The sequence below is a fragment of the Citrobacter sp. Cc139 genome (assembly GCF_030334645.1).
In the GTDB taxonomy this organism is placed as follows: Bacteria; Pseudomonadota; Gammaproteobacteria; order Enterobacterales; family Enterobacteriaceae; genus Citrobacter; species Citrobacter werkmanii.
Map to the genome: position 1 here is coordinate 193,277 of NZ_JAOWDM010000093.1, position 115,343 is coordinate 308,619.

At 53.8% G+C, this 115,343-nt stretch carries 96 protein-coding genes and 3 pseudogenes (2 of these 99 running past the window's edge); 37 read left to right on the forward strand and 62 right to left on the reverse strand.

The annotated features are described in order from the left end of the window. The 3 genes from uraA to OGV69_RS22300 form a co-directional block, all read right to left on the reverse strand. Nucleotides 1–1,222 carry the 5' portion of a uracil permease gene (gene uraA / locus OGV69_RS22290; protein WP_038642578.1) on the reverse strand. The gene continues 68 nt to the left of window position 1, outside the view, so the window shows 1,222 of its 1,290 coding nt (coding positions 1–1,222); its start codon is at nucleotides 1,220–1,222; its stop codon lies beyond the left edge, outside the window. A gap of 96 nt (nucleotides 1,223–1,318) precedes the next feature. Next, nucleotides 1,319–1,945, reverse strand: a complete 627-nt coding sequence (gene upp / locus OGV69_RS22295) for a uracil phosphoribosyltransferase (RefSeq protein ID WP_038642580.1) — start codon at nucleotides 1,943–1,945, stop codon at nucleotides 1,319–1,321. Between the two features lie 183 nt (nucleotides 1,946–2,128). After that, entirely contained in the window at nucleotides 2,129–3,559 is a 1,431-nt protein-coding gene (locus OGV69_RS22300) for a 6-phospho-beta-glucosidase (RefSeq protein ID WP_069324468.1), read from the reverse strand. Between the two features lie 295 nt (nucleotides 3,560–3,854). Between OGV69_RS22300 and purM the strand changes: the two genes are divergently transcribed. The 4 genes from purM (at nucleotide 3,855) to ppx (ending at nucleotide 9,322) form a co-directional block, all read left to right on the forward strand. Continuing rightward, nucleotides 3,855–4,892: a phosphoribosylformylglycinamidine cyclo-ligase gene (gene purM / locus OGV69_RS22305; RefSeq protein ID WP_069324467.1), complete on the forward strand. Its 1,038-nt coding sequence runs from the start codon at nucleotides 3,855–3,857 to the stop codon at nucleotides 4,890–4,892. Next, the gene (gene purN / locus OGV69_RS22310) at nucleotides 4,889–5,530 is read left to right on the forward strand and encodes a phosphoribosylglycinamide formyltransferase (protein ID WP_038642586.1); all 642 of its coding nucleotides are present in this window, start codon (nucleotides 4,889–4,891) and stop codon (nucleotides 5,528–5,530) included. Before purM ends, purN begins: the two co-directional genes overlap by 4 nt. 179 nt (nucleotides 5,531–5,709) lie before the next feature. Continuing rightward, on the forward strand, nucleotides 5,710–7,776 hold the full coding sequence (gene ppk1, locus OGV69_RS22315) for a polyphosphate kinase 1 (RefSeq protein WP_069324466.1): 2,067 nt from the start codon (nucleotides 5,710–5,712) through the stop codon (nucleotides 7,774–7,776). A gap of 4 nt (nucleotides 7,777–7,780) precedes the next feature. Then, nucleotides 7,781–9,322 (forward strand): exopolyphosphatase, encoded by a 1,542-nt coding sequence (gene ppx, locus OGV69_RS22320; RefSeq protein ID WP_038642590.1) that lies wholly within the window; start codon nucleotides 7,781–7,783, stop codon nucleotides 9,320–9,322. Here the strand turns inward: ppx and OGV69_RS22325 are convergent. Further along, nucleotides 9,302–11,572: a bifunctional diguanylate cyclase/phosphodiesterase gene (locus OGV69_RS22325; protein ID WP_069324465.1), complete on the reverse strand. Its 2,271-nt coding sequence runs from the start codon at nucleotides 11,570–11,572 to the stop codon at nucleotides 9,302–9,304. The genes ppx and OGV69_RS22325 overlap by 21 nt on opposite strands. A gap of 347 nt (nucleotides 11,573–11,919) precedes the next feature. Here OGV69_RS22325 and OGV69_RS22335 point away from each other — a divergent pair, with 347 nt between their 5' ends. The 4 genes and pseudogenes from OGV69_RS22335 to OGV69_RS22350 all read left to right on the forward strand — a co-directional run bounded on the left by OGV69_RS22335 (nucleotide 11,920) and on the right by OGV69_RS22350 (nucleotide 14,899). Then, nucleotides 11,920–12,123: a YfgG family protein gene (locus OGV69_RS22335; protein ID WP_071888163.1), complete on the forward strand. Its 204-nt coding sequence runs from the start codon at nucleotides 11,920–11,922 to the stop codon at nucleotides 12,121–12,123. Between the two features lie 434 nt (nucleotides 12,124–12,557). Further along, nucleotides 12,558–12,781, forward strand: a pseudogene (locus tag OGV69_RS22340) (mechanosensitive ion channel domain-containing protein); the annotation flags it as partial. 261 nt (nucleotides 12,782–13,042) lie between these two features. After that, nucleotides 13,043–13,711 carry a YaaW family protein gene (locus tag OGV69_RS22345; RefSeq protein WP_051594537.1) on the forward strand — a complete coding sequence of 223 codons (669 nt, stop codon included), beginning with the start codon at nucleotides 13,043–13,045 and terminating at the stop codon, nucleotides 13,709–13,711. Between the two features lie 33 nt (nucleotides 13,712–13,744). Beyond that, complete coding sequence (locus OGV69_RS22350; protein WP_069324464.1) at nucleotides 13,745–14,899, forward strand: hypothetical protein; 1,155 nt, start codon at nucleotides 13,745–13,747, stop codon at nucleotides 14,897–14,899. Between the two features lie 445 nt (nucleotides 14,900–15,344). On the opposite strand, the gene guaA is transcribed toward OGV69_RS22350, so the two are convergent. Both guaA and guaB read right to left on the reverse strand, forming a co-directional pair. Further along, entirely contained in the window at nucleotides 15,345–16,922 is a 1,578-nt protein-coding gene (guaA, locus tag OGV69_RS22355; RefSeq protein WP_038642595.1) for a glutamine-hydrolyzing GMP synthase, read from the reverse strand. Nucleotides 16,923–16,991: 69 nt separating this feature from the next. Further along, nucleotides 16,992–18,458 carry an IMP dehydrogenase gene (gene guaB / locus OGV69_RS22360; protein WP_038642597.1) on the reverse strand — a complete coding sequence of 489 codons (1,467 nt, stop codon included), beginning with the start codon at nucleotides 18,456–18,458 and terminating at the stop codon, nucleotides 16,992–16,994. A 160-nt stretch (nucleotides 18,459–18,618) separates the two neighbouring features. Between guaB and xseA the strand changes: the two genes are divergently transcribed. Beyond that, nucleotides 18,619–19,992 carry an exodeoxyribonuclease VII large subunit gene (gene xseA, locus OGV69_RS22365; RefSeq protein WP_069324463.1) on the forward strand — a complete coding sequence of 458 codons (1,374 nt, stop codon included), beginning with the start codon at nucleotides 18,619–18,621 and terminating at the stop codon, nucleotides 19,990–19,992. Here xseA and OGV69_RS22370 read toward each other — a convergent pair. The 12 genes from OGV69_RS22370 to OGV69_RS22425 form a co-directional block, all read right to left on the reverse strand. Beyond that, nucleotides 19,989–20,204 carry a zinc ribbon domain-containing protein gene (locus tag OGV69_RS22370; RefSeq protein ID WP_074458516.1) on the reverse strand — a complete coding sequence of 72 codons (216 nt, stop codon included), beginning with the start codon at nucleotides 20,202–20,204 and terminating at the stop codon, nucleotides 19,989–19,991. The genes xseA and OGV69_RS22370 overlap by 4 nt on opposite strands. A gap of 139 nt (nucleotides 20,205–20,343) precedes the next feature. Next, nucleotides 20,344–21,885 (reverse strand): peptide MFS transporter, encoded by a 1,542-nt coding sequence (locus OGV69_RS22375; RefSeq protein WP_069324461.1) that lies wholly within the window; start codon nucleotides 21,883–21,885, stop codon nucleotides 20,344–20,346. Nucleotides 21,886–22,184: 299 nt separating this feature from the next. Beyond that, nucleotides 22,185–23,657 (reverse strand): ribosome biogenesis GTPase Der, encoded by a 1,473-nt coding sequence (gene der, locus OGV69_RS22380; protein ID WP_038642605.1) that lies wholly within the window; start codon nucleotides 23,655–23,657, stop codon nucleotides 22,185–22,187. Nucleotides 23,658–23,774: 117 nt separating this feature from the next. Beyond that, on the reverse strand, nucleotides 23,775–24,953 hold the full coding sequence (gene bamB, locus OGV69_RS22385; protein ID WP_069324460.1) for an outer membrane protein assembly factor BamB: 1,179 nt from the start codon (nucleotides 24,951–24,953) through the stop codon (nucleotides 23,775–23,777). A gap of 10 nt (nucleotides 24,954–24,963) precedes the next feature. Then, nucleotides 24,964–25,584 (reverse strand): YfgM family protein, encoded by a 621-nt coding sequence (locus OGV69_RS22390; protein ID WP_038642608.1) that lies wholly within the window; start codon nucleotides 25,582–25,584, stop codon nucleotides 24,964–24,966. Between the two features lie 13 nt (nucleotides 25,585–25,597). Next, a complete protein-coding gene (gene hisS / locus OGV69_RS22395; protein ID WP_069324459.1) occupies nucleotides 25,598–26,872 on the reverse strand; it encodes a histidine--tRNA ligase in 1,275 nt (424 codons plus the stop codon). A gap of 110 nt (nucleotides 26,873–26,982) precedes the next feature. Beyond that, nucleotides 26,983–28,101, reverse strand: a complete 1,119-nt coding sequence (gene ispG / locus OGV69_RS22400; RefSeq protein WP_016154000.1) for a flavodoxin-dependent (E)-4-hydroxy-3-methylbut-2-enyl-diphosphate synthase — start codon at nucleotides 28,099–28,101, stop codon at nucleotides 26,983–26,985. A 26-nt stretch (nucleotides 28,102–28,127) separates the two neighbouring features. Further along, a complete protein-coding gene (gene rodZ / locus OGV69_RS22405) occupies nucleotides 28,128–29,126 on the reverse strand; it encodes a cytoskeleton protein RodZ (RefSeq protein WP_069324458.1) in 999 nt (332 codons plus the stop codon). Nucleotides 29,127–29,411: 285 nt separating this feature from the next. Further along, complete coding sequence (gene rlmN, locus OGV69_RS22410) at nucleotides 29,412–30,578, reverse strand: dual-specificity RNA methyltransferase RlmN (RefSeq protein ID WP_003037713.1); 1,167 nt, start codon at nucleotides 30,576–30,578, stop codon at nucleotides 29,412–29,414. Nucleotides 30,579–30,828: 250 nt separating this feature from the next. Beyond that, nucleotides 30,829–31,260 carry a nucleoside-diphosphate kinase gene (gene ndk, locus OGV69_RS22415; RefSeq protein ID WP_003037710.1) on the reverse strand — a complete coding sequence of 144 codons (432 nt, stop codon included), beginning with the start codon at nucleotides 31,258–31,260 and terminating at the stop codon, nucleotides 30,829–30,831. A 149-nt stretch (nucleotides 31,261–31,409) separates the two neighbouring features. After that, nucleotides 31,410–33,722: a peptidoglycan glycosyltransferase PbpC gene (gene pbpC / locus OGV69_RS22420; RefSeq protein WP_069324457.1), complete on the reverse strand. Its 2,313-nt coding sequence runs from the start codon at nucleotides 33,720–33,722 to the stop codon at nucleotides 31,410–31,412. Next, nucleotides 33,723–38,657 carry an alpha-2-macroglobulin family protein gene (locus OGV69_RS22425; protein WP_227409074.1) on the reverse strand — a complete coding sequence of 1,645 codons (4,935 nt, stop codon included), beginning with the start codon at nucleotides 38,655–38,657 and terminating at the stop codon, nucleotides 33,723–33,725. A 206-nt stretch (nucleotides 38,658–38,863) separates the two neighbouring features. Between OGV69_RS22425 and sseA the strand changes: the two genes are divergently transcribed. Together sseA and timP are read left to right on the forward strand one after the other, a co-directional pair. After that, complete coding sequence (sseA, locus tag OGV69_RS22430) at nucleotides 38,864–39,715, forward strand: 3-mercaptopyruvate sulfurtransferase (RefSeq protein ID WP_069324455.1); 852 nt, start codon at nucleotides 38,864–38,866, stop codon at nucleotides 39,713–39,715. Nucleotides 39,716–40,066: 351 nt separating this feature from the next. Continuing rightward, nucleotides 40,067–40,183 (forward strand): small toxic inner membrane protein TimP, encoded by a 117-nt coding sequence (timP, locus tag OGV69_RS22435; protein ID WP_247672820.1) that lies wholly within the window; start codon nucleotides 40,067–40,069, stop codon nucleotides 40,181–40,183. A gap of 36 nt (nucleotides 40,184–40,219) precedes the next feature. On the opposite strand, the gene sseB is transcribed toward timP, so the two are convergent. The 11 genes from sseB to trmJ all read right to left on the reverse strand — a co-directional run bounded on the left by sseB (nucleotide 40,220) and on the right by trmJ (nucleotide 48,897). Next, nucleotides 40,220–40,996 carry an enhanced serine sensitivity protein SseB gene (sseB, locus tag OGV69_RS22440; RefSeq protein ID WP_006683467.1) on the reverse strand — a complete coding sequence of 259 codons (777 nt, stop codon included), beginning with the start codon at nucleotides 40,994–40,996 and terminating at the stop codon, nucleotides 40,220–40,222. A 70-nt stretch (nucleotides 40,997–41,066) separates the two neighbouring features. Continuing rightward, nucleotides 41,067–42,350, reverse strand: a complete 1,284-nt coding sequence (gene pepB, locus OGV69_RS22445) for an aminopeptidase PepB (protein WP_038642620.1) — start codon at nucleotides 42,348–42,350, stop codon at nucleotides 41,067–41,069. Between the two features lie 61 nt (nucleotides 42,351–42,411). Continuing rightward, entirely contained in the window at nucleotides 42,412–42,612 is a 201-nt protein-coding gene (iscX, locus tag OGV69_RS22450; RefSeq protein ID WP_038642622.1) for a Fe-S cluster assembly protein IscX, read from the reverse strand. Nucleotides 42,613–42,623: 11 nt separating this feature from the next. Continuing rightward, complete coding sequence (gene fdx, locus OGV69_RS22455; protein ID WP_003037690.1) at nucleotides 42,624–42,959, reverse strand: ISC system 2Fe-2S type ferredoxin; 336 nt, start codon at nucleotides 42,957–42,959, stop codon at nucleotides 42,624–42,626. 1 nt (nucleotide 42,960) lies between these two features. Next, nucleotides 42,961–44,811, reverse strand: a complete 1,851-nt coding sequence (hscA, locus tag OGV69_RS22460; protein ID WP_069324454.1) for a Fe-S protein assembly chaperone HscA — start codon at nucleotides 44,809–44,811, stop codon at nucleotides 42,961–42,963. 15 nt (nucleotides 44,812–44,826) lie between these two features. Beyond that, on the reverse strand, nucleotides 44,827–45,342 hold the full coding sequence (gene hscB / locus OGV69_RS22465; protein WP_038642626.1) for a co-chaperone HscB: 516 nt from the start codon (nucleotides 45,340–45,342) through the stop codon (nucleotides 44,827–44,829). Nucleotides 45,343–45,416: 74 nt separating this feature from the next. Further along, a complete protein-coding gene (gene iscA / locus OGV69_RS22470; protein WP_003037681.1) occupies nucleotides 45,417–45,740 on the reverse strand; it encodes an iron-sulfur cluster assembly protein IscA in 324 nt (107 codons plus the stop codon). 20 nt (nucleotides 45,741–45,760) lie between these two features. After that, nucleotides 45,761–46,147 (reverse strand): Fe-S cluster assembly scaffold IscU, encoded by a 387-nt coding sequence (gene iscU / locus OGV69_RS22475; RefSeq protein ID WP_002913991.1) that lies wholly within the window; start codon nucleotides 46,145–46,147, stop codon nucleotides 45,761–45,763. Between the two features lie 26 nt (nucleotides 46,148–46,173). Next, nucleotides 46,174–47,388, reverse strand: coding sequence for a cysteine desulfurase (gene iscS, locus OGV69_RS22480; protein ID WP_032939471.1), 1,215 nt, complete (start codon nucleotides 47,386–47,388; stop codon nucleotides 46,174–46,176). 112 nt (nucleotides 47,389–47,500) lie between these two features. Further along, complete coding sequence (gene iscR, locus OGV69_RS22485) at nucleotides 47,501–47,992, reverse strand: Fe-S cluster assembly transcriptional regulator IscR (RefSeq protein WP_003037674.1); 492 nt, start codon at nucleotides 47,990–47,992, stop codon at nucleotides 47,501–47,503. 173 nt (nucleotides 47,993–48,165) lie between these two features. Then, nucleotides 48,166–48,897 carry a tRNA (cytosine(32)/uridine(32)-2'-O)-methyltransferase TrmJ gene (gene trmJ / locus OGV69_RS22490; protein WP_069324453.1) on the reverse strand — a complete coding sequence of 244 codons (732 nt, stop codon included), beginning with the start codon at nucleotides 48,895–48,897 and terminating at the stop codon, nucleotides 48,166–48,168. 118 nt (nucleotides 48,898–49,015) lie between these two features. Here trmJ and suhB point away from each other — a divergent pair, with 118 nt between their 5' ends. Next, nucleotides 49,016–49,819: an inositol-1-monophosphatase gene (suhB, locus tag OGV69_RS22495; RefSeq protein WP_003835237.1), complete on the forward strand. Its 804-nt coding sequence runs from the start codon at nucleotides 49,016–49,018 to the stop codon at nucleotides 49,817–49,819. Between the two features lie 103 nt (nucleotides 49,820–49,922). Here the strand turns inward: suhB and OGV69_RS22500 are convergent, their stop codons facing one another. Together OGV69_RS22500 and OGV69_RS22505 are read right to left on the reverse strand one after the other, a co-directional pair. Beyond that, nucleotides 49,923–50,903 (reverse strand): nickel/cobalt transporter, encoded by a 981-nt coding sequence (locus OGV69_RS22500; RefSeq protein WP_227409075.1) that lies wholly within the window; start codon nucleotides 50,901–50,903, stop codon nucleotides 49,923–49,925. Continuing rightward, nucleotides 50,894–51,532 (reverse strand): DUF1007 family protein, encoded by a 639-nt coding sequence (locus tag OGV69_RS22505; RefSeq protein WP_069324451.1) that lies wholly within the window; start codon nucleotides 51,530–51,532, stop codon nucleotides 50,894–50,896. The genes OGV69_RS22500 and OGV69_RS22505 overlap by 10 nt, the downstream gene beginning before the upstream one ends. Nucleotides 51,533–51,948: 416 nt before the next feature. On the opposite strand from OGV69_RS22505, the gene OGV69_RS22510 reads away from it, so the two are divergent. The 7 genes from OGV69_RS22510 to csiE all read left to right on the forward strand — a co-directional run bounded on the left by OGV69_RS22510 (nucleotide 51,949) and on the right by csiE (nucleotide 60,641). After that, nucleotides 51,949–52,932 (forward strand): autoinducer 2 ABC transporter substrate-binding protein, encoded by a 984-nt coding sequence (locus tag OGV69_RS22510; protein ID WP_038642638.1) that lies wholly within the window; start codon nucleotides 51,949–51,951, stop codon nucleotides 52,930–52,932. Between the two features lie 103 nt (nucleotides 52,933–53,035). Continuing rightward, the gene (locus OGV69_RS22515) at nucleotides 53,036–54,544 is read left to right on the forward strand and encodes a sugar ABC transporter ATP-binding protein (RefSeq protein WP_069324450.1); all 1,509 of its coding nucleotides are present in this window, start codon (nucleotides 53,036–53,038) and stop codon (nucleotides 54,542–54,544) included. Beyond that, a complete protein-coding gene (locus OGV69_RS22520; protein WP_038642642.1) occupies nucleotides 54,537–55,526 on the forward strand; it encodes an ABC transporter permease in 990 nt (329 codons plus the stop codon). Before OGV69_RS22515 ends, OGV69_RS22520 begins: the two co-directional genes overlap by 8 nt. A 1-nt stretch (nucleotide 55,527) precedes the next feature. Beyond that, nucleotides 55,528–56,481, forward strand: coding sequence for an ABC transporter permease (locus tag OGV69_RS22525; RefSeq protein WP_038642644.1), 954 nt, complete (start codon nucleotides 55,528–55,530; stop codon nucleotides 56,479–56,481). 17 nt (nucleotides 56,482–56,498) lie between these two features. Next, the gene (locus tag OGV69_RS22530) at nucleotides 56,499–58,136 is read left to right on the forward strand and encodes an FGGY-family carbohydrate kinase (RefSeq protein ID WP_038642646.1); all 1,638 of its coding nucleotides are present in this window, start codon (nucleotides 56,499–56,501) and stop codon (nucleotides 58,134–58,136) included. Further along, nucleotides 58,133–58,732: a KpsF/GutQ family sugar-phosphate isomerase gene (locus OGV69_RS22535; protein WP_038642648.1), complete on the forward strand. Its 600-nt coding sequence runs from the start codon at nucleotides 58,133–58,135 to the stop codon at nucleotides 58,730–58,732. Before OGV69_RS22530 ends, OGV69_RS22535 begins: the two co-directional genes overlap by 4 nt. 631 nt (nucleotides 58,733–59,363) lie before the next feature. After that, nucleotides 59,364–60,641 carry a stationary phase inducible protein CsiE gene (csiE, locus tag OGV69_RS22540; RefSeq protein WP_038642650.1) on the forward strand — a complete coding sequence of 426 codons (1,278 nt, stop codon included), beginning with the start codon at nucleotides 59,364–59,366 and terminating at the stop codon, nucleotides 60,639–60,641. On the opposite strand, the gene OGV69_RS22545 is transcribed toward csiE, so the two are convergent. The 4 genes from OGV69_RS22545 to OGV69_RS22560 form a co-directional block, all read right to left on the reverse strand. Continuing rightward, nucleotides 60,636–61,784: a 3-phenylpropionate MFS transporter gene (locus tag OGV69_RS22545; RefSeq protein ID WP_069324448.1), complete on the reverse strand. Its 1,149-nt coding sequence runs from the start codon at nucleotides 61,782–61,784 to the stop codon at nucleotides 60,636–60,638. The two genes, csiE and OGV69_RS22545, sit on opposite strands and share 6 nt — an antisense overlap. A gap of 88 nt (nucleotides 61,785–61,872) precedes the next feature. Next, nucleotides 61,873–62,715 (reverse strand): aldose 1-epimerase, encoded by an 843-nt coding sequence (locus OGV69_RS22550; protein WP_069324447.1) that lies wholly within the window; start codon nucleotides 62,713–62,715, stop codon nucleotides 61,873–61,875. Further along, a complete protein-coding gene (locus OGV69_RS22555) occupies nucleotides 62,715–64,154 on the reverse strand; it encodes a sugar porter family MFS transporter (RefSeq protein ID WP_069324446.1) in 1,440 nt (479 codons plus the stop codon). Before OGV69_RS22555 ends, OGV69_RS22550 begins: the two co-directional genes overlap by 1 nt. 72 nt (nucleotides 64,155–64,226) lie before the next feature. Continuing rightward, complete coding sequence (locus OGV69_RS22560) at nucleotides 64,227–67,493, reverse strand: DUF5107 domain-containing protein (protein WP_069324445.1); 3,267 nt, start codon at nucleotides 67,491–67,493, stop codon at nucleotides 64,227–64,229. 114 nt (nucleotides 67,494–67,607) lie between these two features. Here OGV69_RS22560 and OGV69_RS22565 point away from each other — a divergent pair, with 114 nt between their 5' ends. Beyond that, nucleotides 67,608–68,801 carry an ROK family transcriptional regulator gene (locus OGV69_RS22565; RefSeq protein WP_069324444.1) on the forward strand — a complete coding sequence of 398 codons (1,194 nt, stop codon included), beginning with the start codon at nucleotides 67,608–67,610 and terminating at the stop codon, nucleotides 68,799–68,801. A 3-nt stretch (nucleotides 68,802–68,804) separates the two neighbouring features. Here OGV69_RS22565 and hcaR read toward each other — a convergent pair whose 3' ends face one another. Beyond that, nucleotides 68,805–69,698, reverse strand: coding sequence for a DNA-binding transcriptional regulator HcaR (gene hcaR / locus OGV69_RS22570; protein WP_069324443.1), 894 nt, complete (start codon nucleotides 69,696–69,698; stop codon nucleotides 68,805–68,807). Nucleotides 69,699–69,833: 135 nt separating this feature from the next. Here hcaR and hcaE point away from each other — a divergent pair, with 135 nt between their 5' ends. Genes hcaE through hcaD form a run of 5 tightly spaced genes read left to right on the forward strand, consistent with a single transcriptional unit; the run spans nucleotide 69,834 to nucleotide 74,051 of the window. Beyond that, nucleotides 69,834–71,195: a 3-phenylpropionate/cinnamic acid dioxygenase subunit alpha gene (hcaE, locus tag OGV69_RS22575; RefSeq protein WP_038642663.1), complete on the forward strand. Its 1,362-nt coding sequence runs from the start codon at nucleotides 69,834–69,836 to the stop codon at nucleotides 71,193–71,195. Then, the gene (gene hcaF / locus OGV69_RS22580) at nucleotides 71,192–71,710 is read left to right on the forward strand and encodes a 3-phenylpropionate/cinnamic acid dioxygenase subunit beta (RefSeq protein ID WP_069324442.1); all 519 of its coding nucleotides are present in this window, start codon (nucleotides 71,192–71,194) and stop codon (nucleotides 71,708–71,710) included. The genes hcaE and hcaF overlap by 4 nt, the downstream gene beginning before the upstream one ends. Beyond that, complete coding sequence (gene hcaC, locus OGV69_RS22585; RefSeq protein WP_038642667.1) at nucleotides 71,710–72,030, forward strand: 3-phenylpropionate/cinnamic acid dioxygenase ferredoxin subunit; 321 nt, start codon at nucleotides 71,710–71,712, stop codon at nucleotides 72,028–72,030. The genes hcaF and hcaC overlap by 1 nt, the downstream gene beginning before the upstream one ends. Then, a complete protein-coding gene (hcaB, locus tag OGV69_RS22590; RefSeq protein ID WP_069324441.1) occupies nucleotides 72,027–72,839 on the forward strand; it encodes a 3-phenylpropionate-dihydrodiol/cinnamic acid-dihydrodiol dehydrogenase in 813 nt (270 codons plus the stop codon). The genes hcaC and hcaB overlap by 4 nt, the downstream gene beginning before the upstream one ends. 9 nt (nucleotides 72,840–72,848) lie before the next feature. Further along, nucleotides 72,849–74,051, forward strand: coding sequence for a phenylpropionate dioxygenase ferredoxin reductase subunit (gene hcaD, locus OGV69_RS22595; protein ID WP_227409076.1), 1,203 nt, complete (start codon nucleotides 72,849–72,851; stop codon nucleotides 74,049–74,051). Between the two features lie 78 nt (nucleotides 74,052–74,129). On the opposite strand, the gene glyA is transcribed toward hcaD, so the two are convergent. Continuing rightward, nucleotides 74,130–75,383, reverse strand: a complete 1,254-nt coding sequence (gene glyA, locus OGV69_RS22600) for a serine hydroxymethyltransferase (protein ID WP_032939458.1) — start codon at nucleotides 75,381–75,383, stop codon at nucleotides 74,130–74,132. A gap of 326 nt (nucleotides 75,384–75,709) precedes the next feature. Here glyA and hmpA point away from each other — a divergent pair, with 326 nt between their 5' ends. Continuing rightward, nucleotides 75,710–76,900 carry an NO-inducible flavohemoprotein gene (gene hmpA / locus OGV69_RS22605; protein ID WP_069324438.1) on the forward strand — a complete coding sequence of 397 codons (1,191 nt, stop codon included), beginning with the start codon at nucleotides 75,710–75,712 and terminating at the stop codon, nucleotides 76,898–76,900. Nucleotides 76,901–77,001: 101 nt separating this feature from the next. Here hmpA and glnB read toward each other — a convergent pair whose 3' ends face one another. The 5 genes from glnB to purL form a co-directional block, all read right to left on the reverse strand. Beyond that, nucleotides 77,002–77,340, reverse strand: a complete 339-nt coding sequence (gene glnB, locus OGV69_RS22610) for a nitrogen regulatory protein P-II (RefSeq protein WP_000717694.1) — start codon at nucleotides 77,338–77,340, stop codon at nucleotides 77,002–77,004. A gap of 60 nt (nucleotides 77,341–77,400) precedes the next feature. Beyond that, the gene (gene glrR / locus OGV69_RS22615) at nucleotides 77,401–78,735 is read right to left on the reverse strand and encodes a two-component system response regulator GlrR (RefSeq protein ID WP_304441077.1); all 1,335 of its coding nucleotides are present in this window, start codon (nucleotides 78,733–78,735) and stop codon (nucleotides 77,401–77,403) included. Next, entirely contained in the window at nucleotides 78,735–79,478 is a 744-nt protein-coding gene (gene qseG / locus OGV69_RS22620) for a two-component system QseEF-associated lipoprotein QseG (protein WP_286469537.1), read from the reverse strand. The genes glrR and qseG overlap by 1 nt, the downstream gene beginning before the upstream one ends. Before the next feature lie 22 nt (nucleotides 79,479–79,500). Beyond that, nucleotides 79,501–80,931, reverse strand: coding sequence for a two component system sensor histidine kinase QseE/GlrK (gene qseE / locus OGV69_RS22625; protein ID WP_123261017.1), 1,431 nt, complete (start codon nucleotides 80,929–80,931; stop codon nucleotides 79,501–79,503). A gap of 599 nt (nucleotides 80,932–81,530) precedes the next feature. Next, the gene (gene purL, locus OGV69_RS22630; RefSeq protein WP_069324437.1) at nucleotides 81,531–85,418 is read right to left on the reverse strand and encodes a phosphoribosylformylglycinamidine synthase; all 3,888 of its coding nucleotides are present in this window, start codon (nucleotides 85,416–85,418) and stop codon (nucleotides 81,531–81,533) included. Between the two features lie 257 nt (nucleotides 85,419–85,675). Between purL and mltF the strand changes: the two genes are divergently transcribed. Then, nucleotides 85,676–87,226, forward strand: coding sequence for a membrane-bound lytic murein transglycosylase MltF (gene mltF, locus OGV69_RS22635; protein WP_069324436.1), 1,551 nt, complete (start codon nucleotides 85,676–85,678; stop codon nucleotides 87,224–87,226). Nucleotides 87,227–87,266: 40 nt separating this feature from the next. On the opposite strand, the gene tadA is transcribed toward mltF, so the two are convergent. The 4 genes from tadA to murQ are packed head-to-tail and all read right to left on the reverse strand — an operon-like array spanning nucleotide 87,267 to nucleotide 90,728. Then, a complete protein-coding gene (tadA, locus tag OGV69_RS22640) occupies nucleotides 87,267–87,764 on the reverse strand; it encodes a tRNA adenosine(34) deaminase TadA (RefSeq protein WP_069324435.1) in 498 nt (165 codons plus the stop codon). A gap of 57 nt (nucleotides 87,765–87,821) precedes the next feature. Next, entirely contained in the window at nucleotides 87,822–88,457 is a 636-nt protein-coding gene (yfhb, locus tag OGV69_RS22645; protein ID WP_038642689.1) for a phosphatidylglycerophosphatase C, read from the reverse strand. A gap of 3 nt (nucleotides 88,458–88,460) precedes the next feature. Then, nucleotides 88,461–89,825: a PTS transporter subunit EIIC gene (locus tag OGV69_RS22650; RefSeq protein WP_069324434.1), complete on the reverse strand. Its 1,365-nt coding sequence runs from the start codon at nucleotides 89,823–89,825 to the stop codon at nucleotides 88,461–88,463. Nucleotides 89,826–89,834: 9 nt separating this feature from the next. Continuing rightward, nucleotides 89,835–90,728, reverse strand: coding sequence for an N-acetylmuramic acid 6-phosphate etherase (gene murQ, locus OGV69_RS22655; RefSeq protein WP_069324433.1), 894 nt, complete (start codon nucleotides 90,726–90,728; stop codon nucleotides 89,835–89,837). A 117-nt stretch (nucleotides 90,729–90,845) separates the two neighbouring features. Between murQ and OGV69_RS22660 the strand changes: the two genes are divergently transcribed. Continuing rightward, on the forward strand, nucleotides 90,846–91,694 hold the full coding sequence (locus OGV69_RS22660) for a MurR/RpiR family transcriptional regulator (RefSeq protein ID WP_038642693.1): 849 nt from the start codon (nucleotides 90,846–90,848) through the stop codon (nucleotides 91,692–91,694). 55 nt (nucleotides 91,695–91,749) lie between these two features. Next, nucleotides 91,750–92,010 carry a YfhL family 4Fe-4S dicluster ferredoxin gene (locus tag OGV69_RS22665; protein WP_038642696.1) on the forward strand — a complete coding sequence of 87 codons (261 nt, stop codon included), beginning with the start codon at nucleotides 91,750–91,752 and terminating at the stop codon, nucleotides 92,008–92,010. Here the strand turns inward: OGV69_RS22665 and acpS are convergent. From acpS to rseD, 12 genes and pseudogenes are all read right to left on the reverse strand, one after another. Beyond that, a complete protein-coding gene (gene acpS, locus OGV69_RS22670) occupies nucleotides 92,007–92,387 on the reverse strand; it encodes a holo-ACP synthase (RefSeq protein WP_038642698.1) in 381 nt (126 codons plus the stop codon). The genes OGV69_RS22665 and acpS overlap by 4 nt on opposite strands. Further along, nucleotides 92,387–93,118: a pyridoxine 5'-phosphate synthase gene (pdxJ, locus tag OGV69_RS22675; RefSeq protein WP_003838383.1), complete on the reverse strand. Its 732-nt coding sequence runs from the start codon at nucleotides 93,116–93,118 to the stop codon at nucleotides 92,387–92,389. Before pdxJ ends, acpS begins: the two co-directional genes overlap by 1 nt. 11 nt (nucleotides 93,119–93,129) lie before the next feature. After that, nucleotides 93,130–93,858, reverse strand: a complete 729-nt coding sequence (recO, locus tag OGV69_RS22680) for a DNA repair protein RecO (RefSeq protein ID WP_038642700.1) — start codon at nucleotides 93,856–93,858, stop codon at nucleotides 93,130–93,132. An 11-nt stretch (nucleotides 93,859–93,869) separates the two neighbouring features. Further along, nucleotides 93,870–94,775 carry a GTPase Era gene (era, locus tag OGV69_RS22685; protein WP_038642702.1) on the reverse strand — a complete coding sequence of 302 codons (906 nt, stop codon included), beginning with the start codon at nucleotides 94,773–94,775 and terminating at the stop codon, nucleotides 93,870–93,872. After that, nucleotides 94,772–95,452: a ribonuclease III gene (rnc, locus tag OGV69_RS22690; protein ID WP_003037579.1), complete on the reverse strand. Its 681-nt coding sequence runs from the start codon at nucleotides 95,450–95,452 to the stop codon at nucleotides 94,772–94,774. Before rnc ends, era begins: the two co-directional genes overlap by 4 nt. 269 nt (nucleotides 95,453–95,721) lie before the next feature. Then, nucleotides 95,722–96,696 (reverse strand): signal peptidase I, encoded by a 975-nt coding sequence (gene lepB / locus OGV69_RS22695; RefSeq protein ID WP_038642704.1) that lies wholly within the window; start codon nucleotides 96,694–96,696, stop codon nucleotides 95,722–95,724. Between the two features lie 15 nt (nucleotides 96,697–96,711). Then, nucleotides 96,712–98,511 (reverse strand): translation elongation factor 4, encoded by a 1,800-nt coding sequence (gene lepA / locus OGV69_RS22700; RefSeq protein WP_038642706.1) that lies wholly within the window; start codon nucleotides 98,509–98,511, stop codon nucleotides 96,712–96,714. 270 nt (nucleotides 98,512–98,781) lie between these two features. After that, nucleotides 98,782–99,246 carry a SoxR-reducing system protein RseC gene (gene rseC / locus OGV69_RS22705; RefSeq protein ID WP_042306646.1) on the reverse strand — a complete coding sequence of 155 codons (465 nt, stop codon included), beginning with the start codon at nucleotides 99,244–99,246 and terminating at the stop codon, nucleotides 98,782–98,784. Continuing rightward, complete coding sequence (gene rseB, locus OGV69_RS22710; RefSeq protein ID WP_038642710.1) at nucleotides 99,243–100,199, reverse strand: sigma-E factor regulatory protein RseB; 957 nt, start codon at nucleotides 100,197–100,199, stop codon at nucleotides 99,243–99,245. Before rseB ends, rseC begins: the two co-directional genes overlap by 4 nt. Further along, on the reverse strand, nucleotides 100,199–100,849 hold the full coding sequence (rseA, locus tag OGV69_RS22715; protein WP_008785497.1) for an anti-sigma-E factor RseA: 651 nt from the start codon (nucleotides 100,847–100,849) through the stop codon (nucleotides 100,199–100,201). The genes rseB and rseA overlap by 1 nt, the downstream gene beginning before the upstream one ends. A 31-nt stretch (nucleotides 100,850–100,880) precedes the next feature. Beyond that, the gene (gene rpoE, locus OGV69_RS22720) at nucleotides 100,881–101,456 is read right to left on the reverse strand and encodes an RNA polymerase sigma factor RpoE (RefSeq protein ID WP_003037573.1); all 576 of its coding nucleotides are present in this window, start codon (nucleotides 101,454–101,456) and stop codon (nucleotides 100,881–100,883) included. After that, nucleotides 101,453–101,618: pseudogene (gene rseD, locus OGV69_RS22725) on the reverse strand (rpoE leader peptide RseD). The gene rpoE and the pseudogene rseD overlap by 4 nt, the downstream one beginning before the upstream one ends. 263 nt (nucleotides 101,619–101,881) lie before the next feature. On the opposite strand from rseD, the gene nadB reads away from it, so the two are divergent. Continuing rightward, nucleotides 101,882–103,504 carry an L-aspartate oxidase gene (nadB, locus tag OGV69_RS22730; protein ID WP_038642714.1) on the forward strand — a complete coding sequence of 541 codons (1,623 nt, stop codon included), beginning with the start codon at nucleotides 101,882–101,884 and terminating at the stop codon, nucleotides 103,502–103,504. Here the strand turns inward: nadB and trmN are convergent. After that, a pseudogene (gene trmN, locus OGV69_RS22735) lies at nucleotides 103,489–104,225 on the reverse strand (tRNA(1)(Val) (adenine(37)-N(6))-methyltransferase TrmN). The gene nadB and the pseudogene trmN sit on opposite strands and share 16 nt — an antisense overlap. 132 nt (nucleotides 104,226–104,357) lie before the next feature. On the opposite strand from trmN, the gene srmB reads away from it, so the two are divergent. After that, the gene (gene srmB, locus OGV69_RS22740) at nucleotides 104,358–105,686 is read left to right on the forward strand and encodes an ATP-dependent RNA helicase SrmB (RefSeq protein WP_038642718.1); all 1,329 of its coding nucleotides are present in this window, start codon (nucleotides 104,358–104,360) and stop codon (nucleotides 105,684–105,686) included. Between the two features lie 18 nt (nucleotides 105,687–105,704). On the opposite strand, the gene OGV69_RS22745 is transcribed toward srmB, so the two are convergent. Continuing rightward, nucleotides 105,705–106,601 (reverse strand): LysR family transcriptional regulator, encoded by an 897-nt coding sequence (locus tag OGV69_RS22745; RefSeq protein ID WP_114140338.1) that lies wholly within the window; start codon nucleotides 106,599–106,601, stop codon nucleotides 105,705–105,707. A 102-nt stretch (nucleotides 106,602–106,703) separates the two neighbouring features. Between OGV69_RS22745 and eamB the strand changes: the two genes are divergently transcribed. Then, entirely contained in the window at nucleotides 106,704–107,291 is a 588-nt protein-coding gene (gene eamB / locus OGV69_RS22750) for a cysteine/O-acetylserine transporter (RefSeq protein WP_038642722.1), read from the forward strand. A 78-nt stretch (nucleotides 107,292–107,369) separates the two neighbouring features. Here the strand turns inward: eamB and grcA are convergent, their stop codons facing one another. After that, a complete protein-coding gene (gene grcA / locus OGV69_RS22755; protein WP_005121223.1) occupies nucleotides 107,370–107,753 on the reverse strand; it encodes an autonomous glycyl radical cofactor GrcA in 384 nt (127 codons plus the stop codon). A 317-nt stretch (nucleotides 107,754–108,070) separates the two neighbouring features. Between grcA and ung the strand changes: the two genes are divergently transcribed. Then, nucleotides 108,071–108,760, forward strand: a complete 690-nt coding sequence (gene ung, locus OGV69_RS22760) for a uracil-DNA glycosylase (RefSeq protein WP_042306632.1) — start codon at nucleotides 108,071–108,073, stop codon at nucleotides 108,758–108,760. 33 nt (nucleotides 108,761–108,793) lie between these two features. Here ung and OGV69_RS22765 read toward each other — a convergent pair whose 3' ends face one another. Next, complete coding sequence (locus OGV69_RS22765; protein ID WP_038642726.1) at nucleotides 108,794–109,873, reverse strand: tRNA/rRNA methyltransferase; 1,080 nt, start codon at nucleotides 109,871–109,873, stop codon at nucleotides 108,794–108,796. A 207-nt stretch (nucleotides 109,874–110,080) separates the two neighbouring features. Here OGV69_RS22765 and trxC point away from each other — a divergent pair, with 207 nt between their 5' ends. The 4 genes from trxC to pssA all read left to right on the forward strand — a co-directional run. After that, complete coding sequence (trxC, locus tag OGV69_RS22770) at nucleotides 110,081–110,500, forward strand: thioredoxin TrxC (protein WP_069324431.1); 420 nt, start codon at nucleotides 110,081–110,083, stop codon at nucleotides 110,498–110,500. 69 nt (nucleotides 110,501–110,569) lie between these two features. Then, nucleotides 110,570–111,268: a tRNA-uridine aminocarboxypropyltransferase gene (gene tapT, locus OGV69_RS22775; protein WP_069324430.1), complete on the forward strand. Its 699-nt coding sequence runs from the start codon at nucleotides 110,570–110,572 to the stop codon at nucleotides 111,266–111,268. 36 nt (nucleotides 111,269–111,304) lie between these two features. Continuing rightward, entirely contained in the window at nucleotides 111,305–113,965 is a 2,661-nt protein-coding gene (locus OGV69_RS22780) for a bifunctional acetate--CoA ligase family protein/GNAT family N-acetyltransferase (protein WP_069324429.1), read from the forward strand. A 114-nt stretch (nucleotides 113,966–114,079) separates the two neighbouring features. Then, nucleotides 114,080–115,343 carry the 5' portion of a CDP-diacylglycerol--serine O-phosphatidyltransferase gene (gene pssA / locus OGV69_RS22790; protein ID WP_061382223.1) on the forward strand. The gene runs 92 nt beyond the window's last position, so 1,264 of the gene's 1,356 nt are visible here — the first part of the coding sequence; its start codon is at nucleotides 114,080–114,082; its stop codon lies off the right edge, out of view.

A 115,343-nucleotide genomic window follows, 5' to 3' on the forward strand; every position in this document is an offset into this window, starting at 1 on the left:
CTTTAAAAATCAGGCTCAGGCAGACACCGACGATGGTCGCCAGCGCCATGCCTTTCAGCTCTGCGGCGCCAATGTGAACTTTCGCGCCACTCACGCCAATGATCAAAATGACCGAGGTCAGGATCAGGTTCTGAGCTTTGTTGTAGTCAACTTTTGATTCGATCAGTACGCGAATACCGGAAGCACCAATCACGCCATACAGTAACAACGATACGCCGCCCATGACCGGCAACGGGATGATCTGGATCGCTGCCGCCAGCTTGCCTACACAGGAGAGCAGGATGGCAAAAATCGCGGCGCCGCCAATAACCCAGGTACTGTAAACGCGGGTAATCGCCATTACGCCGATGTTTTCGCCATACGTGGTGTTCGGCGTAGAGCCGAAGAAACCGGAGATGACCGTAGACAGGCCGTTGGCGAACATAGAACGATGCAAACCAGGATCGCGAATCAAATCTTTTTTCACGATATTTGCCGTCACTACCAGGTGTCCGACGTGTTCAGCGATAACCACCAGCGCAGCAGGCAAGATGGTCAGAATAGCAACCCATTCAAAACGCGGCGTGTAGAGAGTCGGCAGCGCAAACCAGTGCGCCTGGGCAATCGGCGTAGTGTCCACAACGCCCATCACGAAAGAGAGCGCATAACCGGCCAGCACCCCAATCAGAATCGGGATAATCGCCATAAAACCGCGGAACAGTACGGAGCCAAATACCGTCACCGCCAGCGTCACCATCGAGATGATGATGGTTTTCGAATCCGGTAATTGCCCTTCAGCAGGCAGTAATCCCGCCATGCCCGCAGCAACGCCTGCCAGCTCCAGGCCGATGACGGCAACGATTGCGCCCATCGCCGCCGGAGGGAACATCACATCCAGCCAGCCGGTGCCTGCTTTCTTAACGATGAAAGAAACCAGGCAGAACAGGACGCCGCACATAATGAAACCGCCCAGCGCCACTTCATAACCTAACGGCAGCAGCAGCAGCACTGGAGAAATAAACGCAAAGCTGGAACCGAGATACGCGGGAATTTTACCCTTACAGATAAAGAGATACAGCAACGTACCAATGCCGTTAAACAGCAAAACGGTAGCCGGGTTGATGTGGAACAGAACTGGCACCAGTACCGTAGCGCCAAACATGGCGAACAGGTGCTGCAAACTAAGCGGGATTGTCTGTAAAAGCGGCGGTCTTTCACTTACCCCGATAGCACGGCGCGTCATAGTGTTTTCCTCTGAGTGTTGTTTGTTATTAGCGATTAGGTTGTTGTATTCAAAAAAAAGCCGACTCTTAAAGTCGGCTTCTTTTCACTTATTCGTTTACTTGGTACCAAAAATCTTATCGCCGGCATCGCCAAGCCCCGGAATAATGTATCCGTGCTCGTTCAGTCCCTGATCGATGGAGGCCGTGTACAGCTCAACATCCGGGTGCGCTTTTTCCAGCGCCGCGATACCTTCCGGCGCAGCAACCAGCACCAGCACTTTAATGCTGGTGCAGCCAGCATTTTTCAGCAGGTCGATGGTGGCGATAACGGAACCGCCGGTCGCCAGCATCGGGTCTACGATCAGCGCCATACGCTCATCGATGTTAGAAACCAGCTTCTGGAAATACGGAACCGGCTCCAGCGTTTCTTCGTTACGGTACATACCGACAACGCTGATACGCGCGCTCGGAACGTTTTCCAGTACGCCTTCCATCATGCCCAGACCGGCACGCAGGATTGGCACAACGGTGATTTTTTTACCTTTGATTTGGTCTACTTCAACCGGACCGTTCCAGCCCTCAATGGTCACCTTTTCGGTTTCCAGATCAGCGGTTGCTTCATAAGTCAGCAGGCTGCCAACTTCCGAGGCGAGTTCACGAAAGCGTTTAGTGCTGATATCGTTTTCACGCATCAGTCCCAGCTTGTGTTTGACGAGTGGGTGTTTGACTTCCACGATCTTCATACTCTTCTCCTTTCCTCAGACGAGTGGCAACCACAAAAAAAATCGCCGGATTATACCGCTTTTCGTCTCTGGCGCAACATTGCATCCGCTTGATATGGATCAACCAAAGTCGTTTGCGTCTGGATGATGAGTATAAAACAAGCCCCGCACTCATGGCGGAGCTTGTTATCAATGCTATGAATTTTAAAGATATTCAGCATTAGTCTGGATGACGTTTTGATACCATGAAAAAGATTTCTTAGGCGAGCGTGCTAATGTCCCACTACCGTCATTATTTTTATCGACGTAGATAAACCCGTAGCGTTTTTTCATCTCCCCCGTCCCGGCCGAGACTAAATCAATACACCCCCACGGGGTATATCCCATCAGCTCCACGCCATCTTCCACCACCGCTTTTTTCATCTCACGTATGTGGGCGGCAAGGTAGTCGATACGGTACTGGTCGTTGACTGTACCATCGCTCTCGCGCACGTCGATGGCGCCAAATCCATTTTCGACAATAAATAGCGGCAGTTGATAATGATCCCAGAACCAGTTCAGCGAATAGCGCAGACCGACCGGATCAATCTGCCAGCCCCAGTCCGATTTTTGCACATACGGGTTAGGTACCAGGCTTTTCGACTCATCGTAATCCAACTGGGGGTTATCCGCCGTAGCCTGCGTCGCGAAAGACATATAGTAGCTAAAACCGATGTAATCAACGCAGCCCAGGGCCAGCGCCTGACGGTCTTCCTTGGTGATATCGAGTTCAAAGCCACGGCGAGCAAAGTAGTTGAGAAGATGTTGCGGGTATCTACCACGCACATGTACGTCGGTAAACCAGTAACGACGGTGCATGGCGTTTATCGCCATCATCATATCGTCTGGCGCGCAGGTCAGCGGGTAGATTGGACACATGGCAATCATGCACCCTACCTGCAACGCGGGGTTAATTTCACGCGCGGTCTTCACCGCCAGCGCGCTTGCCACCAGTTCATAGTGCGCCGCCTGGTACATGACCGGCTCGCGATCTTCACCAGGCTGGTACTTCAGACCAGAATTAGTAAAAGGGGCGAAGTCTTCGTGATAATTCGCCTGGTTGTTAATCTCATTAAACGTCATCCAGTACTTCACTTTGTGCTGATAACGCGTGAAAACCACCCCGGCAAAACGGACAAAGAAATCGATAAGTTTACGATTGCGCCAGCCGCCGTATTCCGTCACCAGATGGTAAGGCATCTCAAAATGCGACAGCGTAATTACCGGCTCAATGCCATGTTTCAGACATTCGTCGAACAGATCATCATAAAACTGCAGACCGGCTTCATTGGGTTGCGCTTCATCGCCTAATGGGAAGATACGCGTCCACGCAATGGAAGTACGAAAACATTTAAAGCCCATTTCAGCAAACAGCTTTATGTCCTCTTTATAGCGGTGATAAAAATCAATCGCCTCATGGTTAGGGTAATTTTTACCGGCGATCACACCGTCAGTAATTTCACGCGCCACACCATGCGCCCCCGCCGTCATCACATCAGCAACGCTAATTCCCTTTCCACCTTCCCGCCAGCCACCTTCCAGTTGGTGAGCGGCTACAGCGCCCCCCCACATGAAATCTGCTTTAAATCCAGACATACCTTCCCCCTATCATGATTACCCTGTTCAAAACACTCTCGGTGAGGTCCGTAACAGAAAACAGAAACCGGTTTCAGTACGATACTGCGCATTTGGCTGGCTGGTTTCAAGAACAAGAATGTACCCGGTTTCATTTTCGTGGCGCGATTCAAACAAATAGATAAATGACTGTAAAATGCTGAAAAAATCAGCAGATAAAACTTGATGCAGAGCAGGCTCGCAAACGTTTGCTTTCCCTGTTAGAATTGCGCCGAATTTAACTTTTACTGCAAGTAAACATGTGGGGAAGCAGGCAGTGACCGATAAAACCTCTCTTAGCTACAAAGATGCCGGTGTTGATATTGATGCAGGTAATGCTCTGGTTGATCGAATCAAAGGCGTAGTAAAGAAAACGCGTCGCCCGGAAGTGATGGGTGGTCTGGGTGGCTTCGGTGCGCTGTGCGCATTGCCGCAAAAATATCGTGAACCGGTACTGGTTTCCGGCACCGATGGCGTAGGCACAAAACTGCGTCTGGCGATGGACCTGAAACGCCACGACACCATTGGCATCGACCTGGTCGCGATGTGCGTCAACGACCTCGTGGTTCAGGGCGCTGAGCCGCTGTTTTTCCTCGACTACTATGCGACTGGCAAACTGGATGTGGATACCGCAGCCAGCGTCATTAATGGTATTGCCGAAGGCTGTCTGCAGTCAGGCTGTGCGCTGGTGGGCGGTGAAACGGCTGAAATGCCGGGCATGTACCACGGCGAAGATTACGACGTGGCTGGCTTCTGCGTTGGCGTCGTCGAAAAATCCGAGATTATCGACGGTTCAAAAGTGGCTGACGGCGACGTGCTGATTGCGCTCGGCTCCAGCGGCCCGCACTCCAACGGCTACTCCCTGGTACGTAAAATCGTTGAAGTCAGCGGTTGTGACCCTGAAACCACCGAGCTTGAAGGCAAGTCGCTGGCCGATCACTTACTGGCCCCGACCCGTATTTACGTAAAATCCATTCTGGAGCTGATCGAGAAGGTTGATGTGCATGCCATCGCCCACCTGACCGGCGGCGGCTTCTGGGAAAATATTCCGCGCGTCCTGCCAGACAACACGCAGGCAGTGATCGACGAATCCTCATGGCAGTGGCCAGCCGTCTTCACCTGGCTGCAAACGGCGGGTAACGTCAGCCAGCACGAGATGTACCGCACCTTCAACTGTGGCGTCGGCATGGTCATCGCCCTGCCAGCTTCGGAAGTGGACAACGCCCTCGCTTTGCTCAATGAGAAAGGTGAAAACGCATGGAAAATCGGTATCATCAAAGCCTCTGATTCCGAACAGCGTGTGGTCATTGAATGAAAAACATTGTGGTGCTCATTTCCGGTAACGGAAGCAATTTGCAGGCAATCATCGACGCCTGCGAACAGAAAAAAATCAATGGCACCATACGGGCAGTATTCAGTAACAAGGCCGATGCGTTCGGCCTTGAACGTGCACGAGAAGCGAATATTCCGGCACATTCGCTGGAGGCCGCTCAGTTTGCCAGCCGCGACGCATTTGACCGCCAACTGATACAAGAGATTGACGCCTACGGCCCCGATGTCGTGGTGCTGGCCGGTTATATGCGCATCCTCAGCCCGGCGTTTGTTGCTCATTATTCTGAACGGTTGCTGAATATCCACCCGTCTTTATTGCCGAAGTATCCCGGTTTGCACACGCACCGTCAGGTACTGGATAACGGCGATGAAGAGCATGGAACCTCCGTCCATTTTGTTACTGATGAACTGGACGGTGGACCGGTTATTCTCCAGGCCAAGGTTCCGGTATTTGAAGGCGACAGCGAAGATGAGGTCACTGCCCGGGTTCAGGCCCAGGAACATGCGATTTACCCGCTGGTGGTAAGCTGGTTTATCGATGGTCGCCTGAAGATGCGCGATAACGCAGCATGGCTCGACGGCGTTCGCCTGCCGCCGCAAGGCTACGCCGCCGACGAATAATCACATCTTCCGGTAGGCCTGATGGCGCTTCGCTTATCCGGCCTACTATTCTTCCCCCCTTTCTCTTTGCTATCAGACAGTTTATTGTCATATTTTTCTGGCACAGTTGGACATCTGAGAGCAATGCTCGCCATAATAAATCGGTAGTGTCCCGTGAATGAAACGGAGTAAAAGTGGTAATGGGTCAGGAAAAGCTATATATCGAGAAAGAACTCAGCTGGTTAGCGTTTAACGAACGTGTACTCCAGGAAGCTGCTGATAAATCAAACCCGTTGATCGAACGGATGCGTTTTTTAGGCATCTATTCCAATAACCTCGACGAGTTTTACAAGGTTCGTTTTGCCGAACTGAAGCGCCGAATCATCATTAGCGAAGAACAGGGTTCAAACTCTCACTCCCGCCATCTGCTCGGCAAAATCCAGGCCCGCGTATTAAAAGCCGATCAGGAATTTGACGGCCTGTATAACGAATTACTGCTGGAGATGGCGCGTAACCAGATTTTCTTAATCAACGAACGCCAATTGTCGGTGAATCAGCAGAGCTGGTTACGCCATTACTTCAAGCAATATCTTCGCCAGCACATTACGCCGATTCTGATTAACCGTGAGACGGATTTAGTCCAGTTTCTGAAAGATGACTATACCTATCTGGCGGTGGAGATTATCCGTGGTGATACGATCCGCTACGCGCTACTGGAAATCCCTTCTGACAAGGTTCCCCGTTTTGTGAATTTGCCGCCGGAGACCCCGCGTCGTCGTAAACCGATGATCCTGTTGGACAACATTTTACGTTATTGCCTTGACGATATTTTCAAAGGGTTCTTTGATTACGATGCGCTGAACGCCTATTCGATGAAAATGACCCGCGACGCGGAATACGATTTAGTGCACGAGATGGAATCCAGCCTGATGGAGCTGATGTCATCCAGCCTGAAACAGCGTCTGACCGCCGAGCCTGTGCGCTTTGTTTATCAGCGAGATATGCCTAATGCGCTGGTCGAGGTGCTGCGTGAAAAACTGACCATTTCTCGCTACGACTCCATCGTTCCCGGCGGGCGTTACCATAACTTCAAAGACTTTATTAACTTCCCCAATGTTGGCAAAGCTAACCTGGTGAATAAACCACTGCCCCGTCTGCGTCACATCTGGTTCGATAACGAGAAATTCCGTAACGGATTTGATGCAATCCGCGAGCGTGATGTACTGCTTTATTATCCGTATCACACCTTTGAACATGTGCTGGAACTGCTGCGTCAGGCCTCCTTCGACCCAAGCGTACTGGCGATAAAAATCAACATCTACCGTGTGGCAAAAGACTCGCGCATCATCGACGCGATGATCCATGCCGCGCATAACGGTAAGAAAGTCACTGTCGTCGTGGAACTGCAGGCACGCTTCGATGAAGAAGCCAACATTCACTGGGCCAAACGTCTTACCGAAGCGGGCGTGCATGTCATCTTCTCCGCCCCAGGCCTGAAAATTCACGCCAAGCTGTTTCTTATCTCACGTAAAGAAGGCGATGACGTCGTGCGCTATGCGCATATCGGGACCGGTAACTTCAACGAAAAAACGGCGCGCCTCTATACCGATTACTCATTGCTTACCGCCGATTCACGCATTACTAACGAAGTTCGCCGGGTGTTCAACTTCATTGAAAACCCATACCGTCCGGTAACATTTGATTATCTGTTGGTTTCTCCGCAGAACTCACGTCGCCTGCTGTACGCCATGATCGACAAAGAGATCGCTAACGCACAGCAAGGGTTACCTTCAGGTATTACGTTAAAACTGAATAACCTGGTCGACAAAGGTCTGGTGGATCGTCTCTATGCAGCCTCAGGCTCAGGCGTGCCGGTCAATTTATTGATTCGCGGTATGTGTTCTCTGATCCCGAACCTTGAAGGCATCAGCGATAATATTCGCGTTATCAGCATTGTTGACCGCTACCTCGAACATGACCGGGTTTATATCTTTGAGAACGGCGGCGATAAGCAGGTGTATCTCTCCTCAGCTGACTGGATGACAAGAAATATCGACTATCGTATCGAAGTCGCTACCCCACTACTTGATCCACGCCTCAAGCAACGCGTGCTGGATATCATTGATATTCTGTTTAGCGATACGGTGAAGGCTCGCTTCATCGATAAAGAACTGAGTAATCGCTACGTGCCACGTGGAAACCGCCGTAAGGTTCAGTCACAATTGGCGATTTACGACTACATCAAATCACTCGAGCAACCTGACTAACGATATGCCAATACACGACAAGTCACCACGACCGCAGGAATTTGCTGCGGTCGACCTGGGTTCAAACAGTTTTCATATGGTCATTGCCCGCGTGGTTGATGGTGCAATGCAAATCATCGGACGACTGAAACAACGCGTACATCTGGCGGATGGGCTCGGCGCAGACAACAAGCTGAGCGAAGAAGCAATGGAGCGCGGATTAAGCTGTTTGTCGCTTTTCGCCGAACGACTGCAAGGTTTTCCCCCGTCGAGCGTATGTATCGTGGGAACCCATACTCTACGTCAGGCGCTGAACGCGACCGATTTTCTCAAGCGCGCAGAAAAAGTCATCCCCTACCCGATTGAGATTATTTCTGGCAATGAAGAAGCACGTCTGATTTTTATGGGCGTTGAACACACCCAGCCGGAAAAAGGCCGCAAGCTGGTTATCGATATCGGCGGCGGCTCAACGGAACTGGTGATCGGCGAAGATTTCGAACCCAAACTGGTCGAAAGCCGCCGTATGGGCTGCGTTAGTTTTGCTCAGATGTATTTCCCGGGCGGCGCTATCAGTCGGGAAAACTTCCAGCGCGCCCGCATGGCGGCAGCGCAAAAACTTGAAACACTAACCTGGCAGTTTCGCATTCAGGGCTGGAACGTTGCGCTGGGCGCGTCGGGTACCATTAAAGCGGCACACGAAGTGCTGCTGGAGATGGGGGAGAAAGATGGTTTTATCACCCCCGAACGTCTGGAAAAACTGACCGCTGAAGTGCTGAAGCACGCGTCATTCGATGCGCTCAGTTTGCCGGGACTGTCAGAAGAACGAAAAGCGGTGTTTGTACCCGGGCTTGCTATTTTGTGCGGCGTTTTTGATGCGCTGGCGATTCGCGAGCTTCGGCTGTCCGATGGCGCGCTACGTGAAGGCGTGCTGTATGAAATGGAAGGCCGTTTTCGCCATCAGGATGTACGCAGCCGCACCGCCAGCAGCCTGGCGAATCAGTACAACATTGACAGTGAGCAAGCCCGGCGTGTGCTGGAAACCACCATGCAGATGTATGACCAGTGGCATATTCAGCAGCCAAAACTGGCCAATCCCCAGCTGGAAGCGTTACTGCGCTGGGCTGCGATGCTGCATGAGGTTGGGCTGAATATTAACCATAGCGGCCTGCATCGCCATTCTGCTTACATTCTACAAAATAGCGATTTACCGGGATTCAATCAGGAACAGCAACTGATGATGGCAACATTAGTTCGTTATCATCGTAAAGCGGTGAAACTTGATGATTTACCCCGCTTTACGCTGTTTAAGAAAAAACAGTTTCTGCCGTTAATCCAGCTATTGCGTCTGGGGGTGTTACTGAATAATCAGCGTCAGGCGACAACCACGCCGCCGACCCTGACCCTGCTAACCGAAGACAACCACTGGACCTTACGCTTCCCACATGACTGGTTCAGCCAAAATGCGCTGGTACTGCTCGATCTGGAAAAAGAGCAGCAATACTGGGAAGCGGTAACCGGCTGGCGTCTCAAAATTGAAGAAGAAAGCTCACCCGATATCGCAGCATAAGCTCTTAACAGGTGCCGGCTCGTCTGGCACCTGCTCTTCCAGCGTTTCGCGCAGCGGCAACGGTTTGCCAATCAAATACCCCTGCAGGTAATCAATTCCCAGCGAAATCACCGCGCTGCGTATTTCTTCGCTTTCGACATACTCCGCAACCACCAGCATTCTTTTCATCCGCGCCAGATGACAAATGGAGGCCACGATTTGGTAATCGAGGCTGTTCGAAACGATATTACGAATAAAACTGCCGTCAATTTTCAGGATATCGGCATTCACATTTTTCAGTCGCGCATAGCTGGCATATCCGGTGCCAAAATCATCTATCGCAATCTGACAGCCCAAAGATTGCAGCTGTAGTAACGTCGCCTGTGCCTGTTCCGCATTGGTTAAGGCATTGCTTTCCGTCACCTCAAAGATGAGTTGCCAGGCTTCAACTTTGTATTTCGTCAGTAATTGATTGATGTCATGCGGAAGCCGGGCACGGCATACCGATGTAGGTGATAAGTTAATGGCAAACCGACGGGCAGGCATTTGTTCCCGATTCCGCGCCATAAATTTCAGCGTGTTTTCAATCACCCACATGTCGATGCTGGATGACAAACCAAACTCGTGCGCTACCGGCAAGAAATTATCCGGAGCGATAGTTTCACCGTCATCCCCATGAAGTCGCAGCAGAATTTCATGATAGACATCGCCACGCACGCCAGCGATCGGCTGCGCCATCAGGAAAAAGCGATTGTGCTCCAGCGCCTGCTGCAGACGGTTCATCATCGCAACCTTATCTTTCAGGTCACGTTGCAAGTGCATCACGCCGCGTCGCTGCATATTTTCTGGAGAATTGGTCGCCAGAGATATTTCGGCAATGGTGCTTAACTCACCGAGCAATAAATAAATGTGGTTAACCGGAGCGCGAACATAGCAAAAGCTGATGCCAACCTGCGGCTGTAAAGGCATGCCATCCCAGATAAAGCGGAATTGCTTAATATGCCTGTCCAGGGCTTCAATGCGCTCCTGATGAGCCTCTGTGTTAAAACGCAAAACGAGATCATTACCCGATAATTGATAGACATGCTCATCCGGTTCTAACAGAGGTGTTATCCACTGGGCGAGCTTTTGCTTGTACTGGATACGCAGCATAATGCCGTAATTTTTCACCAGCAGTTCCATGCCGGGCACGCGCAAAAAGCAGAGCACTGACCAGGGCGCTTTTTTCAAATCCCGATTCAACGCACGCAAGTTTGGAATATGTACCATTGGATCGAAGAATGCCAGACGATGGTTCCGTCGGGTAACAAACCGCTGGCGCGTTGCCAGTACGGCAATGAAATTCACTATAAAGGAGAAAACCAGATAGCTCGATGAGGTAATGGCAAGCTGGGTATCATAGCCCGAATACCAGGGCATATAGCGCTGATAATAATGAATTGCAGTAATAAGTACGACTGACCATATCACCGAAATAAATCTATAACCGTAACGCATTGCGCCCCATAGCATAACGGGCAGTAACAGTGACAAGGTATAATTCGTGCTAAATATTGAGCTTTGTTCATTTAGCGGCATACACAACATTGACATAAATGCGGCCAATATAATCGACCAGACTGCAAGCTCTGTTTTGGTAACTTTGCTGTCAAACTGCTGCTTTAACTGAGAAAAATAGCCTCTCAGGTGCAATGGATTGCGAATCGTTCGAATAATAAGATAGCACAGTGGTACCCCAACCAGATTCCCCGCCAGCATAGCCTGATAATTGATTAACGTGCCGGTGTTAAAGGGCATTACGCCCACCATGCCTGATTTGCTCTCATAGACGCCCACAAAGGCGGCAAACTGGAAGAGAATCAGAAACAGCGTTGCCGGGCAGAACACCTGCCAGAACATTCGCTGAAACATCAGGTGAGAATCGCCGTGCGAAACATTGTTTCGCCGGGGAACGAATACCTTATACCCGCCCCAACTAAGCACTAGCGTAATTATAAAGTGAGAAATTATTGAGAGTGTTTCAAATAGTCCAACCTGCGGATATTTATACCAGATTATGGAAATGATAATTCCTGGCAATGCCGCCCAGCCAAAAAAGAGCATCAGACTAATCATCAGCGCCAATGGCAGATAGAAAAGTATTACGGTCCCCGTACTAATATGGGCATAGGTGTTGGCAGTGCTCAATATAGGCAACAGCAAAGAAGGCAAGATGAGAGGTAACGCCCACCATCTATCTCTAATACCAATATATTTTTTATTGAGTTTCATAGATGCTCAGTAGAATCCCACACATCCTGTAGGGGGTATTCAGACAGGCATCCCACCTGACTTTAAATCGTTAAAGTAATACATCATATTGATTCATCAATTCTAGTTGTCAGCAAAGGCCGACGTTTGATACATATCAAAAAAAATGCCCCTCATTAATCAATTATTACTCTTTTCATTATTTTTTATCGTTAATTCATTATTCGCGCAAATAATCATATTAATTTCCATAACATAAGGGGATAAAACAACTGAAGCAATTTTACATAACGAAGAATTGACCATTCCCTCACAGTATGCCTTAATGTGAGTATCGCCCATGTCGGGCACACTACAAGGAACCTTTTGTGAGCCAGGTTACCAGCCTACGCAAACGACACCGATTTAACAGTCGCATGATCCGGATCGTACTGCTTATCAGCTTCCTCTTCTTCTTCGGACGCTTCGTCTACTCCGCCATTGGTGCGTGGCATCACCACCAGGACAAAAAAGAATCTCAGCAGCTAACCCTGCCGCAACAGACCTCCCCAGCACAAACAGCCCCACGTTAATCGCTCGCAGACCGCGTTGATGTCCTGACCCTCAAGATTCCTTACCGGATGGCTAATCGTCTGACAGTTAACCATCCGGTAAGGGATTTGTGTTCCCTCCCGTCACTACTTTTATAATGCCACATACTCCCCCAGCAAATCATTTTTTGATTTCCGCACAATTGCACAATATTTTCGCTCCTCGTCACCACACTATTGGCACTGAGTTACTATGTTTCTGTGTATTGGAGATAATAAACGTAAACACAGTTCAAATAGTCACTCGCCGATAGCATTAGTTAATATAAATAACGCACACATTAATATTTAAAATGTAATCACATATTTATATAAGATTTTGGTCTTTTATATTCAACAAGGTAATACGATGCAGGGCTTTACATTATTTCCGAAAATACGAAGCGGTATTGAATGACTCCCTGGGCACAGCGATGCTATCCAACATCGCCGCTGGTGTATTGTTGGTTTCCCTGCGACCTTTCCGCGCCGAAGAAATCGTGCAGATTGGCACTGTTACCGGGACAGTTGAAAAAGTGCATCTTTTCTCAACCCCCTACCCACCGCTGATAGTAAAGAGGTGGTGATCCCTAACGGCAAAATCATCTCTGACAATATTGTTAACTACTCTCGCCCCCCGTTTCGCCGCACCGACCAGGTCGATTGTCGATTAAAATACGCTGGCAGGGGGTTATTCCCTCTGCTGGACCACATTAACGTTGATTAATAGCTTAAAAACCCACTCTTAAATAAAATTTGAAAATTAAATGCTAAAAAAGAGACCGTAAATATCATCATCGTTACATGTTTCCATGTCTCACATTACAGGCTATAAAAAACAACCTCCCCCCCTCCCCAACATATCTGTACAATACTCTCTATCGTTTTCTATGCGTTATTCATGATGAAGGAATCCATAAAAATGGAACAACCGGTCAAATGTGACCCACATATCCTGTCGTTACTGAAAAAAACCTCCCTCAATCACATTGACTATCTGGTCGACGTTCTGACAGACAACGGCAAGGGCCGGGTAGCATTATCATCGTCCGTTAAGGACTTACTACTCGAAGAGAAGGCAGAACGGGACTACAGCGAGCATGGACTGCGGCATCTGCTACATGAATTGCAGGAATATGGCGGACACTCGCTCGTTAATATTTTCCGCAGTGAGCCGTTGCCTTATTCTGAGTTATTAACCGATGTTCATAAAAAGCTCAATGGCAAAGACAGCAAGAAAAAAAATAACGCCACAAAAGAGCGGGAAATCGTCCTAAGTTTGTTTGGTGATGACTGGCAGTCATTAGCCGATCATGAACGTTGGGAGCGCTGCACAGAAACGAAAGTTGTCTCCGGTTTTTTCAAGATGCAGGATAATCTGCGCATCAACGATAAAGGGGTTGTTATCGGCCTGTCAACTGCGGCAAGCGTAGCGGCATTTGCCGCACTCCGCTTACATCCCGTCACTGCTATCGTCAGTACGATTGGCCTTGCTAACCAAACGCTTGGGGAGGCATACCGGGTGACAATTCCGTTCATTGCCCATATCGCGATGCTCAACATGCTTTACTCGCCCAAAATAGCGCAGTAAAAATACCGTAACTAACCCAGCAGAATTCACCCTATGTCAACTTTAGCGAACAACAATCAGATAGCTGAGCAAGAAGCGGCCTTCGAGTTGGACATCGTCGACGCGCAAAATAATCCCCTGGTGAAAATACACAGCCAGCCTGGATGCTGGCAAGATATTGCGCAACAGGACTCGCAGACGGAACTTGATCCCAGCAGCATTTCACTCTTTAACCACTGGCTCAGTAGCGTACCCACCGTCGCCACTGCCGTTGCAGGTAACGCGACACAATTAATGACCTGTTCTTTCGAATACAGCCAACTGGTACAGGCGAAAGATGGCAGCGGAGCAATCGGCGCGGTACTTAATCCAGACACCAACAAAATTGGCGCACAAGCCCGATTTCACGAAGCTGAAAATCTGAAGTCGCTGGTCAATGCCAGCCTGGTTTTTAATATCGCGTCACAACTTCTGGCCCAAAAACATCTTGCCGATATTAATGAGAGGCTGCGGATCATCGAACAAAAGATCGATTCGATTAAAAGCCATCTTGAACAATCGCGCCTCGCGAAGATCCAGGCTTTCCATGAACATCTCAATATTATCGGTTTATTACTGAGCCGTAATGACATTATCACCAAAGAGTCGCTACTCAACCTGGCCAAAAGCGCGCAGGAAGTACGCTCGCAGGTTAAGCATCTTGAAAAGGATATCACTCAGGCATATCGAGAAATTGAACAATTTGAACCAACCAGTTGGTTTGGATCTGACGATCTCCGGGAAGCGCTCAAACTGAAAATCAGTAATGTTGAACGGTTGCAGCGTGAGTATCTGACGGGTATGCAATGTTTGTTGGTGGCTAATCTCATCCTGTTCATCAAGCATGACGGCAACCAAGAATTTGTCCTGACAAGCGAGGTCTATTTAAAAGAACTGAATGCCAGCAACGGCATATTTCAGCAATGGGAAAAAATAAAACGTAAAGTCGCCCATCATCTCAGCAAGATGAAGCCGTTATTTGAACGAGCAAGCAGCACCCAGGCAAATGCCTTACAGGTAGAACGCAAGCTAAATCAAACGGATAGCCTGCTTAATACTGATAACGTTTTACTTACCCAACTCGGCGAACGCATCCAGGCAGCCCAATCACCGCAGGTATTGTTAGAGATTGTGGATAATAAGGTGCTGAGAGGTCGCTTTTTGCGTTAGCGCACCGGCGCTAACTAATCGTCCTGAATTGGCTATACAATACGAGATGTCGCGGCTGGAAGCAGCGGCATCTCGCCAACCAAGCGGGTGAAGGCATGCTGGCTGTGTTTTCCACAAATTATTGATATTTGGCAATCTCATTCTAATGGCGATCAACTTGAAATATACGCTGTAAATTCCGCAAAGAATATATCCAGTTTTAGTAATAAGCAGGACATGGAGTCCCGGAAGTAATCAATATGGATATTCATTATTATTAAATGACTTTATTATTAAATGGCTTTCTTTATGACTCGACCTGGTTCGACGATTACGTCAAATTTACCGTCAGGAACTGTGCGCCGCATAGAAAATTCATGAATGCACATAAAGAAAAACCCCCTGTAAAAACAGAGGGTTGATTGCAGTTTTACCTGTTCATGAAAACTCAGGAAAGGTTATCGGCTTATTCCCACTCAATCGTGGCTGGCGGCTTACCGCTGATGTCATACACCACGCGAGAAATGCCGTTCACTTCGTTGATGATGCGGTTAGAGACGCGGCCTAAGAAGTCATACGGCAGGTGCGCCCAGTGTGCGGTCATAAAGTCGATAGTTTCGACCGCGCGCAGGGAGACAACCCAGTCATATTTACGGCCATCACCCATCACGCCAACGGAACGTACCGGCAGGAATACGGTAAACGCCTGGCTGACTTTGTTGTACAGGTCAGCTTTGTGCAGCTCTTCAATGAAGATAGCGTCCGCACGACGCAGCAGGTCGCAGTACTCTTTCTTCACTTCACCCAGCACACGAACGCCGAGACCCGGGCCCGGGAACGGGTGACGGTAGAGCATGTCGTACGGCAGGCCCAATTCCAGACCGATTTTGCGCACTTCGTCTTTGAACAGCTCACGCAGCGGCTCAACCAGCCCCATCTTCATCTCTTTCGGCAGACCGCCCACGTTGTGGTGAGATTTGATGACGTGTGCTTTACCGGTCGCGGAAGCGGCAGATTCGATTACGTCAGGATAGATAGTCCCCTGGGCCAGCCACTTCACATCTTCCAGCTTCAGCGCTTCTTCGTCGAACACTTCAACGAACACACGGCCGATGATCTTACGTTTGGCTTCCGGATCGTTCTCGCCTTTCAGCGCTTCCAGGAAGCGCGATTCGCCTTCCACGTGAACAATGTTCAGACCAAAGTGGTCGCCGAACATGTCCATTACCTGCTGGGCTTCGTTCAGACGCAGCAGACCGTTGTCCACGAACACGCAGGTCAGGTTTTTACCGATTGCGCGGTGCAGCAGCATGGCGGTTACGGAAGAATCCACGCCGCCGGAAAGGCCGAGGATCACTTTGTCGTCGCCAACCTGCTCGCGAATACGGACAACGGCATCGTCGATGATTTTCGCCGGAGTCCACAGCGCTTCACACTGGCAGATATCGCGTACGAAGCGCTCCAGCATGCGCATACCCTGACGGGTGTGGGTTACTTCCGGGTGGAACTGCACGCCGTAGAAGCGTTTTTCTTCGTGCGCCATAATGGCGAACGGGCAGGTCTCGGTGCTGGCAACGGTGACGAAACCTTCCGGGATCGCGGTTACTTTGTCGCCGTGACTCATCCATACGTCGAGCAGCGGTTTGCCGTCGGCGGTCAGAGAATCTTCGATACCGCGAATCAGCGCGCTGTCGGTCTGTACCTCAACCTGGGCGTAGCCGAATTCACGCTCGTTAGAACCTTCAACGTGGCCGCCCAGCTGCATTGCCATGGTCTGCATACCGTAGCAGACGCCGAAGACCGGCACACCGGCGTTGAAGACGTACTCAGGCGCACGCGGGCTGTTTGCTTCGGTGGTGCTTTCCGGGCCACCGGAGAGGATGATGCCGCTCGGGTTGAACTCACGGATTTGTGCTTCAGTAACATCCCATGCCCACAGTTCACAGTAGACGCCCAGTTCACGTACGCGACGTGCAACCAGTTGGGTGTACTGCGATCCGAAATCGAGGATGAGAATGCGATGTTTATGAATATTGTCTGTCATTTGACGATAATTCCGAGGCAAGTGAAACAATAACAAAACGCCCGGTTTAAAACCGGGCGCGGAAACTTATCAGGAGCCCAAGCGGTAGTTCGGGGACTCTTTGGTAATGGTCACGTCGTGAACGTGGCTTTCCTGGATACCCGCACCGCTGATACGCACGAATTCAGCCTTCGTACGCAGCAGGTCGATGGTACCACAACCGGTCAGACCCATACAGGAACGCAAGCCACCCATCTGCTGGTGAATGATCTCTTTCAGGCGGCCTTTATACGCTACACGGCCTTCGATACCTTCCGGCACCAGTTTGTCAGCGGCGTTGTCGCTCTGGAAGTAACGGTCGGAGGAACCTTTGGACATCGCGCCCAGGGAGCCCATACCGCGGTAGGATTTGTAAGAACGGCCCTGATACAGTTCGATTTCGCCCGGAGACTCTTCGGTACCCGCCAGCATAGAGCCAACCATGACGGCAGCGGCGCCAGCGGCAATCGCTTTAGCGATGTCGCCGGAGAAACGGATACCGCCGTCGGCGATAACTGGAATACCGGTACCTTCCAGCGCTTCAACCGCGTCTGAAACGGCAGTGATCTGCGGAACGCCCACGCCAGTGACGATACGGGTAGTACAGATGGAGCCAGGGCCAATACCGACTTTCACCGCGCTGCAACCAGCTTCGGCGAGTGCGCGAGCGCCAGCGCCAGTGGCGACGTTACCACCGATGATTTGCAGGTCAGGATATTTAGCACGGGTTTCACGGATACGTTGCAGCACGCCTTCAGAGTGACCGTGAGAGGAATCGATCAACAGTACGTCAACGCCGGCAGCAACCAGCGCGTCAACACGTTCTTCGTTACCTGCACCTGCGCCTACAGCCGCGCCGACACGCAGACGACCATGCTCGTCTTTACATGAGTTCGGTTTACGTTCTGCTTTCTGGAAATCTTTAACGGTGATCATGCCGAGCAGGTGGAAGCTGTCATCAACAACCAGCGCTTTCTCAACGCGCTTCTCGTGCATTTTGGCCAGCACGACATCACGCGCTTCACCTTCACGAACGGTCACCAGGCGCTCTTTCGGCGTCATGTATACGCTAACCGGCTGGTTCAGGTCAGTCACAAAGCGCACGTCACGACCGGTGATGATGCCAACCAGTTCGTTGTCTTCAGTCACTACCGGGTAACCTGCAAAACCGTTACGTTCAGTCAGTTCTTTCACTTCACGCAGGGTGGTGGTTGGCAGCACTGTCTGCGGGTCGGTTACCACGCCAGATTCGTGTTTTTTCACGCGGCGGACTTCTTCCGCCTGGCGCTCGATAGACATATTCTTGTGGATAAAACCGATGCCGCCTTCCTGTGCCAGGGCAATCGCCAGGCGCGCTTCCGTCACGGTATCCATTGCTGCGGAGAGCATAGGAATGTTCAGGCGAATCGTTTTGGTCAGCTGAGTGCTAAGGTCAGCCGTGTTCGGCAGAACGGTAGAATGAGCGGGAACGAGGAGGACGTCGTCAAACGTCAGGGCTTCTTTTGCGATACGTAGCATGGGCAATATCTCACCTGGGAGGTTATTAAATATTGCCGCGGCATTATACAGAGCGTAACCGATTGCATCCACACTTTTTTGCAAAAAAACCTTGCGCTCCTCTGTGAGCATGTTACTTTCGACTGAATAACCTGCTGATTTAGAATTTGATCCCGCTCACATGTTATCCTCTCAGACCTCCTCAATTTTTACCGTAAGCCGCCTGAATCAGACGGTTCGTCTGCTGCTTGAGCAGAAGATGGGACAAGTGTGGATCAGCGGCGAAATATCGAATTTCACCCAGCCCTCTTCCGGCCACTGGTACTTCACCTTAAAAGACGATAACGCCCAGGTGCGCTGCGCGATGTTCCGCAACAGCAACCGCCGGGTGACGTTCCGTCCGCAGCACGGTCAGCAGGTACTGGTACGCGCCAACATCACGCTGTACGAACCGCGCGGCGATTACCAGATAATTGTTGAGAGCATGCAGCCCGCGGGCGAAGGGCTATTACAGCAGAAGTATGAACAGCTGAAAGCCAAACTGCAGGCGGAAGGGTTGTTCGATCAGCAATATAAGCAACCGCTGCCCTCCCCGGCCCACTGTGTCGGGGTGATTACCTCGAAAACCGGCGCGGCGCTGCACGATATTCTCCACGTTCTTAAACGCCGCGATCCGTCGCTGCCAGTGGTTATCTACCCTACCGCGGTACAGGGCGACGACGCGCCGGGGCAAATCGTTCGCGCCATTGAACTGGCAAACGCGCGTGGCGAGTGCGACGTGTTAATCGTCGGGCGCGGCGGCGGCTCGCTGGAAGATTTATGGAGTTTTAACGACGAACGCGTGGCGCGCGCAATATTTGCCAGCCGCATTCCGGTGGTTAGCGCCGTCGGCCACGAAACCGACGTCACTATCGCCGATTTTGTCGGCGACCTGCGGGCGCCGACGCCGTCGGCGGCGGCGGAAATCGTCAGCCGTAACCAGCAAGAGCTACTGCGTCAGGTGCAGTCTGCCCAGCAGCGTCTGGGCATGGCGATGGATTACTACCTCGCCAACCGCACCCGTCGTTTCACGCAGCTTTTCCACCGCCTCCAGCAGCAGCACCCGCAGTTGCGTCTGGCGCGCCAGCAAACTTCTCTGGAACGGCTGCGTCAGCGCATGAGCAGCGCGCTGGAAAACCAAATAAAGCAGGCGAATCAGCGCCAGCAACGTATGCTGCAGCGACTGAATCAACAAAATCCACAGCCCCGCATTTATCGCGCGCAAGCCCGTATTCAGCAGTTGGAATATCGTCTGACGGAGAATGTACGCACACGTATAAGCGAACAGCGAGAGCGTTTCGGCAACGCGGTTACCCATCTCGAAGCGGTCAGTCCGCTGGCGACGCTGGCGCGCGGCTACAGCGTTTCTACCACCACGGGCGGCGGCGTACTGAAACAGATCAAACAGGTCAGCGCAGGCGATGTCATCACCACCCGACTAGCAGATGGCTGGGTGGAAAGCGAAGTGAGGGGCGTAACGGCGGCGAAAAAAACGCGGAAGAAAAAGCCGGTTTAAACCGGCACATACTCCACGCGTTTTTTCGAAATCAGCCCATGGCCATGCTGACAGAAATAATCCACCGCGCCACAAGCCTTGAGTACTTCGAGTGGTTGATGGCACTCTGGGCAACGTGCTTCCAGTTGAAAATCTTTTTGGCAACTCTCACAGCGCGCCGCACCGTTTTGTGGCTCCAGTTCAGCGTGGCAATCCGGACAAATGATAGACATTGCAACTCCAGTACAGGGATCGATTCTTGCGTTGAGTTTAACACGCTGCGCTGAATGTCGCCCAGGTCCAACAAAACGTCATACCTCATCAATTGAATGACCGGGGCATAGTTTCTGCCCCGGCATAATCGAGGTGTTATCAGGCGCTGGTTGCCGGTTTAGTTTGCGTATTTTCCAGCATGCGACGAATAGGAACAATAAGGACAATCAGGACCGCGGCGCAGATCAGCAGCGCAATCGAGCAGCGAGCGAAGAGATCCGGCAGCATATCCAGTTGGTCAGCCTTCACATGACCGCCAATCAGACCTGCGGCCAGGTTACCCAGCGCACTGGCACAGAACCACAGGCCCATCATTTGCCCACGCATTCTTTCCGGCGCCAGCAGCGTCATGGTCGCCAGACCGATCGGGCTCAGACACAGCTCGCCAAGCGTCAGCATCAGGATACTGCCTACCAGCCAGAATGGAGAAACGCCCGCCCCGCCGTTGCTGAGAACGTTTTGCGCCGCCAGCATCATCAGGCCAAAGCCTGCCGCCGCACACAAAATACCGATAACAAACTTAGTGATGCTGCTCGGGCGAATGTTCATACTCGCCAGCTTCGGCCACGCCCAACTAAATACCGGCGCCAGCAGGATGATAAACAGGGCGTTTATCGACTGGAACCAAACCGCCGGAATTTCAAAATCACCGATCATACGGTTAGTGTAGTCGTTGGCGAACAGGTTGAACGAGGTGGGTTTTTGCTCAAACGCCGACCAGAAGAATGCGGCGGAAACCAGCAGGATAAAGCAAACCAGCAGTCTGGCGCGCTCTTTGCGATTCAGGCCGGCAAAGATGAACAGGTAGATAAAGTAGAGCGCAACAGAGGCGGCAATCACGTACACCAGTATGCTGGCAACCGCGACCGGATTAATCACAATCACGCCCTGCGCAATCAGCGTAACGATAATCGCCACACCGACAGCCAGCGCGAGTAGCCATGCGCCCACACCGTTACGCTTCACTACCGGGCTGTTCCAGGTCGAGTCCAGTCCCACTTCGCTGTCGTAGCGTTTCATCGACGGAACGGCAAACACACGGAAGATGATTAACGCCACCAGCATCCCGATACCACCGATACCAAAGCCCCAATGCCAGCCATGGGTTTTAATCAACCAACCGGAGATCAAGGGGGCGATGAATGACCCCATATTGATGCCCATGTAAAACAGCGAGAAACCGCCGTCACGACGCGCATCGCCTTTTTTATACAATGTGCCAACCATGACCGAAATACAGGTCTTAAACAGACCGGAACCGAGCACGATAAACATCAGGCCGATAAAGAACAGGTTGTTACCCATAATGGCCGAAAGCGCAATCGACAGATGACCAAGCGCAATCAGGATGGAACCGTACCATACGGCTTTCTGTTGGCCGAGCCAGTTATCCGCCAGCCAACCACCAGGCAGCGCAGCGAGATACATCGTACCGGCAAAAATACCCACAATCGCCGAGGCGTTTTCACGCGCCAGCCCCATGCCGCCGTCATAGACGGTAGCCGCCATAAACAGGATCAGTAATGGGCGAATGCCATAAAACGAGAAACGCTCCCACATCTCTGTGAAGAACAGCGAGCCGAGCGGATAAGGATGACCGAAGAAAGTTCGGCTTTCTTTTTGATTAACAGAGGATTGCATAATTCTCCCGAAAGTTATGTCGTCGTGCGTGTAAACACCGCATGTACGCCAGCCAGTTACGTATCTGACCGATTTTTTACATGCGGCGAAAAGTTATTTAACCATTTGATAACCTAAGGCTAGTTTTGTCTAGTACCAACCCCCGGACTTTAAGATGAAAACTCGACAAATGTCTACTTTCTTAGATTTAAACTTGGTAAAAAACGAATAGTGATTGACATCGCGCGGGCTGAGGCTGGCGATGGAATACCGAAAAAAAACCCGCGACAAGCGCGGGTTTTTATCAACATCAGCAACGATTATTTGCTTTTTTTAATGTGCTTAATCAAACGCTTACGTTTACGCATCTGGGTCGGCGTCAGCGTATTACGTTTATTCGCAAACGGGTTTTCCCCTTCTTTGAACTGAATGCGGATCGGAGTCCCCATCACGTCCAGAGTTTTGCGGAAGTAGTTCATCAGATAGCGCTTATATGAATCCGGCAGATCTTTCACCTGATTGCCATGAATCACCACGATCGGCGGGTTATAACCACCGGCATGGGCATATTTCAGTTTCACGCGACGACCACGTACCAGCGGCGGCTGATGATCTTCTACCGCCATGGTCATGATACGCGTCAGCATCGCGGTACTAACGCGACGGGTGGAGCTGTCGTACGCTTCGCGGACCGATTCAAACAGATTACCGACACCGCTACCGTGCAGCGCAGAGATAAAGTGTACGCGCGCAAAATCAATAAAGCCCAGACGGAAGTCCAGCGTTTCCTTGACCTGCTCTTTCACTTCCTGCGTCAGGCCGTCCCATTTGTTGACGACAATAACAAGTGAGCGCCCACTATTGAGGATAAAGCCCAGCAGCGACAGGTCCTGATCGGAAATACCTTCCCGCGCATCAATCACCAGCATAACCACGTTGGCATCTTCAATCGCCTGCAGCGTTTTGATGACTGAGAATTTTTCTACCGCTTCGGTAATTTTCCCGCGCTTACGCACGCCAGCGGTGTCGATCAGCACATATTCACGTTCGTCGCGTTGCATCGGAATATAAATGCTGTCACGCGTGGTCCCTGGCATGTCGTAAACCACCACGCGGTCTTCGCCGAGAATACGGTTAGTCAGTGTGGACTTACCTACGTTCGGACGCCCGACAATCGCCAGCTTGATCGGCAGATCCTGCGGGTTGAAGTCGTCTTCAGGCTCTTCTTCACCGTTTTCTTTGGCTTCCAGTTGCGCCCAATATTCCGCATCTTCATCGACTTCTTCCTGCGGTGCAACGTCATCCATCCACGGCAGCAGAACATGCTCCAGCAGGCTGAGAACGCCGCGACCATGGGAGGCAGCAATCGGATAAATTTCACCCAGACCCAGCGAGTAGAAATCAACAACCGCCTGATCGGGATCCAGTCCGTCCGTTTTGTTGGCCACCAGGAACGTCGGTTTCTGGCGTGAACGCAGATGTTTAGCAATGGCTTCATCCGCTGGCATCAGGCCAGCACGCGCATCCACCATAAACAGTACAACGTCCGCTTCTTCGATAGCCAACAGAGACTGTTCAGCCATGCGGGTTTCAACACCGTCTTCCGTACCATCAATACCGCCGGTATCAATACAGATAAACTCGCGGCCTTCAATTTCCGCACGACCGTACTTACGGTCACGAGTCAGACCCGGGAAATCCGCAACCAGCGCATCTCGGGTGCGAGTTAGACGGTTAAATAACGTGGATTTGCCAACGTTAGGGCGCCCGACAAGCGCGACCACAGGTACCATGTTTAAAGCCTCATTTAAAAAATCATCAGACAACGCGCACATTTTTGCGCCGTTGTTAAAAACAGTAAAACGGCCCCTGCACCAGGAGCCGTTTTTCAAAGCGAGCGGCCAGGACGATTAACGCGTAATGGAGTACAGCGTACCGTCTTTCGCCTGGATCAGCAGTTTACCATCCGCAGAGACTGGCTCGGTCAGGAAACCGGAGCTGTCGACTTTCTGCTGGGCAACAAAGCGACCATCTTCAACGTTAATCCAGTGCAGGTAGCCTTCGCTATCGCCCACAACCAAATTGCCGTTATACAATGCCGGAGACGTCAGCAGACGGTGCAACAGATCGCTTTGCGTCCACAGCGTCACGCCGCCGTCGGTGGTCAGCGCCAGTATGCGGTCGTTCTGATCGACCAGGTAGATACGGTTTCCATCGACGATGAAATCATTCACCGAGCCCAGTTCACGTTTCCACATAATCTGGCCACTGCGCAGATCCAGCGCGGTCAGGTTACCATTATAAGCCAGCGCGTAAACAACGCCATTGACGATAACCGGCGTGGTATCAACGTCACTCAGACGATCGATTTCCGTTGGGCCTGTCGCCTGAGAAATACGTTGCTGCCAAATCATCTGGCCCTGCTGCATCAGCACGGCGCTTACGCGACCGTTATCACCACCAACAATTGCTGCGCCAAAGGCCGTCGCAGGGGCAGATTCACCACGCAGAGACAGGGATGGCATGTCGAGGTTAACGGTCCACTTGATGGCGCCGTCAGCTTCGTTCAACGCCTGCAATTGACCGTTGCTGGTGTGGATTAATACCATGCCATCGCTCACAACCGGACGGGACAGCGCTTCACCGGCAACTTTCGTTTGCCATGCGGTGGTACCGTCGCTGGTATTCAACGCATACACCTGCGCTTTTTCACTGCCAATGTAAACATGACCACCGGACACGGTTACGCCGCCAGAAAGCTGTGCAGATGCACGGGAGAACCAACCGTCTTTCTCACCCAGATTAACAGACCACACTTCTTTGCCGTCGTCTGCGTTCAACGCTTTCACGACACCTGCGCGATCGGCTGCATAGACAACGTTATCCGCCAGCGCAGGATGAAGATTGGAATAGAAATCACCAATACCGTTGCCCACGGAAGTGCTCCAGTCCGTAGACGGAGTAAACTGGTTTTCAACCACCGGTAATGGGGACATCTTAACGACATCTTCTTCGCCACTAAACAGTGAACAGCCGCTCAATAGGGTAACGGAAAGCAGCCCTGGCAGAAGTAATTTACGCAATTGCATCGGGTCCCTCTCAGATGGACAAATTATTGATTTTCATCTGCATCATTTCGCTCAGAGCAGGAGAGGCATCGCTTTTCACACCCGCTTCCCATGCGCTACGCGCACCTTGTTTGTCGCCCTTGCTCAGCAACGCTTCACCGCGCAGATCGGCAACAATGGCCGTCCACCCTTCACCTTTAATGGTGTCGAGTGTTTTCAGCGCGGTATCAGCCTGTTTAAGCTGAACCTGAACACGAGCCAGACGCAGGTTAATCACCGCTTTGAGATTCTCATCGCTGGTTGCAGCCAGGCCTTGTTGCAGCTGGCTTGCGGCTTTCTCAAGTTCATTTTGGTCAACAAACTGCTGCGCAAGTTCCAGTGAAGCTAACGCGCCGTAGGTATTTTTATTCTCTGCTGCAAATTTCTCTGCCGCAGGAATGCTATCCGCTTTACCCGCGCTAACCGCGGTCACCGTATTTTGGTATGCCAGAGAAGCAGAGCGTGCGGACTCCGTCTGATGGCTGGTCCAGTAACGCCAGCCAACCAGTGCGCCAACCCCTAAAATTATCCCAACCGCCAGCGCTTTGCCGTTTTCGGCAAAGAAGCGTTTTACCGCATCAACCTGGTCGTGTTCGTTCTCGTAAATTTCCACGCTGTCCTTCTCCTTAGCCCAGTAGAGTGCGCAAATGCGCGGCAACGCCATCCTGCGCTACTGCCGTTTGCTCACCAGAGCGCAAATCCTTCACTACAACAGTACCGTCAGCCACTTCGGACTCACCCAGTACCAGTGCAACGCGGGCGCCCCACTTATCGGCACGGGCAAACTGTTTCTTAAAGTTGCCGCCGCCGTGGTTGGTCATCAGTTTCACACCAGGAACTTCATCACGCAGACGTTCCGCAAGCCGCATTGCTGCCGACTGTGTGTCTGTGCCTGAAGCAACCAGGTATATATCGACAACAGGGGAGGCAATAAATTCCGGATTCACTGCCTGAACTAACAAAACAAGGCGTTCCAGGCCCATGGCGAAGCCCACAGCTGGCGTTGCGCGACCGCCCAGTTGCTCTACCAGACCGTCGTAACGACCACCGGCACACACGGTACCCTGCGAGCCCAGACTGCTGGTAACCCACTCAAATACGGTGCGGTTGTAGTAATCAAGACCACGAACCAGACGCTGATTAACGGTGTAGGCAATCCCTGCGGATTCCAGTAGTTTGCACAGACCCGCGAAATGCTCGCGAGAGTCGTCATCGAGATAATCACCCAGCGCAGGTGCGTCGTTGAGCAGCGCCTGCACTTCTGGGTTTTTGGAGTCAAGCACGCGCAGCGGGTTGGTGTACATGCGACGCTTGCAGTCTTCGTCCAGTTTCTCTTTATGCTGTTCCAGATAGGCGACCAGCGCATCACGGTAGTTAGCACGGGCTTCAAGCGAACCAATTGAGTTCAACTCCAGGCTAACATGTTGAGAAATACCCAGCGCGCGCCACCAGCGAGCGGTCAGCATAATCAGTTCAGCATCGATGTCCGGGCCCTGCAGGCCAAACACTTCGACACCCAACTGATGGAACTGACGATAGCGTCCTTTCTGCGGACGTTCGTGGCGGAACATCGGCCCGATATACCACAGACGCTGTTCCTGATTGTACAGGAGACCATGTTCAATGCCGGCGCGTACGCAGCCCGCAGTCCCTTCAGGACGCAGAGTCAGGCTGTCGCCATTTCTGTCCTCAAAGGTATACATCTCTTTTTCAACCACGTCGGTAACTTCACCGATCGCGCGTTTGAATAACGGGGTCTGCTCTACAATCGGCAAGCGGATTTCACTGTAACCGTAGCTACCGAGCACGTTTTTGAGTGTGCCTTCAATGCGCTGCCAGATGGCGGTTTCGCCAGGCAGATAATCGTTCATGCCGCGAATGGCTTGAATGTTTTTTGCCACGTTTATTCTCTTTATGAATATAAAAATGAACCCTCAGCGCTAACCCGAACAATGCGGGCGCCATGCGGGTTCAATCATACACGGGAAGCACGCCGCTTCCCATCACGTTGTTATTTTTCAAGCTGCTGCACGTCGATACGGCGCGCTTCGTCCAGGATACTCGCTTTAGCGCGAATACGGGCTTCAAGCTGCGTGATCATATCGTCGTTGTCGAGTCGGTCCTTACGCACACCGTCTTCGTACAGGCCACTTTTCTTATTACCGCCCGTCACGCCCAGCGTAGAAACCAGCGCTTCACCAGGACCGTTTACCACACAGCCGATGATCGAAACATCCATTGGCGTAATGATGTCTTCCAGACGTTGCTCCAGCGCGTTAACCGTACCGATAACGTCGAATTCCTGACGTGAGCAGGTTGGACAAGCGATGAAATTGATCCCGCGCGCGCGAATGCGCAGCGATTTCAAAATATCGAAGCCCACTTTGATCTCTTCCACCGGATCGGCAGCCAGAGAAACACGCAGCGTATCGCCGATCCCTTCTGATAGCAGCAATCCTAAACCGATCGCGGATTTCACCGCCCCGCTACGTGCGCCACCGGCTTCGGTGATCCCCAGATGCAGCGGTTGATCGATCTGTTTCGCCAGCAGGCGATAGGATTCTACGGCGAGGAAAACGTCAGAGGCTTTAACGCTGACTTTGAATTGATCGAAGTTCAAACGATCGAGGTGATCCACATGACGCATAGCGGATTCCAGCAGCGCCTGCGGCGTCGGTTCACCGTATTTTTCCTGCAGATCTTTTTCCAGCGATCCGGCGTTTACGCCGATGCGGATAGGAATATTTTTATCACGAGCGCAGTCTACTACCATGCGGATGCGTTCTTCATTACCGATATTGCCTGGGTTGATACGCAGACAGTCAACGCCGTATTCCGCCACTTTCAGCGCGATACGGTAGTCGAAGTGAATATCGGCAACCAGCGGGACATTAACCTGCTGTTTGATAAGCTTGAACGCTTCTGCAGCATCCATTGTCGGTACAGAGACACGAACAATATCTGCGCCTACGCGTTCCAGCGCTTTGATCTGATTAACCGTCGCTTCCACGTCAGTGGTGCGCGTATTGGTCATAGACTGTACGGCGATGGGCGCGCCATCGCCGATCGGCACGTTCCCAACGTAAATGCGTGTCGATTTTCTACGTTGAATTGGAGCCTGGTTATGCATTAAAAAATCTCCCGCATTGCCGTCTGTTACTGAGCCGGTGATTGTTCGGCATTAACGGTCAGACGTGCAACCTGGTTAGTTCTGATAAAACGACTCAGATCGACAGGTTTACCCTGGAACTGAATCTGCACTGCCGCCGGAGCGCCAATTTTCAGTTTGTACGGCGCCTGACCGGTCAAATTCAGATTACCGTCTTTACGCTGCATACCGCTGAACAATTTTTTACCGGTCGCATCGGTTACTTCCAACCAGCAATCGGCGGTAAAGTTCATTACCAGTGCGTTAGGATCGGCTGCTGGGGTACTTACACCCGCCTGGTCAGTCGGCAGCGGGGCCGCATTTGTTGGCGCTGTTGGCGCTGCGGTTGCGGTATCCACATTGGCCTGAGACGGCGCTACAACAGCATTCTGTTGCGCATCCGCGGCTGGCGCCGGGGTTGACGGAGCATCCGTCGATGGCGCGGCGTCCGCCACTGCGCCATCGCCCGCAGCCGACGTTGTCTCCTGACCTGCTGCGGCGCTGGTATCTAACGGTATATTCTGCGCAGTGTCTTTACCGGCATTCAGCTCAGCAGAAGATTGATCGGCCATGGTGCTGATCTCTTCCTGCTGCGCTTTATGGTTCTGCCACCACCAGGCGCCTGTCAGTCCGACAACAACAAACAGCACCAGCCAGGTGAAGGTCATTAACCAGCCATCGCGCTTTTTACGACGCTTACCGAGCGAGAAGCTCTGCATCGGCGCGACTTTAGCAGGGCGAACTGGAGCCTGTTTTTCCAGCCCCGGCAACAGTTCTTCTTCAGGAATATGCACCAGACGCGCATAAGAACGGATGTACCCACGCAGGAATGTTGAAGCGAGATCGGCTGGTGCCTTATCTTCTTCAATATCGCGTACCGTGGAGACCTTCAGGCACAGTCGTTCCGCGACTGCCTGTTGGCTGAATCCGAGTTGTTCACGGGCATTGCGCAGACGAACGCCGGTGGAGAGTGCTTCATTTTTGTCGTGCGTGGCTTCAGTATTCATTCGCTACAGCTGCGTAAATTTGGGTTCTGGCGCCGGCGAGTCACAATGCTCACCCACACCGCGAAACATCTGGTCAGTTAACCTTCGTCAGACAGTATAAAACGGTCAGACTACCAATGACAAAAAAGCGTAAACCTGAGGGCTAAACTCTTGTTGCGCCGTTACATACTGCCTTAAAGTCGACAAAAACGCACCGTTATTATTGACCTGACGACAACAACCAAAGAACCTCCCCTGGCTTACATTGCACTACGGTACAAGAATTATACCGTAGTGCGCTCGACATCAAACGGTTTTGATGTCGATAGCATCACCCTGCATACGCTTGCGCAGAGTACGCTTGGTACGGTCGATAACGTCGCCTGCCAATTGGCCGCAGGCTGCATCGATATCATCGCCACGTGTTTTACGCACGATGGTGGTGAAACCATAGCTCATCAACACTTTGGAGAAACGATCGATACGGCTGTTAGAGCTACGACCATACGGTGCGCCAGGGAACGGGTTCCATGGGATCAGGTTGATCTTACACGGCGTGTCTTTCAGCAGTTCAGCCAGTTGATGCGCGTGTTCGGTACCGTCATTAATGTGATCCAACATGACATACTCAATGGTCACACGACCCTGGTTGGCGTTGGATTTCTCCAGATAACGACGCACTGCCCCGAGGAACGTTTCGATATTGTACTTTTTGTTGATAGGCACAATTTCGTCACGAATTTCATCGTTCGGCGCATGCAGAGAGATCGCCAGCGCGACGTCAATCATATCGCCCAGCTTATCCAACGCAGGTACAACCCCTGAGGTGGAAAGCGTAACGCGACGCTTGGACAGCCCGAAACCGAAGTCATCCAGCATGATTTCCATCGCCGGCACCACGTTAGTCAGGTTGAGCAACGGCTCGCCCATCCCCATCATCACCACGTTGGTGATAGGACGAACACCTGTTGCTTTTACCGCGCCGACGATTTTCGCCGCACGCCAAACCTGACCAATGATTTCCGACACTCGCAGGTTACGGTTAAATCCCTGTTGCGCCGTAGAGCAGAATTTACACTCTAATGCACAACCAACCTGTGAAGAAACACACAGGGTCGCGCGATCGTCTTCCGGGATATAAACGGTTTCAACGCGCTGATCGCCAACCGCGATAGCCCATTTGATCGTGCCGTCAGAGGAACGCTGCTCTTCCACCACTTCCGGGGCGCGAATTTCAGCGACTTCTTTCAGCTTGTTACGCAGCACCTTATTGATGTCAGTCATGTCATCAAAGTTGTCGCTGCAATAGTGGTACATCCACTTCATGACCTGATCGGCACGAAACGGCTTTTCGCCCATTTCTTTGAAGAATTCGCGCATTTGCTGACGGTTCAGATCCAGCAGGTTAATTTTTCCATTTTTATTTGGAACCGCAGGAATGACGACTTCAGAGGTGTTAACTAATTCAGACATAATTTTTTCCGGCCTCGTTGTTACACGTTGTGGCCCGTGGAGGGTTAAAAAGAAACGCCCCGGCAAGCGGTCTGCTCTTCCGGGGCGTTGCATTGTACAAAGTCTGGCGCAGGGATGCCACGTTTGCACGAAGCATTAGCGAAAATAATATGTAAAGAAAGAACGTAGGCCTGATAAGACGCCTCGCGTCGCCATCAGGCAAAGCAGAGCCGGATGCGCAAACGCTTATCCGGCCTACAGGACGAGCTTATTAGCGCGTACGCGGGCAAACCTCGCCCTCACCGAAGAAATAGGCGATTTCGCGAGCGGCAGATTCAACGGAATCAGAACCGTGAGTCCCATTTTCGGTGAAGCTGTCAGCGTAGTCGGCACGCAGGGTACCGGCCAGCGCGTTCGCCGGGTTGGTAGCGCCCAGCAGATCACGATGACGCTGTACGGCGTTTTCGCTTTCCAGAACGGAAACAACGATCGGACCGGAGGTCATGAATTCAACCAGACCGTCAAAGAACGGTTTGCCGTCGTGCTCAGCATAAAAGCCACGCGCCTGCTCAACGGTCAGGTGCAGCATTTTAGTCCCTACAATCTTGAACCCTGCAGCTTCAAAGCGCGCAAAGATGCTCCCAATAACGTTTTTTGCCACCGCGTTTGGTTTAATGATGGAAAAAGTACGTTCAATAGCCATTGATAACCTCTGTAATATGTTCTGTTGTTGTCTATATAGATGTACGACCTGGCGCGGATTATAAAGAGCATCCCGGCAATTGACTATTGATGAAGATAACATTTCTTTAAAATAAGATGAGTTTTAGCAACAAATACTCACCAACTGGTCTATTGCACCGAAAATCTCACCGTCGCCACCTGTCCGGCGTCATCCATCACCAGCAGTTGGTAATCCCCTTTGGCCGTCAGACGTAGCGTCAGGTGACGCCCGCGCTCGTCCAGACGTTGTCCGTTAAGAAACCACCAGCGATCGCCTGTTCCACCGCTGGTTTGCACCGGCAATGAAGCCTCTGGAGAACCAGGTAAACGCTTCACAATCGCGCCATCGCGCAGACCTGTCAACTGCAACGGTAACCCGGGATCCTGCCCCAACGGCGAACATGTGGCAGAAACAGGCGGTAATCTCGCCCCACGGCGCTCTGCTTCCGGCAGCCATGGTTCAAGCGGCAAGGGCCAGACGATAAGCGTCTGTTCGCGCGCCTGCGGGCAATCCGCCGCCACGCGTTTGCCCTCTCCGTCCAGCCAGACAGGGAAACGAATGCCGTTAACACCTTCCTGCTCAGGTAATAACAGTGTTGGCGGCTGACTGCCATCCAATAGCCAGGTTGCCAGACGGCGGCGACAGTTACTGTCTCCAGCCGCAAGAGATTGCCCGCCCGGCCAACATACCACGCCGCGGCTAACGGATTCAGGACGGGGGTCTTCCGGCTGATTCGTCCCGCGAGAGAGCAGCAGATTGTTGACCTGATTGAGCACAGGTACGGCGCTGGCAAAGCCAAACTGCCCCACCACCGGTGTACCGTCGGGCCTGCCGGTCCAGATGCCAATCACATAACGGGCGTTAATCCCAATCGCCCACGCATCGCGATAGCCATAGCTGGTACCCGTTTTCCACGCCAGAGGAACCACTCTGCTCAGTGCGTTATCCGGTAGCGGTTGTGCTTCGTCAGCCATAATCCGGCGAATAATCCACGCCGCGCCTGCCGACATCAGCGGACGCTCCAGTAGCGGGTCTGCCGGCTGCAGACGCAATTTACCCGCCTTCCCGTGGCGGGCAAAGGCGCTATACGCCGCCACCATATCATCAAGCCTTGCCCCCGCCCCGCCTAAAATCAGCGACAGATTCGGCGCAGCCCCTGCGGGCAGATATAACGGTAAACCGACGTTACGTAACGATGCGGCAAAACGCTTCGGGCCATAGGCTTCCAGTACCTGAACCGCGGGTAAATTCAGCGAACGTACCAGCGCCTCGCTCATACTTACCGGTCCGTGAAAACCACTGTCAAAATTCCCCGGTCGATAATCACCGGTTCGCCGTGGTACATCCTGCAACAACGAAGCGGGATGAATTAATCCGTCATCCAGCGCCAAACCATAGATAAACGGCTTCAGCACCGATCCCGGCGAGCGGATCGCATTCACCATATCCACATGACCAAAGCGGGAGTCATCATTCATATCCACTGACCCCACCCAGCCACGCACGCTCATATCGGTGTGATCGACCACAATCATCGCCAGCGAACTGCGCGCCGGCAATCGCCCTTTCCAGTTTTGCGCCAGCTCTTCGAGTTGCCGCTGCAACCCGGCGTCAAGGGTAGTCACGATTTTATCGCTGCGGCTTTTTCCCAGCATCATGCGCGAAAATAACGGCGCTAACTGCGGCATCTGCCTGGGGGCCAGCCAGACCGGCTCTTCGCGTGACTCCTGCACCTGTTTTGCGGACCAAATGCCCTGAATTGCCATACGTTCGAGCACTTTATTACGCGCCGCTTCAGCGCGCTCCGGCCAACGGTCCGGACGCAGACGGCTCGGCGCCTGTGGCAGCACAGCCAGCAATGCTGCATCGGAGTAGCTCAGTTGTGCAGGCGATTTGCCAAGATAGGCCCAGCTCGCTGCGCCCACGCCTTGCAGCGTGCCGCCAAACGGCGCACGGTTAAGATACAGCGTCAGAATGTCGCGCTTGGACAGATGCCATTCCAGTTGCAACGCGCGCCAGAGCTGGCGAAACTTACCGCCAAAGGTGCGTGGGTGGGGATCGAGTAAACGCGCCACCTGCATGGTGAGCGTGCTGCCGCCTGAAACGACGCGCCCGGATGAGAGGTCCTGCCACGCCGCGCGCAGTACTGAAAACGGATTGACCCCGGGGTGTTTCCAGAACCAGCGGTCTTCGTAATTGATTAAGGCCTGAAGGTAGCGGGGGGATACCTCATCAATCGTCACCGGATAACGCCAGATACCGTCCGCGTCGGCAAAGCGCCAGAGAGGCGTACCATCGTGCGCCACCACGACACGCGCGGGATCCACCTCATGAAGCGGCAGCGGCCAGATTTTGTCTGCCGCCCAAATCGCCATCACAAACACTAGCGCAACGACTGCCAGCCAGAGCCAGCAGCCGCGTTTACCCAACCCGCGCATCATTTATGGTCTGACAATCAAAAGCCCCTCTGCCGCACCGGTTGCCCGCCACTGCGGAACATACATTGATTCCACCTGCGGGACGGGAACCTGATACGTTCCCGGTGTTACTGCTCTCGCCAGATAGACCAGCGTAACCGGCTGTCCTTCATTGACCGCCACCGCAGCGACAAAGCGATCGTCACGGAACTCAATATGCTGGATATCCGCCTGCTGCATCTGATTGAGCAGGTTCGCCACTTCGTTACCGCTATCCTGCAGACTGGCGCTGCCGTTAGCCAGATTCTGGTTTTCCAGCTCCAGTCCGGCAGGCAGTAAGTCGACGACCAGCGCATCCGGCACGTTCTGGCTGGCTTTAACGTCCAGCCAGACCAGCACCAGTTCGCCGCTGCGCAGAGAATCCAGTGATTTGCTGCTCCCGTCGAGTCCCAGGATCTGACGTTCAATATGCAGGACGTTGCTGGCAGGCGTCGGTGCGGTTTGCGGATAACCACTGACATCCAGACGCAGCCACAGCGGCAGATTACCGGTATTCGTGACGCTCAGCGTGGACAGCTCGTCGGCATCCAGATTCCGGGTTTGCGATTTATCACCTGCTAACGGCTGTTCAGAGAGTGATGTTTGCGCCTGCCACGTGCCAGGTAAATCCTGTAACGTACGCGCGGCAAGGAACAACGCATTATTTTCCTGAGTAGAGAGCCAGCGCTGACCAAAGGCCTGTTCTGACAATGTGTTCAGCAACATATTCTGCTCTTCAGGTTTGAGCTTGTTCTCTTCCAGCAATGCCAGCATCAGCGCGTTGTCGCGTAGCTGACTGCCGTAATCCGCCATCCACTGTTGTGCATCGCGACGCGGTGTATTCAGCGCCAACGTAAGCGCCTGTTCACTGCGATTAGCATCGCCCATGTTTTTCAGCGCGATCCCCAGTTGCAACAGCGGCAAACCAGAAGCCGCCTGAGCGCGGCGCTCCCAGATTTCACGCAGTGCGCCAAGCGGGGCTTTTTGCTGACGAGCCAACACCAGCGCGGCGTAGGCCTGTACAGCAAACCGGCTTGCAGACGAGTCATCGGTATAACGAATCGACATCATCCCCGGATCCTGCAAATAACGCAGCAGCCGCTCGTTCCCCCGGTTAATCACCTCAACCGGGACGCTGTAGCCTTGTTCGTTCGCGCGGACGAGGAAATCCATTACGTACGCGGTCAGCCAGTACTCTTCCGGCCCGTTCTTATCCCACAGCGCAAAACCGCCGTTATCGCGCTGCATTTGCAGTAAACGGGAAATGCCAATCTCTACTGCCGCACGGCGTTTTTCATCACTGTCGCCCGCGATACCTAATGCCTTCAGTTGCGCGACATTGGTGTATAAAGAGGGGAACAACCCGCTCGCCGTTTGCTCAAGGCAACCGTAAGGGTAAGCTTTCAGTTCACGGATGTAGCGCGCCAGATTCAGCGGCGGCTTACCGCTGAACAGCAGTTGCCCCTGCATCGTCACAGGAGAGAAATTAGCCAACTCTTCGCCTGGCAGCTGCCAGGTTGCCCCCGGCTGGAGCGCAACGCCATTATTGACAGTTTGCGCGGGAAACGCCGGGCGCACGCCAATCTTCCACTGTTTGTGCTGCACAGGCAGCGTTTCCCCTGGCAAAGACAGACCGCTAATCTGCGCCTGAATTTCACCCTCGCCAAAGCCTTCCCGCGCGCGCACCGGAATAAACAGCGTAGTCCGTACGCCTGGCGCCAGATTCACAGGCGCAAGATCTTGCCCTATCAGTTCCAGTAAACCGCTGGCCGCGAGGTTAATATTCAGCGTCTGTGGTTTATCGGTCAGGTTGGTCACGTCCAGCGTCAGGCGCGAAGTATCTCCCCCCGCCAGAAAGCGCGGCATGTTCAGTTCAGCAATCACCGGCGCGGCGACAATCACTTTGCTTTCGCTGCTGCCAAAGTCATCCGCCGTCCAGGCCTGCGCCATGACCCGCAGCTCGCCGTTGAAATCACCAATCGGTAACGTCACCGTACCTTCGCCCTGCTCGTTAAGCGTGACCGGTAACGCCTGTTGCGCCACGATATTGACGTGATTAACCGGAGGCTTACCGCCACGCTTTAACTCATCGCCATCGCCACCAAAGCGCAGCGCCGCCAGACGACCTTGCCCTTCAATTACCTGACCGTAGATATCATAAATATCCGCACCATAGCGTTTTTGCCCGAAAAACGCCTGCCATGGGTCGGGCGTAACGTAATCAGTGATGTTCAACACCCCGCTATCAACGGCAGAGACCAGTACGTTAACCTGTTTTGGCACGTCGCCATTTTTAACGCTGGCTTTGATCTTGACGGTTAACGGCTGATTTGGGCGTATTTTCGCCGGACTTTCCAGCACCAGTCCCAGACGACGATTTTCATCGCCCAGCGGTAAATGCAGCAACCCAACCGCCCGTTTTGGCGTCGCCGAACGGGATTTGTCGCCAGGACGAACCACCAGCGCACTGAGATACAAATCGTGGCGATTCCAGGTTTTATCGACTGGAATAGTGAGGTCCAGGCCATTCGCAGGCACGTCTATTTCTTGCCACCACAACGGTCCTTCGCTGGATTCTACCATCGCATAACCTTTGCCAGCCGCGGGGGCGGCAACATGCAGCTTCATGGTATCGCCAGGACGATAGCCGGGTTTATCCAGTTTCAGGGTCACACGATCGGGGCGAACAGAGCCGCTGCCGTCGCTATTATCCTGCCAGCTATAACCCGCCCAGAAGCGCACGCTGCTCACCGCATCATTCGGCGCTTTTACTTCCAGACGATAGGCGCCCCACTCAACCGGAAAGCTCACTTTACCGGTTTCATCAGCCTTAAGATCCAGAGTCTGCTCACCTTCGATCAGATCTTTTTGATCAAACTGCGATTGCCAGCCCTCGCCTTCAGTCCAGTTCCAGTAATAATCACGACGTTCGCGGATCAAACGCACCTGCAAGCCGGACACCGCTTTTTTATCACCTTGCGCATCGGCATACACAATATCGAAAGCGGCATTGCTGTCTTCATCGACGATAGGCTGATTCACCGTGGTGTCAGTGCGATAATCATAAACAGATTTCGCCGCAAACTGCGGTCGAATCCCCGGCAGCGTATCCGCAGGCCAGATGGCTTGTTCAACCCGACGCGTCACCGGGCGGCCACCCGACTCCAGCAGGCTGGCTTGCAACACCACCTGTAACGGGGAATGCGTCTCCTGCCACTGGCTGTTGGCGGTCACTTCGCCGCGACCGTGATCGTCCAGCGTGAGCTGAACTTCATCGAGACTGCGGGAAAGGTTTTCTTCGGCAATATTACCAAACTGAAACCCCGGTAGTGTCTGCACCGCTTCGCGTAACGGGCGCAGGAAAAGCTGCCCTTGCAGAGCGTTGCCGTTGGCGGGCGCGCCGTACAGGTAGTAACCCACCACCGAGAATTTCACTTCATCAGTTGGCGCTACCGGCATTTTGCTGGCGGTGAGATTGAGCGCCATCCGCTCTGGCATAAAATCTTCAACGTGGAAATCCCACATCCGCGACGGGTTGTCGCCAGTATTGGCGCGAATATGCCACATACCGGTCGGCGCGCTGCTATCCAGCGGCCAGCTAAAGCGGTACAGACCGTTCTCCGGCTGGCTGACAACCGAGCGTAAAACCTGTCCGTCGGGCTTGACCACTTCCAGCTTCACCGGCTGGTCGGGCAACGTTTTACCGTCGCTGTCACGTAGTAATCCATTGAGGATCACCGTTTCACCGGGGCGATAGAGATCGCGCGGACCAAACATAAAGAACTGTTTGCTGTATCCCGGCGCGCCGGCAATATCAAACTCAGCCAGATCCAATGCCGGAAGTTTCAGGTCAAGCAGCGTAGTCTGCCCGTCTTTGCGGGCCAGCAATAAGGCAGCTTCTTTATCAGTCTTGAGCTGTACATGCCCCTGCGCGTCACTGGTGGCTTGCGCCAGCGTCTGCCCTTTTTCATTGAGTAATGTGACGTCAATGCCCTGCTGCGCAGCGCCGTTTTCCAGACTCTGCGTAAAGATATCCAGTTGATTATGGTAACGATGCGCTGACACACCAATATCGCTGAGCGTAAACAGCGTCGCGGCATTACTGTAGTTGTATTTTCCGGCCTGATTCATCACCGCGATGTAAACGCCGGCCTGCTGCAACGGTTTGATTTCGCTCAGCGGCAGCAACAGCTTTTCGCGAGTGTTGCGCGCAGGGTTGAGGTCAAAGCGTCCGGTATAGACCAGTTCCGCCATTTTCAGCAGATTATCGGATTCCCAGTTCGACAACGAATTGCGGTATTCCCACTGGCTGACAAACGCGCCGAGCGACTCTGGCTTCACGCGATAAAAATTCACATCCACACTGTTAACGTTGAGCGCCATCACCGGCAGCCCTTCAATCACTTTTCCCGGCAGTAGCGAACCGCGACTGGCGAACCCTACGCTCGGCTGGACGTCACGTGTGGTGATATTTTTTTCATAATCGATACCAAACGTCGCTTTATTCAGCGCCAGTAAATCACGCTCAATGGTAACCACCAGTTCCCGGTTAGGTTCGAGGTGCCGCAAGCGTAGCTCTTTCAAGTTTGGCGCCAGCTCCCAGGCACCATCGACTTTGCCGCTTTTTTTATCGACAACGTGCACTACGCGGGAAAAATCCTGTTCCGGATCGAGGGGAATGGAGAAGGTCAACACGAACGTTGCCGCGCCGTCGAGCTGGACCTCTGAGGCATCTAACAGCGTCAGCGACTTGCCCTGACTTTGTTGCATCAGCTTTTCTAACTGGGCCTTGTCTTTTGCGGGCGCAGTCTGCGGAGCAGGTGCATCCGGCTTCGCAGCCGTCGTCGATTTTTCGTTATTATTATCACACCCGACAAGTGCCAGCATCAGCATGCAGGCCGCTACGCGTAAATGTTTCATTTTTCATCCCTGGCCATAGTGGCCCGTTAGCTACGTAGAACAACTATTATGCGTTAGTTTTCAGGCTGTGGAAGCCAGTAAATGAACAACGTTGTCCTAATTTTCGTGATTAATGTGGATTCACCTGACAAATCAGCCTCTTTTACTTGTCGCTTTGCACTAAACGTCCGACAATTTGCCAAAACCTGGTAAAAATGGAGATGCCTATGACCACCGCCTTCTTTGTCGCTGCCGACTGGCTTGCCGAACACATTGACGACCCGGAAATACAAATCCTTGATGCCCGGATGGCACCTCCAGGTCAGGAAGATCGCGATGTTGGCGAGGAGTATCGCGCAGGTCATATTCCTGGCGCCGTTTTTTTTGATATTGAAGCGCTTTCCGACCATACCTCGCCGTTGCCGCACATGATGCCGCGCCCGGAAGCCTTCGCTGTCGCGATGCGCGAATTGGGTATTCATCAGGATAAACATCTGGTTGTCTACGATGACGGCAATCTGTTTTCGGCGCCGCGCGCATGGTGGATGCTGCGGACTTTTGGCGTCGAGAATGTCTCCATTCTGGCGGGCGGTCTTGCTGGCTGGCAGCGCGATGAGCTCATGCTGCAGGAAGGAAACGAGGAGTTACCCGAAGGCGAATTTAACGTCGCATTTACGCCTGAAGCCGTGGTGCGCGTCACCGATGTGCTGCTGGCCAGTCATGAAAAAACGGCGCAGATCGTCGATGCCCGCCCGGCTGCGCGTTTTAATGCCGAAGTTGACGAGCCGCGTCCAGGCCTGAAGCGTGGTCATGTACCCGGTGCGCTTAACGTACCGTGGACAGAGCTGGTTCGTGACGGCGAACTCAAAACTACCGATGAGCTGGATGCTATTTTCTTCAGCCACGGCGTGAGCTTTGACCGCCCCATTATCGCCAGCTGCGGCTCCGGCGTAACGGCTGCCGTGGTGGTACTGGCGCTTGCCACGCTGGATGTTTCGAACGTCACACTGTATGACGGGGCGTGGAGCGAATGGGGAGCGCGCAACGATTTACCGGTAGAACCATCTGAGGCTAAATAAAATCTGATTTACTCATCTTTTTCGCCCACAAAAAAACCGCCCAAATGAGCGGTTTTTTTGTGCCAGTCCGGTTCGCGGCCTTTCCAGCAGGCTATGTCACCATAGCAATGCAAGCGCGTCTCAGCAAACAAATACTCCCTTTTAAGGGAGCGAAAGTCAAGTTGATTAGCAGGGAAACTATTCAATATTTAGCGTATTATCTTCCCCGGCCCTTTCCGCCGTCTCGCAAACGGGCGCTGGCTTCAGGAAAGGATGTCCCATGGCCGTTTATGCAAGCGCGTCTCAGCGCTTGCTATCGCGGCATTATCGCCAGTGGTGCTGTCGTGATGCGGTCTTCGCATGGACCGCGCAATGAAGATACGATACTTCTGTATCGTGCTTGTTGTTTCTGGCGCGTTGTGTCTTCACGGGGATCGGGATTACCCAGGTAATTCCATACGCGTGACGCTCAGCACCCAGGGCAAGTAAGCCTGGTAGCCGCCCTTCGGGGCGGCTTTCCTTCACTCAGATAATCCGGTTTTGTTTAAAGTCGCGCAGGAAGCCGCCCCAGCGGCGTTCGTAGAACGGTGCGATATGCTCGGTGATAAAGTGGCTGACACCCTTCTCGCCTTTCTTCACCTGGCAAATATCAATCGGTTCATCGCCCGGCAATGTGTCGGTCGCGACGCTGCCCGCAGCGTGGATGATCTCTTCAATATCACCGTCAGCTTCAATCCCGATCAACAGGTTTGGCTGAGCTTCCGCACTTTCTTTGATTGAGCAGAGAAACGCGCGTTTTACCGGCTTGATGGTTTTAAACAGCGTGGTCAGCGAGTCGATCATCTGCGCTGGCGGTTCAGCGACTTCAGAGAGGATCAGCGATTCGCCGCCTTCCAGTACCTCCTGGGTGCTTAGCGGACTCCCCTCATCACCGATCAGCAGACTGATTTCACGCGGCATAAACTCTTTGCCGGTCGGCAACTTCGCGTTGAGAAACAGCGTTTCGCCGAGCGTCATTTCAAATAACGTACGCACCGGCATGACGACAAATGCTTGCTCATCTTCAACCGCCTGCTGCAGGGCCTCAAGGGAAGTAAAGAACGGGATCACGGTTGTGCCGTCTTCTTTTTCCCAGTGCTGAAGGTCGAGGGCGCTGTCTTCAACCACCGCCTCGCCTTCTGCAGCAGTACCCGGCACCCAGACGGTGGATTCAAGTAAAGTACGGAAAAATGCCGGTCGATGCGCAGGCTCTGTCGCCGCTTGTTCCAGCAACGTTTCTAATTCATTTTTTGTTTCGGACATAAGGATCACAAATTGGATGAATACATGTAGGCCGGATAAGCGTAGCGCCATCCGGCAATACAGTCATGAATTATGCGGTCAGCAGATTCGCGATGGTGCGCACACCCAGACCGGTTGCGCCCGCAGACCACTGCTCAACTGGCGCTTTGCGATAAGTTGCAGAGCAGTCGATGTGCAGCCAGCCTTGCTGGTAGTTTTCCACAAAATGAGACAGGAAGCCTGCTGCAGTGCTCGCACCCGCCGGATAGGCCGCACTGCCGGTGTTATTCAGCTCGGCAAAGTTAGACGGCAGCTGACTACGGTGGAACTCAGCCAACGGCAGACGCCAGAACGGCTCGTTTTCTTGTGCCGCGCTTGCCAGCAGACGGGCAGCCAGCTTGTCGTCAAAGCTGAACAACGCGTGATAATCGTTACCCAGGGCGGTTTTCGCGGCACCGGTCAGCGTAGCTGCATCAATAATCAGCTCCGGTTTTTGCGCGCTGGCGTCGATCAGACCATCCGCCAGCACCAGGCGTCCTTCCGCATCGGTATTCATCACTTCCACTTTTTTGCCGTTGCGATAGTGAATAATATCGCCCAGCTTAAAGGCGTTGCCGCTGATCAGGTTATCCGCGCAGCACAGGTACAGTTTCACACGCTTGTTCAGACCACGGGTGATGGCAAACGCCAGCGCGCCGGTGACCGTTGCCGCACCACCCATATCGGACTTCATTGAGTCCATAAATGCGCTTTGCTTGATGCTGTAACCGCCGGAGTCAAAAGTAATGCCTTTGCCAACCAGGCAGGCGTAAACCGGGGCTTCTTTGTCGCCAGTCGGGTTGTAGTCCAGCGCCAGCAGCACCGGAGGACGCTCGGAACCGCGCCCCACGGTATGCAGTCCCATGTAGTTCTGCTCACGCAGATCTTCACCTTTGGTGATGCGGTAAGAGACGTTATCGCAGGCAACAGAGCACAGCAGGTCGACCGCGCGCTGCGCCAGTTGTTCCGGGCCCAGTTCTTCCGCCGGGGCGTTAATGGTATCGCGCACCCAGTCAATAATCTTCAGACGGTTATCCAGCTCTTTGCGCTGTGCTTCGTCCAGGGCAGCCCACTCAACTTTGCGACTGCCTTTCGGTCCTTTATAACCCTGCCAGAAAGCCCAGCTGCGTTCGGTATCCCAGCCTTCACCGTCCAGTTGCACATGTTTAATACCCAGGCCGTCGATTTTACGCGCGGCGCGCTGGATAAGGCCGAGGTCATCTTTTCCGTTCAGGTGCAGGGTAATGCCTTCATTATTAATGCTGTATGTTGCCTTTTCACCCCAGCGGGCATCGGCAGGTTGCGTGGAAAGCGTAATTTTCATGGCTTCTGTCATTTTATTTATCCTTATTTTCGCGCATACAGGAAAACGGGCCACCCGTGGGCAGCCCGTTGACTTATTCGGCTTCGTCCAGCCAGACCAGTAAAATGGCCTCAAGGATTTTTTCGTTCGATGCCTGTGGGTCATCATCGAACTCTTCCAGGTCACAGATCCATTGGTGCAGATCGGTGAAACGAACGGTCTTGGGATCACGGTCGGGGAAGGCGTCGTACAGCGCTTCACCGATTTCACGGCTATCGGTCCACTTCAGTCCCATACTACCCTCTGTTAATGCTCACGTGCATGATTGATTGTGTAACGTGGGATTTCGACCACTAAATCGTCCTCGGTTACCCGCGCCTGGCAGCTTAAACGGCTTTCCGGCTCCAGACCCCAGGCTTTATCCAGCATGTCATCTTCTTCTTCCGTGCTTTCCGGCAAAGAATCGAAACCTTCACGTACAATGCAGTGACAGGTCGTACAGGCACAGGATTTTTCACAGGCATGTTCAATCTCGATACCGTTACGCAGGGCAACGTCGAGAATGGTTTCGCCAGTCTCAGCTTCCAGAACTGCGCCATCGGGACAGAGATCCTGATGAGGCAAAATAACAATCTTTGGCATATTAAACCTCGTCCACGGAATGGCCTTTCAGCGCGCTACGGACGGATTTGTCCATGCGGCGAGCGGCGAATTCCTGGGTTTGTTTGTCTACGTTTTTAATGGCTTGTTCTATCGCGTCAACATCGTCACCCTGCGCAACCTCGCTCAAGTGCGCGGCGGCGGTGTCGATAGCCTGACGTTCTGCGGCGCTTAACAGCGCGGCATCAGCGTTCAGCGCACCGGATAAACTTTCCAGTACACGTGCCGCTTCGACTTTCTGTTCTGCCAGCATACGGGCTTTGACGTCCTGCTCGGCAAAACTCATCGAATCCTGAATCATGGAGGCGATTTCACCGTCGGTCAGACCATAGGACGGTTTGACCTGAATGGAGGACTCAACGCCGGTGGATTTCTCCATAGCGGTGACGCTCAGCAGCCCATCGGCATCCACCTGAAAGGTCACACGGATATGCGCGCCGCCTGCTGGCAGCGCAGGAATACCGCGCAGCGCAAAGCGCGCCAGTGAACGACAGTCCTGCACCAACTCACGCTCGCCTTGCATCACGTGGATGGACATCGCGGTCTGGCCGTCTTTAAAGGTGGTAAAGTCCTGCGCACGCGCCACCGGGATAGTGGTGTTACGCGGGATCACTTTCTCCACCAGGCCGCCCATGGTTTCAAGGCCCAGGGACAGCGGAATGACGTCCAGCAGCAGCATTTCGCTGTCTGGTTTATTCCCGACCAGAATATCCGCCTGGATTGCCGCGCCGATAGCGACCACTTTATCCGGGTCGATAGAGGTCAGCGGCGTACGGCCAAAAAACTCACCAACGCGTTCACGTACCAGCGGCACGCGGGTTGAACCACCGACCATCACCACTTCCAACACATCCTGCGGCTCAACGCCCGCATCTTTCAGCGCGCGACGGCAGGCCAGCAGCGTACGCTTAACCAGTGCGGAAATAAGTTCATTGAAGGTTTCACGGGTGATTTCACCCTGCCATCCCGCCACGTTAACCGTTACAGAATCGGCGTCGCTGAGTGCAATTTTCGCCGCAATGGCGGCATCCAACAGTTCACGCTGTACGCGGTTGTCGCTGCGATCGGCAACCCCCGCCTGCTCGCGAATGTAATCGGCGAGCAGATGGTCAAAATCATCGCCGCCGAGCGCGGAATCACCGCCGGTCGCCAGCACTTCGAACACGCCGCGGCTCAGGCGCAGAATAGAAATATCAAAGGTACCGCCGCCAAGGTCATAGACTGCGATCACGCCTTCCTGACCGGAGTCCAGCCCATAAGCGATCGCCGCAGCGGTCGGCTCATTCAGCAGACGTAATACGTGCAGACCAGCCAGGCGCGCGGCGTCTTTGGTTCCCTGACGCTGTGCATCGTCAAAATATGCCGGAACGGTGATCACGACGCCGTCCAGTTCACCGGACAGCGATTCGGTTGCCCGCGCGGCCAGCGCTTTCAGAATGTCAGCGGATACGCGCACCGGATTAAGTAAACCAGCAGCGGTTTCAATCATCGGCAGGCCGTTTTCACTGGCCTGAAACGTATAAGGCTGATGCGGATAGCGCGCCTGGATATCCGCCAGAGAGCGGCCCATCATGCGTTTTACCGAACTAACGGTATTGGCCGGGTCAAGGGCGGCATTGGCGCGGGCATCGTAACCGACAGAGTAGCCCTGCGGCTGATAGTGAACCACTGACGGCAACAGGTGGCGACCTTCGTGGTCTGCCAGCGTTTCGGCCTGGCCGCTGCGTACGGTTGCAACCAGGGAGTTGGTAGTGCCTAAATCGATACCTACCGCCAGACGACGCTGGTGCGGCGCGGCGCTCAGACCAGGCTCACTAATTTGTAATAAGGCCATTTTCGCTTCCGGAAATTAAAAATCGAGCAGTTTTTCTTCGAGTTGTTCTGCACTGCTTCGCAGTTTATCGAGAAAACGCAGCTTACGCACGGTATCCGCCGCCGCGTCCCACATCTCGTTATCCAGCTGTTCAACCATCAGTTGATGGCGACTTTCAAACATTTTTTTCACGCGCTGGATAAAGCTTTCCAGTCGCGATTCGTCTTTCGTCTGCTCGATCTCGTCAAGCTCTTCCCGCAGTTCCAGTTGCTCCATCAGGAACGCGGTATCACGCACCGTGTGCTGCTCATTGCGAATATCAAAACCGTGTAAAGACAATAAGTATTCGGCGCGCATCAAGGGATGACGCAGCGTTTGCCAGGCCTGGTTAATGGTGGCGGACTGCGAAACCGCAGCAAGTTGTTCCGCCTGAGAACCGCTGGCGAATTTATCAGGATGATACTGACGTTGTAGATCCTGAAAACGGATCGTCAGGGCCTGGAGATCAATAGGATATTGAGCGGGTAATCCGAAGAGAGTGAAGTAATCCATAACTATCTCAGGGGTAGCCTGTTAGAACAAACCCCACACGTAAAATCATGCGTGTGGGGTTATCGGTGAGCGCGTTATACGTGGAAACTTTCGCCGCATCCACATTCGTCTTTCACGTTCGGGTTAGTGAACTTAAACCCTTCGTTCAGACCTTCTTTGACGAAGTCTAACTGCGTACCGTCGAGAAATTGCAGGCTCTTACCGTCGACCACAACTTTAACGCCTTTGTCTTCAAACACGGTATCTTCAGCCGCCGGCTCGTCAACAAATTCCAGTACATAGGCCATACCTGAGCAGCCGGAGGTTCTCACGCCCAGACGCAGGCCAAACCCCTTACCGCGGTTAGCCAGGAAGGTATTTACACGCGCTGCTGCACTGTCGCTTAAGGTAATCGACATAATAAAACCTCAACTCTTAATTATTTTGCTTCACGTTTGCTTTTGTAATCCGCAATCGCGGCTTTAATCGCGTCTTCAGCCAGGATAGAGCAGTGAATTTTCACCGGTGGCAGTTCAAGCTCGTCGGCGATATCGGTGTTTTTAATCGCCTGTGCTTCGTCCAGCGATTTCCCTTTTACCCATTCGGTAACCAGAGAACTGGAGGCAATAGCGGAACCGCAGCCGTAAGTCTTGAAACGCGCGTCTTCAATGATACCCTCATTGTTGACTTTGATCTGCAACTTCATCACGTCGCCACAGGCCGGTGCGCCGACCATGCCGCTACCCACGTTCTCGTCGCTGTTGTCAAAAGAGCCCACGTTACGTGGATTCTCGTAGTGATCGATAACTTTTTCGCTGTAAGCCATGTTGAATTCTCCTTATTGGTGCCGAATTAGTGATGTGACCATTCAATACTGTTCAAATCCACGCCCTGTTTGAACATTTCCCACAGTGGAGAAAGGTCGCGCAGACGGCCAATGGAGTTGCGAACCAGATTGATGGCATAGTCAATCTCTTCTTCGGTAGTGAAACGACCTAAAGAGAAACGAATTGAGCTGTGTGCCAGCTCGTCGGTCATACCCAGCGCGCGCAGCACATAGGATGGCTCCAGGCTTGCTGAAGTACATGCAGAACCGGAGGATACCGCCAGGTCTTTCAGCGCCATAATCAGCGACTCGCCTTCAACAAAGTTGAAGCTGACGTTGAGAATGTTCGGTGCGCCCTGTTCGAGATCGCCGTTCAGGTACACTTCTTCCATGTCCTTCACGCCGTTCCACAGACGGTTACGCAGACTGCGCAGACGCGCCATCTCGGTTTCCATCTCTTCTTTCGCGATACGGTACGCTTCACCCATGCCAACGATCTGGTGGACAGGCAAAGTACCGGAACGCATGCCGCGCTCGTGACCGCCGCCGTGCATCTGCGCTTCGATACGAATACGCGGTTTACGACGCACGTACAGCGCGCCGATACCTTTCGGACCATAGATTTTGTGGCCGGAGAAGGACATCAGGTCAACTTTCAGTTGGCTCAGGTCGATAGGCAGTTTGCCCACGCTCTGAGTGGCGTCAACGTGATAGATGATGCCGCGCGCACGGCACATTTCACCGATAGTCGCGATATCCTGCACCACGCCGATTTCGTTGTTCACGTGCATGATGGACACGAGGATAGTGTCGTCACGCATTGCCGCTTCAAGTTCTTTCAGGTCGATAATACCATTACGCTGTGGGGCGAGGTAAGTGACTTCAAACCCTTCGCGCTCCAACTGACGGCAGGTATCCAGCACGGCTTTGTGTTCGGTTTTGCTGGTGATGATGTGCTTGCCTTTTTTCTGATAAAAGTTGGCTGCACCTTTAATCGCCAGGTTATCGGATTCCGTCGCACCGGAGGTAAAGACGATTTCACGCGGATCGGCACCGACCAGCTCAGCGATCTGATTACGGGCGATATCTACCGCCTCTTCAGCATGCCAGCCAAAACGGTGTGAACGGGAAGCTGGGTTACCAAAGTTTCCGTCCAGGGTCAGACACTGCATCATTTTCTCGGCAACACGCGGGTCCACCGGCGTGGTTGCGGAGTAATCGAGATAGATCGGTAATTTCATTGCTCTATAAACTCCGTACATCGCTTCAATGCAAGGAACCAGGCAACCGGCTGGATGTACGACCGAGTTAACGGGGCGTTTAACACCCCGGCCTGATTCTAAAATACTTTTATTATGCGCGTAACTTAACGTCGATCGCGTCTTGAGCACGATTAGTGCGTGGAGCGTCATGCGTGTGCTGGCGACCAGACACATCCAGGACTTCCTGATTATTCACCAGTTCGCCCAACGTAATGTTGTTGAGGAACCCAGTCAGACGATCGCTCAGATCGCGCCACAGCGCATGGGTCAGGCATTTATCGCCGCCCTGACAACCGCCTTTGCCCTGGCAACGGGTCGCATCTACAGACTCGTCGACAGCGCTAATGACTTCACCGACTGCGATGCTGCCGGCATCTTTACCCAGCAGATACCCGCCGCCTGGTCCACGTACGCTTGAAACCAGACCGTTTTTACGCAAACGGGAAAACAGCTGCTCCAGATATGACAGGGAAATTCCCTGACGTTCAGAAATATCAGCCAACGGTACCGGGCCCGTTTCTGAGTTGAGCGCAACGTCCAACATTGCGGTCACGGCATAACGCCCTTTTGATGTCAGTCTCATGTCTTATTTAGCCTCAAACTCGCCCCTGCCCGGGGTTTTTTATTGTAAAATGGGGGTATTGCATAGCAGGGGCAAGTCTGACATTCCCGACTAAATCAGTCAACTATTTACTTGACTAATTTAGTCAGGTATTTAACCTTCAGTGCCGTTTTCACTTGCAGGAGGCGTTTCGCTTACTTGCCTTTATTCTGCTGTTCGATAGATGCCAGAATCCCGCGCAGGATATTCAGCTCCTGACTCTCAGGACGCGCGCGCGTAAACAGACGACGCAGCTTGTTCATCACTTGTCCCGGATGGCCTTCGCGAATAAACCCGGTCGACAGCAGCGTTTGTTCCAGATGACCGTAAAAACGCTCTAAATCATCCACCAGCGGATACTCAGCTTCTTCGTATTCGACGCTCTTATCACCTTCCTGCGTCGCCAGCCAGGCCATGCGGACTTCATAAGAGATAACCTGCACCGCCATCGCCAGGTTGAGCGAACTGTATTCCGGGTTCGCAGCAATGGCGACGTGATAATGGCATTTTTGCAGTTCTTCGTTGGTCAGGCCAACGCGTTCACGACCAAATACCAGCGCCACCGGCGTATTCGCCGCTTCAGAGACGCTTTTCAAGCCGCATTCGCGCGGGTCCAGCATCGGCCACGGCAACGTACGGGAACGCGCGCTGGTGCCTACTACCAGACTACAACCCGCCAGCGCTTCATCGAGGGTATCGACGATCTGCGCGCTGCCGATCACATCGCTGGCGCCTGCCGCCAGGGCGATGGCCTGCGAGTCCGGTTTGACCAGTGGATTAACCAGCCACAGATTGGTTAAACCCATGGTTTTCATTGCACGGGCCACAGAGCCCATGTTGCCAGTGTGAGAGGTTTCCACCAGCACAATTCGAATATTTTGCAGCATTGTATTTCTTCGGCTAAAGATTATTCGGGCATATTATCATAAAACGAAGACATATTCCGAACTCGCTGCTATACTCTGCGCCGTTTTCCCGTTCTTTAACATCCAGTGAGAGAGACCGATGCATCCGATGCTGACCATCGCCGTGCGCGCAGCGCGCAAGGCGGGTAATGTAATTGCCAAACACTACGAAACGCCAGACTCTGTAGAAACCAGCCAGAAAGGCAGCAATGATTTCGTGACTAACGTCGATAAAGCCGCCGAAGCGATTATTATCGAAACGATTCGCAAATCTTACCCACAGCACACCATCATCACCGAAGAAAGCGGTGAACATGTTGGTGAAGATTTGGATGTTCAATGGGTTATCGATCCACTGGATGGCACCACCAACTTCGTAAAACGCCTGCCGCACTTCGCGGTATCTATCGCAGTACGCATTAAAGGCCGTACTGAGGTTGCCGTTGTTTACGATCCAATGCGTAATGAACTGTTCACCGCAACCCGCGGTCAGGGCGCGCAGCTTAACGGTTACCGTCTGCGTGGCAGCACGGCTCGCGATCTGGACGGCACCATCATTGCCACCGGCTTCCCGTTCAAAGCGAAACAACACGCCGCTTCTTACATGAAAATCCTTGGCAACATGTTTACCGAATGCGCTGACTTCCGCCGTACCGGTTCTGCCGCGCTGGATCTGGCCTACGTTGCCGCAGCCCGCGTTGACGGTTATTTCGAAATTGGTCTGCGCCCGTGGGATTTCGCCGCAGGCGAGCTGATTGCGCGTGAAGCTGGCGCCCTGGTGTGCGACTTCACCGGCGGCCATAACTACATGGCGACCGGCAACATCGTTGCAGGTAACCCGCGCGTAGTGAAAGCCATGCTGGCTAACATGCGTGACGAACTGAGCGACGCGCTGAAGCGCTAATCGTTTGATGCCGGATGGCGGCTAGCGCCTGATCCGGCCTACCAGGGAATTCCCCGTAGGCCTGATAAGCGAAGCGCCATCAGGCATTCATCCTACAACAGTGCTAAAACGGTCTTATCCCTCGCCCCACCGGCACCGCGCTCATCCACATCACCACCGCTGCCGCAATTAATACCGTGCCCCCGGCTAACGCCAGCGTCGTCCAGCCAATCTGTCGCCACAGCACCGGCGCTTTATGCCCGCTAAGTCTCACCGCCAGCGTGCGGAAACTGTGTACCAATAAAGCCAGTGACGTAATCGTCAAAGAGGTGCCCGCCGCCATCGCCAGCGCCGACGCCATACCCCAGTAAAAGACGCCAATCACTTTGCTGAACAGCAGCACCATGATGGCCCCGGAGCATGGACGCATCCCCATAGACAGAATAATCATCAGCCGGGCGCGCCAGTCATCACCGCTTTGCACCTGTTCAGGGTTCGGCAGATGCTGATGCCCGCAGCCACAACCGTCGTGATGCACATGGCGCGGCATGAAGGCGGTAAACGTTGGCCGCTTTAGCAATAAGCGCAGTTTTTTCAGCGCCCGCCAGCACAGCAGCAGGCCTAACACGCCCACCAGCACATAGCTCCCTCTCTCCAGCCAGAAGCTACTCATATGCAACTGCCGCGCAGGCAACTGCAAGACGGTGAGCACGATAACGACCAGACCAATCGCGACCAGTCCTTGTAATAAAGACGACGCCAGCGTCAGGCCGATACTGGATTTCAGTTTTGACGGGTGCGTCGCAAGCCAGGTGGTAATCACCACTTTTCCATGTCCCGGCCCCAGCGCATGCAGAACGCCGTAGAGAAAACTAAACAGCAGCAGCGATCCCCCTGTCTGGGTCGGACTGGCAGCAACCGCTTTCAACAATCCGCTCATCTGTTGGTTTACTTCGCGCTGCCAGACGATGCTTTTCATCATCACCTGCGGCCAGGCCAGCCATAGCCACAGTATGCCGCCTGCCGCCAGCAGCAAAAATAGCGCCAGCGGCCACAGCGTGAGCCAGCGACGTCCAGTGGGTCGTGGTTGATAAACTACTGACATTGCAGCGTTACCGTTTGTGCGAACTGTTTACCCAACTCCATATCCTCCGGGGGGGCGTCTTCTTTATCCAGCGACTGCGCAAAGATCAGCGTTTGTTCATTCGGCGTCGGGGTGTGTACTGAAATACGGCATTGCTGGCTGATCGCCTGCGACAGCCGGGCATCGCTATCCTGGTCATAGCTCATGTCCACGTAGTAGGTCGGATCGAAGGTTGAAATGGTATATTTTTGACCACTCAGCGGCTGTGGTTCAGCTAAGGGTAGAACGAACGTCAGCACCGCCTGATGTTCCTCACGCTCCATGCCGTATTCCGTCGGCCTGTTTTTAAACTTTACCTTTTGCCCTTCATGCCACACTTCGGTGAAATAATGCTGCCCAAGCACATTCGCCATCACTTCCGCCGCCAGTTTTTTCCAGATCTCCGAGCCAGGTTTGGCATTCCCCGCATCGTAAAGCAGATCTGCCGAGGTGATTTCATCCATCGTCCAGCGCATTTTCAGCGCCACGAACTGATTATTTTCGCTCACTATCTCGGTTTTCAAATGGATAAAGCTGTGGGGATGCGCGCCTGCGCCAAAGGACAGGACAGCAAGAAACAACGTTACAATGATGTGCTTAACACGCTGCATGACTTCTCCACGATAAAAATCCAGGCCGCCAGAAACAATGGTGTGTTTGGCGAAAGAGTGCTGAGGATATCATTGAACGAAAAAATGTTGAGCCCCCTTTTCCGGTATCGATTCAGTTCTCAATTTCGACAATTCTTTCTCCAGCAACACCCGTCTGAATCCCTTTTTGCCGCCACAATTTATGCAAAATGATAACAAATTGTTAATTAAAAGTTTTATTTTAATTATTTATTAACAATAATTTTGCTGTTATGGATATAAAACCTAGGAATTTAACCAATATTTAACCATTAGTTTTCTTTTAATTTACAATAACGGACATGGATCACATTCACGGAACTTATGATTCATTCCCTCTTCCATTCGTAGTTAACTTCACCCCGTGACATGTCCTGCCCCCTACGAAAGGTACAACTATGAAATTCAAACTCGCATTACTCAGTGCAACCCTGGTTTCTGCATGCATGTTGTCCGGCACGTCCTTTGCGGCGGAAAAATATGAAATTGCTGTGGTTGCCAAAGTCACCGGGATTCCGTGGTTTAACCGGATGGAAACCGGCGTTAATGAAGCAGCAAAAAAACTGGATGTGAATGCTTACCAGACCGGGCCTTCCACGCCGGATCCGGCTCAACAGGTGAAAGTCATTGAGGATCTGATCGCCAAAAACGTTAACGCGATCATCGTGGTGCCGAATGATGCCAAGGTCCTTGAGCCGGTGCTGAAAAAAGCGCGCGATAAAGGCATCGTGGTGCTGACGCACGAATCCCCGGACGAGCAGATTGGTCAATGGGATATTGAAACCATCGACAGTGAAAAATATGCGCAGGCTAACGTCGATGAATTAGCGAAAAGCATGGGCGGTAAAGGGGGTTATGCCATCTATGTCGGTTCGCTGACGGTACCGTTGCATAACGCGTGGGCCGATTTTGCGATTAAGTACCAAAAAGAAAAATATCCCGAAATGTTCGAGGTCACTTCACGTCTGCCGGTCGCGGAAAGCATCGATAAATCCTACGCCACCACGCTGGACCTGATGAAAACCTATCCGCAGATGAAGGGCATTATCGGCTTCGGCTCGCTGGGTCCAATCGGTGCGGGTCAGGCGGTGCAGAAAAAACGCGCCAAAGATAAAATCGCCGTCGTCGGGATCGCCATGCCAGCACAGGCTGCGCCGTACCTGATGCGCGGCGATATCAAAAAAGCGCTGCTGTGGGATCCAAAAGACGCGGGATACGCGCTGGTAACGGTGGCCGATCAACTGTTGCAGGGTAAAGAAGTGAACGCCGATTTGAGTATTGATGGTTTAGGGAAAGCCGATATCGACACGGAGAAGAAAGTGATCCGCTTTAACAAGATCCTCGAAGTCACCAAAGACAACGCACAATCACTCGGTTTCTAAGGCTTTAGCCGACACCAGGGAACCTTAACGCCGACCGTCTGGTCGGCGTTATCAACCAAACTAACACTTAGCGTCCATGCGGACGTGCGCAGGGGTATTGTCCATGACAGACACCACCGCATTTATCACTCTTGAGAATATCAGCAAACAATTCCCGGGCGTGCTGGCGCTGGATAACGTGAATCTGACGCTGAGAAAAGGCGAAGTTCACTGTCTGGCGGGTCAAAACGGCTGTGGTAAAAGCACCATTATTAAAGTGATCTCTGGGGTGTATCATCCGGAAAAAGGCGCGCAGATTTTACTCGATGGTAAATTATTCCATCACCTGACGCCGCAGCTTTCTTCCCATTATGGTATTCAGGTTATTTATCAGGATCTGTCGTTATTCCCTAACTTTAGCGTCGCTGAAAATATCGCGGTCAACCGCTATCTTCCCGGTGGCGATATCTGGGTACGCCGTGGCGCGATGAAACAGCAGGCGCTGGCCGCCATGAAACGCATCGGCGTGAACATCGATCCCGATAAAAAAGTCGAAAAACTGTCGATTGCCGATCGGCAACTGGTCGCCATTTGCCGCGCTATTGCCGCCGATGCGCGTCTGGTGATTATGGATGAACCCACCGCTTCGTTAACCCGCCAGGAGGTCAATGGTCTGCTGCGGGTCGTCAACGAACTGAAAGCGGCCGGGATTTGCGTGGTGTTTGTCAGCCACCGTCTGGATGAAGTGATGGAAGTGGCGGACCGTATCAGCGTGATGCGCGACGGCAAACTGGTGGGAACATACCCAGCCAGCGAACTCGACAGTCACGAACTGGCCTTCCTGATGACCGGACAACGCTTCCACTACAGCCCGCTGCCGGAAAGACCCGCTATTGAGCAAGAGCCGCTGCTCGAGCTACGCAACCTCAGCCGCCGGGGCAAATACCAGAACATCAATTTATCGCTACATAGCGGTGAGATTGTCTCCATTGTCGGTCTGCTGGGTGCCGGTCGCACCGAGCTTTGCCTCAGTTTGTTCGGCATGACCCATCCGGAAAGCGGCGAAATGCGCATTAACGGTCAGCCGGTTACTCTGCGCAATAACCATGACGCCATCAAACACGGGATCGGCTATGTCTCAGAAGATCGCCTGACGCAGGGGCTGATCATGGAGCAGTCGATCTATGACAACACCATCGTCACGGTGTTTGACCAACTGCATACCGGCAGCGGTCTGCTCGATCATCGTAAAGCGCAAAAGCTGGTCGCCGATTTGATCCGTGAGTTGAACATTAAAGTCTCCGATCCGCATCTGCCGGTCAAAACGCTCTCCGGCGGTAATGCCCAACGCATTGCCATTGCCAAATGGGTGGCAACCCATCCGCGCATCCTGATCCTCGACTCCCCTACCGTCGGCGTGGATATCGCCAACAAAGAGGGGATTTACCAGATAGCCCGCGATCTGGCGGAACAGGGAATGGCGGTACTAATGATTTGCGATGAAATCCCGGAAGCGTATTACAACAGCCATCGTGTGCTGGTGATGCGCCGCGGCAAACTGGTGGCGGAATTTAATCCTCATCACTGCCGTGAAGAGGAGATTGCTGAAGTGGTCGAGGTTATCAATGAATAGTCTGCGTCTCTCCCGTTTAATCGGGCAACATGAATTCTGGCTGGGCCTGCTGGTCGTGGCGCTCGCCGTCGGGCTGAGCGTCAGTACCGATGAGTTCCTGTCGCTGGGCAATCTCACAGATGTCGCCACCAGTTACGCGATTCTCGGCATTCTCGCCTGCGGGCTGTTTGTGGTGCTGATTTCCGGCGGGATCGACATCTCATTTCCGGCGATGACCGCGATTGCCCAGTATGCGATGGCCAGTTGGGTGATCGCTCACGGCGGCAACTTCATACTGGCTTTAACCATCGCAATGGCGGTAGGTCTGCTGCTTGGGCTGATTAATGGCTTCCTGGTGTACTGGCTGCGCGTTCCGGCGATCATCATTACCATCGCCACGCTAAACGTCTACTACGGCCTGCTGGTTTATGCCACCAAGGGTACCTGGCTGTACGGCTTCCCGGACTGGTTTATGAACGGTATCAACTGGTTGTCGTTCACCGCGACAGACGGCTACGACTACGGTTTAACCCTGCCCCTGCTGTGCCTGGCGGCGGTGATCATCTTTACCGCCGTGCTGATGAACTATACCCGTCTTGGCCGTCAGGTTTACGCCATGGGCGGCAACCGCGACGCGGCCTCGCGCCTGGGGCTGAATTTGCTGAAGCTGCATTTCTACGTCTATGGCTATATGGGCATTCTGGCAGGCGTTGCCGCCGTGGTTCAGGCGCAAATCACCCAGTCTGTTGCCCCCAATTCCCTGCTCGGCTTTGAGTTAACGGTGCTGGCGGCGGTCGTGCTCGGCGGCACCAGCATGAGCGGCGGGCGCGGTACGTTAACCGGAACGCTACTGGGTGTTGTGCTGCTGGCGTTCTTGCAAAATGGTCTGACGCTGCTGAGCGTCTCCTCTTACTGGCACACCGTGTTCAGCGGCGCCATTATCCTGGTCAGCATTAGCGCCACGGCCTGGAACGAAAAACGTAAACTGGCAAGGGAGCTTTGAGATGAAAACAATCGCCAGATTTTTACCCGGTGATGCCATCATTCGTCTGCAATGCGTCATTATTGTGGTCGTCGCCCTGGTCTTCTCGGCCCTGCTCGGCAGCCGTTTTTTCAGCGTCGCTAACTTCCAGTCGATCGGCTCGCAGTTGCCAATCCTCGGCATGCTGGCCCTCGGGATGGGCATGACCATGCTGACCGGCGGCATTAACCTGTCGATTATTGCCGGTGCGAACGCCTGCTCGCTGGTGATGGCGGCGATTATCGTCACCCACCCGGATAACCCGCTGTTTCTGGCGCTGGCGTTGATTGCAGGCGCAGCGGTGGCGGTGGCTATCGGCACGCTCAACGGCGCTTTAATTGCCTGGGTCGGCGTCTCGCCTATTCTCGCCACCCTCGGCACGATGACGCTGATCTCGGGGCTGAATATTTTGCTCTCCAACGGGACGGTGATTTCCGGCTTCCCGACCGCCATTCAATACCTTGGTAACGCGACGATTGCCGGTATTCCGGTGGCGCTGCTGCTCTTTTTCCTCGTGGCAATCCTGCTGTGGGTGCTGCTGGAGCACACCACGCTTGGGCGCAGCCTGTATCTCGTCGGTTCCAATGAGCAGGCTACCCGCTACAGCGGTGTGAATACCGTACGGGTACAAATTTCGGTGTACGTTATTTCTGCCCTGCTCGGCTGGGTCGCCGCCATTCTGATGATGGCGAAATTCAACTCGGCCAAAGCCGGATACGGTGAATCCTACCTGCTGGTCACCATCCTTGCCTCCGTGCTCGGCGGTATCAATCCGGACGGCGGCTTCGGACGCATTATCGGCCTGGTACTGGCGCTGATTGTGCTGCAAATGCTGGAAAGCGGCCTTAACTTGCTGGGGGTCAGCAGCTATCTGACGATGGCGCTGTGGGGCGCGGTGCTGATCCTCTTTATCGCATTACAGAATCGTAAAGCCTGATTTCAGGAGAAAAAATTATGGCAAGTTACTTTATTGGTGTGGATGTCGGAACCGGAAGCGCCCGCGCTGGCGTGTTTGATCTCAATGGCAGAATGGTCGGTCAGGCCAGCCGGGCCATCGAGATTTACCGTCCGCAGGCCGATTTTGTTGAGCAGTCTTCCGATAACATCTGGCAGGCTGTGTGTAACGCGGTACGCGATGCGATTAACCAGTCGGATATCAATCCTATCCAGGTAAAAGGTCTGGGCTTCGACGCCACTTGTTCATTGGTGGTGCTGGATAAAGAAGGTAATCCACTCACCATCAGCCCTTCCGGGCGTAGTGAACAGAACATTATTGTGTGGATGGACCATCGCGCCATTACCCAGGCCGATCGCATTAACGCCCTGCATCATCGGGTGCTGGACTATGTGGGCGGTATTATCTCCCCGGAAATGCAAACGCCAAAACTGCTGTGGCTGAAGCAGCATATGCCCAATACCTGGGCTAACGCCGGTTACTACTTTGACCTGCCTGATTTCCTCACCTGGCGGGCAACGGGCGATGACACGCGCTCATTGTGCTCGACGGTGTGTAAATGGACCTATATGGGTCATGAAGATAAATGGGATGCCAGCTATTTCCGCCAGATTGGGTTGGAAGATTTGCTGGAGCACGATGCCGCCAAAATTGGCCGCTACGTGAAAACCATGGGCGAACCGCTCGGTCATGGGCTGTCAGCGCGCGCCGCCAGCGAAATGGGACTCATCCCCGGCACCGCGGTCAGCGTATCAATTATTGATGCCCACGCCGGTACGCTCGGCACGCTAGGCGCCAGCGGCGTTTCTGGCGAGGTGCCGGATTTCGACCGTCGTATCGCCCTGATTGGCGGCACCTCCACCGGACACATGGCGATTTCTAAAGAGCCGCGTTTTATCGGCGGCGTCTGGGGGCCTTACTACTCTGCCGTACTGCCGGAATACTGGCTCAACGAAGGCGGGCAGTCGGCTACGGGGGCGTTAATCGACCACGTAATTCAGTCGCATCCGTGCTACGACACCCTACTGGCGCAGGCTAAGTCCCAAGGGCAGACCATTTATGAAGTGCTGAATGCGTTGCTGCGTAAAATGGCCGGTGAGCCGGAAGATATCGCCTTCCTGACCCGCGATATGCATATCCTGCCCTATTTCCACGGCAACCGCTCGCCGCGCGCCAACCCAACGCTTACGGGTGCAATCACCGGACTTAAGCTGTCGCGCACGCCGGAAGATATGGCGCGACAGTATCTGGCGACCATCCAGGCCATTGCCCTCGGTACCCGGCATATTATTGAAACGATGAATCAAAGCGGCTACACCATCGATACGATTATGGCCAGCGGCGGCGGCACGAAAAACCCGATCTTCGTTCAGGAGCATGCCAACGCCACTGGCTGCGCGATGCTATTGCCGGAAGAGAGTGAAGCCATGCTGCTGGGCGGCGCCATGATGGGAACCATCGCCGCAGGCGTTTTTGACTCCTTCCCGGAAGCGATGTCGGCGATGAGCCGGATTGGTAAAACGGTCACCCCGCAAACCAACCGTATTAAGCAGTACTACGATCGCAAATATCGGGTATTCCACGAGATGTATCAGGATCATATGAAATATCGCCAGTTGATGCAGGAGGAGGCATGAGTAACTCATGGTCTCAAGCCACCGGCGTATTCCAGATCTACAGCGATGCCCTTGCGGGACTGGGACAGCATCTGACTGAGTCGGTCTGGCAGTCGCTGATGGCGGAACTGCGCGGATGCCAGGGGAAAATCGTCGTTACCGGCGTCGGCACCTCCGGCATTGCGGCGCGTAAAGTCGCGCATATGCTCGCCTGCGTGGAGCGCCCGGCGATTTATCTCAATGCCACCGATGCGGCGCACGGCGATCTGGGTTTTTTACGCGCCGACGACCTGGTTATTATGCTGTCGCGCGGTGGCAATTCGGATGAACTTACCCGGCTGCTGCCTGGGCTGACGGCGAGAAATGTGCCGATCCTGAGCGTGACGGAAAACGCCAATTCGGCCATCGCTAAAGCCTCGAGGCTGGTGATTTCCACCGGCGTACAACGTGAGGCCGACCCGCTGAACATGCTGGCGACGACCTCAATTCTGCTGGTACTGGCTATCTTTGACGCCGCCTGCGCCTGTCTGATGAGTGAAAGCGGCTACTCAAAGGAGACGCTGCTGGCGGTGCATCCCGGCGGCGATGTGGGATTAACGCTGAGCCGTGGGCAGTAACGCCAGACAGCGTTCTTTAACCTGCCCCAACCATCCGCTGGTGTAATGGCAGTCAGTTAAACATGTTCAAATAAAAATACAGATGGTCAGGCGTGGCTGGTCCGGCTGAAAATTGCCGACGTGTTTCCGTAAGGCCGGGAGAGCCAGCATGGATGCTGGCTCAGGGCGCGCTTTACAGGGACGTTACATCGCGCCCGGCCCGGTAGCCTGGAGGAATAAGCGGAGGGAACCGCGGAGCGGCAATTTTCCCGCCGGGAGCCGGGATTGTTAAGGGTGCGGCGATAGCACCCTTAACACGTTCACTGGCGTTCAGTGTACAGAGAAGCGATGAACATGAGGTGAACGGAACCTTTCTCTAAAAAAGCATATTCATTATACTCCGCCAACCTATGTTGATGCTGAAGCGTTAACATAACGTCATTGCGCAAAATGCCGATTTTTTTATATCTCAACAAAAGATAAAACCGTGAAAAAGTGGATTAACGCGCTGCGTTTCACTACCGCTATCTGTTCCGCACGTTAAAAATTCTGTGACGCTCCCCAGCATTCCTGGCGTAAAGCTTTCCATTCCGCAAATCTATGCGCAAACTTTAACTATTCTTATCAAACATACTCACGGGAGATTCTACAGATGATGTCAACGCTCGCCCCGCCATCTGTACTTTCCGCTCCCCAACGCCGTTGCCAGGTACTGCTGACGCTTTTTCTGCCGGGGCAGATTGCTACCGCGCAGACCTTCAGCAGTCTCAATGGCGTCGATGATGCCACCGTTCAGGAGGATATCATTGGCGCGGGGCTCGAAATCCAGCGCTATCATCGGCTCGCCATTACTTCCGCCCAGAATGGCGGCTATACGATCGAAGGCGCCCCGCTGAACCAGCGGCTGTGCCTGTTGCATTGGCTGCGCCGTGGCCTGCGGATCTGCCCGACGTTTATCACGCAACATTTCACACCCACATTGAAAATGGCGCTTAAACAGCAGGGCATAGCGCGCACGTTGTATGATGACACCAATCTGCATGCGCTGATTAACCTCTGCTCCCGACGCTTGCAAAAACCCTTTGAGTGCCGTGATATCCAGTTCCTGCGGCTGTTTTTACAATACTGCCTGCTGCAACATCACGCGGGGATCACCCCGGAGTTTAATCCGCTCCAGCAGCGCTGGGCGCAATCCTGCGCGGAGTACGCTCTGGCTGAGGAGATTGCCCGTCACTGGCAACGTCACGTCATGCAAAGTGCGCCGCCGGGCGAATCGCTGTTTATGGCATTGCTGTTCTCAATGATTCGCATCCCCGATCCCATCCGCGATAACCACCAGCAGGATCGCCGTTTGCGTCTGGCTATCGCGCGGCTGGTGCTGCGTTTTCGCGAGTATGGCAACGTTCGCTTCAGCGATGAACAAGGGCTGAACGACCAGTTGTATATCCACCTTGCCCAGGCCCTAAACCGCAGTTTGTTTGCCATAGGTATTGATAACACGCTGCCGGAGGAGTTCAGCCGACTTTATCCCCGGCTGGTTCGCACCACCCGCGAGGCGATACACGGATTCGAAGCGGAATACGAAGTGCAATTTTCAGAAGAAGAGATCGGTCTGGTGGCGGTGATTTTCGGTGCCTGGCTGATGCAGGAGAAGGATTTGCACGAAAAGCAGATTATCCTGCTGACCGGCAGTAATGAACAACTCGAAGCGCATATAGAACAGCAGCTACGCGAACTGACGCTCCTGCCGCTCAACGTAAAACATATGCCAATGCAGGACTTTCAAAAAGAGGGTGCGCCGCGCGGCGTAACGCTGATCGTCACACCGTACACTACGCCGCTGCCGCTGTTTTCACCGCCTTTGATTCATGCGGATCTGGCGCTGACGTCTCACCAGCAGCAGCAGATCCGCAAAATCCTCGAATCATAACGTCGCAGGCTGCGCCACCACTTTCGGGCGCAGCACGATAGCCGGTAGCGCCACCAGCGCCATCACCCAGAATACGCCGCTGCCCAGGTTTTGGTACAGGTAGCCAGCGAAAACGGTCATGATGGCGATACTGCCGCCCATCGCTATCGCGGAATAGACCGCCTGTAAACGAATCACTTCGCTGCCCTGTCGCGCCGCGATATAGCGCATTGCCGCCAGGTGGCAGACGGTGAAGGTACCGCAGTGCAGGATCTGCACCACAATCAGCCACGGTAGTTCGGTGCTCCAGCCCATCAGCCCCCAACGCGCCACGCCGCAAACGGCGGAAAGCAACAGCAGATCGCGGGCACTAAAGCGGCGGAACAGCTTGTGGCTGAGCGCGAAGATAATGACTTCCGCCACCACGCCCAATGACCATAAATAGCCCACCGCCGAAGCGGAATAACCAGCAGACTGCCAGTAAATGGCGCTAAAACCGTAATAGGCGGCATGCGCGCCCTGCAGCAGACTCACGCAGGCCAGAAAACGCCAGCTTTGCGTTATTAACGCGCGCCAGGCGGGCCACCCCGCACTCTCCTGCTGACGGGTTTCACCTGCTGGCTGCACGCTCGGACGAATCATCATGCCCAGCAGCATTGAGGCGACGCCAAGCGACAGCAGAATAAGGATCACCCGATAGTCAAACAGGCTCACCAGCTTACCGGTCAGCGCAGAGCCAATCACAAAGGCCACGGATCCCCACAGTCGAACCCGCCCGTAATCCATGGTTATCTGTTTTTGCCAGGTGTTAGCCAGCGCGTCAGTCAGCGGCACCAACGGTGAGAAAAACAGGTTAAATCCGACCATCACCACCATCAGCCACGCCACGTTGGTCCCCGCCCAGAAGGCCAGCGCAAACACCAACGTCAACAGAGCCAGAATACGTAAAGCGGTAATCAGACGAGAGGGATCGCTCACGCGCGGCGCAATCAGCAAGCTACCGAGAAAACGGGCAATCAGCCCCGCGCCCAGCAGTAAACCAATGGTTTCCGGCGTCAGCCCCAACCCTTCGAGCCAGACGCTCCAGAAAGGCAGAAAAATACCGTAGCTAAAGAAATAGGTGAAATAACCGAGCGCCAGCCAGCGCGTGGAATGCAAAGCCATGAATCCCTCCCGTTTGGAGACGGTAGTCTGGCGATAAACTCTGGCTGGTGCAAGAGACCATTAACAGGCAGATAACATGATTTTCGCCCTATTCGACGCAAATTTGCATCGCAAAATGACAGCGTTCTCCCTGCGCTAAAACCTGCAATCCCGGCTGCCCCTGCATGTGGTGGGCATTCACCGGATGCGTCTGCGGCTCCAGGCACAGGAATGGTTCACCCGACATTCTGAACAGCATCAGCCACGGAGTTTGCGCTAAAATCGTGACTTTCATCACATCGCGCTGAATAACGGCCCGCCCGCTCCAGCCAGAATAACCCACATTCAACCAGGCATCTTCACCGTATTGCGCATGCATAAAATCCGCTGCGGGTGGAATATCACTTTGCCAGTCCAGTGGCAGATGCTGTTCCCCCTCCGGCCAGTAGCCGCTGGCGGTGAACTGGGCCGTACTGTACGTATCAAAGGCGAAAAACGGATGGAACCCGCAGCCATAGATCATCGGTCGTTCCCCGCAATGGGTGAGCGTCAATGAAGCATACAGGCTCGACGCTTCCAGTTGGTAGCAAATCTGCGCCGTATAGTCGTAGCCACAGGGATGCCAACTGCGCAACTGTAGCAAACAACCGCCTGGTGTCGCGGTGATAACCCGCCAGCGCTGCAGCCAGCCGTCACCGTGCAGGAAGAAGTGTTCATCCGCCTCATGGTGCGGTAGCACAACCTCTTCCCCACGTAGCATAAAACGGTTGCCCGCCACCCGGTTTGCCACCGGCAGCATCGGGAACAGGCCGCAATCACCGGGCTGCTGACCATGGCCTTCACGTAATATTGCCCGTTGATGTTGTAACGAAACCAGACTCAATAGCGAACCGCCCTGCGGATCTACGCACATCCGTAGATGTGCGTTTTGAAGCATCAGCAGAGAATTCATTAGCGGGTGCTTCGTTGTTGGCTTGATGCGCCAACTTTCGTATGCTGCGCCGCCAGCTGTTCCTCCAGCGCTTCCAGCGTCACGCCTTTGGTTTCCGGCACATTACGCAGAATATAGATAAAGCCCATCGCGCAAATCACACCGTAGAGCAGGAAGCTTCCCGATGCGCCCAGACTCGCATTCAGCAGTGGGAAGGTATAGGTCAGCAGGAAGCAGGCAATCCACAACGCCAGCGTGCCGAGCGACATCGCTAACCCGCGAACACGGTTGGGGAAAATTTCGGACAGCAGCACCCAGGTTACCGGGGCCAGCGTCAGGGCGTAAATGGCGATCGCCGCCAGCACCAGTACCAAAACCGGCCAGCCCAGAATGCCCAACCCGTATGCCCCGGCAATGAGTACGTAGATAACCGTCAGCCCTGATGCACCAAACAGCATCAGTTTACGACGCCCAATTTTGTCCACCAGCGGCAGAGCGGCAAGGGTAAAGACCAGATTGATGATCCCGGTCGCTACGATCGATTTTAACGTGCCGTTGATGTCGAATCCGGCAGAAGCAAATATCTCCTGCGCATAGTTGAAAATAACGTTGATCCCACACCACTGCTGGAACACTGCCAGCACCATGCCAATAATCACTATCGGTTTGATCTGCGGTTGTAACAGTGATGACCACGCGACCTTGTGGTTATCTTTTTGTAGCGTATGTTCAATCTCTTTCAGCGTTTGCCCGGCATATTCCGCCGAACCAATGCGCTGCAGCATGGTGCGCGCACGTTCGGCTTTTCCTGCCTTCACCAACCAGCGCGGCGATTCAGGGACAAAGAACATCAGCACCAGGAAAATTACCGCGGGCACTAATTCAGCGCCAAACATCCAGCGCCAGCCCGTCTGACCGTTCCAGCTTTCCACAATCGCCTGCTGCGTAGCGCCTGTAGCGACAGGTTCGGCAATCATCAGGTTGATAAGCTGCGCCGCCAGGACGCCAATGACGATGGTGAGTTGGTTAACGGCAACAAAGCGACCACGCTTTTCCGCCGGGCTGACCTCAGCGATATACAGCGGGCTTAGCGCGGATGCCAGACCAATCCCCACGCCGCCAACGATGCGATAGACAACAAACATGTCAAAATTGCTGGCAACTGCTGTTCCCCAGGCTGAAGCGCTAAAAAGGATTGCCGAGAGAATCAGCGGCATCTTTCGGCCAAACTTATCGGCGCACCAGCCGGAAATCAGCGCACCAAAGATACAACCAACCAGCGCCGAGCTCATCGCCCAGCCAGATTGCGCCGGATCGGTAATCGAAAAATAAGCTTCATAGAAGGGCTTTGCCCCGCCGATCACCACCCAGTCATAGCCAAACAGTAAACCACCGCAGGCGGCAACCAGGCAGATAGTCCAGACATAACCAATCTTTAAATGTGTCTGCGCGTTATTCATTATGATTCCTCTTTCAGGGAAACGCAGGGGACAGAAGGTTTCGGGTGAGGTTGCCCCCACCCGTTTCGGGTATTACTGGAACAGCTTTACGTTAATGGCGTGACGCAGCAGTAACGCCTTGTCATGCGCCGGATTGAGTTGCAGAAGCTCATCAAGATCGCGCTGGCAAGCAGAACTATTTCCCAGCCCCAGATGCCCAAGCGCATTGATAAACAGGCAGTGTTGCTGGTGTTTTGCTTGTGCTGAGGTATCCAGCACCACCAGATCGGGCAGCGATACGGCAAAGAAATCGACATCCGGGACGTTGTCGCGATGCGACTCAACCCATTGCAGGAAGCTGTTGAACAGAGCGTCCGCCTGTGCATCATCGCCGAGTTTTCTCTGCGCCATCCCCTGCCAGAAGAGATAGTCCACCGGCTGGTCGTTGTAGTAACGTCCGGCATCCAGTGAGCTACCGCCACGCGTGGCACGGGAGAAATAGCGCCGGGACTCCTCGAAATGCCCCTGCTGCTGGGCGCAATAACCCAGCAAATACCAGATGTCATTATCCGTTTGCCCAGGCAGGCGCCCCTCTCCAAGGTTTTGCGGGTAGTGCAGCGCCTGTTGCAGTTGCGTGATGGCGGTTTGCGGGTCGCCCGACTGAACGGCCTCCAGTGCGCGATGCATCTGATTCAGCAAATATTGCCCAGTGGCTTTGCCTTCTCCCCCCTCCCACGGATGAAATACACGCTCACGTAATATTGCCGCGGCCTCGTCGTAGCGCCCCAATCCATTCCACAGACTAAGCAGTTCCACAGTCAGATCGTCACGATGGAAGACAATATCTTTGCTGGCTTCCAGTCGTTGCAAACGCTGTTCAGCCGGTTGCGCCATCAGCTTTTTGAGATAGTCGAGTTCGAACAGGAAACGGGCATTTTGCGGCTCCAGTGCTACGGCCTGCGACAGATACTGCATCGCCTGCTGTGCATCGTGCTGTTTGTTCCAGGCATAGATACCCAATAAGCGATGCACTGGGGCAAAATCCGGCTCCTGCGCAAGGGTAAATTGCCAGCAGGAGACCGCCTCGTCATAGCAGCGTTTGCTGTACCAGAAACAGCCGAGCAAATAGCGGGCAAAAGCGCTCTGCTCGAGGGTTTGCAGCATCTGTACTTCATCCAGCGTATTGGGAAAACGGACGCGATTTTGCAGACACTTACGCGCTCGTTCGATGAAAGGTTGCGGATTGTCGCTCAGCGAAGCGCGCCACAGCATCGGTAGCGTTTCCTGGCTGTCGAGCAGTTCCAGCACGCCACGGGCAGCATCTTTTTGCCCCAATGCGATCAACCAGCCAGCCAGTTCACACGCGTTGGTACCGCGCCGCCCGGTAATCGAGATTAGCGCCTGTGCAGTGGCCTCATCCTGGCAAATGGCCCAGCGCGCATAGTGCAGGGTGTAACTCAGCGGATAATCAACCAGCTGTTGGCGAATGTATTCCAGCGCTTGCGCATTGCGATCAAGCTTAGCCAGCGCCAACGCTTTCAGTCCCATCGCCAGGTTATTACTGCCGTTAAAACGCAGGCTCTGCTCGACTTTTTCCAACGCGCCGGCATAGTCCTGACGTTTCATCGCCAGGCGCGCTAACGACCAGAAAGCCGCGTCCCGGCAGTTGCCGCTCCAGCTCGCCTTATAATAATTATCCCAGGCGCTTTCATCGTCGCCCTGGCGTTCCTGCGCGGCGGCCAGCAGCATACTCGCCTCGCCATCACGTGGATTCTTATTGAGCTTGTGCGCCCGTTCCAGCGCCTTACCCGCGCAATGGGCTGCAAATGCCCAGTCCGCGCGGTTTAGCGCCAGCGTCCCCAGCGCCACATTATTGCGATAATCAAGCGGGTCGACCTCCAACGCGCGGCGATAATAGTCTTCGGCATAGCGGCTGGCGTGGTTGTACTGCTCCAGATGCTGACCAATAAAATAGAGTTCATCGGTATTAGCAAGCGCTTCTGGCTGAGCTGGCGCGCTGGCCGCCGAGGGGAGTGGTAATTCTTGCGCCAGGTGCTCTTCGTACTGCAACAGCACAGTGCCATCGGCGCGAGTAACGGTCATCGTTACCCGGGCATGGCCATTGTCAGACACATCGGCTAACCAGCTCTGCCCCGGCTTAAGGGTGAGTGTATTCTCAAAGAACGGCTCCCCTTGTGCCGCAAGCGTAACCTGAACATCGCGTAGCGGCGCTATCGCATAAACGCCCACTGAAAGTTGGCTTCCCTCACGCATCAGCCGAAGCGCCAGTTGCGTGCTGGCGTTTTGCACCATGCCAAGTTCGCTATAGGGCAGGAAGTTTTGCACGAAAACTTTCTCTTCGTACGGCGCAAGCCAGGTGAAATCCGGTTGGTTATCGGTAAAGACCCCGGTCATCAGTTCGATATACGGACCGTTGTCATCGGTGAGATTACGATCCCAGGCAACGCCAAAGTCGCCGTATCCCCAGGTCCACTGTTTTTTCCCCGGCGAAACATGGTGGTCCGCCACGTGCAGTAATCCACCGCGTTCGCCGTGGTGCCAGGCACCGACAAAGTCATAATCCGATTTTTCCGCCATATAAGAGGTCGGAACGGGTACGTTTTTATAGCGAGAGATATCCACACCCGCCGAGTAATCCACTTTGTAGTAGGTGCCAGTAGCGACAGGAAACGCTGAAACATCGCGCTTGCCGTGGTCGAATACCGCGGTTACATCCGGCGGAAACACGCTCTGATGATCGTCGCCGCCTTTCACCGCCGGATTCGCCCACCACAGGAAGTGGCGCGGCGTGGCGTTACCGTTAAACACCTTCCCGGTTATTTCGATCAGCGCGCGATCTGGATACAGTGTGAATCCGGTCATCACCTGTAAACCACGCATGGGTTCAACCTCCCCCATCCACACGGTATATTCGCCCTGCTCGCCCTGCTGTTGCGTAAAATCAACCGGCATAAAGGTGGTTGGACGATGATGCTGCGGCCAGTTGAACTCAATGCCGCCAGAGATCCATGGCCCAAGCAGGCCAACCAACGCTGGTTTCACCACTTCGTTGTAGTAGACGAAATCACGTTGCTGCACTTTGTCATACGCACGATGGATACGTCCGCCTAATTCCGGCAGCAGCATGATGCTAATGAAGTCATTCTCCATCCACACCGCCTGATAGTCGCGCATTTCACGCTTGCCGGTCAGGGTATCAATCACGCCGTAGGGATAAACCGCACCAGAGGATCCCTGATACACCCTTTTCTCCAGAAACATCGGGTTAGCGTCTTCTTCACCCACCGTCCACGTTGGGAGGGTGATCGTTTCCTGCCAGACTTTAACTGAACCGTACATGCCGCTCTCCACTCAATAAACAAAAGTAAAAATTTAACCTGAGGCTATTCTGCGGCAGTTAAGTGGCGTTAAAATGCGCAATGCTCACGCAATATAGTAAAGGGAGTTAAGTGTATGCAGCGTTCGGGATTCAATAACGCCAGGGTACGTCAGGCAAATAAACAGATCTTTTTGTCGCATCTATGGCGGGAAAAACAGCTTAGCAAGTCGCAGTTGGCGCAGCTGACCAGTCTGTCGATCCCGGCGGTCAGCAATATTCTTGAAGAGCTGATGGATGAAGGGAGAATCAGCCATTCGCGAGAGACGTTAAGCCAGCGCGGTTTGAGTAGCGGCAGTTATCATTTGCCAGAAACAGGCGCCTGGACGCTCTGCATCAACGTCACCCCCACCAGCATCACCAGCCAACTGGCGGACGCGCGTCTGGTGGCCGTCGGCGACTGGCGCCATGAGGTCATTAATCCTGATACGCCAAAAGCGCTGCTGACAGCATTGGCGGCACACTGGCGAGAATACCGTCGGCAATTTCCAGAGGTTACGATTAATCTGGCGCTAGGCGTGCACGGCCAGGTTGATCCGATTACCGGCGCATCAAAAACCATGCCTCAGGCTCCGTGGAAAACACCGGTGGAAATAAAATACCTGCTTGAGGAGATGCTTGGTGTGCAGGTCCGGCTGGACAATGACTGCGTGATGCTGGCGCTGGCGGAAAAGTGGCAAAATCCGGCGGCTAACGGTGATTTTTGTGTGATTAACGTTGATTACGGCATTGGTTCATCGTTTGTCATTAACGATAACATCTGGCGGGGCAGTTTGTACGGCAGCGGTCAGATTGGCCATACAATAATTGATCCGGACGGGGTTGCCTGCGACTGTGGCCGTTATGGGTGTCTGGAAACGGTGGCGTCATTAAGCGCACTGAAAAAGCAGGCTCGCGTGTGGATGAAATCGCAACCGACATCCCTGTATGATCCCCAAACGCTGACGACCAACCAACTTATTGATGCCTGGAGGCACGGAGATGTTCGCATTCAGGCGTGGGCCGAACATGCCGCCAGCGCCATTGGCCTGAGTCTGTACAATTTTCTAAATATATTAAATATTAATCAAATCTGGCTGTATGGTCGTAGCTGCGCCTTCGGCGAGAGCTGGCTCAATACGCTGGTGCAGCAAACCGGATTTAATCCGTTCGATCATGGCGATAACCCACGAGCCCGGGCAACGCAGATCGGTTTCGGTAAGCTTAATCGCGCTCAGCAACTGATGGGCATCGGCTATCTGTATGTCGAGTCGCAGCTTAGCGAGCTGTAGTCGTTAATCCACAACGCTCACGGCTAAACGTTCATGCACCGTGGCGATAAAGTCGGTCAACGCCGGTTTCAGCGCCCCCTTTTTCCACGCCATCAGCAGCGCAATGGTCGGAACATCGCCAACAATAGGGCGAAAAACCACCTGCCCGGTATTAAAATTATTCATATAACCGGGTATCAAAGTCACCCCCAACCCCATGCCAACCAGGTTCATGGTCACCAGAATATTGGTCGCCACCTGCACGATATTGGGCTGGCTTTTTTGCTGCTGAAACCAGTTTTTGACAATCATCGCTAACGCGCCGGAATAGGCCGGATCGGTACTGACAAAATTCACTCCGTGCAGTTGCTGTGCCGATATCGCTTTCTCATTAGCGAGTGGATGATTCACCGGTAACACCACCACCAGCGGCTCATGAATCAGCTCCAGATAATCCAGCTCTGGGCTGTAAACCGGATGACGCATTAAGCCAACGTCCAGCTCTCCGCGCAGGATCTTCTCCTCCTGCTCGGTGGTGATCAAACTGACCAGTTCAATATGCGTATCCGGTTGTTTTAAACGAAACAAAGGCAGCACTTTGGGCAACAGATTTACCTCTGCGGAAGGGACAAAGCCGATGGCGAAATGGTTATCTTCCTGCACCGTTTTACGGGCGCGAACTTTGGCATTTTCCGCCTGCTCGAGGATAACCAACGCATCCTGTAAAAAACATTCACCTGCTGCCGTTAACGCAACTTTGCGCTTGTCCCGCACCAGCAAGGGAACCCCCACACAGGCCTCCAGATCGCGGATCTGACTGCTTAACGAGGGCTGAGAGGTATGCAGTTTTTCTGCCGCCCGGGTGAAATTCAGCGCCTGCGCCACCGCCACAAAATAGCGTAAGTGCCTCAGTTCCATGCCCTTCTCCTTGTTATCGAAAAAATGTCTCAACTGGTAGAAATTTACTATTTCACAGATTGATAACTAACCAGCAACATCCTTAGGGTACAAAAAAAGAAGGTCAATACATCTTAGCTTTCAGGATTAAAAAATATGACCATACCCTCAAATTTAGACATCTACCGACTGATCGACACGCAAAACGGTCGCGTAACCCCACGTATTTATACCGACCCTGAAATTTACCAACTGGAGCTGGAACGCATCTTCGGACGCTGCTGGCTGTTTCTCGCCCACGAAAGCCAAATCCCCAAACCGGGCGATTTCTTTAACACTTATATGGGCGAAGACGCCGTGGTGGTGGTGCGCCAGAAGGACGGCAGCATCAAAGCGTTTCTCAACCAGTGCCGCCACCGCGCGATGCGCGTGAGTTATGCCGACTGCGGTAACACCCGCGCCTTCACCTGCCCGTATCACGGCTGGTCATACGGCATTAACGGCGAGCTGATCGACGTGCCGCTGGAGCCGCGCGCCTACCCACAAGGGTTGTGCAAATCCCACTGGGGGCTGAACGAAGTGCCATGCGTCGAGAGCTACAAAGGGCTGATTTTCGGTAACTGGGATACCACCGCGCCGAATCTTCGCGATTATCTCGGCGACATCGCCTGGTATCTCGACGGCGTGCTGGATCGCCGTGAAGGCGGCACTGAAATCGTCGGCGGCGTACAGAAGTGGACCATCGACTGTAACTGGAAATTCCCCGCCGAACAGTTCGCCAGCGACCAGTATCACGCGTTGTTCAGCCACGCCTCTGCCGTACAGGTATTGGGCGCGAAAGACGACGGCAGCGACAAACGCCTGGGAGACGGTCAAACCGCCCGCCCGGTGTGGGAAACCGCCAAAGACGCGCTACAGTTCGGCCAGGACGGGCACGGCAGCGGCTTCTTCTTTACCGAGAAACCGGACGCCAACGTCTGGGTCGACGGCGAAGTCTCCAGCTACTATCGCGAGACCTATGAAGAGGCCGAGCGGCGTCTGGGTAAGGTTCGTGCGCTGCGCCTCGCCGGTCACAACAATATTTTCCCCACGCTCTCCTGGCTGAACGGTACCGCCACGCTGCGCGTCTGGCATCCGCGCGGGCCGGACAAAGTCGAAGTATGGGCGTTCTGCATCGCAGATAAAGCCGCCTCTGATGACGTCAAAGCCGCTTTTGAAAACAGCGCCACCCGCGCCTTCGGCCCGGCGGGGTTCCTTGAGCAGGACGACTCGGAAAACTGGTGTGAAATTCAAAAACTGCTGAAAGGCCACCGGGCACGCAACACTAACCTGTGCCTGGAGATGGGTCTCGGCCAGGAAAAACGTCGTGAAGACGGCATTCCGGGGATCACTAACTACATTTTCTCGGAAACCGCTGCCCGCGGCATGTATCAGCGTTGGGCCGATTTATTAAGCAGCGAAAGCTGGCAGGAAGTGCAGGAAAAAACCGCCGCATACCAGCAGGAGGTGATGAAATGAGCGCGTTAGTCTCCCCTGAGCTGCATCACCGCATCAGCCAGTTTCTGTATGAAGAAGCGCGTCTGCTGGACGACTGGCTGTTTCGCGACTGGCTGGCGCAGCTGGATGACGACATTCGTTACACCATGCGCACCACGGTCAATGCTCAAACCCGCGACCGCCGCAAAGGCATACAGCCGCCGACCACCTGGATTTTCAACGACAATAAAGACCAGCTTGAACGCCGTATCGCGCGGCTGGAAACCGGCATGGCGTGGGCCGAAGAGCCGCCTTCCCGCACTCGCCACATAATCAGCAACCTGCAGGTGAGCGAAACCGACCAGCCGGACGTGTTCGCCGTGCGCCTGAACTATCTGCTGTACCGCGCACAAAAAGAGCGTGACGAGACGTTCTACGTCGGCACGCGCATGGATAAAGTCCGTCGTCTGCCGGGCGACGAATGGCGCTTACTGGGGCGTGAGATCGTGCTCGATCAGGCGGTGATCACCTCCCACAACCTGAGTGTACTGTTCTGATGAGCCGCATATTTGCCTGCTCCGCCACGGAGCTACCGGAGGGGGAAGCCCTCCGGCTGGAAACCTCTCCCGTCATCGCGCTGTTTCACGTTGGCGGTGAGTTTTATGCCATTAACGATCGCTGTAGCCACGGTAACGCCTCGATGTCGGAGGGTTATCTGGAAGACGACGCCACGGTGGAGTGCCCGCTGCACGCCGCCAGCTTCTGCCTGAAAACCGGCAAAGCGCTGTGCCTGCCCGCCACCGATCCGCTCACCACCTATGCGGTGCATGTGGAAGGCGGCGAGGTGTTTATTGATTTACCCGAGGAGGCCAGATGAGCGATTTACGCGATAACGTTGTGTTTATTACTGGCGGCGGCTCCGGGCTGGGGCTGGCGCTGGTAGAACGCTTTATTGAAGAAGGTGCGAAAGTCGCCACGCTCGAGCTGTCCGCAGCGAAGATTGCCAGCCTGCGCCAGCGCTTTGGTGAACACCTACTGGCGGTGGAAGGCAACGTGACCTGCTATGCCGACTACCAGCGCGCGGTGGATCGGATCCTCACCACCTTCGGCAAGCTGGACTGTTTTATCGGCAACGCGGGTATATGGGATCACAATGCTTCGCTGGTCAATACGCCCGCCGAGGCGCTGGAAAGCGGCTTCCACGAGCTGTTTAACGTTAACGTGCTGGGCTATCTGCTGGGCGCCAAAGCCTGCGCCCAGGCATTAATCGCCAGCGAAGGCAGCATCATCTTTACCCTGTCTAACGCCGCATGGTATCCCGGCGGCGGCGGGCCCCTGTATACCGCCAGCAAGCACGCGGCCACCGGGTTGATTCGCCAGTTGGCCTACGAACTGGCGCCTAAGGTGCGGGTGAACGGTGTCGGCCCATGCGGCATGGCGACCGATCTGCGTGGCCCGCAGGCGCTCGGTCAGAACGATACCTCGATTATGCAGTCGCTGACGCCGGAGAAAATTGCCGCCATTCTGCCGCTGCAGTTCTTCCCGGAACCGGCTGACTTCACCGGCCCGTACGTGATGCTGGCGTCACGGCGCAACAACCGCACGCTGAGCGGCGTGATGATCAATGCCGACGCCGGTCTGGGGATCCGTGGGATCCGGCACGTCGCGGCTGGTCTGGATCTGTAAGGAGTCATCATGAACGAACAGATTATTGCCATCATCGGCGGCGGCCAGGCGGGAGCGATGGCCGCCGCCGCGCTACGTCAGCAGGGGTTTAGCGGACCGTTACACCTCTTTTCTGACGAGGCTCACCTGGCCTACGAGCGCCCGCCGCTGTCAAAAGCGATGCTGCTGGACGATAACCCGCAGCTTCAGCCGGTTCTGCCCGCCAGCTGGTGGCAGGAACACAACGTGCAGTTGCATCTGGGCGTTACGCTACGCGAGATTGATCGCGCCTCGCGTACGTTAACGCTCGCCGATGGGCAAACCTACCGCTGGACTCAGCTGCTGCTGGCTACCGGGGCCGCCGCCAGACCGCTACCGCTGCTGGATGCGCTGGGCGAGCGCTGTTTTACCCTACGTCATGCGGGAGATGCCGAGCGTCTCCGGGCTGCGCTACAGCCAGGAAAATCGATCGTGATTGTCGGCGCGGGTACCATTGGCCTGGAGCTGGCGGCCAGCGCCACCCAGCGCGGCTGCCGAGTGACGGTAGTCGAACTGGCATCAACGGTGATGGGCCGCAATGCGCCTGCGCCGGTGCGCGACTATCTGTTAGCCCGCCATCAGCAGGCCGGGGTGAGAATGCTGCTCAATAGCGCCATTGAGCACGCTGAAGCGGGAGAATTTCTCACGCTCACGCTGCAAAATGGCGAAACGCTACAGGCTGATGCCGTGGTTTATGGTATCGGTATCGTGGCCAACGATACGCTGGCCCGCGACGCGGGGCTGGAAACGGCCAATGGTATTATTGTCGATAGCGCCTGCGCCACCTCCGACCCGGCGATTTTCGCCGCGGGAGATGTGGCGCTCACTCGCCAGCCGGACGGTTCGTTAAAGCGCATCGAAAGCTGGGAAAATGCCAACTGCCAGGCGCAGGTCGCCGCCGCCGCGATGCTCGGTTTACCCCTGCCGGAAGCCACGCCGGGCTGGTTCTGGACCGATCAATACAGCGATAACCTGCAATTTGTTGGTGAAATGCAGGGAGAAAGTTGGCTCGTACGTGGCGATCCTGATGCGCAGAAAGCAATATGGTTTAGTTTGCAGAATGACGTCGTTGTCGGCGCAGTGACGTTGAACCAGGGTCGGGAAATGCGCTTATTGCGGAAATGGATTCAGGCTAAGAAAAAGCCACCAGTGGCGGCTTTAGTCGATGAAACAATCTTGCTTAAGTCACTATAACTGGCGGATGTCTCTTCGTTTATCCGGCCTACAGGTAACTCACCTGTAGGCCGGATAAGGTCCAGCAATCAATATGACTTACGCGTAAACCGGGAAGCGTGCGCAGATATCCAGCACTTTACCTTTGATGCGCTCAATTACCGCTTCATCATTGATATTGTCCAGAACATCACACATCCAGCCAGCCAGCTCTTTCACTTCCGCTTCTTTAAAGCCACGACGAGTGACAGCCGGGGAACCGATACGGATACCGGAAGTCACAAACGGGCTCTTCGGATCGTTCGGTACGCTGTTTTTGTTGACGGTGATGTTAGCACGACCCAGTGCAGCGTCGGCTTCTTTACCGGTCAGGTTTTTATCAACCAGATCCAGCAGGAACAGGTGGTTTTCAGTCCCACCGGAAACCACTTTGTAGCCGCGGTTCAGGAACACTTCCACCATCGCTTTGGCGTTTTTCGCAACCTGCTGCTGGTAAACTTTGAACTCTGGCTCCATCGCTTCTTTCAGCGCCACGGCTTTCGCCGCAATCACGTGCATCAGCGGGCCGCCCTGCGCGCTTGGGAACACGGCGGAGTTCAGTTTTTTGTACAGCTCTTCATCACCGCCTTTCGCCAGGATCAGGCCGCCGCGCGGACCCGCCAGGGTTTTGTGGGTGGTGGTGGTCACAACGTGAGCGTGCGGAACCGGGTTCGGGTAAACGCCGGCGGCAATCAGACCGGCAACGTGCGCCATGTCGACGAACAGGTATGCGCCGATGCTGTCGGCGATTTCACGCATTTTTGCCCAGTCAACAACGCCGGAGTAGGCAGAGAAGCCACCGATAATCATTTTCGGTTTGTGCTCTTTGGCCTGCTTAGCCATGTCTTCGTAGTCAATTTTACCGGACTCATCAATGCCGTAAGGAATGATGTTGTACAGTTTGCCGGAGAAGTTAACCGGGGAGCCGTGAGTCAGGTGGCCGCCCTGCGCCAGGTTCATACCCAGCACGGTATCGCCCGGCTGCAGCAGCGCGGTGTAGACAGCGAAGTTAGCCTGAGAGCCAGAGTGCGGCTGTACGTTAGCGTAGTCAGCGCCAAACAGCTCTTTAGCGCGATCGATAGCCAGTTGCTCAACGATATCAACGTACTCGCAACCGCCGTAGTAGCGCTTGCCCGGATAACCTTCAGCGTATTTGTTGGTCAGCTGAGAACCCTGCGCCTGCATTACACGCGGGCTGGTATAGTTTTCGGAGGCGATCAGTTCGATGTGCTCTTCCTGACGTACTTTTTCCTGCTCCATAGCCTGCCACAGTTCGGCATCATAATCGGCAATGTTCATTTCACGCTTTAACATCCGCATCTCCTGACTCAGCTAACAAGTAAATTTTGGCCTGAAAAGGCAGTCTTCCAGGACTTCGGCCAACAGTATAACCGAATCATTCTTCGATAACAGGTCTTGACAAAGGATTTTACGCAAACGATTACCTTCACGGTACACAAGGCTTTGGAGAACAAAGGTCTGCTGAATTTCAACGGATTTCTTTTCAGGTTTGTGATGCAGATTTTTCACGATGTAACCTTTACAACGCAAAGTTACAAAGAACCATTTACAATGCAGGGGTATTTTTTATAAGATGCATTTGACATACATCATTAAAGTTTCAGATAAAGGAAGACCGTATGCTTGACGCACAAACCATCGCTACAGTGAAAGCCACCATTCCCCTGCTGGTTGAAACAGGTCCGAAGCTGACCGCCCATTTCTACGATCGCATGTTTACGCATAACCCAGAGCTGAAAGAAATTTTCAACATGAGTAACCAGCGCAATGGCGACCAACGTGAAGCGCTGTTTAACGCCATTGCCGCGTATGCCAGCAATATCGACAACCTGCCAGCGCTGTTACCAGCCGTTGAGAAAATCGCCCAGAAACATACCAGCTTCCAGATAAAACCAGAGCAGTACAACATCGTAGGAAGTCACCTGCTGGCCACGCTGGACGAAATGTTCAGCCCGGGCCAGGAAGTGCTGGATGCGTGGGGCAAAGCATACGGCGTGCTGGCGGGCGTGTTTATTAACCGTGAAGCGCAAATCTACAGCGAAAACGCCAGCAAAACCGGCGGTTGGGAAGGTACGCGTCCTTTCCGTATCGTGGCGAAAACGCCGCAAAGCCGCGCGATTACCAGCTTTGAGTTTGAACCCGTCGATGGCGGCGCAGTGGCGGAATACCATCCGGGTCAATACCTGGGCGTCTGGCTGAAGCCGGAAGGTTTCCCGCATCAGGAAATCCGTCAGTATTCGCTGACCCGTAAGCCAGATGGCAAAGGCTACCGTATTGCCGTGAAGCGCGAGGACGGTGGTCAGGTTTCAACCTGGCTGCATAACCACGCCAATGTCGGTGATGTAGTTCACCTGGCCGCGCCAGCAGGGGATTTCTTTATGGACGTCGCGACCGATACGCCGGTGTCGCTGATTTCCGCAGGCGTGGGCCAAACGCCGATGCTGGCGATGCTGGATACGCTGGCGAAAGCTCATCATACGGCGCAGGTTAACTGGTTCCACGCGGCGGAAAATGGCGATGTACATGCTTTCGCCGATGAAGTAAAAGAACTCGGCAAAACGCTGCCACGCTTTAGCGCACATACCTGGTATCGTGAGCCAAACGAAGCCGATCGCGCGAAAGGTGCGTTTGATAGCATTGGTCTGATGGATCTGAACAAACTGGAAGGGGCAATCAGCGATCCGGCGATGCAGTTTTATCTGTGCGGCCCGGTCGGCTTTATGCAGTTCGCCGCGAAGCAACTGGTCGGTCTGGGCGTGAAAAACGAGAACATTCATTACGAATGCTTCGGCCCGCATAAAGTATTGTAATGTATTACGCGAGTAGGCCGGATAAGGCGTTTACGCCGACATCCGGCAATCACTCTGCCTGATGCGCTACGCTTATCAGGCCTACAAATTAACGGCGCGGCTTAGATTGCCGCGTCGTCTTCTTCACCGGTACGAATACGAATAACGCGCGCCACGTCGAAAACAAAAATCTTACCGTCACCGATTTTACCGGTCTGCGCGGTACGAATAATGGTGTCAACGCAGGTATCGACGATGTCGTCGGGAACCACAATTTCAATTTTTACCTTCGGCAGAAAATCCACCATGTATTCCGCACCACGGTATAACTCGGTATGGCCTTTCTGACGGCCAAACCCTTTCACTTCTGTCACAGTCATACCGGTAATGCCGACTTCAGCCAGCGCTTCACGGACGTCGTCCAGCTTGAAAGGTTTAATAATCGCATCAATCTTTTTCATGCTATTCCTTGAAAAGGTCGCCTGTCTTTTGATCGAATAAAGCTAACATAATCCGCAGATTTATTCTTTGAAATCGTTTGCATCCAGCTCATGGCGAGAAAGCAACTTGTAGAACTCGGTGCGATTGCGCCCCGCCATTCGCGCCGCGTGGGTCACATTGCCTTTTGTGATTTGCAATAGTTTGCGCAGGTAGTTAAGTTCAAACTGATTGCGCGCTTCAACAAAAGTCGGCAGCGCGGTGTTCTCCCCTTCCAGGGCCTGCTCCACCAGCGCATCGCTGATAACCGGCGAAGAGGTCAAGGCCACGCACTGCTCAATCACGTTGACCAACTGGCGTACGTTGCCCGGCCAACTGGCGGTCATCAAACGCTTCATAGCATCGGTCGAGAAGGCACGCACGAAGGGTTTGTGCCGTTCAGCAGACTGTCGCAGCAGGTGGTTTGCCAGCAGCGGAATATCTTCCGTACGCTCGGCAAGCGCCGGGATCTTCAGACTAACCACGTTGAGGCGATAGTACAAATCTTCACGGAACTCGCCCCGCGCCATCGCTTTAGGCAGGTCGCGGTGGGTAGCCGATATAATGCGCACATCAATGTCTATATCGCGGTTACTGCCCAGCGGCCTAACCTTGCGTTCCTGTAAAACGCGCAGCAATTTGACCTGTAACGGCGCGGGCATATCGCCAATCTCATCAAGGAACAGCGTCCCGCCTTCCGCCGCCTGAAACAGGCCCTCGCGATTGCTTACCGCACCGGTAAAGGCGCCGCGCGCATGACCAAACAGTTCGGATTCCAGCAGCTGTTCCGGTAACGCGCCGCAGTTAATAGCAATGAATGGCTTGTGGCTGCGCGGGCTGGCGTTATGAATCGCCTGGGCAAACACCTCTTTCCCGGTTCCGCTTTGACCGTTAATCAATACGCTCACATCCGATTGCGCTACCATCCGCGCCTGTTCTAACAGACGCAGCATCAGCGGGCTGCGGGTGACGATAGACTCACGCCAGCTGTCATCAGTGGCTGGCGCAGACTGTTCCAATGCGCCATCAATCGCGTGGTATAACGCGTCTTTATCAACCGGCTTGGTGAGAAAACTGAATACTCCTTGCTGCGTCGCGGCAACGGCGTCAGGGATGGAACCGTGAGCAGTGAGGATGATAACCGGCATTCCAGGTTGTACTTTCTGGATTTCAGTAAACAGCTGCATGCCGTCCATTTCATCCATACGCAGATCGCTGATAACCAGATCCACTTTTTCGCGGTTCAGCACCCGTAACCCTTCCTGCCCACTTTCGGCGGTTACGACGCTGTAACCTTCGCTGGTCAGTCGCATACCGAGCAATTTCAACAGGCCCGGATCGTCATCCACCAGCAGCAGATGTGCGGGCTTACGGCTTATCATGGTGTGACCTCATCGGCAGATGGCGCAGTGCCATCCTCGTTATCAGGCGTGGTGAGTTTATCATTCCCGTGCGGCGCGTCAGGATTGTAGCTGCCGGCAGGTTTGCGCGTGGAAAGCTGACGTTCTATATCAGTCAGATTCTCCAGCTTACGGGTTGTGAGATCGAGCTGAGACTGCAAATGCTGCTGCTGTTGACGCAGCGTGTCCAGATCGCTGTCCGATGTTTGCTGGAGTTTACTGTAGCGCATACGCTCTTCGGCAAGCTGCAGTTGTAGCGTTTGGCTGCTGAGCCAGACCTGATACAGCGGTCTGACTTGCGGCGGAATTTGCGGACTTAATGCCTCGAGGCGCGTAACAGCCTCCCGCCTTTCAGGTGGCGTAATGTTAGCGTTATCAAGCAGAATCCCGCGTCTGAAAGCCCCCTGCCAGGTATCTGGCATCATCATACTGGCTTCACTGCGCGCCTGTACCGGCATCAGGCGATTGGCGCAATCCATAGCCCGCAGCCAGTACAGTGGGTTTGTCTCTGTAGGCTGGCTCGTCAGGGACCAGATATCCGTACACTCGGTTGCAAGATAGTCCGCAAGTTGGTAAGGCGGAATTTTCTCCTGAGAGGGGTCGCCAGTAACATGATTCACCGCGTTCGGCACGCACCCGGCCAGCGCCAGACACGGCAGGCTCATAAGCAAGACTCGACGGAAAAAATGTCGTTTAAGCATTCGGAAAACAACTTGTGGCATACTCACCAGACTTAGGTTTATTTTAGTGATTTTTTGCAGCAGATAGGGGCAATTCTATGCGAAAACAAACGCTTTGCGCATGGTCATCAACCAGATACAGTTTGCCTCGCATACGGCGGATGCAATCTCTGGCAATGCTCAGCCCCAACCCGCTTCCTTTTACCGCCCCTTTTCGCTGATGGCTACCCTGGAAAAAAGGCTCGAAGATCATGGTCTGTTCTGCTTCTGGAATCGGTGTGCCTGTATTCGTTATATCGATGTATACCGTTGAGCCATGCAAACTGCTGCGAATCCAAATGTTACCGGATTCAGCGCCATAGTGCACCGCATTGGAATAAAGATTGTCCAGCACGCTCATCAACAGCATCGGTTCCGCCAGGCAGGTGTTCGCCTCAAGCGCTACCTCAGTATGTATCATTTTGCCGCGAGCAGGCAGGCTATGTGCAGAAACAACGCTTTCAACCAGCGGCGCAATGTCCACACTCTCAAGCTCAACCTCGTCATCCGCCAGTTTGCGGTTGTAATCAAGAAGCTGCTCAATCAGCTTTTGCAGGTTACGGCTGCTGTCATCCAGAATACCGACCACCTCTTTTTGCTCCGGCGTAAGCGGTCCAACGACCTGATCGGCCAGCAACTCCGTCCCTTCGCGCATGCTCGCCAGCGGCGTTTTCAGCTCATGGGAAAGATGACGTAAAAACTGATGCCGTTGCGACTCAAGCCAGGAAAGACGTTCGCTCAACCAGATAATGCGCTGACCGACAGACCTCAGCTCACGCGGCCCGGTAAATAATACGCTGTCGCCCAGCGAGCGCCCTTCCCCCAGCCGATTGATCATCCTTTCTATGCCCTTCACCGGGCCGATAATCATACGAGTGAACAGCAGTACCATCGCCAGGCTGACGAGAAACAGCACCAGCGCCTGCCAGCCGAAGAACTGCCCACGTTCGGCAATTTCCTGCTGTAGCTGCTGGCCACGAGAAAAGACCACGGTGCGCGTCGCCTGTACCATCTCGGTATTGGCATTCGCGAACGCTTCCAGCCGGGCTGCCGCTACGCTATCTGGACCGCTGTTATTGCACTGTAATTGCGCGAGGTCGTTGAGATCCTGACGTAACGCCTGATAAAGCTTGGTATCCGGCAACACGCCCGCATGCGCATCCAGCATGTCGCTATAGCGCTTACGCTGACTCTGGTAGACCTTTGCCAACGTTGAGTCATCAAGCACACAATACTGCCGGTAGCTACGCTCCATCTCCAGCGCGGCGTTGGTCATCGCCTCACTGCGTCTGGCGTCAATCAGCGTGGTGCGGTTGGTCAGCGCCGCCTGCGCGCTCAAGGCATTCAGGCTTTGCCACGCCTGCCAGGCCAGAACTAACAACGGCAGCAGAATCAGCAAGAATGCCAACATAACCAATTGACGTAAAGATCGGGGGAAAACTGACCAGCGCTTCAAGGCGTTACTCTCAATGGACAGGAATAGCTTGATGCTAACTGAGGGGAACGCCAGATACAACAAAGCCGGGATTAACCCGGCTTTGTTGTGGAATAAGGCGGTGCCTAACTCGACGTTTCGCCCGGAGGTTGATATGAGCCATGCTAATATCAGATGTTGGACGGCAGGCACCTTGTTGTGCGTCATTCGAAGTTTATGTAGCGCTTCCCGAAGGGGCTGACATAAGAAGGTGAATGAGCCACTGGTTAATATTATGCAGCATCTGTGCCAATATTCAAAACACTTTGTTAACACAATGATAGATATGAAGAATATCGTTGTTCATGCAAAAAATGGTTCTGCCGGTTTTTTGCACTTTCTGTCGCCAATCAGCAACAGCTGTAGCACTTAAAAACAAAACCATTATAAATTATATAATTAAATGTCTCTTTTTGACGACATCGTCACCCCGCCCATGTCGGGATTTCCCGACACTTTAATTTTGCGGCATAAGCACTGAGTTTATTGCCGGATGGCGGCGTAAACACCTTATCCGGCCTACAAAGAGACAGGCAAAAAAAAAGCCCCTCGCAGGAGGGGCTTAATGGCTATCGGGCTAATTAACCAAGCTGTTTGCGCGCATTGCGGAAAATACGCATCCACGGGCTGTCTTCGCCCCAGTTTTCCGGGTGCCAGGAGTTAGCCACGGTGCGGAACACACGTTCCGGGTGCGGCATCATAATGGTGACGCGACCATTTTCAGTGGTAACGGCAGTAATACCGTTCGGCGAACCGTTCGGGTTCGCCGGGTAGGTTTCGGTCACCTTACCGAAGTTATCAACGTAGCGCAGCGCCACCAGGCCTTTGCTCTCAAGCTGAGCCAGATGCGCGTCGTCACGCACTTCCACCCGGCCTTCACCGTGAGAAACGGCAATCGGCATCATCGAACCAACCATGTCGGAGAGCAGTAAAGACGGGCTTTGCGTCACTTCGACCAGGCTGAAGCGGGCTTCAAAACGATCGGAGTGGTTACGCACAAAGCGCGGCCACAGGTCGCTTCCCGGGATCAGTTCGCGCAGGTTAGACATCATCTGACAACCGTTACACACGCCCAGCGCCAGCGTTTGCGGGCGATGGAAGAAGGTTTCAAACTCATCACGGACGCGGTTGTTGAACAGAATCGACTTCGCCCAGCCCTCCCCGGCGCCGAGCACATCACCGTAAGAGAAGCCGCCACAAGCTACCAGCGCCTGGAAATTCCCCAGACCGATACGTCCGCCCAGCAGATCGCTCATGTGCACGTCGATAGCATCGAAGCCCGCACGATGGAAAGCGGCCGCCATCTCGACGTGGGAGTTAACGCCCTGCTCACGCAGTACAGCGACTTTAGGACGTGCACCGGTAGCGATGTAAGGGGCAGCAACATCTTCGTTGATATCGAACGTCAGTTTAACGTTGAGGCCAGGATCGGCGTCGTTGGTTTTAGCGTCGTGTTCCTGATCGGCGCACTCCGGGTTGTCGCGCAGACGCTGCATCTGCCAGGTGGTTTCTGCCCACCACATACGCAGGGTAGTACGGCTTTCGCTGAACACCGACTGTCCGTTAGCGGAGAGAGTGAAGCGGTCGCCTTCTACGGCTTTGCCGAGGTAGTGTACGCAGTCTGCCAGGCCGTTGGCCGCCAGAATGGCTTCCACCGCGTCACGGTCAGCGGCGCGAACCTGGATCACCGCGCCCAGTTCTTCGTTAAACAGCGCTGCCAGACGATCGTCGCCCAGCGTGCTGATATCAGCCTCAATACCACAGTGCCCGGTGAAAGCCATTTCCGCCAGCGTCACCAGCAAGCCGCCGTCGGAGCGATCGTGGTAAGCCAGCAGCTTGCGCTGTGCGACCAGCGCCTGCATGGCGTCGTAGAAGCCTTTCAACTGCGCCACATCACGTACGTCGGCCGGTTTGTCGCCCAGTTGGCGGTAAACCTGCGCCAGCGCGGTCGCGCCGAGTGCGTTGTGGCCCAGACCAAGGTCAATTAACAGCAGGGCATTATCTTCAGTAGAGAGCTGCGGAGTAATGGTGTGGCGCACGTCTTCCACGCGGGCAAAAGCGGTGATCACCAGTGACAACGGCGAGGTCATTTCGCGCTGCTCGTTGCCTTCCTGCCAGCGGGTCTTCATCGACATGGAGTCTTTACCCACCGGAATGGTCAGGCCAAGCGCCGGACATAATTCTTCCCCGACGGCTTTTACCGCTTCGTATAACCCGGCATCTTCACCCGGGTGACCCGCAGCCGCCATCCAGTTTGCGGAGAGTTTAATGCGTTTGATGTCGCCAATCTGTGTTGCCGCAATGTTAGTCAGCGCTTCACCTACCGCCAGACGGGCAGAAGCTGCGAAGTCCAGCAGAGCGACTGGCGCACGTTCGCCGATAGACATCGCTTCGCCATAGTAGCTATCAAGACTGGCGGTGGTCACCGCACAGTTAGCCACCGGGATCTGCCACGGCCCGACCATCTGGTCACGCGCCACCATACCGGTAACGGTACGGTCGCCGATGGTTACGAGGAAGGTTTTTTCCGCGACGGTCGGCAGATGCAGTACGCGGTTCACCGCATCGGCAATCGAGATTTCGCCACGATTCAGGGCATCACCCTTAGCTTTCAGCGTCTGCACGTCGCGGGTCATCTTCGGCGTTTTGCCCAGCAACACGTCCAGCGGCATATCGATCGGCTGGTTGTCGAAGTGGCTGTCGCTCAGGGTCAGATGCTGCTCTTCGGTGGCTTCGCCAATCACCGCGTACGGCGCGCGCTCACGCTTACACAGCTCGTCAAACAACGGCAACTGGTCAGCGGCCACCGCCAGCACGTAGCGCTCCTGAGATTCGTTACACCAGATTTCCAGCGGACTCATGCCTGGCTCGTCGCTCAGGATATCGCGCAACTGGAATTTACCGCCGCGACCGCCATCGCTTACCAGCTCCGGCATGGCATTGGACAGACCGCCCGCGCCGACGTCGTGAATAAACAGAATCGGGTTGGCATCGCCCATCTGCCAGCAGCGGTCGATAACTTCCTGACAACGGCGTTCCATTTCCGGGTTATCGCGTTGTACGGAGGCGAAGTCGAGATCGGCATCAGACTGACCGGAAGCCATAGAGGATGCAGCGCCACCGCCGAGGCCGATGTTCATCGCCGGACCGCCGAGGACAATCAGCTTCGCGCCGACGACGATCTCGCCTTTCTGCACGTGATCGGCGCGGATGTTGCCGATCCCGCCCGCCAGCATGATCGGCTTGTGGTAGCCGCGCAGCTCTTCACCGTTGTGGCTGTTGACCTTCTCTTCGTAAGTTCGGAAGTAGCCGGTCAGCGCCGGGCGACCAAATTCATTATTAAACGCCGCGCCGCCTAATGGCCCTTCGGTCATGATATCCAGCGCGGTAACGATACGGTCCGGCTTACCAAAGTCTTCTTCCCATGGCTGTTCAAAGCCCGGAATACGCAGGTTGGAAACGGAGAAGCCCACCAGCCCGGCTTTCGGCTTCGCGCCGCGCCCGGTTGCACCTTCATCACGAATTTCACCGCCGGACCCGGTTGCCGCGCCCGGCCACGGAGAGATGGCGGTCGGGTGGTTGTGAGTTTCTACCTTCATCAGGATATGGGCTGGCTCCTGATGGAAATCGTAGCGACCGGTTTTGTGGTCGGCAAAGTAGCGCCCCACGTCAGAACCTTCCATCACCGCGGCGTTGTCTTTATAGGCGGACAGCACGTGGTCCGGCGTGGTTTCAAAGGTATTTTTGATCATCTTAAACAGCGACTTCGGCTGCTGTTTACCGTCGATAACCCAGTCGGCGTTAAAAATCTTGTGGCGACAGTGCTCAGAGTTGGCCTGCGCGAACATGTACAGTTCGATGTCGTTCGGGTTGCGCCCCAGTTTGCTGAACGCGTCCTGCAGATAGTCGATTTCATCCTCCGCCAATGCCAGGCCGAGACGCACGTTGGCGTCAATCAGCGCCTGACGGCCCTCACCCAGCAGATCGACGCTGGAGACCGGCGCAGGCTGGTGATGCGCAAAGAGTTTTTCGGCATCGTTTAGCGCAGAGAAAACCGTTTCCATCATGCGGTCGTGCAGTACGTCGGCAACCTCCTGCCACTGCTCCGCAGTCAGCGTAGAAGCTTCTACATAGTAAGCAACGCCACGTTCCAGACGGCTAATCTGTTGTAGGCCGCAATTGTGGGCAATATCAGTCGCTTTAGAAGACCACGGGGAGATGGTGCCCGGACGAGGGGTAACCAGCAGCAATTTGCCCTCAGGAGCGTGGCTGTGAAGAGCTGGACCATATTTCAGCAGGCGTGCAAGCTGCGCGTGCTCATCTTTATTCAACGGTGCGTTCAGATCGGCAAAATGGACGTACTCGGCGTAAATATTGTGGACCTGGAGGTTGGCAGCCTGAAAACGTGCCAGCAGTTTGTTAATACGGAATGCAGACAGTGCAGGTGAACCACGCAGAATTTCCATCATAAGTCTCTCGTCTTCTAAGCTTTCGGTGTGCCCAAGTGGGGGAAACGGGCGGTATTATAAAGAATCTACCGCGTCGACGAAACCGTTTGCGTCGAAATAAAATCGCGGCCTCTTCTTATCATCAAATGCGGTCTGTTTTCTGAATAAGTTGCCAACTGACGCAAGTTTAAGCAAAATGCCGCTCATTAATGACGACTTCACTTCTTAAACAACACTACAGCAGGCAGAGACAACGTACGGTTCAGAGAATTAACTAATTGAAAAAATTAAAGATTAATTATCTGTTCATCGGCATATTAACGCTGTTGTTGGCAGCGGCCCTCTGGCCATCTATTCCCTGGTTCGGTAAAGCCGAAAATCGTATCGCCGCTATTCAGTCGCGGGGAGAACTGCGCGTCAGTACCATTGACTCGCCATTAACTTATGCGACCCTCAACGGCAAAAAATTCGGTCTGGATTATGAACTGGCCCAGGCGTTCGCCAACTATTTAGGCGTGAAGTTAAAAATCACCGTGCGCCAGAACATCAGCCAGCTGTTTGACGACCTGGATAACGGTAATGCCGATCTGTTAGCCGCAGGTCTGGTGTATAACAGCGAGCGGGTGAAAAATTACCAGCCCGGCCCGACCTATTACTCGGTGTCACAACAACTGGTGTATCGGGTTGGGCAATATCGCCCCCGAACCCTGGCTAGCGTGAATGAAAATCAGCTGACTATCGCCCCGGGGCATGTGGTGGTTAACGATCTCCAGCAGCTAAAAGAGAAAAAATTTCCCGACCTGAGCTGGAGAGTGGATGACAAAAAGGGCACCACTGAACTACTTGATGATGTCATCGCCGGTAAGCTGGATTACACCATTGCCGATTCCGTCGCCATCAGCCTGTACCAACGCGTACACCCAGAGCTGGCCGTCGCGCTGGACGTCTCCGACGAACAGCCGGTGACCTGGTTTAGTCGTCTGGACGATGACAATACGCTGGCCGCTGCCCTGTTGGATTTCTTTAATTCCATGAACGAAGAGGGTTCCCTGGCAAGACTGGAAGAGAAATATCTTGGGCATGGCGATGATTTTGACTATGTCGACACCCGCACCTTTTTGCGCGCCGTAGACAGCGTGTTGCCAGACCTCAAGCCGCTGTTTGAGAAGTATGCGCAGGAAATAGACTGGCGACTGCTTGCCGCGATCTCTTATCAGGAGTCGCACTGGGACGCGCAGGCCACTTCTCCGACCGGCGTACGCGGACTGATGATGTTGACCAAAAATACCGCCCAGAGTCTCGGGCTGACTGACCGTACCGATGCCGAACAGAGCATCAGCGGCGGCGCGCGTTATTTGCAGGATATGATGAGTAAAGTGCCGGATACCGTCCCGGAAGGAGAACGGATCTGGTTTGCGCTTGCCGCCTACAATATGGGTTATGCGCATATGCTGGACGCGCGGGCGCTGACGGTCAAAACCAAAGGCAATCCGAATAGCTGGTCCGATGTAAAACAGCGTCTACCGCTGCTCAGCCAAAAGCCGTATTACAACAAGCTGACCTATGGTTATGCACGTGGTCATGAAGCCTACGCCTATGTGGAAAATATCCGTAAATACCAGATAAGCCTGGTGGGATATCTGCAAGAAAAAGAAAAGCAGGCGCAGGAAACGCAGCAACTGGCGCAGGATTACCCGGCGGTGTCCCCCGCGGAGTTGTTAGGTAAAGAGAAATTCCCGCTTTCCGCGTTTCTGTCTCAAACGTCGTCAAACTACCTGACGCACTCCCCTTCCCTGCTGTTTTCAGCGCAAAAGAAAGAGGAAAAGTAGTCTTATCGGCCTGATAAACATCAGACAATCAGACCAGCATTTACACATTGGCGGATTTTTTCAGGGCTTTAATTTCCTGACGACGCATACGAAAGAAATCGCTGAGCAGCGTGGCACATTCATCCCGCAGGACTCCCTCTGTCACTTCAACCCGATGATTCATTCCAGGGTGATGTAGCACGTCAATTAATGAACCCGCCGCCCCCGTTTTCGCATCGCGCGCGCCAAAAACCACCCGGCCGATACGGCTGTGCACCATCGCACCGGCACACATCACGCACGGCTCCAGAGTGACGTACAACGTGGCATCCAACAGACGGTAATTTTGCAGCACCAGGCCGCCCTGACGCAGCGCCATAATTTCAGCGTGGGCCGTGGGATCATGGTGACCAATCGGCCGGTTCCAGCCTTCGCCAATGACGCGGTTATTATGCACTAATACTGCGCCCACCGGGACTTCACGCTCATCCCAGGCGCGCTTAGCCAGCGTTAAAGCATGACGCATCCAGTATTCGTGGCTAAATTCAACTTCAGACAAAGGGGATAACTCCAGTAATCAAAGCGGGCGCATTATACACAGACGCTATCGTTTACTCTATTCGAGTTGTTGCAGTTCCCCACGCGGCGTGACGCGCCAGCGATGCTGGCAAAAAGAGAGCAGCGGGTTGTCCTGCTTACTGTCGCTATAACCACTATAAAGTTGCAGCGGCGCGCCAATCTGACGTTCCAGCTGTGTCACTTTCTCATGCCCCAGACAACGCAGAGGCAGCACCCAGCCACCATATCCTCGCGCCATTTTACTGGCGATCAGATTGACGCGCGGTAGCCACGGGGTATCAAAGTAAACCTGCTCCACCAGCGACTGTGGGGAGCCGGTGATAAGCCAGATGTCGGCGTCAGAACTTAACAGATAAGTGGTCAGCCGCTGCTGTACGAGCGGAAACGCCGTCACGTTATCGCGAAACCAACGTACAAAATCGGCCTGGTGCGCTTTCAGACGCGCCTCGCTACGACCAAAAGTGCATCCCCACAACAGCAGGCTCATTGGCCAGCGGGCCGCGCGTCCTTTTATCAACAACGCCAGCGCAATCACCGGTAACAGAGGCAGCACAAGCAGCACGTTCAGCGGCTGACGACGCAGCAGATAACGTATAAAACTCCCGAACATATCCTGCTGATGTAACGTGCCATCCAAATCAAAAAAGACAACGCGGCGCTGGTGATTGGTCAAACTTTATTCCTCTGGATCGTTGAACCCCAATAGCCAGGTAAACAGAAACCCGGCAATAACTGCTACCAGATAGCCTAACAGATAGAACATCACTTTTCCGGCAACAATCGTTAATGCCAGCGGTAATCCTGAGATACCAAAGGTGATAACCGTCGCCACTTTCCAGTAGCTTATCAGCGCCCCGCCTACCGCTCCGCCAAGACAGGCACAGATAAACGGCTTACCCAACGGCAGCGTAACGCCAAAAATCAGCGGTTCGCCAATCCCCAACAATCCAACCGGCAACGCCCCTTTGATCACCTTTTTTAGTCGTGCGTTGCGGGTTTTCATCAGCACCGCAATCGCTGCACCGATTTGCCCAACACCCGCCATTGCAAGGATTGGGAAGAGCGCGTTATAACCATGCGCCTGCACCAGTTCGACGTGGATAGGCACTAACCCCTGATGAAGTCCGGTGAGCACCAGCGGCAGGAAGGTTCCCGCCAGTATAGCGCCGACCAGAAAACCGCCGCGATCGATAGCCCAGGATGCGCCGTGAGCGATAGATTCGGAAATCCAACCGCCCAACGGTTGCAGCGCCACTATCGCAATAGCCCCGGTAATAATGGTGGTCAGCAGTGGGTTAAGGATCAGTTCCAGTGATTCCGGCAGCAGTTCGCGGAATTTGCGTTCGATCCAGCACATCAACGCTACCACCAACAGCACGGCGATTACCCCGCCGCGCCCCGGCTGCAGCGTTTCGCCAAACAGGGTAATTTGCGCCAATTGCGGACTGGAGAGGATCCCCGCCATCACTCCGCCCATCGCCAGAGAACCACCAAACACTTTAGCGGTATTCACCCCGACCAGAATATTCATAATGGCAAACACGGCGCTGCCAAATATGCCCATCAGTCCAAGTAAATTCGGATAGTGGGTCGCAAAATCCCCGACGATATCCGGTCGCTTAAGGATGTTAATAATGCCGGTAATTAAACCGGAGGCGATAAACGCCGGAATAAGAGGGATAAAGACGTTCGCCAGCTTACGCAGCGCATCACTCATCGGCGCTTTGTATTTCGCTTTAGCCGCTGACTTCGTGCGCTCGATATCATGCGCATCGGTGCGCTCGCCGCCATCGGCAATCAGGGCGCGCATAGCATCCACCACCCTGGCGGCTTTCCCGGGGCCGACGATAATCTGGTGCTGCGCGCCCTGCTTCACGTAGCCGCTGACGCCGGACAGTTGCTTGAGTTGGGATACATCGAGCTGAGCCTCATCCCGGACTTCCACCCTGACACGGGTCATACAGTTTTCCAGGCGCAGAATATTTTTCTCTCCGCCAACGCCCAGCAGAATGTCGCTGGCCAGCACCGCCGTCTTATCCATATACACCTCTTAGCGTTCTAACGCCGCGCGTAAAAAACCCTGGTGAGCGGCAAGCTTTTCGCGGGCGGCAGCGGCGTCCAGGCCGGTGAGCGCCATTAAAATGGCGGGTTTAACCTCAAAGTCAGTCTGCTTTAACAAAGCTTGCGCCTGCTCACGCGCAATGCCAGTGGCCTCGACCACCATGCGACACGCCCGATCGACCAGTTTGACGTTGGTTGCCTGCATATCCACCATCAGGTTCTGATACACCTTGCCAAACTTCACCATCGCACCGGTGGAGATCATATTGAGCACCAGTTTTTGCGCGGTACCGGATTTCAGTCGTGTTGACCCCGTCAGGGCCTCCGGCCCTACCACGGGGGAGATGGCAATATCCGCTTCATGAGCAATAGGAGAATCCGGATTGCAGGAAATCGCCACCGTTGTACAGCCTACCGTCCGGGCATATTTCAGCCCACCAATCACATACGGCGTACGACCTGACGCCGCCAGACCAACCACCAGATCCTCTGGAGTAAGGTTGAGCGTACGCAGATCGTCTTCACCTAACTGCGGGTTATCTTCCGCGCCTTCAACCGCCTTCAGCAACGCGCCCGGCCCTCCGGCTATCAGGCCAACCACCAGACCGTGCGGTACGCCGAAAGTTGGTGGGCATTCAGAGGCATCCAGCACGCCAAGACGCCCGCTGGTACCCGCGCCCATGTATATAATGCGTCCGCCCGCTTTAAGCGCATCCGCCGCCGCATCGACCGCTCGCGCAACGTCAGGAAGAGTGGCTTTTACTGCTTGTGCTACCAGCGTATCCTGTTGATTAAAACGATGAACCAACTCCAGCGTGGAGAGCGCATCAAGATCCATGGTCTGAGGGTTACGGGTTTCTGAAACTAATGCACCGAGATTCATTTTTTGGTCCTTAGGAATTTTTAATTCATAATAATCTGTCATAATGGAATATTATATTCATCCAGGCGAGGGAAATTTTGTTTTGTAATCGCCATCACGTTTTCGCCAGGAGACAGCATGAACTGTTTAATTCGCATTCGTCAGCGTTACCCGGATCTCGCGCAAAGCGATAAAAAAATTGCGGATTATCTCCTTGCTCAACCAGATACCGCGCGTCATCTCAGCTCACAGCAGTTGGCCTTCGAAGCGGGCGTCAGCCAGTCCAGCGTAGTGAAGTTCGCGCAAAAATTGGGTTTTAAAGGATTTCCGGCACTGAAACTGGCGATTAGCGAAGCGCTGGCCAGTAATCCCAACCCCCATTCTGTTCCGGTGCATAACCAGATTCGGGGTGATGACCCGATGCGTCTGGTGGGCGAAAAGCTGATTCAGGAGAACGTGGCGGCGATGCATGCGACGCTGGATATTAACAGCGAAGAAAAACTGTTGGAGAGCGTCACGATGTTGCGCTCTGCCCGACGTATTATTCTGACCGGTATTGGCGCATCGGGTCTGGTCGCGCAGAACTTTGCCTGGAAGCTGTTGAAGATTGGTTTTAACGCGGTAGTCGAACGTGATATGCACGCCCTGCTGGCGACGGTGCAGGCGCTTTCTCCAGACGATTTGTTGCTGGCTATTTCGTACACCGGTGAGCGCCGCGAACTTAATCTGGCGGCAGATGAAACGCTGCGTACCGGGGCCAAAATTCTCGCCATCACCGGATTTACGCCCAATGCCCTGCAGCAACGCGCAAGTCATTGTCTGTATACGATTGCCGAGGAACAGGCCACGCGCAGCGCCGCGATCTCCTCCACCCACGCGCAAATGATGCTCACCGATTTACTGTTTATGGCGCTGGTGCAGCAGGATCTGGAGCATGCCCCGGAACGCATTCGTCACAGCGAAGCGCTGGTAAAAAAACTGGTCTGAGCAAAGAATGCGCGTATAATGCCCGCCCGATTTGTGATGTTTTGAGAGTTTCCTGATGGCCCTGTTAATCACTAAAAAGTGTATCAATTGCGATATGTGCGAACCTGAATGCCCGAATGAGGCGATTTCGATGGGTGACAGCATTTACGAGATTAACAGCGACAAATGTACGGAATGCGTAGGCCATTACGACACGCCAACCTGCCAGAAGGTGTGCCCGATCCCCAATACTATTTTGAAAGATCCGGCACATTTAGAGAGTGAAGAGCAGTTGTGGGATAAATTCGTCCAGATGCATCACGCGGACAAAATCTAACTTTCAATAATCACCGTGGCGCAGGCGTAGTGACGCTCATCGGCCAGCGTCACATGCATATGGGCGACGCCGAGTTTTTCCGCCAGGTTTAACGCCTCTCCCCATAACCGCAGACGCGGCTTACCGAGCTCGTCGTTGAAAACCTCAAACTGGTTGAATGCCAGGCCGTTGCGGATACCCGTACCAAAGGCTTTTGCTGCCGCTTCTTTAACCGCAAAACGCTTCGCCAGAAAACGCACCGGCTGCTGATGCGTCTCCCAGATTGCCCATTCGTTGTCGCTGAGCACGCGTCTTGCCAGACGGTCACCGGAGCGGGAGATCACCGCTTCAATGCGGGCAATCTCCACGATATCCGTACCTAATCCCAAAATCGCCATTAGCCACGCGCTTCCAGCATCAGGCGTTTCATTTCTACTACCGCGTCTTTCAGACCGCTCATCACTGCGCGTCCGATAATGGCATGACCGATGTTCAGTTCGTGCATTTCCGGGATCCGCGCGATGGCTTTAACGTTGTGGTACGTCAGGCCGTGACCCGCATTCACCTTCAGGCCAAGGCTTGCGGCAAAGGTCGCCGCTTTGGCGATACGCGCCAGTTCGCTGGCCTGTTCCGCGTCAGTTTTCGCATCAGCGTAACAGCCGGTGTGAATTTCAATAAACGGCGCGCCAACTTCAGCAGCGGCTTTAATCTGTTCTTCGTCGGCATCGATGAACAGCGAAACCAGAATGCCAGCATCCGCCAGGCGTTTACAGGCGTCGCGCATTTTGTCGCGTTGACCGGCGACGTCCAGACCACCTTCGGTGGTAACTTCCTGGCGTTTTTCCGGCACCAGGCAGCAAAAATGCGGCTTCGTCTCAACGGCAATGGCCAGCATCTCTTCGGTTACCGCCATTTCCAGATTCATACGGGTATCCAGCGTCTGGCGCAGAATACGCACGTCTCTGTCGGTAATATGGCGACGGTCTTCACGCAGATGCACGGTAATGCCGTCTGCGCCCGCCTGTTCAACGATAAACGCCGCCTGAACCGGGTCCGGGTATGCGGTGCCGCGAGCATTACGTAAAGTGGCAATGTGGTCAATGTTGACGCCTAACAGTAATTCAGCCATGACAATCCTCGTTAATCATTTTTAATTTTTACTGCGCGTTTTGGCATAAATTGCCGGAACAGTTCCCGGCTTTTTAACGGCTTACCACCAAGATACGGCTTTAACGCCATGCGGGTAAAGCGTTTCGCAGCGCGAAGCGTATCAGCATCCGGAAATTCACGCGACTCAAGCGCTTTCAGATGGCGTCCGGTAAAGGTGGCATTATCAATCACGACACTTGCGATAAATCCTTTCTCTTCCCGATAGCGATAGGTCATGGTGTCATCTACCGGCTCACCGCTACCCGCGCAGTGGGTAAAATCCACGCCATAACCCAGATGACCGAGTAAAGCCAGTTCAAAGCGACGCAAGGCAGGCTCTGGCGAACCCGTCGCGCCTGCCAGCGCCTGAATACAGTTCAGGTAGTCGAAAAAGAGTTCAGAAAAGCGGGTCTCGTATTCAAGCACGCGTGAGATAAGCTCGTTGATATACAGACCGCTGTACAACGTAATACCGCTTAGAGGGAGTGCCAGAGAGACGGCTTCGGCGCTACGCAAGGTTTTGACCTCACCACGTCCACCAAAGCGAAGCAGTAACGGCGTAAAAGGCTGGAGTGCGCCTTTAAGATTAGAACGTTTGGAACGCGCGCCTTTGGCTACAAGGCGCACGCGGCCCGATTCTTCCGTGAAGACGTCCAGCACGAGGCTGGTTTCGCTCCACGGGCGGCTATGCAGGACAAAAGCGCGTTGCCAGCCCTCCATCGGGGTTATTCTCAGAGATCGTCGCCGTAACCGAGGCTGCGCAGCGCGCGTTCGTCATCGGCCCAGCCGGATTTCACTTTCACCCACAGTTCAAGGTGAACAGGCGCTTCGAACATCTCCTGCATGTCTTTACGCGCTTCAATACCGATGGTTTTAATTTTGGCCCCTTTGTTGCCAATCACCATCTTCTTCTGCCCTTCACGTTCGACAAGGATCAGACCGTTGATATCGTAGCCGCCGCGCTCGTTAGAGATAAAACGCTCAATCTCAACGGTGACGGAATACGGCAGTTCAGCGCCCAGAAAACGCATCAGCTTTTCACGGATGATTTCAGAGGCCATAAAACGCTGAGAACGATCGGTGATGTAATCTTCCGGGAAGTGATGAATTGCTTCCGGCAGATGCTTGCGTACGATACCCGCAATGGTATCAACATTCAGACCGGTCTCGGCAGAGATCGGCACGATGTCGAGAAAGTTCATCTGGCTGGCCAGGAACTGCAGGTGCGGCAGCAGCTCGGCTTTTTCCTGAACATTGTCTACTTTGTTCACCGCCAGAATTACCGGGGCTTTACCATCACGCAGCTTGTTGAGCACCATTTCGTCGTCCGGCGTCCAGCGAGTGCCTTCCACAACGAAAATCACCAGCTCAACATCACCAATCGAGCTGCTCGCCGCCTTGTTCATCAAGCGGTTAATGGCACGTTTTTCTTCCATATGCAGGCCCGGGGTATCAACATAAATCGCCTGATACGCGCCTTCGGTATGGATGCCAACAATACGGTGACGAGTTGTCTGAGCCTTACGAGAGGTAATAGAAATCTTCTGCCCAAGCAGATTATTCAACAAGGTGGATTTGCCAACGTTCGGGCGGCCGACGATGGCAATAAATCCGCAGTAAGTTTTATCGATGCTCATTCCAGCTCCAGTTTTTTCAACGCCTGTTCGGCGGCAGCCTGCTCAGCCTTACGACGGCTCGAACCTGTGCCAACCACCGGTTCACTCAGGCCGCTGACCTGGCAGTGGATAGTAAATTCTTGATCGTGAGCTTCACCACGGACCTGCACCACCAGGTAGGACGGCAGCGGCAGGTGGCGACCCTGCAAATATTCCTGCAGGCGCGTTTTCGGATCTTTTTGTTTGTCGCCTGGGCTAATTTCATCCAGACGGGTTTGATACCAATTCAGGATCAGTTGTTCAACGGTTTGAATATCGCTGTCGAGGAAGACGCCGCCGATCAAAGCTTCAACGGTGTCCGCCAGGATCGATTCACGACGGAAACCGCCGCTTTTCAGCTCGCCTGGTCCCAAACGTAAACATTCACCGAGGTCAAACTCACGGGCTAATTCTGCCAGCGTATTACCGCGAACCAGCGTCGCGCGCATGCGGCTCATATCACCTTCATCCACACGCGGGAAACGGTGATATAACGCATTAGCGATGACAAAGCTCAAAATAGAGTCGCCTAAAAATTCTAAACGCTCGTTATGTTTGCTGCTGGCGCTACGGTGAGTTAATGCCTGCTGCAACAGCTCCTGATGATTAAAAGTGTAGCCCAGCTTCCGTTGAAGCCGATTAATTACGATGGGGTTCATGCGATACCAATAAATGAATGCGTCAACAATTCAGCACACGAAACAGACCTGATATACGTCATTCACTTAGCCATCTGGCATCGTCTGAATGCTTTTGTATACAAACCAACGCTGTTTCGTGTGCCGTGGCAACCTGTCGGTGCCAACCTAAAACTTCGGGGGAATATTCTATACACAACGACAAGGGATGTCGTTAGTCTGCGGGAATTTATCCGAGAAATAATTCACGTTGTCGCCATAATGACGACAACGTGAACGATTATTAGCAATTAATGAATACCGCCAATACGGCTTAAACGCACGCCGGTCGGCCATTCACCCTCTTGCTTGTCGAAACTCATCCAGATTGCAGTCGCTTTACCCACCAGATTCGCTTCCGGCACAAATCCCCAGTAACGGCTGTCCGCGCTATTGTCACGGTTATCACCCATCATGAAGTAGTGTCCCGGTGGGACGATCCAGGTCGCCAGCTGCTGGCCAGGCTGACGGTAGTACATCCCTACCTGATCCTGCGCGATTGGCACGGTCAGAATGCGGTGCGTTACCTCACCGAGCGTTTCTTTACGTTCAGTGAGACGAATACCGTTCTCTTTCGTTTCGTTCAACGGAACTTCAAAGAAACCGCTGGTCGCTTCCCCGCCGTTGCGACGAGCAAAGGTCTGCACAAAATCACTTGGCTGAACATCGGAGTAGGTTACCGGCAGCGCATTTTCACACGCCTGACCGGAGCTGCAACCAGGCTGAATAGTCACCTCTTTCGCCACCGGATCGTACGTCACTTTGTCTCCCGGTAAACCGACAGCGCGTTTGATGTAATCCAGGCGCGGATCTTCCGGGTATTTAAACACCACGATATCACCGCGTTTCGGATGGCCGGTTTCGATCAACGTTTTCTGGTAAATCGGATCTTTAATCCCGTAGGCGAATTTCTCCACCAGGATAAAGTCGCCAATCAACAGCGTCGGCATCATCGAACCTGACGGGATCTGGAACGGTTCATAAATAAACGAACGCACCACCAGCACGATAGCTAATACCGGAAAAACGGATGCGCCAGTTTCCAGCCAGCCCGGCTTAGGGGCCACTTTTTTCAGCGTTGCTTTATCCAGTGAATCACCTGCAGCAGCTTGCGCTGCTGCCTGACGCTCCCGGCGTTTTGGCGCGAAAATGAATTTATCTACGCACCATAAAATGCCCGTCACTAGTGTGGCAATCACCAGAATCAGGGCAAACATGTTCGCCATGCCAACTCCTTAAGATTATTTGCTGTCTTTACCGACATGCAGAATGGCGAGGAACGCTTCCTGCGGCAGTTCGACGTTACCGATCTGCTTCATGCGCTTTTTACCCTCTTTCTGTTTTTGCAGCAGCTTTTTCTTACGGCTGATATCGCCACCGTAGCATTTCGCCAGAACGTTTTTACGCAGTTGCTTCACCGTTGAACGCGCGATGATGTGCGTGCCGATGGCCGCCTGGATCGCGATATCAAACTGCTGGCGCGGGATCAGATCTTTCATCTTCTCGACCAGCTCACGGCCACGGCTCTGGGAGTTGTCGCGGTGAGTGATCAGCGCCAGCGCATCGACACGTTCGTTATTGATGAGGACATCAACACGCACCATGTCAGACGCCTGGAAGCGTTTGAAGTTATAGTCCAGCGACGCATAGCCGCGGGAGGTCGACTTCAGGCGGTCGAAGAAGTCGAGTACCACTTCCGCCATCGGAATTTCATAGGTCAGCGCGACCTGGTTACCGTGATAAACCATGTTGGTCTGTACGCCACGTTTCTCGATACACAGCGTGATGACGTTACCAAGGTAAGCCTGCGGCAGCAGCATGTGACACTCGGCGATCGGCTCGCGCAGTTCGTAGATGTTGTTCAGCGGCGGCAGCTTGGACGGGCTATCGACGTAGATTGTCTCCTTCGCCGTGGTTTCCACTTCGTAAACTACGGTCGGCGCGGTAGTGATCAGATCCAGATCGTATTCACGTTCCAGACGTTCCTGAATGATCTCCATGTGCAACAGGCCGAGGAAGCCGCAGCGGAAGCCAAAGCCCAGCGCGGTTGAGCTTTCCGGCTCATAGAACAAGGAAGCGTCGTTCAGGCTCAGCTTGCCGAGCGCATCACGGAAGTTTTCGTAATCGTCAGAGCTGACCGGGAACAGACCGGCATAAACCTGCGGTTTCACCTTCTTGAAACCTGGTAGCGCTTTCTCTGCCGGGTTACGCGCAGACGTTAAGGTATCACCCACCGGGGCGCCAAGGATGTCTTTAATCGCACAAACCAACCAACCTACCTCGCCGCATTTCAGCTCGGTACGGTCAACCTGTTTCGGCGTGAAGATACCCAGACGGTCAGCGTTATAAACCTGACCGGTGCTCATCACTTTAATCTTGTCGCCTTTACGCATGGTGCCGTTTTTAATACGCACCAGCGAAACCACACCCAGGTAGTTATCGAACCAGGAGTCGATGATCAGCGCCTGCAATGGGCCTTCCGGATCGCCTTCCGGCGGCGGAATGTCGCGCACCAGACGTTCCAGCACGTCGGTCACGCCCACGCCGGTTTTCGCCGAGCAGCGTACTGCGTCGGTGGCGTCGATGCCGACGATATCTTCAATTTCTTCCGCTACACGCTCAGGGTCAGCGGCTGGCAGGTCAATTTTGTTCAGTACCGGCACCACTTCCAGATCCATTTCCATGGCGGTGTAGCAGTTGGCCAGCGTTTGCGCTTCTACACCCTGCCCGGCGTCAACCACCAGCAGTGCGCCTTCACAGGCGGCAAGCGAGCGGGAAACTTCATATGAGAAGTCGACGTGGCCCGGGGTGTCGATAAAGTTAAGCTGATAGGTTTCACCATCAGATGCTTTGAAATCGAGCGTCACGCTCTGCGCTTTGATAGTAATACCGCGCTCACGCTCAAGATCCATCGAGTCGAGAACCTGCGCTTCCATTTCACGGTCAGACAGGCCACCGCAGATCTGGATAATACGGTCAGACAGCGTCGATTTACCGTGGTCGATGTGAGCAATGATTGAAAAGTTACGTATGTTCTTCATATAGAGTAATTATTGTGCCTTACGCCCGCCTGAGCAGGCTCTGAGAAGTCGCTGATCTGAGCTTAACGTCTGTTTAAGTGAAACGCCGCATTCTACACTACAACGCTGAGGCGAGGAAACGTTCATAGAGCAAGGATAGCGGGAACTGGAAACAACCTTACAAAGTCGGTGAAACTTTTGCCGGATGGCAGCATAAACGCCTTATCCGGCCTACGCCTGCATCTGAAAACGCGGTAGGCCTGATAAGCGCAGCGCCATCAGGCAAAGATATCACTGCTGGGTTTCAACGCGAATAAGATCGGGCGGGAGGGCAACGTTCAGAATGACCGGCTGCCAGGCTTCACGTTCAGCAAGCTTACGGGAATATCCGCGGGCGATCAGGAATCCGCCCACGCCACCCAGTACAGCCCCGCTTAAAGCTGCCAGGTCGGAGCCAAACAGCACCTGGAACAGCGCCGCGAAAAGAAAGAGCCCCGCCAGCGGAGACATATAAACCAGCATCGCCGATCCCAACAGGCTCCTCTCGGCAATGCCCAGCTCAACTTTTTGACCAGGGGCCAATGGCTCATCGCTGGGTACCACAATAGTGTGCGTGGTCTGCGGTCCAAGTTTATTCAGCACGCGGCTCCCGCACCCGGCCCGGGAAGCACAGCTGCTACATGACGCTTTCACATCACAGCTGACCGTCGCCAGACCATTTTGCCAGGAAACGACTGTCGCCCACTCTTTGATCATTGTGCGGCCCTGAACTTAATATTGTCCGCGATACGCTTCGCCGTTTGTGGCGGCAGTTCGCCCACTATCGTAATTTCCGCGTTATCACGCACGCTGGTGCTGACCGTTCTACGCCCGGTTCGCAGCAGTTGATCGGTGCTGTTTTGCGTCGCACGGTTTACGTTCACGGAGAAACTGAACAGGCCATCCGAATAAAGGCGTGATTCAATCGGCATGTTATCCATGGTCGGCAGCGGACGTCGACTGCTGGAGACTTCACTAAAGCCTTGCGGCACCCATGACGGACTCCAGTTGAAGTTGGTTTTTTCACCCGCGGGAACCGACAGCAACGGCGGTAGATTGGCTTTCGCCAGCGTCTGCATGCTGTCGCTAACGCCGTTGTTTACGGTAAAGGCGATGACGCGGAACTGTTCCAGCGTTTCGCCATCACGATCGAGAAGATCGACACGCATCGGTAGCTTGGTTTCGGTGTCCATCCAGACGATATAGCTGTAACGGGTGCCGTCACGAGCGACAACGCGGATCACTTCACAGAGCCGATCGGCAATGCGAGTGCGGCCTACTGAAATAAAATCATAGTAGGGTGCAAGGCGTTTGAAGTCGGTATAAATCAGGGATGGCAATGAATCAACGATATAGTCGCCGTTCAGCGTGAACGGTTCGAGCCCAGGCTCGAAATAACTTATTTCATTGCCGCGTTGCACCACTTCCCGGCGCGGTCCATCCAATTGCAACAACTGTGCTAACGGACGGTTATCCTGGCGGGCATGGCGATAACGTAGGGATTCAACACCCTGTTTATTGATGCTGACAAATGACAGCTCATAGGTTAGCGACTGGCTGGCCAGATTCATCTGCTGCAACAACGCCCCGGACGCAGGATTGGCCGAGGCGTTTACAGAGAAGAACAGGCTACCAGCCACAAGTGACATGGCAAACCAAAGTTGCTTCATTACTGCGATTGCGTTCCTAAAGTTTGAATTCCTGGCACCTGCACAGCGGCTTGCTGTGTTTGCGCCTGCTCAAACTGAAGCTGTTCAGAGTGCAGTCGACGTTGCAGTTCGTAATCCTGCAACATGGCATTAATACGACGACGCTGCTCCTGTACCTGCTGTTGCTGACCGCCGCTGGCTGTCGCGTCAGAAGGTACACCCAGGCTTACCGGACTGGCTTTACCCATCATCGGTAATGTATTAAATACCGGCGTTTCGGGCTGCTGGGACGTTTCAGATTGACCGTTATAGTGCTGGACGCCAACAATAACTGCAAGTGATACACACGCAGCCACCCCCATTTGGGTAAGCTGCGCGGCCCACGGACGCATTTTCTTCCAGAATGGCATTTTCTGCCACTGGTGCGGTGCTGGCTGGGCCTCAGGAATCAATGGCGCCGTCTGACGTACTGGCTCATCCTGGATGGCAGCCATAACGCGGGCGGAAATATCGAAATGGAGAACGTCGGCGGTATCACCTCGCATGGAATCGCGAATCAGGTGATAACTCTCCCAGGTTTTTTGCATTTCCGGGTCGTGAGTCAGCTCTTTAAGCAACTCAGTATCCAGCGTTTCGCCATCCATTAAAGCGGAAAGTTTTTCTTTCTGCATGCCTAATACCTTTTCCAGTATCCCGCTATCGTCAACGCCTGATAAGCGGTTGAACTTTATTATCAATAGCTTCCCTCGCTCGGAAGATACGTGAACGCACCGTACCTACCGGACAATCCATGATAGCGGCTATCTCTTCATAGCTCAGGCCATCCAGCTCCCGCAAGGTTATTGCCATGCGTAAATCTTCCGGGAGGGACTCAATAGTTCGGAAAACTATCTGTCTCAGTTCTTCTGACAACATTAAGTTCTCAGGGTTCGAAATTTCTTTCAGTGCACCGCCACTTTCGTAGTTTTCTGCTTCAATCGCATCTATATCACTGGAAGGTGGACGACGCCCCTGAGCGACCAGGTAATTCTTCGCTGTATTGACTGCGATACGATACAGCCAGGTATAAAAAGCACTATCCCCCCGGAACGAGTCCAGCGCACGATAGGCCTTGATAAATGCTTCTTGTACTACATCGGGTACATCGCCCGACGGTACATAGCGAGAAACCAGACTCGCCACCTTATGCTGATAGCGGACTACCAGTAGGTTAAAGGCTTTCTGATCTCCCTTCTGGACCCGTTCTACCAGGACCTGGTCCGTTAACTGCTCGCTCATCCGAGGTAAAGTCTCCCCAAACCAAATTTCCACGCGCTGTCGAAACGCCACTCCATAAGCTTCACTATGAGCAAGCAAATGCTTAGAGTGCTCAAGTTTCGTAAAGTTCCGTTACGCATTTGTTTTTTGTTTGTCATGTTGTAGACAGGTCTTATCTCTCATTATAAGTCTACATAACCCGATCAACGCACTATCTGTAAGAAATGCCCATTTCACCGCTTGCAGAGTAACCCAACGGCCACTTTATTTCATCACATAATCTGATGCTAACGGCCTGCTTCACAAAATAATTTTGCTCATTTCGGCCTCGTCATACTTTTTCTTTCATGTTTAGCCATTGCAACACATTTAAAAATAAAACGTGCAGCAACGCGTATTCTGGTGCTATTGTGAGCAAACACTGTTTAGTAAATTAAACAAACATTATGAATACAACTCCTGAATTATCCTGTGACGTGCTGATCATTGGCAGCGGAGCTGCCGGACTCTCGCTGGCGCTGCGGCTGGCTGAGAAACATCAGGTTATTGTACTGAGCAAAGGTCCTGTTAGCGAAGGCTCGACGTTTTATGCTCAGGGTGGTATTGCCGCGGTTTTCGATGAAACCGACAGTATCGACTCCCACGTTGAAGATACGCTGGTTGCCGGGGCCGGACTTTGCGATCGTCATGCGGTAGAGTTTGTCGCCAGCAATGCCCGCACCTGTGTGCAGTGGCTTATCGATCAGGGTGTGTTATTTGATACGCAGGTTCAGCCCAACGGTGAAGAGAGTTATCACCTGACCCGTGAAGGCGGTCATAGTCATCGACGCATTCTGCATGCTGCGGATGCTACCGGTAAAGAAGTCGAAACCACCCTTGTCAGCCAGGCGCAAAATCATCCTAACATACAGGTTCTAGAGCGCAGTAATGCCGTCGATCTGATTGTCTCTGATAAAATCGGCCTGCCGGGAACGCGTCGGGTTGTTGGGGCCTGGATCTGGAATCGTAATAAAGAAGCTGTCGAAACCTGCCATGCGAAGTCAGTGGTGTTAGCTACCGGCGGCGCGTCAAAAGTGTATCAGTACACTACCAATCCGGATATCTCCTCGGGGGACGGGATTGCGATGGCCTGGCGCGCGGGATGTCGTGTCGCCAATCTTGAATTTAACCAATTTCATCCAACGGCGCTGTATCATCCGCAGGCGCGCAATTTCCTGCTGACCGAGGCGCTGCGTGGCGAAGGCGCGCACCTGAAGCGCCCGGACGGCTCGCGCTTTATGCCCGATTTTGACGAGCGTGGCGAACTGGCTCCCCGCGATATCGTCGCCCGTGCCATTGACCATGAGATGAAGCGTCTGGGCGCTGACTGCATGTTCCTCGACATCAGCCATAAACCGGAAGCATTTGTTCGTCAGCATTTCCCGATGATTTATGAAAAACTGCTGGGACTGGGCATCGATTTGACCAAAGAGCCGGTCCCTATCGTCCCTGCCGCGCACTATACCTGCGGCGGCGTGATGGTTGATGACTTTGGCCGCACGGATGTCGACGGTCTGTATGCCATCGGCGAAGTGAGCTATACCGGCCTGCATGGCGCCAACCGTATGGCGTCGAACTCATTGCTTGAGTGCCTGGTTTACGGCTGGTCAGCCGCTGAAGATATCGACAGGCGAATGCCTTACGCACGCGGTGTCAACACACTTCCCGCCTGGGATGAAAGTCGTGTGGAAAATCCGGATGAGTTGGTGGTGATTCAGCATAACTGGCATGAGCTGCGCTTATTTATGTGGGACTACGTCGGGATTGTGCGTACGACTAAGCGCCTGGAGCGCGCGCTGCGCCGTATCACCATGCTGCAACAGGAAATCGACGAGTATTACGCCCATTTCCGCGTGTCGAACAATTTGCTGGAACTGCGCAACCTGGTGCAGGTTGCCGAGCTGATTGTACGCTGCGCAATGATGCGCAAAGAGAGTCGGGGCCTGCACTACACGCTGGATTATCCTGAACAACTTCCCGAGTCAGGCCCGTCCATCCTCTCGCCGCTAAGTCATCACATAAACAGATAAAACGCCTGGGTCAGCGCCGTGTAACCTTCAGAGTAACGTTGGTCTGGCCCACGGATAACCAACCTGTCGCTAAAGCACCCCCGGCCTGCGGGGAGAATGCCAACAATACACGATGTGGTAGCCGGGCCTCAGTTTCTGCCACATCCGTACGTAAACGCAAATGCCAGCCCATACTTAATGCCTGCTGGGTAAAGGCGTTACCAATTTGTTCCGGCAGCACGACACAAAAAAAACCATCTTCTGTAATACTCCCCGCCGCCAGCGCCAGCAATGCTTCATGATCGAGCGCGGTCGTGTAACGTGCCTGCTCGCGCTGCGGCGTGGCGCATTCCACTCCCTGTTCATAATAAGGTGGATTGCTGATAATCAAATCAAAACGCACGGTCTGGCGTGGTATCCATTGCTGCGCATCTGCTGTATGAACGCTGACGCGATGCATCCACGGAGATTGCGCGATGTTCTCCTGCGCCTGCTGCGCGGCGTCAACATCAAGCTCCACGGCGTCAATGATGACATTTTCATCAGTACGCTGGGCCAGCATCAACGCCAACAGGCCGCTCCCGGTACCAATATCCAGGATCCGTTTTACGCCCGCAACGGGGGCCCAGGCCCCTAATAAAATACCGTCCGTTCCGACTTTCATCGCACAACGATCATGCGCCACAAAAAACTGCTTAAATGTAAATCCATTACGTCTAAGTACGGATGTAGACTGGGGCATGGAGAACAACCTTCCTGGGGAAAAAAGACGATAACATAGGATAAAAACAATACCTGAGAAGCTATATCCATACAAACAGATGAAGATTGCAGCCGTAACGTCTATAATCAGCGCCCCACACAGAGGTAGAACATGACTGTAACGACTTTTTCCGAACTTGAACTCGATGAAAGCCTTCTGGATGCCCTCCAGGAAAAAGGTTTCACTCGCCCGACCGCCATTCAGGCTGCCGCCATTCCGCCTGCGCTCGATGGCCGTGATGTACTCGGTTCTGCGCCGACAGGCACCGGTAAAACGGCGGCATATTTGCTGCCAGCGTTGCAGCACCTGCTCGACTTCCCGCGCAAAAAATCTGGCCCACCGCGCATTTTAATTCTGACGCCAACGCGCGAACTGGCGATGCAGGTTGCCGACCACGCCCGTGAACTGGCGAAGAATACGCATCTGGATATCGCCACAATTACCGGCGGCGTGGCTTACATGAACCATATGGAAGTCTTTAGCGAAAACCAGGATATCGTGGTCGCCACCACCGGTCGCCTGCTGCAATACATCAAAGAAGAGAATTTCGACTGCCACGCGGTTGAAACGCTGATCCTCGATGAGGCAGACCGTATGCTGGACATGGGCTTTGCCCAGGACATCGAACATATCGCCGGTGAAACCCGCTGGCGTAAGCAGACGATGTTATTCTCTGCCACGCTGGAAGGCGACGCGATTAAAGATTTTGCCGAGCGCCTGCTGGAGGATCCGGTTGAGGTTTCGGCGGATCCCTCGACCCGCGAACGCAAGAAGATCCATCAATTTTACTACCGTGCCGATGACATCGAGCACAAAACGGCTCTGCTGATCCATCTGTTAAAACAGCCGGAAGCGACCCGTTCGATTGTTTTTGTACGTAAGCGTGAGCGTGTGCACGAGCTGGCAGGCTGGCTGCGCCAGGCTGGCATTAATAACTGCTATCTCGAAGGCGAGATGGTACAGATCAAGCGTAACGAAGCGATCAAACGCCTGACCGATGGTCGTGTGAACGTACTGGTTGCGACCGATGTTGCCGCTCGCGGGATCGACATTCCTGATGTTAGCCACGTGTTTAACTACGACATGCCGCGCAGTGGTGATGCCTATCTACACCGCATTGGCCGTACCGGCCGCGCTGGCCGTAAAGGTACCGCGATTTCTCTGGTTGAAGCGCACGACCACCTGCTGCTTGGTAAAGCGAGCCGCTATATCGACGAACCGCTGAAGGCGCGCGTTATTGACGAACTGCGTCCGACAACTCGCGCGCCAAGTGAGAAATCTAACGGCAAGCCGTCCAAGAAAGTGCTGGCGAAGCGCGCCGAGCAAAAAGCCAAAGAAAAAGAGAAACCGCGCGTGAAGAAACGTCACCGCGACGCCAAAAATATCGGCAAGCGTCGTAAGCCGAGCGGAACGGCTCCCCAGCAGTCCGACAAAGAGTAAAACCGTATGCCGGGCCGTTTAGCCCGGCATTTTTTCATGCGTCGCAAAGCTCTCTTCAATACACTCAATAAACACCCGCATCGCCGGGCTAACGACTTTTCCAGCATGGTAACCGCACAATGCCGTAATTAACTCCGGCTGTTCGCTGAACGGTAACTCAACCAATTCCCCTGAACGGAGCTCCTTCTCAACGGCAAAACGCGGCAAAAAACTGACGCCAAGATTTGCCGATACGCAGTGCTTGATGCTCTCAATACTCCACAACTCAATCGTATTTTCCAGCGTAATATGACGCTTACGCAGTAGCCCTTCGAAGCGTTGTCTGAAAATACATTGCGGTTCATTAATGATAAAGCTGCAGGGAATGTGCTGGTGATGCCGGGTGAAATCAACGTGCTGCAGCAGAGGCGACGCAACCAGCACCAGTGACTGATCGCCCAGCGGTATCATCTCAAGTGCATCATCATTACCAACACGATAAAACACGCCCAGATCAACCTCATCACCGAGCAACGCATCGCGAATGACATAGCAGTTGAGCGACTGTAAGGACAACCGCACATGAGGCGCGCGTTGTTTAAATCGCTGTAGAACCTGCGGCATTTTATACGCCAGCAGCGTTTCGCCGGTCGCAACGCGTAGATCGCCGCTCGGCTGCGCATCCTGCTGCGCTGACTGACGAATCGATGCCATCACGCGGGTCAGGTCGTGTATATGCGGCATCAACCGTTTGCCCTCACTGGTGAGACACATTCTGCGGCCAATTTTTTCGAACAGCTGCACCGAAAGCTCTTGCTCAAGCTGTTGAATATGAAACGTCACGGTCGATTGCGTACAACAAAGCTTTTGTGACGCCCGCAGGAACGACCCCTCTTCCACCACCGTTTTTAACGTAATAAACCGACGTAAATCCATCCGCACCAACCCATCGAAAATATCGAACTCAGAATGCAAAAACATTCATTTTTTTAAATGTTTTGACTCGGGTACTGTCTACCAAAACAGAGGAGATAACAAGTGACCCCCATACTTTTAAGCGCATTCTGGACCTATACATTGATTACCGCGCTAACCCCCGGCCCAAATAACATCCTTGCGCTCAGTGCTGCGACGTCACACGGTTTTCGCCAGAGCACGCGCGTGCTTGCCGGGATGAGTCTGGGCTTTTTAATCGTCATGCTGATATGCGCCGGGATTTCGTTTTCGCTTGCCGCGATGGATCCTGCCATCATCCACTGGCTCAGTTGGGCAGGCGCGGCATATATCTTGTGGCTGGCATTGAAAATCGCCACCAGCCCGGCGGCAAACGATAATTTGCAGTCCGAACCGATCGGCTTCTGGGCGAGTTTTGGCTTGCAGTTTGTTAACGTCAAAATCATTTTGTACGGCATTACCGCGTTATCCACGTTCGTACTGCCCTATACGCAGGATGCACACTGGCTGATTGGGGTGAGTATTCTGCTGGCGCTGATCGGCACCTTTGGTAATGCATGTTGGGCGCTGGCAGGCCATCTTTTTCAGCGCCTCTTTCGCCGTTACGGCCGACAGTTGAATATCATTCTGGCGCTGCTGTTAGTGTATTGCGCAGTACGAATTTTTTACTAACGGATATAAAAAAGCGGAAGACGCGCTGGCATCTTCCGCTTTTGATTCTCTGCTAAACGGGGTTATTCCCCGCGAGCCTTACAGGCTCTCAGTAAAGGTACGAGCAATAACGTCGCGCTGCTGTTCTGGGGTCAGAGAGTTGAAACGTACCGCATAACCAGAAACACGGATGGTCAGCTGCGGATATTTTTCCGGATGCTTAACCGCATCTTCCAGCGTTTCGCGACGCAGAACATTCACGTTCAGGTGCTGACCACCTTCCACGCGAACTTCCGGCTGCACGTCTACCGGCACTTCACGGTATTCGATTTCACCCAGTTTGCTGACGGCAACGACGTCATCCGCATTGAAACCTGCTTTCGCAACGATGCAGCGTGCTTCGCCTTTTTCGCTGTCCAGCAGCCAGAAAGAGTTCAGCAGGTCGTCGTTTGCAGCTTTAGTAATCTGGATACCTGTAATCATTTGATGCCTCCCCGGCAAAATTATTTGATCTCGGTTGGCCGTCATCCGGCCAATTGGTAAAACCATTGTTGCTTGAGTGTATATATACCCCTCACACACCCTTGAATCTTTGATTTAAATCAATAAAAACCACACATGAAAAGTGGTGATAGGTGGATTTTATTGTTTTACATCAACTTACGCCACGTACACAGCTAAACTTTTTACATAAATTTTCAACTATCTTTAAGGCCCATGCCGTTGAGAAACGTACAGAATTTTGCGACGTGGTAAGAAGCAGTTAAGCTAGAGGGATTGAAAATTCGCAGGAGAGCGAGATGGCCACCGAATTAACCTGGCACGATGTGCTGGCAGATGAGAAACAGCAGCCTTATTTTGTTAACACGCTACATACTGTCGCTGGCGAGCGTCAGTCGGGTATGACAATTTACCCGCCGCAAAAAGATGTGTTTAACGCTTTTCGCTTTACCGAACTTGGCGACGTGAAAGTCGTCATCCTGGGGCAGGATCCTTACCACGGTCCAGGCCAGGCACACGGTCTCGCGTTCTCTGTTCGTCCGGGTATTGCCACTCCCCCATCGCTGCTGAACATGTACAAAGAGCTGGAAGCGACGATTCCTGGCTTCACGCGCCCAACGCACGGTTATCTGGAAAGCTGGGCACGTCAGGGGGTGCTGTTACTGAATACCGTACTCACCGTCCGCGCCGGTCAGGCACATTCGCACGCCAGCCTGGGCTGGGAAACCTTCACCGATAAAGTCATCAGCTTGATTAATCAGCATCGCGAAGGCGTCGTTTTCCTGCTCTGGGGTTCACACGCACAAAAGAAAGGCGCGATTATTGATACCCAACGTCACCATGTGTTGAAAGCGCCGCACCCGTCACCGCTCTCCGCGCATCGTGGTTTCTTTGGCTGCAATCACTTTGTACTGGCTAATGAATGGCTGGAACAACGAGGTGAAAAACCGATTGACTGGACGCCGGTGTTACCTGCAGAAAGTGAGTAAAAAAATGCCAGCGATTCGCTGGCATTTTTATTATCAGGCTTTGTTCTGACGCCACCACTCCGCGAGCAGTACGCCGGTTGCCACAGATACGTTGAGCGTTTCAACGTTACCCGTACCGTCAATCGCCACGCACAGGTCGTCGGCTGAGCATGCCGCTTCCGGCAGCGCTTCACGCTCACGCCCTAATACCAGCACCATTTTTTCCGGCAGCGTGGTAGTAAACAACGGTTTGCCTTTCACGCTTGAGGTCATCACTACCGTGTAACCTGCCTTACGGAAGTCGTCCAGCACATCGACAATGCTGTCACCGGTGATCGGCTGAACATGCTCTGCGCCACCTTCAGCGGTACGGATTGCCGCACCTGATTCCAGCAGCGCCGCATCCTGTACCACCACGCCTTTCACACCAAAGTGGGCGCAGCTACGCATCATTCCGCCCAGGTTGTGCGGGTTAGCGATGTCTTCCAGAGCCAGTACGCAGTCCTGCGCCCCAGCCTGACCCACCCACTGCTTAACGGTGGTACCGTTACGTTTTTTGATCAGGAAACAAACACCGCCATGGTGCTCAGTACCGGAGGCTTTCGCCAGCTCAGCTTCATCAACCACATGGTAGGCTTTACGGTTTGCCGCCATCCAGCGTAATGCTTCTTTAAAGCGCGGGGTGACGCTCTGCACGAACCAGGCGCGAACAATAGCGTCCGGACGACTCTGGAACAGAGCCTGACAGGCATTTTCACCGTAAACGCGGGTTTCTTCCGCGCGCTGACGACGTAAGACTTCAGGATCGATAAAACTCTTGCCGCTAATGCCACCATGATCGGCTTTATCCTCAGCATCATCATTCGGTGCGCGGGACACGGTACGCCATGGTGAATCTTCACGTCTGCGATCGCGTTCTGCATCGCGGTCACGACCACGTTCACGGCCGCGTTCGCTGTTCGGCCCCTTTCTGTCATCACGGGCAGGGCGACGACCGCCTTCGGCTCGGGAAGTACCGGGGCGTCCGCCGCCTTTACCAGTACGTGGATTTTGGGTGCGTTTATCCGAGTCATCGTCACTGCGGACGTACATCACTTTGACCTTGCCGTTTTTGTTCTTCAGTTCGTCGCTCATGTTTTTCTCCACCTGCTCTGCGCGAAGCGCGCAGATTACCCGATGTGCACGTCGTTAGCCATTATTTCATTTAAAAGCTAAGGACTATTGTACTCATTGAATAAAACGCATTGTTGTTTAGAACAGACTCCCCGATAATATGTAACATAATAGAAACATACTGGCGTCACTGCCATGAAGTCCACACTACTCATCCAGAGGTTAGTTATGAATACCGTTTGTACCAGCTGCCAGGCTATCAACCGCATTCCCGACGATCGTGTCCAGGAAGCGGCTAAATGCGGACGCTGTGGTCACGACCTGTTCGATGGGGATGTGATCAATGCGACCGGTGAAACACTGGATAAACTGTTAAAAGACGATCTCCCGGTGGTGGTTGATTTTTGGGCCCCCTGGTGCGGACCATGCCGTAACTTTGCCCCAATTTTTGAAGATGTCGCGGAAGAGCGTAGCGGTAAAGTACGTTTTGTTAAAGTGAATACAGAAGCCGAGCGTGAACTCAGCGCCCGCTTCGGCATCCGCAGTATTCCGACCATCATGATCTTCAGAAAAGGTGAAATCGTCGATATGCTTAATGGCGCCGTACCTAAGGCTCCGTTTGATAGCTGGCTTAACGAATCATTATAATCTCTGCGGGGCGCATCTTGTGCCCCGTTTTCACCTCTGCGACAATAGCGTTTTTCAACGTGTTCCCCCATGACCGATAACGCAGTTCTTCAGTTACGCGCTGAGCGCCTCGCGCGCGCCACGCGTCCTTTCCTCGCCCGAGGTAACCGTATTCGTCGCTGCCAGCGCTGCCTGCTGCCGCTAAAGCTCTGCTTATGCGCAACGTTAGTACCGTCTGAGGCCAAAAGCCGTTTTTGTCTGGTCATGTTTGATACAGAGCCGATGAAGCCCAGTAACACGGGACGTTTAATCGCCGATATTTTGCCCGATACCGCGGCTTTTCAGTGGTCACGCACCGAACCGCCGCAGGCGCTGCTTGAACTGGTGAAAAATCCTGATTACCAGCCGATGGTGGTATTCCCGGCTTCCTATGCGGGCGAAGAGCGCGAAGTGATTTTCACGCCGCCGACCGGCAAACCGCCGTTGTTTATTATGCTCGATGGCACCTGGCCGGAAGCGCGTAAAATGTTCCGCAAAAGCCCGTACCTCGACAACCTGCCGGTGATCTCCGTTGATTTATCGCGCCTTTCTGCTTATCACCTGCGTGGTATTCACGCCGAAGGGCAATACTGTACTGCCGAAGTCGCCATCGCTTTGCTGGATCTGGCTGGCGATAGGCAAGCTGCGGAAGGGTTAAGCGATCACTTCACTCGCTTTAAAACCCGTTACCTGGCAGGAAAAACTCAACATCAGGGAAGCGTCACAGCAGACTCGACAGAAAGCGTTTAAAATCATTCGGTCACTGGTGTCATTAAGGAAGCCGATATGAGTCAACGTGGTCTGGAAGCACTACTGCGACCGAAATCCATTGCGGTGATTGGGGCGTCGATGAAGCCTAACCGCGCGGGTTACCTGATGATGCGTAATCTGCTTGCCGGCGGTTTCAATGGGCCTGTTCTACCGGTGACGCCCGCCTGGAAAGCGGTATTGGGCGTACTGGCCTGGCCCAATATCAGCAGCTTGCCTTTTAGCCCCGACCTCGCCGTGTTGTGCACCAATGCCAGCCGTAACCTGGCATTGCTCGAGGCGCTTGGCGAGAAAGGCTGTAAAACCTGCATTATTCTTTCGGCTCCCGCGGCCCAGCATGCAGAACTGCTGGCCTGCGCCTCACGCTATAAAATACGCCTGCTGGGTCCCAACAGTCTGGGACTTCTCGCCCCCTGGCAGGGACTTAACGCCAGCTTTTCCCCCGTCCCGATTAAGCGCGGCAAGCTGGCTTTTATCTCTCAATCCGCCGCCGTATCCAATACCATACTCGACTGGGCGCAGCAGAGAGAAATGGGCTTTTCTTACTTTATCGCGTTGGGTGACAGCCTGGATATCGACGTTGATGAGCTCCTGGATTACCTGGCGCGCGACAGCAAAACCAGCGCAATATTGCTCTATCTCGAACATTTGAGCGATGCCCGGCGCTTTGTCTCTGCCGCCCGTAGCGCCGCGCGCAATAAACCCATTCTGGTGATTAAGAGTGGCCGCAGCCCGGCAGCGCAGCGTTTACTGCACACCAGTGCAGGGATGGACCCAGCCTGGGATGCGGCTATTCAGCGCGCCGGTTTATTACGCGTGCAAGATACTCACGAGCTGTTCTCGGCGGTCGAAACCCTGAGTCACATGCGCCCGCTGCGTGGTGACAGACTAATGATCATCAGTAACGGCGCCGCGCCTGCCGCACTGGCATTGGATGAGCTATGGTCGAAGAATGGCAAACTCGCCACGCTGAGTGAAGATACCTGCCAGAAATTACGCGATGCGCTACCAGCCCATGTTGATATCGGCAACCCGTTGGATCTTCGTGACGACGCCAGTAGCGAACATTATGTAAAAACGCTGGATATTTTGCTCACCAGCCAGGACTTCGACGCGCTGATGGTGATTCATTCGCCCAGCGCCGCCGCCCCCGGGACCGAAAGCGCGCAAGCGTTGATCGAAGCAGTAAAGCAGCATCCTCGAGGGAAATTTATCTCCTTACTAACCAACTGGTGCGGGGAGTTTTCTTCCCAGGAAGCCCGTAGGCTATTTAGCGAAGCAGGGGTGCCCACCTACCGTACACCGGAAGGAACCATCACCGCGTTTATGCATATGGTCGAGTATCGGCGTAACCAGAAGCAACTGCGAGAAACGCCTGCGCTACCGGACTACCTGACCACTAACACCGCCGAGGCGCATAATCTGTTACAGCAGGCGATTGCCGAAGGGGCCACATCGCTGGATACCCATGAAGTGCAGCCGATTTTACAAGCTTATGGCTTACACACGCTCCCGACCTGGATCGCCAGCGACAGCGCGGAAGCTGTGCATATCGCAGAGCAGATCGGCTATCCGGTGGCCCTCAAGCTGCGTTCCCCTGATATCCCGCATAAATCGGAAGTTCAGGGGGTAATGCTCTACCTGCGTACGGCAACAGAGGTACAGCAGGCCGCGAATGCGATTTTTGATCGGGTGAAAATGGCCTGGCCGCAGGCGCGCATCCACGGTTTATTAGTGCAAAGCATGGCGAATCGCGCTGGCGCTCAGGAGCTTCGCGTCGTCGTTGAACACGATCCGGTATTTGGCCCGCTGATTATGCTGGGTGAAGGTGGGGTTGAGTGGCGACCAGAAGAGCAAGCCGTGGTGGCATTGCCGCCATTGAACATGAATCTGGCGCGTTATCTGGTTATCCAGGGGATCAAAAATAAGAAGATCCGCGCTCGTAGCGCACTACGCCCACTGGATATCGCCGGGCTGAGCCAGCTTCTGGTGCAGGTATCCAACCTGATCGTCGATTGTCCGGAAATTCAGCGTCTGGATATTCACCCACTGCTGGCCTCCGCCGGTGAGTTTACCGCGCTGGACGTCACGCTGGACATTGCCCCTTTCACAGGCGATAACGAAAGCAGATTGGCTGTACGCCCCTACCCTCATCAGCTTGAAGAGTGGGTTGAGTTGAAGAACGGCGAGCGCTGCCTGTTCCGCCCCATTTTGCCAGAGGATGAACCTCATCTGCAGCAGTTCATTTCTCAGGTAACCAAAGAAGATCTTTATTATCGCTATTTTAGTGAGATCAACGAATTTACCCATGAAGATTTAGCCAATATGACACAGATCGACTACGATCGTGAAATGGCCTTTGTCGCTGTGCGTTGTAGAGATAATCATGAAGAGATCCTCGGCGTGACGCGAGCTATCTCGGATCCTGATAACGTAGATGCCGAGTTTGCCGTCCTGGTTCGTTCTGATCTCAAAGGACTTGGACTGGGTCGCCGATTGATGGAAAAATTAATTGCCTATACCCGAGATCACGGACTTAGACGTTTGAATGGTATTACGATGCCAAACAATCGCGGTATGGTCGCCCTGGCCCGGAAACTCGGGTTCGTTGTTGACGTCCAACTCGAAGAGGGGATTGTTGGGCTAACGCTTAATCTGGCCCAATTTGAGGAATCGTGAGTAAGGTACTGGAAATGTTGACCACATTAATGGGTACTGGTGGTATCATTGCCCGCTTATGTCGTCTGCATAGCACAGAGGACCCTTCAATGAACAGAGAAGAAATGCACTGTGATGTTGTCAAAATTTAAGCGTAATAAACATCAACAACACCTTGCCCAACTACCCAAGATTTCTCAGTCAGTTGATGATGTAGATTTCTTTTATGCTCCCGCTAATTTCAGGGAGACTCTGCTGGAAAAAATCGCCAGCGCGACGCGACGGATCTGCATTATTGCGCTGTACCTGGAACAGGATGACGGTGGCAAAGGCATACTCGACGCGCTCTATGCGGCAAAACGGCAGCGTCCTGAACTGGATGTCCGGGTGCTTGTCGACTGGCACCGAGCCCAGCGCGGGCGCATTGGTGCTGCGGCATCTAATACCAATGCTGACTGGTATTGCCGCATGGCGCAAGAAAACCCCGGTATCGATATTCCTGTCTATGGTGTGCCGATTAACACGCGCGAAGCCCTTGGCGTTCTGCATTTCAAAGGCTTTATCATCGATGACAGCGTCCTGTATAGCGGCGCCAGCCTGAACGATGTTTATCTGCATCAGCATGATAAATATCGCTACGACCGTTATCAGTTGATTCGCAACCCGCAAATGGCCGATATCATGTTCAATTGGGTGGCGCAAAACCTGATGAATGGTCGCGGCGTTAATCGTCTTGATGATATCAATCGCCCTAAAAGCCCGGAAATTAAAAACGATATCCGCTTGTACCGTCAGGAACTGCGCGATGCGTCATTCCATTTTCAGGGAGATGCGGATAATGAACAGCTTTCTGTTACGCCTCTGGTTGGACTCGGAAAATCCAGTCTGTTAAATAAGACTATTTTCCACCTCATGCCCTGCGCAGAGCACAAACTCACAATTTGTACCCCTTATTTCAATCTGCCCGCCATACTGGTGCGCAATATCATTCAGCTGCTGCGTGAAGGGAAAAAGGTCGAAATCATTGTCGGTGATAAAACCGCCAACGACTTTTACATCCCGGAAGATGAGCCTTTTAAAATCATCGGCGCGCTGCCCTATCTGTATGAAATTAACCTGCGCCGTTTCCTGAGCAGACTGCAATATTATGTGAATACCGACCAGTTAGTCGTGCGCTTATGGAAAGATGATGACAACACTTATCATCTGAAAGGTATGTGGGTTGATGATAAATGGATGCTGCTCACCGGCAACAACCTTAATCCTCGAGCCTGGCGTCTGGATCTGGAAAATGCCATCCTTATCCACGATCCTAAGCAAGAGCTGGCGCCCCAGCGCGATAAAGAGCTGGAGCTTATCCGCACGCATACCACCGTGGTTAAGCACTACCGCGACCTGC

Bases quoted from the DNA above. Each gene is read 5' to 3' on its own strand.
- pepB (WP_038642620.1), bottom strand. From the start codon at position 42,350: ATGACAGAAGCCATGAAAATTACGCTTTCCACGCAACCTGCCGATGCC.
- sseA (WP_069324455.1), top strand. From the start codon at position 38,864: ATGACCACCGCCTTCTTTGTCGCTGCCGACTGGCTTGCCGAACACATT.
- rseA (WP_008785497.1), bottom strand. From the start codon at position 100,849: ATGCAGAAAGAAAAACTTTCCGCTTTAATGGATGGCGAAACGCTGGAT.
- OGV69_RS22370 (WP_074458516.1), bottom strand. From the start codon at position 20,204: ATGTCTATCATTTGTCCGGATTGCCACGCTGAACTGGAGCCACAAAAC.
- OGV69_RS22545 (WP_069324448.1), bottom strand. From the start codon at position 61,784: ATGGCTTTGCATTCCACGCGCTGGCTGGCGCTCGGTTATTTCACCTAT.
- fdx (WP_003037690.1), bottom strand. From the start codon at position 42,959: ATGCCAAAGATTGTTATTTTGCCTCATCAGGATCTCTGTCCCGATGGC.
- rseC (WP_042306646.1), bottom strand. From the start codon at position 99,246: ATGATCAAAGAGTGGGCGACAGTCGTTTCCTGGCAAAATGGTCTGGCG.
- OGV69_RS22505 (WP_069324451.1), bottom strand. From the start codon at position 51,532: ATGCAGCGTGTTAAGCACATCATTGTAACGTTGTTTCTTGCTGTCCTG.
- OGV69_RS22510 (WP_038642638.1), top strand. From the start codon at position 51,949: ATGAAATTCAAACTCGCATTACTCAGTGCAACCCTGGTTTCTGCATGC.
- sseB (WP_006683467.1), bottom strand. From the start codon at position 40,996: ATGTCCGAAACAAAAAATGAATTAGAAACGTTGCTGGAACAAGCGGCG.
- OGV69_RS22745 (WP_114140338.1), bottom strand. From the start codon at position 106,601: ATGGATTTACGTCGGTTTATTACGTTAAAAACGGTGGTGGAAGAGGGG.
- glyA (WP_032939458.1), bottom strand. From the start codon at position 75,383: ATGTTAAAGCGTGAAATGAACATTGCCGATTATGATGCCGAACTGTGG.
- OGV69_RS22325 (WP_069324465.1), bottom strand. From the start codon at position 11,572: ATGAAACTCAATAAAAAATATATTGGTATTAGAGATAGATGGTGGGCG.
- glnB (WP_000717694.1), bottom strand. From the start codon at position 77,340: ATGAAAAAGATTGATGCGATTATTAAACCTTTCAAGCTGGACGACGTC.
- hcaB (WP_069324441.1), top strand. From the start codon at position 72,027: ATGAGCGATTTACGCGATAACGTTGTGTTTATTACTGGCGGCGGCTCC.
- pbpC (WP_069324457.1), bottom strand. From the start codon at position 33,722: ATGATGCGCGGGTTGGGTAAACGCGGCTGCTGGCTCTGGCTGGCAGTC.
- hcaF (WP_069324442.1), top strand. From the start codon at position 71,192: ATGAGCGCGTTAGTCTCCCCTGAGCTGCATCACCGCATCAGCCAGTTT.
- OGV69_RS22525 (WP_038642644.1), top strand. From the start codon at position 55,528: ATGAAAACAATCGCCAGATTTTTACCCGGTGATGCCATCATTCGTCTG.
- OGV69_RS22515 (WP_069324450.1), top strand. From the start codon at position 53,036: ATGACAGACACCACCGCATTTATCACTCTTGAGAATATCAGCAAACAA.
- OGV69_RS22350 (WP_069324464.1), top strand. From the start codon at position 13,745: ATGTCAACTTTAGCGAACAACAATCAGATAGCTGAGCAAGAAGCGGCC.
- hcaE (WP_038642663.1), top strand. From the start codon at position 69,834: ATGACCATACCCTCAAATTTAGACATCTACCGACTGATCGACACGCAA.
- hscA (WP_069324454.1), bottom strand. From the start codon at position 44,811: ATGGCCTTATTACAAATTAGTGAGCCTGGTCTGAGCGCCGCGCCGCAC.
- hmpA (WP_069324438.1), top strand. From the start codon at position 75,710: ATGCTTGACGCACAAACCATCGCTACAGTGAAAGCCACCATTCCCCTG.
- guaB (WP_038642597.1), bottom strand. From the start codon at position 18,458: ATGCTACGTATCGCAAAAGAAGCCCTGACGTTTGACGACGTCCTCCTC.
- guaA (WP_038642595.1), bottom strand. From the start codon at position 16,922: ATGACAGACAATATTCATAAACATCGCATTCTCATCCTCGATTTCGGA.
- ndk (WP_003037710.1), bottom strand. From the start codon at position 31,260: ATGGCTATTGAACGTACTTTTTCCATCATTAAACCAAACGCGGTGGCA.
- rpoE (WP_003037573.1), bottom strand. From the start codon at position 101,456: ATGAGCGAGCAGTTAACGGACCAGGTCCTGGTAGAACGGGTCCAGAAG.
- ppx (WP_038642590.1), top strand. From the start codon at position 7,781: ATGCCAATACACGACAAGTCACCACGACCGCAGGAATTTGCTGCGGTC.
- OGV69_RS22425 (WP_227409074.1), bottom strand. From the start codon at position 38,657: ATGAAACATTTACGCGTAGCGGCCTGCATGCTGATGCTGGCACTTGTC.
- OGV69_RS22300 (WP_069324468.1), bottom strand. From the start codon at position 3,559: ATGTCTGGATTTAAAGCAGATTTCATGTGGGGGGGCGCTGTAGCCGCT.
- der (WP_038642605.1), bottom strand. From the start codon at position 23,657: ATGGTACCTGTGGTCGCGCTTGTCGGGCGCCCTAACGTTGGCAAATCC.
- OGV69_RS22520 (WP_038642642.1), top strand. From the start codon at position 54,537: ATGAATAGTCTGCGTCTCTCCCGTTTAATCGGGCAACATGAATTCTGG.
- OGV69_RS22345 (WP_051594537.1), top strand. From the start codon at position 13,043: ATGGAACAACCGGTCAAATGTGACCCACATATCCTGTCGTTACTGAAA.
- bamB (WP_069324460.1), bottom strand. From the start codon at position 24,953: ATGCAATTGCGTAAATTACTTCTGCCAGGGCTGCTTTCCGTTACCCTA.
- OGV69_RS22555 (WP_069324446.1), bottom strand. From the start codon at position 64,154: ATGAATAACGCGCAGACACATTTAAAGATTGGTTATGTCTGGACTATC.
- upp (WP_038642580.1), bottom strand. From the start codon at position 1,945: ATGAAGATCGTGGAAGTCAAACACCCACTCGTCAAACACAAGCTGGGA.
- rodZ (WP_069324458.1), bottom strand. From the start codon at position 29,126: ATGAATACTGAAGCCACGCACGACAAAAATGAAGCACTCTCCACCGGC.
- csiE (WP_038642650.1), top strand. From the start codon at position 59,364: ATGATGTCAACGCTCGCCCCGCCATCTGTACTTTCCGCTCCCCAACGC.
- OGV69_RS22665 (WP_038642696.1), top strand. From the start codon at position 91,750: ATGGCCCTGTTAATCACTAAAAAGTGTATCAATTGCGATATGTGCGAA.
- purL (WP_069324437.1), bottom strand. From the start codon at position 85,418: ATGATGGAAATTCTGCGTGGTTCACCTGCACTGTCTGCATTCCGTATT.
- OGV69_RS22765 (WP_038642726.1), bottom strand. From the start codon at position 109,873: ATGAGCGACGAACTGAAGAACAAAAACGGCAAGGTCAAAGTGATGTAC.
- pdxJ (WP_003838383.1), bottom strand. From the start codon at position 93,118: ATGGCTGAATTACTGTTAGGCGTCAACATTGACCACATTGCCACTTTA.
- ppk1 (WP_069324466.1), top strand. From the start codon at position 5,710: ATGGGTCAGGAAAAGCTATATATCGAGAAAGAACTCAGCTGGTTAGCG.
- hcaR (WP_069324443.1), bottom strand. From the start codon at position 69,698: ATGGAACTGAGGCACTTACGCTATTTTGTGGCGGTGGCGCAGGCGCTG.
- OGV69_RS22780 (WP_069324429.1), top strand. From the start codon at position 111,305: ATGAGTCAACGTGGTCTGGAAGCACTACTGCGACCGAAATCCATTGCG.
- ung (WP_042306632.1), top strand. From the start codon at position 108,071: ATGGCCACCGAATTAACCTGGCACGATGTGCTGGCAGATGAGAAACAG.
- grcA (WP_005121223.1), bottom strand. From the start codon at position 107,753: ATGATTACAGGTATCCAGATTACTAAAGCTGCAAACGACGACCTGCTG.
- acpS (WP_038642698.1), bottom strand. From the start codon at position 92,387: ATGGCGATTTTGGGATTAGGTACGGATATCGTGGAGATTGCCCGCATT.
- lepA (WP_038642706.1), bottom strand. From the start codon at position 98,511: ATGAAGAACATACGTAACTTTTCAATCATTGCTCACATCGACCACGGT.
- iscX (WP_038642622.1), bottom strand. From the start codon at position 42,612: ATGGGACTGAAGTGGACCGATAGCCGTGAAATCGGTGAAGCGCTGTAC.
- iscR (WP_003037674.1), bottom strand. From the start codon at position 47,992: ATGAGACTGACATCAAAAGGGCGTTATGCCGTGACCGCAATGTTGGAC.
- recO (WP_038642700.1), bottom strand. From the start codon at position 93,858: ATGGAGGGCTGGCAACGCGCTTTTGTCCTGCATAGCCGCCCGTGGAGC.
- era (WP_038642702.1), bottom strand. From the start codon at position 94,775: ATGAGCATCGATAAAACTTACTGCGGATTTATTGCCATCGTCGGCCGC.
- OGV69_RS22660 (WP_038642693.1), top strand. From the start codon at position 90,846: ATGAACTGTTTAATTCGCATTCGTCAGCGTTACCCGGATCTCGCGCAA.
- suhB (WP_003835237.1), top strand. From the start codon at position 49,016: ATGCATCCGATGCTGACCATCGCCGTGCGCGCAGCGCGCAAGGCGGGT.
- OGV69_RS22550 (WP_069324447.1), bottom strand. From the start codon at position 62,715: ATGAATTCTCTGCTGATGCTTCAAAACGCACATCTACGGATGTGCGTA.
- OGV69_RS22375 (WP_069324461.1), bottom strand. From the start codon at position 21,885: ATGCAATCCTCTGTTAATCAAAAAGAAAGCCGAACTTTCTTCGGTCAT.
- OGV69_RS22535 (WP_038642648.1), top strand. From the start codon at position 58,133: ATGAGTAACTCATGGTCTCAAGCCACCGGCGTATTCCAGATCTACAGC.
- srmB (WP_038642718.1), top strand. From the start codon at position 104,358: ATGACTGTAACGACTTTTTCCGAACTTGAACTCGATGAAAGCCTTCTG.
- xseA (WP_069324463.1), top strand. From the start codon at position 18,619: ATGTTATCCTCTCAGACCTCCTCAATTTTTACCGTAAGCCGCCTGAAT.
- qseG (WP_286469537.1), bottom strand. From the start codon at position 79,478: ATGCCACAAGTTGTTTTCCGAATGCTTAAACGACATTTTTTCCGTCGA.
- rseB (WP_038642710.1), bottom strand. From the start codon at position 100,199: ATGAAGCAACTTTGGTTTGCCATGTCACTTGTGGCTGGTAGCCTGTTC.
- tapT (WP_069324430.1), top strand. From the start codon at position 110,570: ATGACCGATAACGCAGTTCTTCAGTTACGCGCTGAGCGCCTCGCGCGC.
- timP (WP_247672820.1), top strand. From the start codon at position 40,067: ATGAAGATACGATACTTCTGTATCGTGCTTGTTGTTTCTGGCGCGTTG.
- OGV69_RS22650 (WP_069324434.1), bottom strand. From the start codon at position 89,825: ATGGATAAGACGGCGGTGCTGGCCAGCGACATTCTGCTGGGCGTTGGC.
- trmJ (WP_069324453.1), bottom strand. From the start codon at position 48,897: ATGCTGCAAAATATTCGAATTGTGCTGGTGGAAACCTCTCACACTGGC.
- hscB (WP_038642626.1), bottom strand. From the start codon at position 45,342: ATGGATTACTTCACTCTCTTCGGATTACCCGCTCAATATCCTATTGAT.
- murQ (WP_069324433.1), bottom strand. From the start codon at position 90,728: ATGAATCTCGGTGCATTAGTTTCAGAAACCCGTAACCCTCAGACCATG.
- OGV69_RS22560 (WP_069324445.1), bottom strand. From the start codon at position 67,493: ATGTACGGTTCAGTTAAAGTCTGGCAGGAAACGATCACCCTCCCAACG.
- nadB (WP_038642714.1), top strand. From the start codon at position 101,882: ATGAATACAACTCCTGAATTATCCTGTGACGTGCTGATCATTGGCAGC.
- iscS (WP_032939471.1), bottom strand. From the start codon at position 47,388: ATGAAATTACCGATCTATCTCGATTACTCCGCAACCACGCCGGTGGAC.
- iscA (WP_003037681.1), bottom strand. From the start codon at position 45,740: ATGTCGATTACCTTAAGCGACAGTGCAGCAGCGCGTGTAAATACCTTC.
- rlmN (WP_003037713.1), bottom strand. From the start codon at position 30,578: ATGTCTGAATTAGTTAACACCTCTGAAGTCGTCATTCCTGCGGTTCCA.
- hcaC (WP_038642667.1), top strand. From the start codon at position 71,710: ATGAGCCGCATATTTGCCTGCTCCGCCACGGAGCTACCGGAGGGGGAA.
- iscU (WP_002913991.1), bottom strand. From the start codon at position 46,147: ATGGCTTACAGCGAAAAAGTTATCGATCACTACGAGAATCCACGTAAC.
- OGV69_RS22500 (WP_227409075.1), bottom strand. From the start codon at position 50,903: ATGTCAGTAGTTTATCAACCACGACCCACTGGACGTCGCTGGCTCACG.
- OGV69_RS22530 (WP_038642646.1), top strand. From the start codon at position 56,499: ATGGCAAGTTACTTTATTGGTGTGGATGTCGGAACCGGAAGCGCCCGC.
- ispG (WP_016154000.1), bottom strand. From the start codon at position 28,101: ATGCATAACCAGGCTCCAATTCAACGTAGAAAATCGACACGCATTTAC.
- lepB (WP_038642704.1), bottom strand. From the start codon at position 96,696: ATGGCGAACATGTTTGCCCTGATTCTGGTGATTGCCACACTAGTGACG.
- hcaD (WP_227409076.1), top strand. From the start codon at position 72,849: ATGAACGAACAGATTATTGCCATCATCGGCGGCGGCCAGGCGGGAGCG.
- purN (WP_038642586.1), top strand. From the start codon at position 4,889: ATGAAAAACATTGTGGTGCTCATTTCCGGTAACGGAAGCAATTTGCAG.
- rnc (WP_003037579.1), bottom strand. From the start codon at position 95,452: ATGAACCCCATCGTAATTAATCGGCTTCAACGGAAGCTGGGCTACACT.
- trxC (WP_069324431.1), top strand. From the start codon at position 110,081: ATGAATACCGTTTGTACCAGCTGCCAGGCTATCAACCGCATTCCCGAC.
- OGV69_RS22565 (WP_069324444.1), top strand. From the start codon at position 67,608: ATGCAGCGTTCGGGATTCAATAACGCCAGGGTACGTCAGGCAAATAAA.